The organism is Serratia sp. 2723 (genome assembly GCF_050434425.1).
In the GTDB taxonomy this organism is placed as follows: Bacteria; Pseudomonadota; Gammaproteobacteria; order Enterobacterales; family Enterobacteriaceae; genus Chania.
This window is the reverse complement of sequence record NZ_JBNDIN010000001.1, coordinates 115,343-230,685: the sequence shown is the minus strand read 5'-3', so window position 1 is coordinate 230,685 and position 115,343 is coordinate 115,343. Positions and strand designations below refer to the sequence as shown.

The window sequence follows — 115,343 nt, the reverse complement described above, 5'->3', positions numbered from 1 at the left end:
TTACGTGATCCTGACTAGTCTACTGACGACTACGGATGTCAAAAATCTTAGTGCAGATTGCCTGGTTTCCAATGCAGCCCATCTGCGCGATGAGCTGGTTGCGGCTATCGATCTGTTAGTTTTGGGCATCTGAAAAACTGACCCGCTTGCCATGGGCAAATTGGGCCAGTTCACCAAAAAAGTGGAAGGGAAGGTTATTTTCGCTTCAGCAGCAGCACAAGGCTGATCAACAGGAACAGCAGGCTTGGCAACAGAGCCCCAAGAATTGGCGGCATGCTATACACCAGGCTCAGCGGGCCGAAGATCTGATCCAGCACGTAGAACAGGAAGCCGAAGCTGATACCGATCACCACCCGCATGCCCATAGGCACGCTACGCAGTGGGCCAAAGATAAACGACAACGCCATCAGCATCATCACCGCCACCGACAGCGGCGAGAAGATCTTGCTCCACATATTCAGTTGGTAACGGCTGGCCTCCTGGCCACTCTGCTTGAGGTACTTCACATAGTTGTGCAGGCCGCTGATGGAAAGCGAATCCGGATCCAACGCCACCACGCCCAGCTTGTCCGGCGTCAGGTTGGTTTTCCACACCCCGGTCAGCGTCTGGGTACTGGTGACCTGATTCGGATTGGTCAAATCAGAAGTATCCACCTGCGAAAGCTGCCACGCGCCATCTTCAAAATCTGCGGTACCGGCATAGCGGACTGTCTCTAACCGGCGCTGATCGTTGAAGTGGTAAATGTTGACGCCAGCCAGCTCTTTTTCACCTGCCACCCGTTCGATGTAGATAAAGTCGTTGCCGTCCTTCGCCCACAGGCCGCTCTTGGTGGAGAGCAGCGAACCACCGTACATCTGCTGCGCACGGTAGTTACGCGCCATCTGTTCGCCCTGCGGTGCCACCCATTCGCCGATTGCCATCGTCAGCAAGACCAGCGGAATGGCGGTTTTCATCACCGATCCGGCGATCTGCAGCCGGGTGAAGCCAGAAGCCTGCATCACCACCAGTTCGCTTCGCGTAGCCAGGGTGCCCAAACCGAGCAATGCCCCCAGCAGTGCCGCCATCGGGAAGAAGATCTCAATATCCTTTGGCACGCTGAGCAGGGTATACACCCCCGCGCCCAGCGCCGAGTATTCACCCTGCCCGACTTTACGCAGCTGATCGACAAACTTGATGATGCCGGAAAGCGAAACCAGCATGAACAGCGTCATCATGATGGTGTTGAAAATCGTTTTACCGATATAACGGTCCAGTACACCAAGCATCAGGCCGCTCCTCTCAGGCGTGCACGCAGCTTGCGCATCGGCACGGTATCCCACAGGTTAAGTGCCAGGGCAACCATGAAGTACGCCAGGTTCACCAACCACATCCACACCAGCGGATCCAGCTTGCCCTTACCGGCATTGGAACGCAGCGAGGTCTGCAACAGGAAGAAGATCAGATACAACAACATCGCTGGCAACATGCTCAGCACGCGGCCTTGGCGCGGGTTGACCACGCTGAGTGGCACCACCAGCAGCGCCATCAGCACCACGGAAATGACCAGCGTCAGACGCCAGTGGAATTCGGCGCGCGCATCCGGTTCTTTCGATTCCCACAGCGTGCGCATCGACATCTGCTCAGACTGGGTATTATCAATAGTGACCGACTGATGACCGATAACCGCTTTATAGTCGTTGAAATCGGTAATGCGGAAATCACGCAGCAGCGCGGTACCTTCAAACCGGGTGCCTTTGTCCAGCGTGACGACCTGCGATCCATCACGGCCCTGGTTGATCACCCCATGCTCGGCCACCACCACCGAAGGGCGTTGGTTTCCGTTCGGGCGTAGCTGCGCCAGGAACACGTCGTTGAAGGTGTTGCCCTTTACGCTGCCGACAAACAGTACGGCGTTGCCATCCTGTGAGGGCTGGAACTGCCCTTCCGCCAGCCCGGCAATGCTGGGGTTGGCTTTGGCTTCGGCAATCACTTCATCCTGATGGCTGGCCGCCCATGGCCCGACCCAGAAGACGTTTACCGCAGCCACCGCCGAGGTAAAGATCGCCAACACCATAGCGGCAATGATCAGGGTTCGTTTCCCCAGACCGCAGGCGTGCATAACGGTGATTTCGCTTTCGGTGTACAACCGCCCAAGCGTCATCAACAGGCCAAGAAACAGGCTTAAGGGCAAGATTAGCTGCGCCATCTTCGGCACACCCAATGCAAGCAGGGATAAGACTAAATTTGTCGGGATATTGCCGTCGACCGCATCACCTAACACCCTGACCAGATTCTGACAAAAGAAGATCAGAAGCAGGATAAACAGGATGGCAATTTGGCTCTTCAGCGTTTCCCGTACCAGATATCTAATGATGATCACGCTTATTACGCCTGTGAAAACTTGTCTTTTTGCAGGAAAATCGATAGTTTCATCGCTAATCCGCCATTTTTTCTCATCATGTGGCAACCTTCACAGCTAAAATAGTATTAGAACATCAAGCTGTTTGGCCATCCTATAGGAACAGGCCTATAGTAGCCAAAACAGAACGTTTACGTCGTTCAGGTTAACCTAGTTAGTTAACTCAATGACGGAAGATCTTGGCGGAGTAGGTCATTCTAGCCGTAGCTTTCGTCGTTGTCTTTAAGATTCAGGAGAGTGCATGGAGTTCAGTGTAAAAAGCGGTAGTCCGGAAAAACAGCGCAGCGCCTGTATTGTAGTAGGTGTTTTCGAACCACGCCGCCTGTCACCTATCGCAGAACAGCTCGACAAAATCAGTGATGGTTATATCAGCGCACTACTGCGCCGGGGCGAACTGGAAGGCAAAGTCGGGCAGACGTTACTGCTGCACCATGTGCCGAACATTCTCTCCGAACGCATCTTGCTGATTGGCTGTGGCAAAGAGCGCGAGCTCGATGAACGTCAGTACAAGCAGGTGATCCAGAAAACCATCAATACCCTTAACGACACCGGTTCCATGGAGGCCGTCTGCTTCCTGACCGAGCTGCACGTCAAAGGCCGCAATACTTACTGGAAGGTGCGCCAGGCGGTAGAAACCGCCAAAGAAACGCTCTACACCTTCGATCAGTTGAAGAGCAACAAGGTGGAGCCACGCCGCCCGCTGCGTAAAATGGTGTTCAACGTGCCAACCCGCCGTGAACTGACCAGCGGTGAACGCGCCATCCAGCACGGCCTGGCCGTGGCTTCCGGCATCAAGGCGGCCAAAGATCTCGGCAATATGCCACCAAACATCTGTAACGCCGGTTATCTGGCCTCACAGGCGCGTCAGTTGGCCGACGCCTTCAGCACCCACATCACCACCCGCGTCATCGGTGAACAGCAGATGAAAGAGCTGGGGATGAACGCCTATCTGGCGGTCGGTGCCGGTTCGCAAAATGAATCGCTGATGTCGGTGATGGAATATAAGGGAAATCCTAACCCGGACGCTAAGCCGATCGTGCTGGTAGGTAAAGGGCTGACCTTCGACTCCGGCGGCATCTCGATCAAGCCGGCCGACGGCATGGACGAGATGAAATACGACATGTGTGGCGCCGCGACCGTGTACGGCGTCATGCGTGTGGTGGCAGAACTGAACCTGCCGCTGAACGTGATTGGCGTGCTGGCTGGCTGTGAAAACATGCCGGGCGGACGGGCCTATCGCCCAGGCGACGTGCTGACCACCATGTCGGGCCAGACGGTAGAAGTGTTGAACACCGACGCCGAAGGCCGCCTGGTGCTGTGCGATACCCTTACCTACGTCGAGCGTTTCGAGCCAGAGCTGGTGATTGATATCGCCACCCTGACCGGTGCCTGCGTGATCGCATTGGGCCACCACATCACCGGCCTGATGTCGAACCACAACCCGCTGGCTCACGAGCTGATTGGCGCTTCCGAGCAATCGGGTGACCGTGCGTGGCGCTTGCCGATGAGCGATGAGTATTACGAGCAGCTGGATTCCAACTTTGCGGATATGGCCAACATCGGCGGTCGCCCTGGTGGTGCTATCACCGCCGCGTGCTTCCTGTCACGTTTTACCCGCAAGTACAGCTGGGCACACCTGGATATCGCCGGTACCGCCTGGCGCTCCGGCAAGGCCAAAGGGGCCACTGGCCGCCCGGTAGCCCTGCTGGCGCAGTTCCTGCTCAATCGTGCCGGCTTGAACGGCGACGATTAAATCCGCGCGGTAATTCAGGTATAATCACCGAGGGCACAGCACGCTGTGCCCTTACATTTTTTGGCCACGGTGAATTGAATCATGAAACAGGCAACGTTCTACCTTCTTGAACACGCAGAACCCGCTGGTGCACTCAGTGCACACGAGGCTGTGGCCTGCGCCGTTGCCGCCGAAAGATGGCGCGCTGGCAAGCGGGTGCTGATCGCCTGTGAAAGCCAGGAGCAGGCCCAGCGGCTGGATGAAGCCCTGTGGCAACGTGAGCCACACCAATTTGTGCCGCATAACCTGGCAGGTGAAGGGCCAAACTTTGGCGCGCCGGTCGAGCTGTGCTGGCCAGGCAAACGCGGCAATGCCCCGCGCGATCTGCTGATCGCCCTGCTGCCGCAGTTTGCAGATTTTGCTACTGCTTTCCATGAAGTGGTAGACTTCGTCCCTTACGAAGACACCTTGAAACAGTTGGCGCGCGAACGTTACAAAGCCTATCGCAGCGTCGGCTTCCATTTGACCACGGCCACGCCGCCAACTAACTGAACCTGAAATAAAAATGGAAAAGACCAACACCGATCTCGATACCGCCTATGACCCAACCCAGATCGAACAGAAGCTGTACGATCACTGGGAAAGCCAGGGCTATTTCAAACCGAATGGCGATACCAGCCAGGAAAGTTTCTGCATCATGATCCCGCCGCCGAACGTCACCGGCAGCCTGCATATGGGCCACGCGTTCCAGCAGACCATCATGGACACCATGACCCGCTACCAGCGCATGCAGGGTAAAAATACCCTATGGCAAGCCGGTACCGACCATGCCGGTATCGCGACCCAGATGGTGGTTGAGCGCAAAATCGCCGCAGAAGAAAACAAAACCCGCCATGATTATGGCCGCGATGCGTTCATCGATAAAATCTGGCAGTGGAAGGACGAGTCCGGCGGCACCATCACCCGCCAGATGCGCCGTCTGGGCAACTCCGTGGATTGGGAGCGCGAGCGCTTCACCATGGATGAAGGCCTGTCCAACGCGGTTAAAGAAGTGTTTGTCCGCCTGTACAAAGAAGATCTGATCTACCGTGGCAAACGCCTGGTGAACTGGGATCCGAAACTGCGCACCGCCATCTCCGATCTGGAAGTGGAAAACCGCGAGTCCAAAGGCTCCATGTGGCACCTGCGTTATCCGCTGGCCGACGGTGCGAAGACGGCAGAAGGCAAAGACTACCTGGTGGTTGCCACCACCCGTCCGGAAACCGTGCTGGGTGATACCGGCGTAGCGGTAAACCCGGAAGATCCGCGCTACAAGGATCTGATTGGCAAAGAGATCATTCTGCCATTGGTAGGTCGCCGCATCCGCATCGTGGGTGACGAGCACGCCGATATGGAGAAAGGCACCGGCTGCGTGAAAATCACCCCGGCGCACGACTTCAACGACTATGAGGTGGGTAAGCGTCACGGCCTGCCGATGATCAACATCCTGAGCTTCGACGGTGACATCCTCGAAGTAGCCGAGGTGTTCGACACCCTGGGCGAAGCCAGCACCGCCTACAGCGGCGAGCTGCCAGCGCAGTTCCGTGGCCTGGAGCGCTTTGCTGCGCGTAAAGCCGTGGTTGCCGCCTTTGACGAACTCGGCCTGTTGGAAGAGATCAAACCTCACGATCTGACCGTGCCTTACGGTGACCGTGGCGGCGTAGTTATCGAGCCAATGCTGACCGACCAATGGTACGTGCGTACCGCACCGCTGGCGAAAGTCGCGGTTGAAGCGGTTGAGCAAGGTGAGATCCAGTTCGTGCCTAAGCAGTACGAAAACATGTACTTCAGTTGGATGCGCGATATCCAGGACTGGTGTATCTCCCGTCAGCTGTGGTGGGGCCACCGCATCCCGGCCTGGTACGACGCCGAAGGCAAAGTCTACGTTGGCCGCACTGAAGAAGAAGTACGTCGCGAAAACAACCTGGGTGCCGACGTTCAGCTTCACCAGGACGAAGACGTGCTGGATACCTGGTTCTCCTCCGGCCTGTGGACCTTCTCGACCCTGGGTTGGCCAGAGCAGACCCCGGATCTGAAGACCTTCCACCCGACCAGCGTGCTGGTCAGCGGCTTCGACATCATCTTCTTCTGGATTGCCCGCATGATCATGCTGACCATGCACTTCGTTAAAGATGAAAACGGCAAGCCACAGGTTCCGTTCAAGACCGTGTACATGACCGGCCTGATCCGCGACGACGAAGGACAGAAGATGTCCAAGTCGAAGGGTAACGTCATCGATCCGCTGGATATGGTCGACGGTATCTCGCTGGAAGATCTGCTGGAGAAACGTACCGGCAACATGATGCAGCCGCAGCTGGCAGAGAAAATCCGCAAGCGCACTGAAAAGCAGTTCCCGAACGGCATCGAACCGCACGGCACCGACGCCCTGCGCTTTACCCTGGCAGCACTGGCCTCTACTGGCCGTGACATCAACTGGGATATGAAGCGCCTGGAAGGCTACCGCAACTTCTGTAACAAGCTGTGGAACGCCAGCCGCTTTGTGCTGATGAACACCGAAGCGCACGACTGCGGCTTCAACGGTGGCGAAATGCAGCTGTCGCTGGCCGACCGCTGGATCCTGGCCGAATTCAACCGCACGGTGAAAGCCTACCGTGAGGCGCTGGACACCTATCGCTTCGATATCGCGGCGGGCATCCTGTACGAATTCACCTGGAACCAGTTCTGCGACTGGTATCTGGAATTGACCAAGCCAATCGTCATCAACGGCAGCGAAGCGGAACAGCGTGGTACGCGCAATACGCTGATCACCGTGCTGGAAGCGTTGCTGCGCCTGGCGCACCCAATCATTCCATTTATCACCGAAACCATCTGGCAACGCGTCAAGCCTCTGACCGGCGAAACCGCAGACACCATCATGCTGCAGCCGTTCCCGGCCTTCGACGCCGCGCTGGAAGATCAGCAGGCATTGAACGATCTGGAGTGGATCAAGCAGGCAATCATCGCGGTGCGTAACATCCGCGCCGAAATGAACATCGCGCCAAGCAAACAGCTGGAAGTGCTGCTGCGTAACGCCAATGGTGATGCCCAACGCCGCGTACAGGAAAACCAGAGCTTTATCGAACGCCTGGCGCGCCTGAGCTCCATCACCCTGCTGCCTGCGGGCGAGAAAGGCCCGGTTTCGGTCACCAAGCTGGTGGACGGTGCCGAACTGCTGATCCCGATGGCGGGCTTTATCGACAAGGACGCGGAAATCGCGCGCCTGTCGAAAGAGATGGGCAAGCTGGATGGTGAGATTGCCTCTATCGAGGGCAAGCTGTCCAACGAAGGCTTTGTGGCTCGTGCACCGGAAGCGGTCGTGGCCAAAGAGCGTGAACGCCTGGCAGCCTGCAAAGAAGGCAAGCTGAAGCTACAGGAACAGCAGGCGACTATCGCCGCGCTGTAATCTGCAAGCTACCGATCAAAAACAGCGGGTGATTTTTCCCCGCTGTTTTTTTATCAGCCTTGCCAAGGGCCAGGCTTAAGTGTTATTACAAAGTATTATTGATACGGTGCATTCCGTAATAACAACGACATTCCGGGTCCCCTCAGGTTCCCTTTGATGGTGAGTGTAAACATGACAACAGCCACCCCAGTGCGTCTTCTGGTGCGCCCAATCACGGCCGACGATAATGCCGCTATTGCTCACGTCATTCGCGTAGTCTCCGCCGAGCATGGCCTGACGGCGGATAAAGGCTATACCGTTTCCGATCCCAATCTGGACGCCTTGTTCCAACTCTATAGCCGACCGCGCAGTGCCTACTGGGTGGTGGAGATAGACGGTCAGATTGCCGGTGGCGGTGGCGTTGCGCCGCTGCAGGGCGGTGAGATCGACGTCTGCGAATTACAGAAAATGTATTTCCTGCCGGTGCTACGTGGCAAAGGTTTGGCAAAACGCCTGGCGCTACAGGCGCTGGAGTTTGCCCGTCAGCAGGGGTTCAAGCGTTGTTATCTGGAAACGACCGCCACGTTACAGCAGGCGATCGGTCTGTATGAGCATCTTGGTTTTGAGCATATCGATTGTGCCATGGGCAATACCGGCCACGGCGACTGCGAAGTCACCATGCTGAAGGTACTTTAACCGCCGCAATGCCCCCTCACCCTAACCCTCTCCCACAGGGAGAGGGAACCGAATGTGCCACGATTTTTCTCCTACGTCTGACATCAACTCCCTAGTGTTTCAAAGGCATACCAAACTAAAACAGCAAGTCTAGTGTTCTTCCTGCGTTACAGAAAATCCCCTTACCTGAGCGCAACGCCGACCTGGCTCCCTCTCCTTGGGGAGAGGGTTGGGGTGAGGGAGAGAACACATCACCCTCAAAAAATTATTAATATCAACATCATTCAAAAAAACGCACGGTAATTCTATATTTCAACCAGTTAAAATGATCAACCCAAGCAAAATGTAGATTTATTGTGATATTCGTTAATAAATTAACGATCGCAAATTGACCTACCACTCCTCTGAGTTACTCTGCCATGACAGTCTCTAACCATCACGCACAGGGAACGGTCATGTCAGAAAATAACTTCGATTACATCATTGTTGGCGCAGGCTCGGCGGGTTGCGTGTTGGCAGCCCAGCTCATCCGCCGTACCCAGGCCCGCATCCTGCTGCTGGAAGCTGGCGGCGACGACAATAATCTGTTTATCAAAATGCCCGCCGGGGTTGCCAAGATCATCGCCAAGAAAAGCTGGCCGTATGAAACCGAACCAGAGCCGCACGCCAATAACCGCCGCATGCAGATCGCCCAAGGCAAGGTGCTGGGCGGCAGCAGCTCGGTAAACGGTATGATCTATCTGCGCGGCCAGCCACAGGATTACGACGACTGGGCGCAACAGTATGGCTGCACCGGCTGGAGCTATCAGGACGTGCTGCCCTACTTCAAACGCGCCGAAGCCAATGAAAGCCTGGCGGATGAGTATCACGGCAACGAGGGGCTGCTACCGGTCAGCGAGAACCGCTACCGCCATCCGCTCAGCATGGCGTTTATCCGCGCGGGCCAGGAGTTGGATCTGCCCTACCGCAACGACTTTAACGGCGCAAGCCAGCACGGCGTGGGGTTCTACCAAACCACCACCCACAACGGCGAACGTGCCAGTACCGCCCGCACCTATCTGCAAGCCGTACGCGATAACTCGCGGCTAGTGGTGAAACTCAACGCGCTGGTACACCGCGTTACCTTCGAAAACAACGTGGCAACTGGAGTAGTCTACAGCCTGAACGGTGGCAATGAGATCGTCGCCCACGCCAGCCAGGAAGTGATCCTCAGCGCCGGAGCCGTTGGCTCACCTAAGCTCCTGATGCTGTCCGGCATCGGCCCACGCGAACATCTGGAGCCGTTGGGTATTACACCGCTGGCCGATCTGCCGGTGGGCAAAAACTTCCACGACCATCTGCACATGTCGATTAACGTCAGCACCCGTGAACCTGTCAGCCTGTTCGGTGCCGATCGGGGCTTGCAGGCGCTGCGTCACGGTGCCGAGTGGCTGGCTTTTCGCAGCGGCGTCTTGACCTCTAACGTACTGGAGGGGGCCGCCTTCGCCGATTCCCAAGGCAATGGCAGGCCAGACGTGCAGGTACATTTCCTGCCGATACTCGACAGTTGGGACGACGTGCCCGGCGAACCGCTACCGGCGATCCACGGCATGTCGCTCAAGGTCGGTTATCTACAACCCAAAGCTCGTGGCCAGGTGCAGTTACGCAGCCGTAACCCCGCCGATCCCGTCAAGCTACAGGCCAACTATCTTGGTCATCCAGACGATCTGGCGGGCAGCATTCGCGCGGTGAAATTTGGCCTGCGCTTCCTGGAAACCGCCTCTCTCAAGCCGCTGATTAAAGATCTGCTGATGCCACAACCGGCGTGGGTGAACGATGAGGCGCAGATGGAGGAGTTTGTGCGCAACTTCTGCAAGACGGTCTATCACCCGGTGGGCAGTTGCCGTATGGGGCAAAATACGGAGGACTCGGTGACCGACTTGCAGTTGCGGGTGCATGGCTTTGAGCGGCTGCGGGTGGTCGACTGTTCGGTGATGCCGCAGGTCACCAGCGGTAACACCAATGCCCCCACCATTATGCTGGCCGAGAAGGCGGTAGATTTGCTATTGGGAACCACAGTGTAAGCCCCTCACTCCAACCCTCTCCCACAAGGAGGGGGAGCTGGAACGGAGTTTGTCATTCCCCCTAAAAGCACATGCAATCAGGGAAAAATCTGGCTATATTCCCCTGATATTTTCAGTGCAAAGGGACTTCCATGCGTATTGTTACGCTCGCTGTTTTAGGGTTACTCGCTACGCCATTGTTACAGGCCTCGCCGTTACAGGGCGTTTTCTTTGCTCATAAAGACTGGGAGCTAGCCTGTGATAATACCGGCACCTGCCGGGCGGCAGGCTATAGCGCAGGACAAGTCAGCCTATTATTAACGCGCCCCGCCGGGCCTGGTGAAAACATAACGCTGGAAGTTGCCTTTGCCCAGCAAACTCAGGGACAACCGCCAAGAGAAGACGCACTGTTATTGATTAATAACGCACCTGCCGGGAAATTAACAAAAACGACCAACGGCAGTTTTCTATTGGATTATGCACAGCGCCAATCCGTGCTGCGCGCACTACGCCAAGATGAGCAGATTGAATTCTCCCTCAACGGCGAGCGAATACCGCTTTCTACCTCTGGCTCCAACGCTGTGCTATTGAAAATGGATGAGTTTCAACGGCGCATTGGTACCAACAGCGCATTACTTTCCCCAGGAAAGAATAATAACAACGCGGTGTTAGCCGCTAGCCCCAGGCCCGAAATCATTACCCAGCCGGTTATCGCCGCCCCAAACATCCAGCCATTAACTGCGCTACAAAAGCAAAAGATAGCTGGATGGATACAGCCCACCTCAGCAATGAACTGTAGCGAGCTTGAGGAAGGCAGGGAAAGAACCTTGGATGTTATCCCGCTAGACAATAGCCATTCCCTGATCAGAACCGAGTGTTTCGACATTTCCCGCTTTGCTCTATGGGTAACGGATAACAGTTTCAGCAAACGTCCGCAATTGATCACCAACGATGCGGCAGACTATCAGCAGGGTAAGATTTGGCAATACAGCGGGCCAGTACGCGCCTGGGTCTGGGATGGCCAACAGTTTGCGCTGGCTGATGAGTATTATGACAACACCGGGCAAGGCAGTACGTTGTCCGTTGGCGGCGTTTGGCATCTGCCGACCTATGTCAGCACGGTCCGTACTTCACAGGAAGTCGATCTCGACAACGCAGCGCTGAATACATTTTACCGCGCGGTGATGAAGCAGAAAGCAGCTAACCCGGAAGGCGCATGGGAAAAAATCGCTGCGCAGTTCCCCATCAAAAAACCGCTAACGGCTTTCGACATCTCCTATAACGAGGACGGCCCGCAACCCAATGGCAAACCGTCTGGCGATATCAGCGATGATGAATGGCAGGCGTTTCTGAACTCCAACCTCTCCGCCGACACGGAATCAGGCAGCGTCAGCTTTCAACTGGTCGATCTCGACGGTGACGGCAAGCGCGATTTGATTATTGGCAGCTACGTCGGCGGTACCGGTTTATTCAGCTATACCGGCGTACTCAAGCGTGGTGATAGCGCGTTTTACTCCACCAATGAGGACGTTGGTAATGGTGATTTCGGGGTGCCAGGAGCCCTGTTTTCAGAGAACGGGCGCGGCGCTAACCAGTGGAGCCAATGGATTGAAATCAACGGCCAGGTTTACGCGCTGTGGTTTAACGGTAATTTCGGCGAAGATAATCTCTATCTTATCCGTCCGTTTAGTCAGGCAGCCAACACGCCAGCGGTGACCATTCGTTACTACTACGATCTCGACACCCTTGATCCTTCAGTAGACGAGCAAGTACCCGCGCCACCACTCAGCGATAAGGACAAGGCAACACTGCTGAAATCACTGGCAAGCATGCAGAAGCACTTGCTGAAAGATCGACCCGCTGGGCAGGTTAATGCCGCGATTTGCCCTGTCCCTCCAGGGACGTCACCTGAAGACGCAGAGCGTTACAGCATGGGCACGGCCCTGCATTATGCCTTTGAACCCGTTGCCTACATCCCCGTCTGGCTGGAAGGAAGATGTTATATCGGCACCGTCGCCAGCCACTTTGGCGCTTATAGCCACGGTGTCGATGCCGAAATCTCGCTGTCATCCACGGAGCAAGACTCGGAGTTTGTCGCGGGCTATGCCATCAGCGGGCCAAGAAGCATCACTTCGGTGAGCAGTGGCTATAAACAACGCACGGGGGATAACGGTGGGCTCTGAGCTCAGGCCACCGGTACGCCGCTATGGAAGCGGAACTCGGTGTCCGGTGAGCGGATCAGCTCCGCCTCCAACTGGCCAAAAAACGCCACGCGTTCGCTGATATCGCCGCCGGCAATCTGCTCTGCCAGCGTCAGGTAATCCTGGTAATGGCGGGCTTCGGAGCGCAGCAGCGAAACATAGAACCGGTTCAGCTCATCGTCCAGGAACGGGGCCAGCTTGGCGAAGCGTTCGCAGGAACGGGCCTCGATATACGCACCGCAAATCAGTTTATCGATCAGAGTGGCCGGATCGTGAGTGCGTACCTCGCGGATCATGCTTTTGGCATAGCGGCTGGCGGTGATCTTTCTATACGGGATCTGCCGGGCCTGCATGATCTCCAGCACCTGCGAGAAGTGATGCAGCTCCTCTTTGATCAGCAACACCATCTTGTCGACCAGATCCTGGCCGTAGGCCGAGCCGTTCTTCGGCAGGATCTTCCTGGTAAACGCGCTCTGGCGGAACAGCTCTTCCGGCACTTCCTGCGCCTCATGCACAAACGCCTCATAGGGCCTGAGCAAGGCCAGCAGGGCATCGCCACTCTCTTTGTCGGCCACGTAGCGGCGGATCAGCCACATGCCGGTCTGCGCCGCTTTCAGCTCGCAGACCAGGTGGTCGGTCAGCAACAGTGGCAGGTTTTCCGGGCGACGGGCCGCTTCGATCCATCCATCCGGGGTTTCACAGTGCAGGAAGTTTAAAATCGGGGATAACAGGGATTGGTATTTCATCGGGTTCTATCAGGGGCCAGCTTGCGCCAGCCCGCAGGATTTAATTAATGACGTTTGCCGTCGTCGTCTTCGTCGATAAAGTCGCCGTCTTCTTCTTCTTCGTCGTCGCCTTCTTCACCGTTCGGATCTTCATAGTAGGTACCCCAACCGTCGTAATTGACACCGCATTTTTCTGCCAGTGCCACCAGTTGTTCTACCTGGCTGTCGATCAGCTCGGCGTTCAGCGCCACTTCGCTGATCACGTCACAGCACATCACCATGGAGCCATCTTCCACTTCCAGCTCTTCGGCATCGGTCACTTCGTAGCCCAACTTGAAGGCTTCCACAGCGGCCTGCTCCAAAACTTCAAACTTTTCGGCAGAGAAATGGTGCTCGATGGTGTAGAGCGCATCCGGATCGCTGCCGTCTTCCAGCAGTTCTTCGATGATCAGGCGGGTCTCTTCACGTTGTTCTTCCAGCAATTCGCGGTTTGCCATGCCTCTATCCTCAATAAAATGGGCTTCGTTACTGCTATTTTCACACACCGCTGTCACCGCTGCCACGATAAACGTGAAAGATTTCTGCCCTGGGGTTGAAATTGAATATTCATACATATAAAGTGAATTTAAATTCAATCAAAACGATAGGGATTTACGGAGATGAGCCAGATGAACCCGTTCTACAGTCGTCACTTTTTGAGATTAATGGATTTTACCCCCAGTGAGATCCAGTCCTTGCTGCAGTTGGCCGCCGATTTGAAGCAGGCCAAGAAGCAGGGCCAGGAAACCCGCCATCTGCAAGGCAAGAACATTGCGCTCATCTTCGAAAAAGACTCCACCCGTACCCGATGCTCTTTCGAAGTTGCCGCATTCGATCAGGGTGCTCAGGTGACCTACCTTGGCCCAAGCGGCAGCCAGATCGGCCATAAAGAGTCGATGAAAGACACCGCCCGCGTGCTGGGCCGGATGTACGACGGTATTCAATATCGCGGTTTTGGTCAGTGCCTGGTGGAAACCTTGGCAGAACACGCCGGTGTACCGGTATGGAATGGCCTGACCAATGAGTTCCATCCCACCCAGCTGCTGGCAGATTTGCTCACCGTGCGTGAACACCTGCCTGGGAAAGCGTTGAGCGAGGTGAAGTTCGCCTACGTTGGCGATGCACGCAACAATATGGGCAATACCTTGCTGGAAGCCGCCGCGCTGGTAGGCATGGATCTACGGTTGGTCGCCCCGAAAGCCTGTTGGCCACAGGCCGAACTGGTCGCAGAATGCCAGGCGCTGGCGCAGCAGACCGGTGGCAAAATTACCCTGACGGAAGATATTGCCGAAGGCGTACAGGGGGCCGATTTCCTGTATACCGACGTTTGGGTCTCGATGGGGGAAGCCAAAGAAGTCTGGCAAGAGCGGATTGCCCTACTCAGGCCGTATCAGGTGAATATGGCGATGGTGAAACTGACCGGCAACCCGCAGGTGAAGTTCCTGCACTGCCTGCCAGCATTCCATGACGATCAGACCACGCTGGGTAAACAGATGGCCGAGCAGTACGGTATGCACGGCGGTATGGAAGTGACCAACGAGGTGTTCGAATCCGCGCACAGCATCGTGTTCGATCAGGCAGAGAACCGCCTGCACACCATCAAGGCAGTGATGGTCGCCACGCTGAGCAAAACCCTGTAAATCGCCCTCTCCAAAAACCCTTCTTAGTGAAGGGTTTTTCTAGTCAACACCCCCGTCTGGTTCTATAGTCTTTTTCGTTATTGTTAATAACTTATTGGCCTTTGCCTGTTTTTTACCAACGTTCTACCGTGACATTCTGGCGGCGGAAATGCCGTAAAAAACAATGAGAACAACCTCTTCTCCGTTCTGGTTTACCGGCACATTCAAGGGAAAACGTCTATGAAAGCCAAAGTCTTGCCGCTGTTTATTCTTGCCGCCCTCTCCACGAGCGCACTGGCCGCCACGCCGCCGAATACGCTGGTGGTGGTGCAGTCACTGGATGATATCGTCAGCCTGGATCCGGCGGAGGCCAATGAGCTTTCCAGCATCCAGACCGTCCCCAGCCTCTATCAACGCCTGGTGCAGGCCGATCGTGATAATCCGGCCAAGGTGATCCCGGTGCTGGCGGAAAGCTGGCAGGATGATGCCGCCGCCAAGACCCTGACGGTCAAGCTGCGCCCACAGGCAGCGTTTTCCTCCGGTAACCCGCTGACCGCCGACGACGTGATTTTCTCTTATACCCGCGCGGTGAAGATGAACAAGTCTCCGGCGTTTATCCTCAACGTGCTCGGCTGGCAGCCGGGCAATATCGAACAACAGCTGAAAAAGATCGACGAGCATACCGTGCAACTGAGCTGGACGGCAGACGTCAGCCCGGCGGTTGCCCTGAATATCCTCTCGACGCCGATCGCCTCAATCGTCGACAGCAAAGCCGTGCAGCCTAATGTGAAGGGTGATGACTTCGGCAACGCCTGGTTGAAGATGCACTCTGCGGGCAGCGGCCCGTTCAAGATGCGGGTTTACCAGCCACATCAGGCGATCGTGCTGGACGCCAACCCAACCTCACCAGGCGATAAGCCGCTGCTGAGCAATATCATTATCAAAAACGTGCCAGACCCAAGCGCGCGCCGCCTGCTGATCCAGCAAGGGGATGCCGACGTGGCGCGTGAACTCGGCCCGGATCAGACCGCCGCGCTGAAAAGCCAGGCGGGTGTGAAGGTGCTGGAAATCCCTTCCGCCGAGCAGAACTACCTGGTGTTCAACACCGGTAATACCGCCAACCCGCTGCTGAAGAACCCGGCCTTCTGGGAAGCGGCTCGCTATCTGGTGGACTATCAAGGCATCACCAAGGATCTGCTGAAAGGGCAATACTTCGTCCATCAGAGCTTCCTGCCCGTCGGCCTGCCAGGGGCGCTGGAAGATAACCCGTTCAGCTTCGATCCGGCCAAGGCCAAGGCAATCCTGGAAAAAGCCGGGATCACCAACGCCAGCCTGACGCTGGACGTGGAAAACAAACCGCCGTTTATCACCATTGCTCAGTCGTTGCAGGCCAGCTTTGCCCAGGGTGGCGTGAAGCTCGATCTGTTGCCTGCCGCCGGTAGCCAGGTGTATGCCCGCGTACGCGCCAAGCAGCATCAGGCCGCGATCCGCCTGTGGATCCCGGATTACTTCGATGCGCATTCCAACGCCAGCGCCTTCGCCTATAACGATGGCAAAAGCAGCACGGTAGCCGGGCTGAACAGTTGGCAGATCCCTGAGTTGAGCAAACAAACGCTGGCAGCGGTCGCCGAAGCCGATCCGGCCAAACGCACCGCGCTCTACACCGCCATGCAACAGGAATTGCAGCGCAGCTCGCCGTATGTGTTTATCGATCAGGCCAAAACGCAGGTGGTGCTGCGCGATAACGTCAAAGGCTATCAACAGGGCCTGAATGCGGATATGGTCTATTACGATCGCGTTAGCAAATAATCAGGATTGTCATGTCGGTAGCAATAAAATCCACGCCGGGAAACCGTTCCCGGCGTCGTCTTTGGGGGCTGGCGCAGGGGCTGCTTACGCTGGCGCTGACCCTGTTCGGTCTGTTGTTGATCACCTTCCTGCTGTCTGCCCTGTCGCCGGTGGATCGCGTGTTGCAGATCGTCGGCGATCACGCCAGCGCCGCCACCTATGAGCAGGTAAAACAGCAGCTCGGCCTGGATCGCTCTTTGCCGGTGCAGTTCTGGCACTATCTGGAGCGGCTGGCCCATGGCGATCTCGGCACCGCCAGCGCCACCGGCCAACCGGTATTGCAGGATCTGCTGCATGCCTTCCCGGCCACGTTGGAACTGGCTACGCTATCGTTGGTGATTGGTGCCCCGCTCGGCGTGCTGGCTGGCGTGTTGTGCGCGCGCTTTGCCGGCAGCAAGCTGGATATCGGCGTGCGCTTTATTACCCTGCTCGGCAACTCGGTACCCATCTTCTGGCTGGGGCTGCTGATGCTGTTGCTGTTCTACGCCAAACTACAGTGGAGCGCCGGACCGGGGCGGTTGGATGATATCTACCAATACACCGTCGAGGCCAAAACCGGCTTCGCGCTGATTGATACCTGGCTTTCCGGCGATGCGGGGGCCGTGCGTAATGCGCTGGCACATCTGGTGCTGCCGGTCTGCCTGCTGGCCTATTATTCGTTAGCCAGCATTACCCGCCTGACCCGTTCCGCCTGCCTGAGCGAATTGAATAAGGAGTACATCACCCTGGCACGCGCCAAGGGGGCCAGCGAGATGCGCATCATGTTCCGCCACGTGCTGCCCAATATCAGCGGCACCTTGCTGACGGTGATCGCCCTGGCCTATACCAGCATGCTGGAGGGAGCGGTTCTGACCGAAACCGTATTCTCCTGGCCGGGCATTGGCCGCTATCTGACCACCGCGCTGTTTGCCGGGGACACCACCGCCATCATGGGCGGTACGCTGCTGATCGGCCTGTGCTTTGTGATTATCAACAACTTCACCGACCTGCTGGTACGTATGCTCGATCCGAGGGCACGCCAATGACCATGACGCTGCTTAAACGCTCACCTTCCGCCACCTGCGGAGCCACCATTTTGCTATTACTGGTGCTGATAGCGCTGTTTGCGCCTTGGTTGGCATCGGTCGATCCCAACTGGCAAAACGCCGCCAACCGCTTATTACCGCCGGGAGCTGACCATTGGCTCGGCACCGACAGCTATGGCCGCGACGTGCTTTCCCGCCTGATCTACGGCACCCGGCCAACCCTTGGGCTGGTGCTGCTGGTCACGGCAATCACCCTGCCGCTCGGCCTGCTGATTGGCGTGCTATCCGGCTACTACGGCGGCTGGCTGGAGCGCGTGCTGATGCGCTTTACCGACGTGGTAATGTCGATGCCACGGCTGATCCTGGCCTTCGCCTTTGTGGCGATGCTCGGTCCTGGGCTGGTCAATGGCGCACTGGCGTTGGCACTCACCACCTGGCCCGCCTATGCCCGCCAGGCCAGAGCCGAGATCCAGCTGCTGCGTAAAAGCGACTACCTGGCCGCCGCCGAGATGATGGGCATTCAGGGGCCGCGCCTGCTGTGGGGCCATATTCTGCCCATGTGCCTGCCCTCTGCCGTCGTCCGGCTGGCGCTGGATCTGGCGGGAATTATTCTGGCTGCCGCCGGTCTGGGGTTCCTGGGGCTAGGTGCCCGACCACCGATGGCGGAATGGGGATCGATGGTAGCCGACGGAATGCAGGTGATCTTCGATCAATGGTGGATCGCCGCGATCCCCGGCGGTGCGATCCTGATCAGCAGCCTGGCATTTAACCTGCTGGGCGACGGCCTGCGCGACTTACTGGATCCGCATCATGACTGAACCACTGCTGGCAGCACAGAACCTGAGTATCGAATTTAACGGCCACAAGGTGGTGGATAGCCTTTCTCTCAGCATTGGCCGGGAGAAAGTGGCGCTGGTGGGGGAATCCGGCTCCGGCAAATCCATGACCGCCCGCGCCCTGATGGGGCTGGTGCGCAAGCCGGGCATCGTCACCGCCGATAGGCTGCACTACCGTGAGACCGATTTACTGAAGCTTCAGCCACGCCAATGGAACGAGGTACGCGGGGCCAAAATTGCCATGGTGCTGCAAGATCCGCGCTATGCGCTGAACCCGGTGCGCAGCATCGGTAAGCAGATCGAAGAATCCCTGGTGCTGCATAACGCACTGACCCGGGCCGATCGCCATGAGCGGGTGCTGAACTCACTGGCCGCCGTCGGCTTGCCGGAGAGCCTTTATCACAGCTACCCCGGCCAGCTTTCCGGCGGCATGGGCCAGCGAGCCATGTTGGCGATTGCGCTGGTCAACGATCCGCAACTGCTGATTGCCGATGAGCCAACCTCGGCGCTGGATGCCAGATTGCGTAATCAGATCCTCGATCTGATCGTCGAACAGACCACCCGGCGAAACATGGGGCTGTTGCTGATCAGCCACGATCTGCCGCTGGTGGCCGAGCACTGCGATCGAGTGCTGGTGATGTATCAGGGCAAACTGGTGGATCAGGGGATCGCGGCTAACCTGCCGCTGGCGACCCATCCTTATACCCGCACGCTGTGGGCCTGCCGCCCCAATGCCAGCACCTACGGCCAGGATTTGCCGGTGCTGGATCGCAGCCTCGATTTTACCCGGAGCGAACATGGCGCTGATTGAAATTGAAAATTTGCAGGTCAGTTTCCCGCAGGGTAATGGCCATAAAATCGCCGTGGAGTCGGTGAGCTTTAGCGTTGAGGCGGGGGAAACCTTCAGCCTGATTGGCGCTTCCGGCTGTGGCAAGTCCACCGTGCTGCGCGTACTGGCCGGTTTGCAACGTGAATGGCGCGGCGAAATATGCTTGCTCGGCCAGCCTCTGCAACCACAGCAACGCTTCACCGGCCAATTACGCCGCGACGTGCAGATGGTATTTCAAGATCCCTATGCTTCGTTACATCCGCAGCATCAGATTGCCCGTACGCTGGGTGAACCGTTGAAGATCCACGGTGAGAAACACATTGCGGCGCGGATCGACGAAGCCTTGCGGCAGGTAGGGTTGAGCGCGGCCACCGCACAGCGCTATCCCCACCAGCTTTCAGGCGGCCAACGCCAGCGCGTCGCTATCGCCCGTGCCTTGTTGTTGCGGCCTAAGCTACTGCTATTGGATGAACCCACCTCGGCGCTGGATATGTCGGTACAGGCGGAGATCCTCAACCTGCTCAACCATCTCAAACGCGAGCATGGCATGACCTACCTGCTGGTCAGCCACGACGGTGATGTGATTGCCCATATGTCCGAACGGGCCGCCCTGATGGCGAACGGCCACATCGTGCAGCATTACCACCGGGCTGCCTTACAGGCCGGCGAACATATGCAGGATTAAACGCTAGCGGCAACGTGGCCACACCACCAGACACCGAGTACGACTCGCGGCGGTAATCGCCAAGCCAATCGTTTGCGAAATCGCAAAAAGTGGTGTTTTTACCCTTGCAGAGAAAAAAAGCGCGAGTATAATGCGCGACAATTTGCCAGGAGAAAGCATGAAAAACGACCTTTGTTTTGTTCGCCACACTCGACAAAACCGCCAGCCAATCGGCGGGCAGCTGCCGTTATTTCCCCTGTTGCATGAACCATCATTTAAAGCCCCTCGTTGAGGGGCTTTTTTTTGTCCAAAGCATTGCTATTACATTGAAAAGCCCCGCGCCAAGGGCACGAGTCGAGGAGAGTGAACATGGCCAATCCGCTGTATCGCAAGAACATCATCTCTATTAACGATCTCAGCCGTGAAGATCTGGAGCTGGTGCTCAGCACCGCCGCCAGCCTGAAAGCTAACCCGCAGCCGGAGCTGCTCAAACACCTGGTGATCGCCAGCTGCTTCTTTGAAGCGTCTACGCGTACCCGCCTGTCGTTTGAGACCGCCATCCAGCGCCTGGGGGCTTCGGTGGTCGGCTTCTCCGACAGCAGCAACACCTCCCTCGGCAAGAAGGGCGAAACGCTGGCCGATACCATCTCGGTGATCAGCACCTACGTTGATGCCATCGTGATGCGTCATCCGCAGGAAGGGGCTTCCCGTCTGGCCGCTGAATTCTCTGGCGGTATCCCGGTGTTGAACGCCGGTGACGGCTCGAACCAGCACCCGACCCAAACGCTGCTGGATCTGTTCACCATCCAGGAAACCCAGGGCCGCCTGAGCAATATCAATATCGCCATGGTCGGCGACCTGAAATATGGCCGCACCGTACACTCACTCACCCAGGCGCTGGCAAAATATGAAGGGAATCACTTCTTCTTCATCGCGCCAGACGCTTTGGCAATGCCGAGCTATATCCTGAAGATGCTGGACGAAAAAGGCATCTCCTACAGCCGCCACAACAGCATTGAGGAAGTGGTGCCGGAACTGGATATTCTGTATATGACCCGCGTACAGAAAGAGCGCCTGGACCCGTCCGAATACGCCAACGTGAAGGCGCAGTTCATCCTGCGGGCTTCTGACCTGGCCGGTGCCCGGGACAACATGAAGGTGCTGCATCCGCTGCCGCGCATCGATGAGATTGCCATTGAGGTGGACAAGACACCGTATGCCCACTATTTCCAACAGGCAGGCAACGGTATTTACGCCCGTCAGGCGCTGTTGGCACTGGTTTTAAACGCAGAATTGGCTCTTTAAGGGGGAACCGTCATGACTCACGATAACAAACTCCAGGTTGAAGCGATCAAGTGCGGCACGGTGATCGACCATATTCCGGCGCAAATCGGCTTTAAGCTGCTCTCACTGTTTAAACTGACCGCCACCGATCAACGCATCACCATCGGCCTGAACCTGCCCTCCAAAGAGCTGGGCCGCAAGGATCTGATCAAGATCGAGAATACCTTCCTGACCGAGCAGCAGGCCAACCAGCTGGCGATGTACGCGCCCAAGGCTACGGTCAACCGTATCGATAACTATGAAGTGGTGCGCAAGCTGACGCTCAGCCTGCCGGATCGTATCGACGGCGTGCTGACCTGCCCGAACAGCAACTGCATCAGCCGCAGCGAGCCGGTAGCCTCCAGTTTCAGCGTCAAATCTCACGCCGGGGAAGTACACCTCAAGTGCCGTTACTGCGAGAAAGAGTTCGATCATCAAGTGGTATTACAGACGGACTAAAATCGGGGGCTTGCGCTGTTAATCTGGCGGGTACCCTTTATAATGGGGACGTCGTAGGGCGCTGCATGCTGCGTCCATGTGAGTTTACGGCGAGTCGACTCGCCGTGTGAACAATAACAGGATATCAGGAGAAAAAATGTCACGTAATATCAGCACTGAACTCGCGCCAGCCGCCATTGGTCCTTACGTGCAGGGCGTTGACCTGGGCAGCATGATCATCACCTCCGGCCAGATACCGGTCGATCCAAAAACCGGTGCCGTACCCGACGACGTTGCTGCTCAGGCGCGCCAGTCACTGGACAACGTGAAGGCGATCGTGGAAGCCGCTGGCCTGAAAGTGGGCGACATCGTCAAAACCACCGTTTTCGTCAAAGATCTCAACGACTTCGCTACCGTTAACGCGGCCTACGAAGCGTTCTTCACCGAGCACAACGCCTCGTTCCCAGCGCGTTCTTGCGTTGAAGTGGCACGTTTGCCAAAAGACGTGAAAATCGAGATCGAAGCCATCGCCGTTCGCCGTTAATCGGCAACCCGGTGCGATCGAATGCGGCCAGCCTTTGCTGGCCGTTTTATTTCGCGGTTACTGACCAGCCATAATATCCCGGCTAGCGCATTCAGGATCGGCCTGCGTGGAAACGGACTCCATCATAAAACCACCGACAATCGCTTGAATCATAAAATAGGTCTGCTGTTCCGCAGCCGCAGGTTTTGAGCGGGATGCATCACGCGCACTAAACAGCATCTCGACCTGATAACGTTCTGGTTTACCCTTGCACTGGCGCACTGCCCCGTAATTTCCAGAGCGGTTTCTCAACAACTGGTGCTGTTCTGCCAGTGCGCTGGCAGCCTGTGGCATACTCCAGCGGTTTGCCGTCTCGTCGTCAACCTGTAACCATTCATCCACAAAATCGCGCCCGTTCATGGCCGCCGGTTGAATGCGCTCTACCCGCTCGCCTTTGATGCGATAGTGGAAGATCCCTTGGCGCGTCATCACGTCCGAATCCAACATGCCTACCTCTGCCCGCACTTCAAACCCCTGCGGGGTGGTTTTAAGACGTAGTGCTGGCGTGTCGTCGTCCGTAAAGCGGATATAACCTTCCTGGGTATGAAATAGCGTATGCTGCTCCGCATTCTGCGTTGCCAATTCAATCAAATTGAGTTGAAACACGCTTCACCGAGACGTGCACCAGGGTGTACCCTGTGCCACTACCATTCTGGGTGTTGCGGTTGACTGTGGGGAAGGGATCAGGTGGTAGGTAAAGTTGTCGCCAAAAGCACCCGAAATCTTCTGATAGTCATCGCTTTGCCAGCGCAGAATGCGGCTCCACTTCCCCTCATGCCGCTGATAGGCAAGCAGCACGTTGTCGTCGCCACAGGGAATAGCAAACCCACTGCGGATCAAGATGATATCGGGGAATTCAGGCTGGCGGGTGACTTCAAAACCTGGCTCTGAGCCATAGAAGTTCAACTCCGGCGCTTGTACTGGCAAAGCGACCATGGGTAACAGCGCTTGCTGAAGTGAGGCGTTATCGCTGAGGGAGCCAGTTCAGTGCTGTTATCAGGTGCGGGAGTTAGTCTGTGACATGTAAACCGATCATAGTCAATCTGTGGCATGTACAGTCCCCTCTGCATTTCCCCAAGGAGAGGGAGCTGATAGCCTCTGCTCTTTTGGAAGTAAAGAGGTAATAGCGCCCAGAGCCAAGGTAAGTCACTACAATTTCAAACACACTCGGTCGGTTCCCTCTCCCTGTGGGAGAGGGTTAGGGTGAGGGGTCACTTCAAACGCGTAAAACCCGCTTCCAGATCGGCGATCAGGTCGTCAATATTCTCAAAACCAATATGAACACGCACTAACGTGCCGGTAAAGTCTACCTTGGCCGCCGGACGAATTTCGTTCAGTTCTTCCGGCTGGTTGGCCAGGATCAGCGATTCAAACCCGCCCCACGAATAGGCCATGCTGAAGTGTTCAAAATGGTCCAGATAGTGGGCGATCTGCTCATTGGTCAGCCGCGCTTTCAGCACAAAGGAGAATAGCCCGCAGCTGCCGCTGAAATCCCGCTGGAAGAACTCATGCCCTTTGCAAGAAGGCAGTGCCGGGTGGTTGACCCGCTCCACCTCTGGCCGAGCCGCCAGCCATTGGGCAATGGCGATGCTGCTGATCTCATGCTGCTTGAGGCGCACACCCAGCGTTCTCAGCCCACGGCTGCCATTATAGGCGGTATCCGCATCGGCCATTTGCCCCATCAGGTAGGAGTTCTCACGCAGCTGGTCCCAGCAACGGGCGTTCGACACGGCGGTGCCTAACATAGCGTCGGAATGACCAATGATGTACTTGGTTCCGGCCTGAATCGAGATATCCACATCATAATCCAGCGCCTTGAACAGAATGCCCGCCGCCCAGGTGTTATCAATCATGATGACGATATCAGGGTTCACCGCCCGGGCCGCCTTCACCATCGCCGGTACGTCCTGGACTTCCATGGTGATAGAGCTTGGGGATTCAAGGAACAGCACTTTGGTATTGGGCTGGATCAGCTCGGCGATCCCGGCACCGATCAGCGGGTCGTAATAGGTGGTTGCCACGCCCAGCTTGCTCAGGATCTTGTTGCAGAAATCCTGCGTCGGCTCATAGGCGGCTCCGGTCATCAGGATATGGTCGCCACTGGCAACAAACGCCAGGATAGCATTGGTGACAGCTGCCGCCCCACAAGGGTAAAGCGAGCAGCCTACCCCGCCTTCCAGCTCGGCCATCGCGTCCTGGAATGAGAAATGCGTCAGGGTGCCGCGACGCCCATAGAATAACTCCCCTTTGGCACGGTTGGCGGTGGCAAACTTTTTGGCCTTCACCGTATCGAAGGTTAAGGAAGAGGCGCGTTGGATCACCGGGTTGACCGATCCTTGAGTGAATCGAGGCTTACGGCCAGCGGTGACCAGGGCGGTTTCTATTTTTTTAGCTGTCATAATCTGCCTGCTATTTATCGTCAATCAATAAAGTAGAGTGATATCCTCCACCTTTCAAGCTGAAGCTTGCTAACGATAAAGCTATCACTAAAGAAAATAGGGGGGCGCAGCAATGGCGGCCCTCCCCCTGTCAGAATTACTGCACCGCCACTGCGCGCAGCAGCCTTTCCAGTGGGTACACCGCCGCAATCACCACTTCATCCCGGATCTGTGCTGCCGTGTCCAGCTGTTGCTGGGCCTGTTCTGCCTCGGCTTTATTCAAGGGCTTCCCTTGCTGATAGCGCTCCAGCAGCATCAAGCCCAGATCGGCCAACGCGCTGACATCCTGTGCCACCGGTGCCAAGTCTTTCATCACCACATTACCGGCTATCGCCTGCTTCACCGGTGCACCGTTACGTTGCCAGCGTTGCAGGCGTTCACGGATCGCCTCCGCCGCCGCCCGATGGTTCTTGTCTTTAAGCAGCAACGCCACTTGCTTATCGAGATTGCGTACCGCCGTACTTTCCGGTGGGATAGCATCAGCAAAGCGGTTTAGCGGCTCAAACTGGTGGTAATTACCTGCCTTGAACTTCAGATGCTGGCGGGTGTAATACTGCCCCGGCTCCACCGCTTCGGCCAAGACCTGCAATGGGGTAATATCTACGCTGTTAGCCAAACGGGTAAACTCACGCGCCGTTTCAGCGTGCTGTTGCAGGCCAACAGACACCACCGACCAGGCATCTATCGCAGCCAGGCGTTGGTACATATTATCCTCGTTGGTTACATCCTTGGCCGACCACATACGCTCCGCCACGGCAAAGGTTCTTGGCCACAGCTTGAGATCCAGCACCGGTGCACGGATGTTTTCCGCCCAGAAAGCGGCTTCGCCCCCCAGAATATTGGCCTGATGCTGCTCATCCGGCACCACTGGCATCACGCCCGCCGGGATCGCCCTCAATTTACTGCCGCTGGTTGGATAGCGCACGTTGCCTACCAGCGTGTAACCGCTCAGTTGATCCTGCTGTAAGGTGAATACCGGACGCGTGTCGCCCATCCAGGTATCAATGCGGAAGGTCACCTGCTCTGGCGTACGCCATTCAATGTCCCGCACCGCTCGGCGCGATTTGTCTTTGAAATCGATAAAGCCACGCCACCCCTGCTTGCCTTCGATCAGCGTGAAGGTGCCTTCCACTGGGCTACCCTTGATACGCGGCATGCTGAATTGCCAGCTCTGCGCCTGCTCTCCCGCCTGTACGTTGGTATCGACCCCCAGCGGCTGCGGCAAAATTTCATTGCGATAGTGGTAGGCGGTGCTGTGCGGCTGATCGAGATAGAAACCGGTGGAGAGGATGCCTTGATAGCCATCCTGAGCGCTGGCCCCCAAAGAGTCTGGCCCACGCCAGGATTGGATCACGATGGTACGCGGCAAGGTCGGATGGTATATCTCATCCCAACCCACCATGCGGCGCTGATGCTTTTCGAGGATCTTTTCCAGCTTCTGGTTGAAGACAGCCTGCAACGCATGCGTATCCGCCAACTGGTTCTGCTGCATAAACGCCTGGATGGTTTCTGACGCTTTCCACTGGCTGGCATCCACCTCATCCCCACCAATATGCAGGTAAGGATCGGGGAAGATCGCCACCAGTTCGCCGATGATGCTATCGACAAACTGATAAACCTGGTCGTTCGAAGGATCGAGTGTAGGCTTGTGGACACCCCAGTGGCGTTCCATCTGATACGGCCCCGGCGCACTCAGCAACTCTGGATAGGCGACGGCAATGGTCGAAGCATGGCCCGGCAGATCGATTTCGGGCACCACGCGGATGCCCCGCGCCGTGGCGTAAGCGACCACCTGCTGCATCTGCTCACGGGTGTAGAAATGACCGTCGCTGGCCAGTTGCTGTAGCTTTGGATAGTGCTCGGAGGCAAAGCGCCAGCCCTGATCGTCGGTCAGATGCCAGTGGAATACGTTGAGTTTGGCCGCCGCCATGCCATCAAGCTGCCGCAGAATATCCTCCACCGGCAGGAAGTGGCGCGCCGAATCCAGCAACACGCCACGCCATGGGAAGCGCGGGACGTCGGTAATATTCACCAATGGCATAAAGGTGTTTTCGCCATCGGTCTGCACCAGTTGCAGCAGTGTTTCCATACCGCGTAATGCACCGAAGCGTGTGTTGGCCGTCAACGTGGCACCCTGCGGCGTGACCTTGAGCTGGTAGCTTTCATCGCTGTCCGGTAGCGGCTGGGCTGCAACCTGATGTTTGATGATGATGTTGATCGTTGCCGCTTGGTTTTTCTCGCCCTGTGGGGCCAACGTCCAACCGGTTTGGCGTTCCAGGCGATCGCGCCAGCGAGTCTGCGCTTCGCTCAAGTCGTCCCCCTGAACGTTGAAAGATAAGCGGTAATCCAGCACCAGCTTGCCTTGCGGCTGAGCTAACTCAACCTGCTGCGGCCAGGGCATCAGCGGCAGACCGCCAGCCGGTTGAGCCAGCGCATTCAGGGAAAATAACAGCGAAGAAGCCAGTAGCGTATAACTGAAGGGTTTGTGCATCGGAAATTCCTCAGAGGAAAAAATCAATCTAGCCAAGGAAGTAGATAAAGACTGAGCTGGGGAGAGATGTCCAACCGCAGGGGCAAAACGGTGCGATGGATCACAGATTGATGCCCCCTCACCCCAACCCTCTCCCACAGGGAGAGGGAGCTAGCTTGGCGTTGTCATCACGTCCGCGATCAATCTATTTCAACACTAAAGGAGGCTGGTTCGGCATTGCCGTCAAATGCTACGATGACGCTATTTCAACGCAAAAGGGAGCTGATTAGCGCCGTGATCGGGTAAGTTTCTGCAACTGATGGCGAACTCGATCGGTCCCCTCTCCCTGTGGGAGAGGGTTAGGGTGAGGGTGAGGGGCCCATCTGCAAGTTTACTGCCAGCCATACCGGCGAACAAACCAGCCTTTCACACACTGGGTCAGTACCATGTAGCCCGCCAGGATCAGCACCAGCCAAGGGAAGTAGCTCAGCGGCAACGCCTGCAACTGCAGGAAGCCAGCCAGCGGCGAGCAGGTCAGGCCGATACCGATGGCGATCACCGCCAACGTCATCACACACAGCGGCCAGGATGGGCGGCTCTGAATAAACGGAATTTTGCGCGTACGGATCATATGGACGATCAGCGTCTGCGACAGCAGCCCTTCCACAAACCAGCCAGACTGGAACAGCGTCTGCATTTCCGGCGTATTAGCCTGGAACACGTACCACATCAGGGCAAAGGTCAGCACGTCGAAGATCGAGCTGATCGGCCCGAAGAACACCATAAAGCGCCCCAGATCGCCGGAGTTCCAACGCTGTGGCTTGGTGATCTGATCGTCATCAACGTTGTCGAACGGAATGGCAATCTGTGAAATATCGTACAGCAGGTTCTGGATCAACAGATGCAGCGGTAACATCGGCAGGAAAGGTAAAAAGGCGCTGGCGATCAGCACGCTGAAGACGTTACCGAAGTTGGAGCTGGCGGTCATCTTGATGTATTTCAGCATGTTGGCAAACGTGCGGCGGCCTTCGATGACCCCCTGTTCCAGCACCAGCAGGCTTTTTTCCAACAGGATGATATCCGCCGCTTCCTTGGCGATATCCACCGCCGAGTCCACCGATATGCCGATATCCGCCGCGCGCAGCGCCGGGGCATCGTTAATACCGTCGCCCATAAAGCCCACCACGTGGCCCTGCTTACGCAGCAGTTGGACGATGCGTTCTTTGTGCAGCGGCGTCAGCTTGGCAAACACCGTGGTACGCGCCGCCGCTGCTACCAGCGTGGCGTCGTCCATCAGTTCGATCTCGCTGCCACGCAGGATATGCTCCGCGTCCAGCCCTACGTCCTTACACACCTTGGCGGCGACCAGTTCGTTGTCACCAGTGAGGATCTTGACGATCACGCCATTCTTTTTCAGCGCGGCCAATGCCGGAGCGGTGCTCTCCTTCGGTGGATCGAGGAAGGCGATATAACCTTCGAGGATCAGATCCGATTCATCCGCTACGCCATACTGATGATCCGTCGTCGGCAGGATCTTGTTGGCCACCGCCACCACGCGTAGCCCTTGCTGATTGAGATCGTCGGTGACGCGGCGGATACGCGCCAACAGCGCTTCGCTGAGCGGGATCACGTCATCGTTCTGCCGCACGTGGCTACAAATCGACAGCATCTCTTCCAGTGCGCCCTTGCAGATCAGTTCGTGGTACTGCGCCTCTTTCGCTACCACCACTGACATGCGGCGGCGCTCGAAATCGAACGGGATCTCGTCCACTTTACGGTAATGCTGCAACACGTCCGGCTGTTGGCTTTCCTCGGCACAGGCCAGCACCGCCACATCCAGCAGGTTTTTCAGCCCGGTCTGGTAGAAGCTGTTCAACCAGGCATAGCGCAGCGCCCGCTCGCTGTTGGCACCAAAAACATCGGTATGGCGCTCCAGCACAATTTTATCCTGGGTCAGCGTGCCGGTTTTATCGGTGCACAGAATATCCATCGCGCCAAAGTTCTGGATCGCGTCCAGACGTTTAACGATCACCTTTTGCCGCGACAGCTTGACCGCCCCTTTCGCCAAGGTAGAGGTGACGATCATCGGCAACATTTCCGGCGTCAGCCCCACTGCCACCGAGAGTGCAAACAGCGCCGCTTCCCACCAGTCGCCTTTGGTGAAACCATTAATCAGCAGCACGATCGGCGTCATCACCAGCATGAAGCGGATCAACAGCCAGCTCACTTTGCTGATCCCAGCCTGGAAGGCATTGGGTTGCTCATCCTGGCTGGTCACCCGCTGCGCCAACTGGCCGAAGTAGGTTTCGCTACCGGTGCCGATCACCATGGCCAGCGCAGTGCCGCTGACGACGTTAGTGCCCATGAAACACAGGTTTTGGCACTCCAACGGATCGCTCACCTGGCCACGAGGATCCGCCACTTTTTCTACCGGCAGCGATTCACCGGTCAGTGCCGCCTGGCTGATAAACAGATCTTTGGCAGACAGCAACCGCAGATCCGCCGGGATCATATCCCCAGCCGATAGCTTGATAATATCGCCCGGCACCAGTTGTGAGATCGGCAGTTCGCTATGCTCGCTTTTACCGGTGTGTGCATCGCTGCGGTATACCGTTGCAGTGTTGCTGACCATCGCCTTCAGCGCATCCGCCGCCTTGTTGGAGCGGGCTTCCTGAATAAAGTGCAGCAGCGTGGAGATCAGCACCATCAGCCCAATCACCAGCGCTGCGATCAGATCCTCGGTGGCGTAGGAAATCAGCCCCAGTACGGTCAACAGGAGGTTGAAGGGGTTGCTGTAGCAGTGCCACAAATGCTTCCACCAACTTTCGGCCAGCTGGTTTTCGATGGTGTTGCTGCCAAACTGGCCGCGGGCGGTTGCTGCTTCCTGCTCGGTGATACCTTCCGGGTGGCTGTTGAAACGCTCATACAGCTGCATCGCGCTGGCGGCGGCACATTCCAGGCGTTGTTGCGCCAAACCGGCAGGCAGCTCTTGCGCCGATCCACTGACGCTTTCCAACAGCGCATCACGCCGTACCAGGCGGCGTGGCAAATTACGGCTGAGCAGACCCAGCAGCCGACGGGGGATTTGTTTAAATTTCATCGTTCGCACCTCATTGCCCAGCGCCTCACGGCAGTGGGTGAACGGCGGATCGGCTCGCTGGCACGATTTTCGGACGCGCCAAAAATCCTCCGCCGGAGCAGATCACTGATTTTCAATCACAACAGAGGCGAACTATCGAGCAAGTGCCGCTGCTTACCAAAACCGGTAAAACAGCAACGCAGAGCGGAGAGGTTTTACCGGGGAACCGAATGAGTAGTGTCGGGGCTCGGATCAGGATCCATTCAGGGATTAACCTCAGGTCAAAGAAAAAGTGGGAACGACAGTGGCGGCCATTCCGTTTTGCAACACTATGGGCTGCGCACCAAGATCCGCGCGTTAAAATGCGCTATGGTAGCGAGCATAAGTGGGATGTTGTAAGTTTAAGCCTCATAATCTAAACGATAAGTAAACCATGCAAAACCGGCTGACAATCAAGGATATCGCCCGCCTGAGCGGGGTAGGCAAGTCTACCGTCTCACGCGTGATGAATAACGAGGGCAGCGTAAGCCCGCAAACCCGTGAACGGGTGGAGGCGGTGATCCGCAGCCAGGGTTTTACCCCGTCAAAATCGGCGCGCGCCATGCGTGGCCAGAGCGACAAAGTAGTCGCCATTATCGTTTCCCGTCTGGACTCCCCTTCAGAAAATCAGGCCGTGCGCACCATGCTGCCGCTGCTGTATCAGCAGGGCTTCGATCCTATCGTGATGGAAAGCCAGTTTGAAACCCGGCTGGTGGAGGAGCACCTCAACGTACTGCGCCAGCGCAACGTCGACGGCGTGATCCTGTTCGGCTTTACCGGCCTGACAGCCGCCATGCTCAAACCGTGGCAGGAAAAGATGGTGGTGGTCGCCCGCGAATATCCGGGGATCTCCTCCGTTTGTTATGACGATGAAGGAGCAGTGAAACTGCTGATGCAGCACTTACGCAAACAGGGCCATAGCCATATCAGCTACCTTGGCGTGCAGGAGTCCGATGCCACCACCGGGATGCGTCGCCATCAAGCCTATCTGGATACCTGTCGCGAGCAGAAAATCTCGCCGCTGGTAGCGCTGGGTGAACTGAACTATCAGAGCGGTTTCCAGCTGGCCGCCAAGGTGATGGAACCACAAATCACTGCGCTGGTGTGCGCCTCCGATACTATCGCGCTAGGTGCGATGAAGTACCTGCAACAACAACACATTACGCCAATCCAGGTGTGCGCCATCGGTAACACACCGATGCTCAACTTCTTGTTCCCAGAGACGTTTTCCGTTGAGTTGGGCTATGGCACCGCTGGGCAGCAGGCGGCCCTTCAGCTGCTGGGCCAGTTGAGTGGTGAACTGAGCATCCGCCAAATCATTATCCCCTGCAAGCTTGCCTGACTAGCAAACGGGCGCAGCATGCGGCGCCCCTACATGATGAGTTTTGTGATCCTCACCGCAAGTTGGGAACGTTCCCATTTAATAAAAACGGCCTAGTGGCTAAGCTAAAAACATCAATACCTCTGAGCCTCACTGATAACAAGGGTGCCATAATGAGCAAAGTTCAGCAGCAGGACATCGATCGCCTGATCGTGCTGGTGGGTGGCCGCGAGAATATCGCTACCGTCAGCCACTGCATTACCCGTCTGCGTTTCGTTCTTAACGATCCCGCCCAGGCCAAGCCGAAAGAGATTGAGCAGCTGCGCATGGTCAAAGGCTGCTTCACCAACGCCGGGCAATTCCAGGTGGTGATCGGCCCCGAAGTCGGTGATTACTATCAGGCGTTAATTGCCACCACCGGCATCAACGAAGCCGATAAAGAGCAGGCCAAGCTGGCCGCTCGCCAGAACATGACCTGGTTCGAACGCGGTATCTCCCACTTCGCCGAAATCTTCTTCCCACTGCTGCCAGCCCTGATCAGCGGCGGTTTGATCCTGGGTTTCCGCAACGTGATCGGCGATATCCCGATGTCCGGCGGCCAAACGCTGGCACAGATGCATCCAGCCTGGAAAACCATTTACGACTTCCTGTGGCTATTGGGCGAAGCCATCTTTATGTTCCTGCCGGTGGCCATCTGTTGGTCAACGGTGAAGAAGATGGGCGGTACCCCGGTGCTCGGCATCGTGATGGGGATCACCCTGGTCTCCCCGCAGCTGATGAACTCGTACCTGCTCGGCCAGCAAGTGCCGGAAGTGTGGAACTTTGGCTGGTTCACCATTGAGAAAGTAGGTTATCAGGCACAGGTGATCCCGTCGATCCTTGCCGGGATGGCGCTGGGCTGGATCGAAACCCGTCTGAAAAAGATTGTACCGGATTATCTGTATCTGGTGGTGGTGCCGGTGGTTTCTCTGCTGCTGGCCGTGTTCCTGGCGCACACGCTGATCGGTCCGTTTGGCCGCATGATCGGTGATGGCGTCGCCTGGGCGGTGAAGTGGGTGATGACCGGTAGTTTCGCCCCGATCGGCGCGGCACTGTTTGGCTTCCTGTATGCACCGTTGGTGATCACCGGGGTGCATCAGACCACGCTGGCAATCGATATGCAGATGATCCAAAGCATGGGCGGCACGCCAGTCTGGCCGTTGATTGCCCTGTCCAATATCGCGCAGGCCTCGGCGGTGCTGGGCATCATCATCGTCAGCCGCAAGGTCAACGAACGTGAGATTTCCGTACCGGCCGCCATTTCCGCCTATCTCGGCGTTACCGAACCGGCCATGTACGGCATCAACCTGAAATACCGTTTCCCCATGCTGTGCGCGATGATCGGCTCCGCCTTCGCAGGCTTGATTTGTGGCCTGACCGGCGTGATGGCTAACGGCATCGGCGTGGGTGGCCTGCCGGGCATCCTGTCTATCCAACCGCAGTTCTGGCTGATCTACTCGGTAGCCATCCTGGTGGCCGTGGTGATCCCGCTGCTGTTGACCATGATGGTTTACAAACGCAAAGCCAGCCGCGGCGAGTTGCCGGTTTAAACTGAAAGGTATTTTTTTATGAGCAATGTAATTCCCTGGTGGCAGAACGGCGTTATTTATCAAATCTATCCGAAGAGCTTCCAGGACAGCACCGGTAACGGCTATGGCGATCTGGCCGGGGTAATTCAACGGCTGGACTATTTGCAGGAACTGGGCGTCGATGCCATCTGGCTGACGCCGGTCTATGTCTCGCCCCAGGTCGATAATGGCTACGACGTGGCCGATTACTGCGCCATCGATCCGGCTTACGGCACCATGGCCGACTTCGAACACCTGGTGGCACAGGCCCACCAGCGCAGTATCCGTATCGTGATGGATATGGTGTTTAACCACACCTCCACCGAGCATCCGTGGTTTAAGGCCGCGCAGGATCCTGCCAACCCGCTGCGCCAGTTCTACATCTGGCGCGATGGCGAAGGTGACGCCCTGCCCAACAACTGGCGCTCCAAATTTGGCGGCAACGCCTGGCAATGGCACGCCGACAGCGGCCAATATTACCTGCACCTGTTTGCTACCGAGCAGGCCGACCTGAACTGGGAACACCCGCCGGTGCGCGAAGAGCTGAAGAAAGTATGCCAGTTCTGGGCGGATAAAGGCGTGGATGGGCTGCGTCTTGACGTGATCAATCTGGTTTCCAAGCAGCAGGACTTCCCGAGCGATAGCCAGGGCGATGGCCGCCGTTTCTACACCGACGGCCCGCGCATTCACGAGTTTTTGCAGGAGATGAGCCGCGACGTGTTCCAGCCACGCGGCCTGATGACCGTGGGCGAGATGTCTTCAACCTCTCTGGAGCACTGCCAGCAGTATGCGGCACAGAGCGGTGCCGAGCTGTCGATGACCTTCAACTTCCACCACCTGAAAGTAGACTATGCCAACGGGCAGAAGTGGACGCTGGCCGCACCGGATTACGTCGAACTGAAGCAGATTTTCCACCACTGGCAGCAAGGCATGCATAACCGCGCCTGGAACGCGCTGTTCTGGTGTAACCACGACCAGCCGCGCATTGTTTCGCGCTTTGGCGACGAGGGCGAGCTGCGAGTAACTGCGGCCAAAATGCTGGCGATGGTGCTGCACGGTATGCAGGGCACGCCGTATATCTATCAGGGTGAAGAGATCGGCATGACCAATCCAGGCTTCCAGCAGATCGAAAGCTATCGCGATGTGGAAAGCCTGAATATGTACGCCGAGCTGCGGGAACAGGGGAAAAGTGATCGCGATCTGTTGGCCATTCTGGCCAGCAAATCACGGGACAATGGCCGCACGCCGATGCAGTGGGACGCGACAGCCCACGCGGGCTTCACCACCGGTACGCCGTGGATCTCCTGTGCGGAAAACTACCCGCAGATTAACGCCGCGGCGGCATTGGCCGATCGTGATTCGGTATTTTACGCTTATCGCCATCTGATCGCCCTGCGCAAGCAGTATCCGCTGTTGACTCACGGCGACTATCAGGATCTTGCCCCGGCTCACCCGGCATTGTGGTGTTATCAACGTAGCTGGAATGGGCAACGGCTATTAGTCGTGGCGAACCTGAGCCGCGAACCGTTGGCATGGGATGCCGCCGGCGTTGAGTTTTCTGAACTGTGGCGACCGCTGATAAGCAACTATATGGATGCTGCAGAGCAGCCACGGGCCGGAGTGTTGCGACCTTTCGAAGCGAGTTGGTGGCTTCTGGCGTCCTGATTGGTCAACGGGGGTTTATTTACGATAATCCGTACAGAATGCGATGAAAATAAAGGGATTTTGTATGGATTGAGCAATAAAATTGGCGCTGGGAATACTTTCTCTGTTACTCAGCGCCAGGCAGGGGCCAAAAGGCAGCGGACCTAACTGCGATCCACGCTCGTTGAATCATATATTTAACACGGAGTAATTTATCTTTATTATTCCCCGTATAAATAAATCACCCAGCACAATTATCATCCCTTCCCCTTATCTCCCCTAAATTTCATCTCAAATAACTATTACGCTATTTTTCCAGGCGTTAAAACAACTGCACCATAGTTCAAAACGTGAAGGAGGTCCCAAATTGTAAATAGATTTATTTCACGCTATAAAAAAAACATGCAATAATAGGCAAGAATTAGAATAAAAATATAACCAATTAATAAATATAACTATTTTAAATTAAATCACCAGACTGTTTTTTGTATCGGCCTTTTTACCTCTCGTGACATGGAGCACTCTTTATGACCATCAAAAGGAAATCGATATTTATATTCAGTGGCTTATTAGCCGCCGGATTGACCGGCTGTGACAATAATGACACCAGGATTACGCCGAGCACTCAGGCGGAACTGGAGAGCAGAAATATTCCAACGCTTACCGTCGACGGGCTGAAATTTAAAGATCTGAATAAAAACGGCCAGCTTGAACCTTATGAAGACTGGCGTCTTGATAGCGCTATCCGTGCCCGGGATCTGACTGCCCGCATGAACGTGGAAGAGAAAGCTGGCGCCATGATGCATGGCACCATAGGCCTCGATGGTGCTGGCCGTGTCGATATCAGCGCCGCCGAAAAAGATGTTAACCAACACTTCGTCAACACCTTCATTACCCGCATGGCGGGCAATCCACAGCATATTTCCGCCGATAACAATGCGCTGCAGGAAATGGCAGAGAAATCCCGCCTCGGTATTCCGGTCACCATCAGCACCGACCCACGCAACCACTTCGTTAACGATCCAAATGCCACCAGCGTCGCGGCGGGCAGCTTCTCCCAGTGGCCAGAGCCGCTCGGCCTGGCAGCGATCGACGATACGGCGCTGGTTAAAACCTTTGGTGATATCGCCCGTCAGGAGTACCGGGCCGTTGGGATCCATATGGCATTATCACCGCAGGCCGACCTTGCCACCGAACCGCGCTGGGGCCGCATCAACGGTACCTTCGGCGAGGATAACCAGCTCGCCAAACGCCAGGTGCAAGCCTATATCGAAGGCTTCCAGCATGGTGATAAAGGCTTGACCCAAGACAGCGTCATCACCGTGGTAAAACACTTTGCCGGTGGCGGTCCACAGCTTGGCGGGTTGGATCCACATAATATCTTTGGCAAAGAACAGGTTTACCCAGGTGATAATCTGGAATACCACCTGGTACCGTTCGAAGGAGCGTTTGCCGCCAATGTGGCCTCGGTGATGCCCTATTACGGCCAGCCGATCAACCTGTGGTACAAGGATCAACTGATTGAAGAAGTGGGCTTTGGCTTTAATAAACAGGTGTTGACCGAGATGCTGCGTGGGCGCTTTGGTTTCACCGGCGTCGTGCTGAGCGACTGGGGCATTCTGGAAAGCTGCGAAGGTAAATGCGCCACCGGTATCAGCGATGCCGACATCGCCGCTGGCGTTTCGCCCTGGGCTGCCGGGATCGGCATGTCGTGGGGCGTTGAAAACCTCACCCGTCAGGAACGCGTAGTCAAGGCGGTGGAAGCCGGTATCGATCAGTTCGGCGGCACCAGCGACCCTAGCGATCTGATCGAGGCTATCAACCAGCAGCAGTTGCCGATCGCCACCATCGATGCTTCCGTCACACGTATTTTGCAGCAGAAGTTTGAGTTGGGGTTGTTCGAGAAACCTTACGTGGACGAAACCCAGGCGGTGAAAATCGTCGGCAACGCGGAATTCCAGCAGAAAGGGGATGATGCACAGCGCCGTGCGCAGATCCTGTTGCAGAATAACAATACTCTGTTGCCACTGGCACTGAGCGGCAAGAAGGTGTTCCTGCATAACGTCAACGCTACCGTGGCGGCACGCTATGGGTTGGAAGCCGTCGCGACGCCGGAAGAGGCGGAGATCGCCATCCTGCGAGTGGATACGCCACATCAGAACGATCCGCACTATCCGTTTGGCGTTTCGGTCAACTTTGGCCAACTGGGCTTTGACGATGCCGATACCGTGGTGCTGGATCAGAAAGCAGGCACTTACAGCGGCAGTGACGACTATCAGCTGATCAAACAGGTGAAGGCGCTCAACATTCCAACGGTGATTTCCGTTTACCTCGATCGCCCGGCGATCCTGACCAACATTGTGGATAAAACCGACGTACTGCTGGCCAACTTCGGCGCTTCCGATGAGGCGGTGCTGGATGTGATCACCGGCAAGAGCAAGGCACAGGGTAAGTTACCGTTTGAGCTACCCTCCAGCTGGCAGGCGGTGCTGGACCAGAAAGAGGACGTGCCGCACGATTCGGTCGATCCGCTGTTCCCAATCGGCGCGGGTATTCTGTAATACGGCCCCTCACCCCAACCCTCTCCCAAAGGGAGAGGGAGTAGCCCGAGCTAGTCATCAAGCGGGTGCCACACTTACCACCGAGCAGCAAACCTCGGTGTTAAGTGTTCACGATGTCCCCGAACTTAAAAACTCTGTACCAGTTTCACTACCTTCGTCACTTCCTGAGCCAACACTTCATCGCTCATATCAAATACGCCCTGTACCAGATGCGGCGGCAAATAATCCATGCCGGTCAGGTTGGCGACGGCGTTAAACGGCCGCAGCAGATCGGCCACCGGATAGCGGTTATACCCTGCCGGTGAATAGGCCTGCGCGTTGCCCCCGGTGCTGACCACCAGTTGCAAAGGCTTACCCTGCAGTTGGGTGCCTTCGCTGCCATAGGCGAAACCGTGGGTTAATACCGCATCCTGCCATTCGCTGAGGATCGCCGGTGAGCTGTACCAATAGAACGGAAACAGCATCACCACCACATCGTGCGCTTGCAGCAGTTCCTGCTCCCGGGCCACATCAATCTGGTAGTCGGGGTAAACGCGCATCAGTTCATGCACGGTGACGTTAGGTAAAGGACGCAGCGCCTCGATCAGCGCCTTATTGATGCGGGAGTCGTCGGGGAAACGGTGGGCGGCCAACACTAAAATACGCGACATGGGGAAATCCTTGTTTATCGAAAGTAAGCCATTTTTTCATTTCCTCCGTTTACAGTGTAGTCTGTAAACAGTCACATTAACTTCAACCTAAAGTATCAACCACTATGTCGCTGCCCATTGACGTACACCGCCTGTTACCGGCGTTTCTCAGCGCCGCTCAGACACAAAACTTCTCCGCTGCTGCACGCCAGCTGGGCGTGACCCCGGCGGCGATCAGCAAGAATATCCGCGTGCTGGAAGAGAAGCTGGCGCTGCGGTTGTTCCAACGCAACACCCACAGCGTGGTGCTGACCGACGAAGGTAAAGCCCTGCTGGAACAGGTGGCACCGCTATGGCAAGCGCTGACCGCCACGCTAGAGCTGGCCGGGGGCGCACAACTCCCTCCCGCCGGTAGCGTGCGCGTCAGCATGATCCCAGGCTTTGGCCGCCAGGTGCTGATGCCGCTGATCCCTGAGTTTTTACAACGTTACCCGATGATCGATCTGGATCTGTCGCTGGATGCACGGGTGGTGAACCTGGTCGGTGAAGGTTTTGATGTAGGCATCGGTACTCAGGTCGATCCCGATAGCCGGCTGGTAGCACGCCCGCTCTACCCGATGCAGATGCTCTTGGTCGCCGCCCCCGGTTACCTTGCCCGGCATGGCACACCGCAGGTGCCGGAAGATCTGCTACAACACAGCTGCCTGCTGCACCGCAATCCGGCCACCGGGCGTAATGTAAAGTGGCCACTGGCACACAAGACGCTGGATCTGCATGGCCGCCTGACTGCCAGCAGCCCGGAGATGTTGCTGGATTCCGCGCTGGCCGGGCTGGGTATTGCCTGCCTGTCGCGCTGGTATGTAGAACAGCATTTTACCCAGGGAACATTGCTGCCGGTGCTGCAAGATCACTGGCCAAAACCTACACAAATCTGGCTCTACTATGCCTCGGCAGATCTGCCGCCACGAGTGCGCGTCTGGGTCGATTTTTTACTGGCGCATTTTCGTCGCCCTGCGGCGTGATGCGATCGCAATCACGCTTTAACGATCTTTCGGATAATCGGTAAATTTCATTCAGGCCGCTGATAGCAAGGGTTACAAATATTCCTGAAACAGGTAACTGTACAGCGTTCAAACTGCCCCCGCCATTCTTTGTCCCAGGTCAAAAAAACCGACACCATACCCATATATAGTGCCAATAGATATTCAACAACCTATATATAGTAGTTATCCACAATGTCATCCACACCCTCCGCAGCCCTTGCGCCCTGCGGTTTTTCCCTGTGGATAAGCCGACGCTCCCCCATGGGGACAGGAGTAACAACGTGAAACCAGTAGTGATTAAACGGGACGGTTGCCAGGTATCTTTTGACGAGATACTGATCAAGCAGGCCATCGAGCGGGCCGCTTTGGCCGCTGAAGTTATCGATGCCGACTACTGTGCTACCGTCGCCCGAGTGGTCGCTCAACAGATGGAAAATCGACCGCGTGTCGACATCCACGAAATTCAGCAGGCGGTAGAAAACCAGCTGATGTCTGGCCCGTATAAGCAACTGGCACGTACCTACATCGAATATCGCCACGATCGTGACGTCTCGCGAGAGCTGCGCGGGCGGCTGAACCAGGAAATTCGTGGCCTGGTGGAACAAAGCAACGTCGCGCTGCTCAATGAGAACGCCAATAAAGACAGCAAGGTGATCCCTACCCAGCGCGATCTGCTGGCCGGTATCGTCGCCAAGCACTACGCCAAACAGCATATCCTGCCGCGCGATGTGGTGCTGGCGCATGAGCGCGGCGAAATCCACTATCACGATCTCGACTACTCACCGTTCTTCCCGATGTTCAACTGTATGCTGATCGATCTGAAAGGCATGCTGACCAACGGCTTCAAGATGGGTAACGCCGAGATCGAGCCGCCGAAGTCGATCTCCACCGCCACCGCCGTGACCGCGCAGATCATCGCTCAGGTCGCCAGCCATATTTATGGCGGTACCACCATTAACCGCATTGATGAGATCCTGGCCCCGTTCGTCACCGAAAGCTTCTACAAGCACCAGCAAGTGGCCCGGCAGTGGCAGATCCAAGACGTGGCGGGCTATGCGATGACCCGCACCGAGAAAGAGTGTTACGACGCCTTCCAATCGCTGGAGTATGAAGTCAACACCCTGCATACCGCCAACGGCCAAACGCCATTTGTCACCTTCGGTTTCGGCCTGGGCACCAGTTGGGAATCGCGCCTGATCCAGCAATCGATCCTGAAAAATCGTATCGCCGGGCTGGGCAAAAACCGTAAAACCGCCGTGTTCCCGAAACTGGTCTTCGCCATCCGCGACGGCCTGAACCACAAGTTTGGTGACGCCAACTACGACATCAAACAGCTGGCGCTGGAATGTGCCAGCAAACGCATGTACCCGGATATTCTCAATTACGATCAGGTGGTCAAGGTCACCGGTTCGTTTAAAACGCCGATGGGCTGCCGCAGTTTCCTCGGCACCTATGAAGAGAACGGCGAGCAGATCCACGATGGCCGCAACAATATCGGCGTGATCAGCCTGAACCTGCCGCGTATCGCTCTGGAAGCCCAGGGCGACGAAGGCCGCTTCTGGCAGTTGCTGGATGAGCGTCTGCTGTTGGCCAAGAAAGCCCTGATGACCCGCATTGCCCGCCTCGAAGGCATCAAGGCCCGCGTGGCACCGATCCTGTATATGGAAGGGGCCTGCGGCGTAAGGTTGAAGGCCGACGATAATATCGCGGAGATCTTCAAGAATGGCCGCGCCTCGATTTCACTGGGCTACATCGGCGTACATGAAACCATCAACGCGCTGTTTGGCACAGAAAAACACGTGTACGACGACGAGCAGTTGCGCGCCAAAGCCATCGCCATCGTTGAGCGCCTGAAAAACGCCACCGAAAGCTGGAAGGAAGAAACCGGCTACGGCTTCAGCCTGTACAGTACGCCAAGTGAGAACCTGTGCGATCGCTTCTGCCGCCTGGATACCAGCGAATTTGGCGTGGTCGCCGGGGTGACCGACAAGGGTTATTACACCAACAGTTTCCACCTCGACGTAGAGAAAAAGGTTAACCCGTACGACAAGCTGGACTTCGAGGTGCCGTATCCACCTTTGGCCAACGGCGGTTTTATCTGTTACGGCGAATACCCGAACCTGCAGCACAACCTGAAGGCGCTGGAAGATGTGTGGGATTACAGCTACACCCGCGTGCCTTACTACGGCACCAACACGCCGATCGATGAGTGCTACGTGTGTGGCTACACCGGTGAGTTCTCCTGTACCAGTAAGGGCTTCACCTGTCCGAAATGTGGCAACCATGATTCGGCCAAAGTGTCGGTGACACGCCGCGTCTGTGGCTATCTGGGCAGCCCGGATGCCCGGCCGTTCAATGCCGGTAAGCAGGAAGAGGTGAAACGCCGGGTGAAACATCTGGACAATGGGCAGATCGGTTAACTTTAACCAGAGACCCCTCACCCTAACCCTCTCCCACAGGGAGAGGGAACCGAATGTGCCACATCTTAACGACGGCATTCGTCCTCAACATAGTCTAGCTACAGATTAACTTCTGCATCTAAGCACAACATCGGGCCAGTTCCCTCTTACTAAAGGAGAGGCTTGAGATGAGTGGATGCGTCACAGGTGACTTCCATACCTGACTGCCGCACCGTACCAGCTCCCTCTCCCTGTGGGAGAGGGTTGGGGTGAGGGGCAATATAAAAGAACTCAATACTATGAATTTTCACCAGTATTATCCTATCGACGTAGTCAATGGCCCCGGCACCCGCTGCACGCTGTTTGTCGCAGGCTGCGTGCACCAATGTCCCGGTTGCTATAACAAAAGTACCTGGCGGTTGAACTCCGGCCTGCCGTTTACCCAGCAGATGGAAGACCAAATCATTGCCGATCTCAATGACACGCGTATTCCGCGCCAAGGGCTATCGCTGTCCGGTGGCGATCCGCTGCACCCGGCCAACGTCGCTACCGTTTTGCAGTTGGTCAAGCGCGTACACGCCGAATGCCACGGCAAAGATATCTGGCTGTGGACCGGCTATAAGCTGGATGAACTGGATAGTGAGCAGATGCAGATCGTCGATCGGATTAACGTATTGATAGACGGCAAGTTTGTGCAGGATTTAAAAGACCCGGCGCTGATCTGGCGCGGTAGCGCTAATCAGGTGGTGCATAAGCTGCGCTAGTTTGTCCGGTTTGGTGCAGCGCACGCTGCGCCCCTTCTTCCCTGCCATCATCTCCCTGTCCCAAATTGTTCATCAGTTCGCCACCTGTGCGTCACCTGATTGTCATCTGTCCCCGGCAACATTAGCCCAACTTTGTTACCGAGTGCCGATCATGAATGCTATCGCCGCTTTTTCACTTTCTTCCCCAACTGAAATGCCGAGGTATTTGCCATGACGCACTTATCTAGACATCCGACCAGTTACCCCACCCGATATCAGCAGATCGCCGCCCAGTTGGAACAGGAGCTGTGCAGCCAATACCGCTGCGGGGATTATCTGCCATCAGAACAACAGCTTGCCGAACGTTTTGAGGTCAATCGCCACACGCTGCGCCGTGCCGTGGATGAGCTGGTAGAGCGCGGCTGGCTACAACGTCGCCACGGTATCGGCATTCTGGTGCTGCTACGCCCGTATAGCTATCCGCTGCACGCCAACACCCGTTTCAGCCAGAATCTGTTCGAACAGGGCAGCCACCCCACCAGTGAGCGCTTACTCGCTGTTTTACGCCCGTGCAATGGGCATATCGCCAGCGCACTCAGCCGTGAAGAGGGGGAAACCATTATTCACCTACGCACCCTGCGCCGAGTGAACGGCGTTCCTATCAGCGTGATCGACCACTATCTGCCCGATCTGGACTGGTGGCCCGCCTTACAACAGTTCCACAGCGGTTCGCTGCATGAGTTTATCCAACAGCAGATCCACCAGCCGCTGACCCGCCGCCAGACCCGCATCAGCGCACGGCGTGCCCAGGCCAAAGAGAGCCGACTGCTGGAGATCGCCACCCATGCCCCCTTGCTATGCGTGCGCACCCTAAATACCTGTATCGGCAGCGATTTGGTGGCGGAATACTCCGTCAGCCTGGCACGTGCCGACATGATCGAACTGACGATGGAGCACTGAATGCAATCCTTACAGCAGAGACAACGCTGGATGTCGGTCCTGGCACACAGCCAACCCGCCCAGTTGCGCAGCCACTGGCAGGCGCTGAACCTCAACCCAAGCTACCAGCGCCTGCGCGCCCCTGAGATTGGCCTGACACAGCTGCTAGGACGGATGGGAGCGACCGGCCGCCGCTTTGTGCTGGGCGATATGACCGTGACCCGTGCCGTGGTGCAGTTGGAAAACGGTGGCCAGGGCTACAGCTACGTTACCGGACGTGACAAAGAGCATGCCGAACTCTGTGCGCTGATCGATGCCTTGCTACAGCAACCCGCCAACCATGAATTGCTACAGCTTCAGCTGATCGAGCCCCTGGCCGCACTGCAACAGGAACAGCGCCAACTGCGCGCCCGCGCCGTAGCAGCCAGCCGAGTGGACTTCTTTACGCTGGTGCGAGGGGATTAAGCCATGACGTTATTAGCCGGTTTTGACCAGCCGATTGAGCAATCTCAGTCTGCTTTCCGCTTGATTTTAAAGGCGTTGAGTGAGCCAGGCGTGATTGTTGAACTAGCAAACTGCCCGGCATGGGGTGCGCTGAACGCTGCCAGCACTGCCGTGATACTGACGCTGGCGGATCAGGAAACCCCGCTTCAGCTCTGTGCCGACCTTGAAAGTAAGCAAGTGCTAACTAACATCCGTTTTCATACCGGTGCTCCGCTGGCTACCCGGCAGGAAGATATTCATCTGGCGATATGGGATGACCAGTTACAGCCTGCCGAGCTGAGCGCTTTACCCCACGGCAGTGAAGTCTCACCGGAGCTCGGTGCCACGCTGGTGGTGCAAGTTGCCGCATTGGCAGGCAGCCACAAACTGCGCCTTTCAGGCCCCGGTATTGAAAAACAACGGGAAATCGCCCCGCCGTTACCAGCTGCGCTACGGGCTTATCTACTCGAACGGCCTCAGCGCTTCCCGCTGGGTCTGGACATTGTATTGACCTGCGGTGAATGCCTGATGGCGCTGCCAAGAACCACCCGCGTGGAGGAGTGCTGATGTACGTTGCGGTAAAAGGGGGCGAAAAGGCCATCGAGGCTGCCCATCAACTACAGGAAAATCTGCGCCGGGGTGACGAAGCTGTCCCAACACTCAGCGTAGAGCAAATCGGTGAACAGCTTGGCTTGGCGGTTGATCGGGTGATGACGGAGGGCGGTATTTACGATCGCCAACTGGCTGCGCTGGCCATCAAACAGGCCAGCGGTGACCTGGTAGAGGCTATTTTCCTGCTGCGCGCCTATCGCACCACCCTGCCACGCCTGGCCGTCAGCGAGCCACTGGCTAGCGAGAACATGCGGCTGGAGCGACGCATCTCGGCGGTTTACAAAGACTTGCCCGGTGGCCAGGTGCTTGGCCCGACCTACGACTATACCCACCGCCTGCTGGATTTTACGCTGTTGGCCAACGGTGAAACGCCGCCTACGCCCCAGGCCGATGAGCCGTTGCCAGAGAGCTGTGCCCACGTATTCGACCTGCTTAATCAGCAACGGCTGGCGCTGGCAGAAGAAGATGACGGCAGCACTCCAGACGATATTACCCGCAACCCGCCTGTTTATCCCTGCTCCCGCTCGGCGCGCTTGCAGCAATTGGTACGTGGCGATGAGGGCTTCCTGCTGGCATTGAGCTACTCCACCCAGCGCGGCTATGGCCGTAACCATCCGTTCGCTGGAGAGATCCGCAGCGGTTACGTTACCGTGGAGATCGTGCCGGAAGAGTTGGGTTTCGCCGTCGATATCGGCGAGATCCTGCTGACCGAGTGCGAGATGGTGAACGGCTTTGTCGACCCGCAGGACCGGCCACCGCACTTCACCCGTGGCTATGGGCTGGTGTTTGGCCGCGCGGAACGTAAAGCCATGGCAATGGCGTTGGTGGATCGCGCCTTGCAAACCGCCGAATACGGCGAGGACGTGGCAGGCCCGGCGCAGGACGAAGAGTTTGTGCTGGCGCACGCCGACAACGTGGAAGCCGCCGGTTTTGTCTCCCACCTCAAACTGCCGCACTACGTCGATTTCCAGGCCGAACTGGAGCTGCTCAAACGCCTGCAGCAGGAATTTGCCGCCCTTCAGGAGGCCCGCCATGAGTGAAGTATTGACCGGCTATAACCTCGGTTATCTGGATGAACAAACCAAGCGCATGATCCGCCGCGCTATCCTCAAGGCGGTGGCGATCCCCGGTTATCAGGTGCCGTTTGGTGGCCGTGAGATGCCAATGCCTTATGGTTGGGGCACCGGCGGCATCCAGATCACCGCCAGCATCATTGGCCGCGCCGACGTGCTGAAGGTAATCGACCAGGGCGCTGACGACACCACCAACGCGGTCTCCATCCGCCGCTTCTTCCAGCGCGTAGCCGGTGTTGCGACCACCGAGCGCACGCCAGAAGCCACGCTGATCCAGACCCGCCACCGCATTCCAGAAACGCCAATGCAGGCGGATCAAATTCTGATTTATCAGGTTCCCATCCCCGAGCCGCTGCGCTTTATCGAACCGCGCGAGACCGAAACGCGCAAGATGCACGCGCTGGAAGAGTACGGCGTGATGCAGGTCAAACTGTATGAGGATATCGCCCGCTACGGCCATATCGCCACCACCTACGCTTATCCGGTGAAAGTGAACGATCGCTATGTGATGGACCCTTCACCGATCCCTAAATTCGATAACCCGAAGATGCACATGATGCCCGCGTTGCAGTTGTTCGGTGCCGGGCGTGAAAAACGCATCTACGCTCTGCCGCCGTTTACCAAGGTGGAAAGCCTGGACTTTGACGACCATCCGTTCAGCGTGCAGCAGTGGGAAGAGCCTTGCGCCCTGTGCGGCTCACACCACAGCTATCTGGATGAAGTGGTGCTCGACGACCAGGGCAGCCGGATGTTCGTCTGCTCGGACACCGATTTCTGCCAGCAACAACTCAACCAAGAGGTATCGCGCTGATGACTTCCGCTCCATTGAGTGCCACGCCGTTGCTGACGGTCGATAACCTCACCCACCTTTACGCGCCGGGCAAGGGTTTCAGCAACGTGTCATTCGATATCTATCCCGGTGAAGTGCTGGGCATCGTCGGCGAATCCGGCTCGGGTAAAACCACGCTGCTCAAATCGATCTCCGCCCGTCTGGCACCGCAACAGGGGCAGATCCTTTACCGCCCACAACCGGGGCAACAGCAGGATCTGTACGCCATGGCGGAAAGCGATCGCCGCCGCCTGCTGCGTACCGACTGGGGCGTGGTCCATCAGCATCCGCTCGACGGTCTGCGGCCACAGGTGTCTGCCGGTGGCAACATCGGTGAGCGACTGATGGCCATCGGCCAGCGTCATTACGGTGAGATCCGCCAGCAGGCCAAACAATGGCTGGAAGACGTGGAGATCCCGGTTTCCCGTCTGGATGACCTGCCCACCACTTTCTCCGGCGGTATGCAACAGCGCTTGCAGATCGCCCGCAATCTGGTGACCCATCCCAAGCTGGTGTTTATGGATGAGCCGACCGGCGGGCTGGACGTTTCCGTGCAGGCGCGCCTGCTGGACCTGCTGCGCAATCTGGTGGTGGAAATGCAGCTGGCGGCGGTGATCGTCACCCACGATCTGGGGGTAGCACGCCTGCTGGCCCACCGTTTGCTGGTGATGAAGGAAGGTGAAGTAGTAGAAAGCGGTCTGACCGATCGGGTGCTGGACGACCCACACCATCCGTACACCCAACTGCTGGTCTCTTCGGTTCTGTCGTAACACAGGTGAAATATGACAATTAAAATCCGGGTTGAACACCTGAGTAAAACCTTTGTCCTGCACCAACAGCACGGCACCCGCCTGCCGGTTTTGCAGGATGCCAACCTGACCGTCAGCAGCGGCGAATGCGTGGTGCTGCATGGCCACTCCGGCAGCGGTAAATCGACCCTGCTGCGTTCACTGTATGCCAACTATCTGCCAGACAACGGCCAGATCTGGATCCATCACCAAAACGACTGGCTGGAACTGGTACAGGCCGAGGCTCGCCAAATCCTGGCGGTGCGCCGCCACACCATCGGCTGGGTCAGCCAGTTTCTGCGCGTGATACCGCGCATCAGCGCGCTGGAAGTGGTGATGCAGCCGTTGCTGGAGTCCGGCGTTGAACGTAGCGAATGCCGTGAACGTGCCGAAGCCCTGCTCAGCCAGCTCAACGTGCCGCAGCGCCTGTGGCCGTTGGCCCCTTCGACCTTCTCAGGTGGTGAGCAACAGCGGGTGAATATCGCCCGTGGCTTTATCAAGGATTATCCCATCCTGCTGCTGGACGAGCCGACCGCCTCCCTCGACAGCCGCAACAGCGCGGCGGTGGTGAACCTGATCGAACAGGCCAAACAGCGTGGCGCAGCCATCGTCGGTATTTTCCACGACGCAGGCACCCGTCAGCAGGTGGCCGACCGTTTACATACCATGCAGGCCCCACAGGTTCTGGAGACGCCATGATTATCAATAACGTCAAGCTGGTGCTGGAACACCAGATCGTTGCAGGTTCACTGGAAATGACCGACGGCGTGATCCGCAGCTTTGCCGATACCCCTAGCCAGTTACCGCAGGCGCTGGATGGCGAAGACGGCTGGTTATTGCCGGGGCTGATTGAGCTGCATACCGACAATCTGGACAAGTTTTTCACCCCGCGCCCCAATGTGGACTGGCCAGCACATTCGGCCATGAGCAGCCACGATGCACTGATGGTCGCCAACGGCATCACCACGGTGCTGGATGCGGTGGCAATCGGTGACGTGCGCGACGGCGGGCACCGGCTGGAAAACCTGCAAAAAATGATCGATGCGGTGATCTACAGCCAACGAGCCGGGGTGAACCGAGCCGAACACCGGCTGCACCTGCGCTGTGAGCTGCCCCATGAAAGCACCCTGCCGCTGTTCGAACAGCTGATGGATAAACCGGGCGTGTCCCTGGTGTCGCTGATGGACCATTCACCAGGCCAGCGCCAGTTCGCCTCACGGGAGAAATACCGTGAATACTACCAGGGTAAATATCACCTCAATGACCAGCAGATGAGCGAGTTTGAGGTGGAACAGATGGCTCTGTCCGAACGCTGGGCCACGCCGAATCGCGAGGCGATCGCCGCCCACTGCCGGGCGCGTAATATCGCCCTGGCCAGCCACGACGATGCCACCGCCGATCACGTCAGCGAATCCAGTGCACTGGGCAGCGTGATTGCCGAATTTCCGACCACCGAAGCGGCAGCCCGGGCCTCGCATCAGCAAGGTTTGCAGGTGCTGATGGGCGCGCCGAATATCGTACGCGGGGGGTCACATTCCGGCAACGTCGCAGCACATCATCTGGCGGCCCTTGGCGTGCTGGATATCCTCTCTTCCGATTATTACCCTGCCAGCCTGTTGGATGCGGCGTTTCGTCTGGCAAACGACGTTCGCAACGCGTTCAGCCTGCCGCAGGCGGTACAGCTGATCACCCGCAACCCGGCACGGGCGTTAGGCTTGCTGGATCGTGGCCTGATCGCCGAAGGGTTGCGCGCAGATCTGGTATTGGCCAGGCCGCACGGCGAGCATATCTATGTGCAAAACGTCTGGCGTCAGGGCAAGCAGGTGTTCTGATGGCCTATCTCATCTATCTGATGGGCCCGTCTGGGGCAGGCAAGGACAGCCTGCTCGAACGGCTGCGGGCCACTACCGGTGCCGGGCCGCTGGTGGCGCACCGTTACATCACCCGCCCGGCCAATGCGGGCTGCGAGAACCATATCGCCCTGAGCGAACAAGAGTTTCTGCGCCGCCGGGCCAAAGGGTTGTTTGCCCTGGACTGGCAGGCGCATGAGCACCGTTACGCCTTTGGTATCGAGGTCGATCTGTGGTTATTGCAAGGGATCGACGTGGTGGTCAACGGATCCCGCGCTCATCTGCCACAGGCGCTACAACGCTACGGTACCCAACTGCTGCCGGTCTGCTTACAGGTATCCCCACCGGTGTTGCGTAAAAGGCTGGAACAACGCGGCCGGGAAACCGCAATACAGATCGAGCAACGGCTGGCACGGGCGGCCGACTATCAGCAGACCCTGCCAGTCGGCTGTCGCCTGTTGGATAACAACGGCGATCTTGGCCATACCCTCGACGCACTGCTGGCCTTAACCGAAAAACAACCCCAGGACACGCTGTTATGAGATTTGCAGTAGAGTTTGAGTACAGTGTCGCCCCTCACCCTAGCCCTCTCCCAAAGGGAGAGGGGACCGAATGTGCCACAAACTAACTTCCGAACCTATCTTCAGCTCCATATCGGTTGGGAATGATGGAGAGCTCAATGCACCAGAACGGCACCGTACCAGCTCCCTCTCCCTTTGGGAGAGGGTTGGGGTGAGGGGCAATCCAGTCAACAAGAGGAAACCAACATGCAACTGACCTTTCTTGGTACCGGCGGGGCACAACAGGTGCCAGCCTTTGGTTGTGACTGCCTGGTGTGTCAACGGGCGCGGCGTGAACCGGCGTTCCGGAGGCGGGCGTGCAGTGCAATGATCACATTTCAGGGGGAAACGACGCTGCTGGATGCAGGATTGAGCTCGTTGGAAAGGCGTTTTGCGGCGGGGGAAATTCAACGTTTTTTGCTGACACATTACCACATGGATCACGTTCAGGGGCTATTTCCTTTGCGCTGGGGGTGCGGAAATGCGATCCCGGTCTACGGCCCGGCAGATGAACAGGGCTGCGACGACCTGTTCAAGCACCCCGGCATTCTGGCGTTCCAACCCCCGTTACACCCCTTTGAAACGGTGGCGTTGGGCGGGCTGCACGTCACGCCGTTGCCGTTGATCCATTCCAAACTCACCCACGGCTATCTGATCCAGGCGGCAGGTAAAGCCCTGGCCTATCTGACCGACACCGTCGGCCTGCCGCCAGAAACTACACGCTATCTGCAACAGGTCACCCTCGATTTACTGGTGTTGGATTGCAGCCTGCCGCCGCAGCCACAGACGCCACGTAATCACAACGATCTGCCCCGTGCGCAGGAGATCCAGCAGCGTTTGCAGCCACGGCGTACGCTGCTGACGCACATCAGCCATCACCTCGATTTATGGTTGATGGCCAACGAACTGCCGCCCGGCATGGAGCTGGCGTTCGATAATCTCAGTATTGAGTTATAAGCGATGCGAACAGTGCAACTGGTCGGATTCTAAAATCCTGACCCCGCTGCCAGGGCTAAAAGCCTGCGTCAGCAAGGTTTGCGCCACGTCTTTGGCGGCAACGCCCTTCCATTTACCAGGCAGTAGACCAAACAACGGTTGACTGAGTCGCTCCAGCAAACGCGGCTCGGCACGGGAACCGAACAACATTGAAGGACGTACCAACGTCAGGCGTGGCCAGTTCTGCTCACGCAGCGCCTGCTCCATCTGCCCTTTGGTGCGGTTATACAAGAATACAGAGCCTGGATTAGCCCCAATAGCGCTCACCACCAGACAATGCTGCGCGCCAAGGCGCTGCCCGGTCAGAGCCGTTTCAACCACCAACTGATAGTCGACATGACGGAATGCCTCTGCGCTCCCGGCTTGACTGCGTGTGGTACCCAGACAACAGAACACCACGTCCACCGGCTGAGCCAACTGCGCTAACAGCTCGTGCAAATCGCCTCCGACCGGATTAGCCAATTTGGCATGTACCGCTAGCGCCTTACGCGTTGGGGCAACAATCTCCGTCACCTGCATATCTGCCAACAGCAGGCGCAGCAATTCACTCCCGACCAGCCCGCTAGCGCCTGTGATCAATACCCGTGCCATCTATTTCCCTTTCCGCTGCACCATTTGCCCAAAGTATAACCATACTCAAAAGCTATACCCCGATATTTTTTAAGTCATTTCCTCCACGCGGCTTGCGCCAGACAATGGTAAAAATTTCATCTTTAACTCTAGGAGATCGCCATGCCTTATCCCGATTTACGCAGCTATCTGGCTGCGCTGGAGAAACAACAGCAACTGCTGCACATTAAGGAACAGGTCAAGCCCGAGCCGGATATCTCGGCGGCGGCCTGCGCTGCCAGCAAGCTTGGCGAAAACTCTCCGGCACTGCTGTTTGAGAACATTCATGGCTACCATGATGCCCGCATCGCGATGAACGTCCACGGCTCCTGGCCCAATCTGGCGATCGCCATGGATATGCCTAAACATACGCCGTTGAAAAGCCAGTTTTTTGAGTTTGTTCGCCGCTATCAAAACTATCCCGGTGAAGTAGAACACCGTGAGAGTGCCCCCTGGCAGGAAGTGGTGATTGATAATGACATCAACCTGTTCAACATTTTACCGCTGTTTCGCCTCAACCACGGTGACGGCGGTTTCTATATCGATAAAGCCAGCGTGGTATCCCGCGATCCCTCCGTTGAAGACAATGAGAAAAGCCAGAACGTGGGCATTTACCGTATCGAGGTAAAAGGCCGCAACCGCCTTGGCCTACAGCCAGTACCTGCACACGACATTGCCATTCATCTGCAACGCGCAGAAGAACTGGGGATCGACCTGCCTATTGCCATCGCCATCGGTAACGATCCGATGATCAGCACGGTGGGCGCGATGCCGATCCTCTACGATCAGTCGGAATATGCCATGGCCGCCGCGCTCAACGGCCAGCCTTATCCGGTGGTATACAGTGAGTACAGCGATTTGGATCTGCCGTGGGGATCCGAGTTCGTGCTGGAAGGCAAGATCCTCTCCAGAGTGCGTGAAGCCGAAGGGCCGTTCGGTGAGTTTACCGGCCACTATTCTGGCGGACGCCGCATGCCGGTGGTGGAAATCAGCAAAGTCTCTCACCGCCGCCAGCCGATCTTTGAACATCTCTATCTGGGGATGCCGTGGACCGAGATCGATTACATGATGGGCATTAACACCTGCGCACCGCTGTATGTTCAGCTCAAACAGGCATTCCCAGAGGTGGTGGCTGTCAATGCGCTCTATACCCACGGGCTGATCGTGATTGTCTCTACCAAGACCCGTTTTGGCGGCTTTGCCAAAGGGGTGGGAATGCGCGTATTAACCACGCCGCACGGGCTGGGTTACGCCAAGATGGTGATCGTGGTGGATGAAACGGTCGATCCCTTTAACCTGCCGCAGGTGATGTGGGCGATCTCTACCAAGTTCAACCCGGATTACGATCTGCTCAAGGTGCCAGGGCTATCGATCCTACCATTGGATCCGGCTTCTCAGCCTGCGGGCATGACCAGCAAAGTGATCATCGATGCCACCACGCCCAAGGCACCGGAAGAGCACGGCCATTTCTCACAGGAACTGCGCGATCCCATCACTACCAACGACTGGGTTGAGAAATTACAGACGCTGATTGAAGCGGCGAAAACGGGCCATTAACAGGAGAGATTTATGCATCAGCACCCAGAACAATGCCCACGCTGTGAGTCTGACGGGCCAGAAGTCCTTAGCCATTCCCCGGTAGCAGGTGCCTGGACGGTATTTCACTGCCCGACCTGCTTTTTCACCTGGCGCAGCACCGAACCGGATTTCATCACCGATCCGGCCAAGTACAATCCCAACTTTAAATTCGCCCCGCAGGATATGGCGCATTTTGGCGTGATGCCGGCAATTCCGGAACTGAAACGCCGCTAGCAGTCTGCTTTAAGTAATCAACCACCGCACGCAGCGCGGAACGGATTTCCTGCTGTGTGCGGTATAGCATCACCAAATCGTCCGCCACCCCATCCAATTCCGGCACCGGAATGGCAATCAGCCCTTCCCAGATCTGATCCTGCGGCAACATCGGCAAGAGTGCGATCGCCATGTTCTGCTGCGCCAGATAGCGCATCATCGGGACATCGCTGGCATCGGCAAACACCTGCGGTTGCAGCCCTTGCTTAGCAAAGCTCTGTAGCACCTGTTCATACACCCCAAACCCCGATTTGCGCCGCAACAGCGTCAACGGGTAAGCCTCCAGCTGTTTCAGGCTCAACTGGGCATGCTGTGCCAAAGGGGACCCGGGGTGGCACAGCGCCCGGAAGCTGGAATGTGCCAGCGGCGTCATGGCGATATGGGCTTCACCGCTGGTGAGAGGCAAATGCACCAGCGCCAGATCGATACGCTGCTTATCCAACAGCTCTTCCAGATACTGGGTATCGCCCTGATACAGGGAAAAACTCAGCTCTGGCCGCTGCTGGCGCAGGGCCTGCATCATCTGTGCGACGCGCGGAATGCCCATCGATACGGTGCCTATCCGTACCACGCCGCGTTGCCCTCTCCCGAACGCATGCATCTCCTCTTCCACTTCTGCCGCCATTTGCAACAGATCGCAGGCGCGCTGATACAGATAGCGCCCGGCTTCTGTGGGGGCCATTCCCCGGCTGGAGCGCTCAAACAGCTGCACGCCCCACTCCTCCTCCAGCTGCGATAAGGCTTTGCTAAGCGGAGGCTGGGCGATATACAGCACCGCCGCCGCAGCGGAAACCGACCCTTGTTCGACCACCGCTTTAAAATAGCTTAGGGGCTTTAACTTGAGCATGTGGCTTTACCTTGCGGGTTTGACATCGGCTACGAAGGTCGGCAAATCCCAGGTGCCGCCGGCATGGATTAAACGGCACAGGCCGGTGGTGGCCTCGTTGCTTTGACGGAACGCCGTGCCGTCCCATACCCAACTGGCCGTGGCCCAGCAATCGCCCAATCCACGCCCCTTTTGCCCCATTGAGATTATCCCTTCATCATAGCCAGAACCGGAATTGGTCACCAATACCGGGGTCTGCTTCAGGGCACTGTCGATCACCCAATAACCGTAACCTTCGTTATAGGCCGCCCGCCAACACACGGCGGTTATCAGAGCATGGCCATTACCGAGCGGGGTCAGCGTGATGCCATCCTCGCTTGCGCCGTCGTTATCCTGTGGGGACTGCATGCGATCGCAATCATCCGGTTGCAGCGTCGCCAGCAGTTTGGGAGTCAGCGCGGCGATCTCGGGTGCCGTAAGCAGGCGTTCTTGCGCCTTGGCCACCTTCACCGCCTGGATCACCGGGGCAGGAATGGCTGCTGGCACGCTGCTTTCCGATTTATCACCTTTTTTAGTCAAGGCACCTGGCGTGCCGATACGCCCCTGGACATCATCCATCTTCAATAAAGTAGCCGAAGCTCCGTCTCCTGACAGCACGAAAGGGGCGGGGCCGCCCTTAAATTCGACTTTGCCGCTGCCTTTGACAGCGCCGATCAGCGCCAGAGTCTGGCTTTCCGACAGGTGCCAGAACCCTTCCTCTGCCGGTTTGAGCGCACCAGCCGCCTTGCCGTTGATCCACAACGTCAGCTTTGCCACCGCGGCTGAGTCACCCCCTTCGTAATCCGCCAATGTCACTTCCCCCGTAGGGACAGTGCCAGGGCCAGCAATGCGCGTGAGCAGCACCGAACCGTTCGAATCGCCTGGCTCATCTTCATTAGCGTAGCCCGCCGCGCGACAGGTATTGGTGTTGTCACAGGCCAGTTCCCAGTTCTTATGGCCAAAGGATACGCCGCTGTCTTGCGCCATCGCAGGGGAGAGCAATGCCGCCAGTAGCGATAATGCGGCTATCTCGGTGTTTTTCATGTCATCTATCCTTAGTATTCAGCTGGTTTATCAACGTGCCCAGTGCAGCTTTTTGCCAAAGCCCAGGGTGTTATCTGTCATCTTCACTTCCTGCAACGCTATCTGCCAGATCGGGGCTTTCATTACCCTGGCCACCGGGAAGCGTTTGCAGTAGCGCGCACGGGCCAGTTCCGCCTCGTCCCCCGCCAACAGCGTGATTTCCCCCGCGTATTGTATCCCCTTGATCAGCGCAATGGTCTTGGGCTGGGGGGCAATAGTGCCAACCACCCGGTTGTGCCGTTGCATCAGTTCACCGTGGCGGGTGTGCGGCTCGGTCATCAGCCATAGCGCCATGCGCTCGGCATCGAATACGTAAAAGCAGTTGGCGCACCACATCGCCGTGCCATCACCGGCACAAAGCGTGAGCACATGCTGCTTACTGAGAAAACGAATAATGTGCAGCCGATCTTCGCTCTGATCCAACGTAAGTTCTCCTTTTCACCTCCACTATCTTACCCACAGATTTGAAGGCAGTCACAATTAGCGACAAATTATGCTCAACATAAAACTGGCATATTCATTAGCAATTCATGCATCTTTATGCAAGGAAAGCCCGACAACAATAATAACAAATAAAAAACATCTTAGCTCTATTTCTGCTATTACCCGCTTATATTTAGGGTGGTTTGCAAGGGCTTGGTTAGCCTAAGCCAAATTTATCCAGTCCGCTGGTTCCATTTGTAGCAATTACTTCACATAGTCAATCGCTGTATAGTTCATAGCTATTCACTTCAGTGCATAGGAAATGAATAGTTAAGTATAAATCACTTAATTAACGTGATCTATATCACTTTATTTCCGCATTTAGGGGATAAAATAGCGCCAAGTCCGAAACCCATAGGTAGATGGAAAATGGAAAACAACAACAGAAAGATGGCTCACATCCGACGAACTACACATATTATGATGATGGCTCACCGCAGCTGCTTTAGCTTTGCCTTTTTTAACTTCAGATAAACTCCCTCCTCTGCGTTCTTATTGCGTCTTGCAGCCAGACCCATGCCAACGATCATTCCCTGCGCCTGACGGCGACGGTAGCGCTTTGTTTTGCTTCAAAACAGAGTAGATCCGGCATTATTGCAACCTCGTTTAAGAACCAAAAACATTTCGTCAAAATAAACTCGTAACCTAATTATGTTCGATGAACATGATTACGTTCACGCATACCTTTATTTTAACGGAAATATTTTCTGGCAAGGACCTTATTTGCCGGCGGGATATTTTCGCCTGAAGAATGATAAAAATGAACAAACTAAAAATTGCAGCGAACCAAAAAACTCTCTCTTGCTTTGAAACCACACGTGAAATTAGCGACGTACACCACAGCGACTTTAATGACGTAGCCGCTATCGTGCTTTCCGTGGAAGACGTACAGCTTGGCCTGGTGACACAGTTGGAAGAAACCGGTTTACACATTCCGATCTTTGTCGCCGTCTGCTGTGAAGAAGAACTGGATAACGCCGTATTACCGGCGCTGAACGGCGTATTTGAACTCTGTGGCAAGAACACTCAGTTCTACGGCAAGCAGTTGGAAGCCGCAGCGGTAAAATATGAAAGCGAGCTGCTGCCGCCGTTCTTTAATACCCTGACCCAATATGTAGAGATGGGTAACGCCACCTTCGCCTGCCCAGGCCATCAGGGCGGCGAGTTCTTCCGCAAGCATCCCGTAGGCCGTCAGTTCTTTGATTTTTATGGTGAAACACTGTTCCGCTCCGATATGTGCAACGCCGACGTTAAGCTGGGCGATCTGCTGATCCACGAAGGCGCGCCTTGTGACGCCCAAAAACACGCCGCCAAGGTGTTCAACGCCGATAAAACCTATTTCGTGCTGAACGGCACCTCGGCTTCCAATAAAGTGGTGACCAACGCCCTGCTGAGCCGTGGCGATCTGGTGCTGTTCGACCGTAACAACCATAAGTCCAACCACCATGGCGCGCTGATCCAGGCCGGGGCAACGCCGGTATATCTGGAAACGGCACGTAACCCGTTCGGCTTTATCGGCGGCATCGATGCTCACTGCTTCGCAGAAGACTATCTGCGCCAGCAAATCCGTGAAACTGCACCGGAACGCGCTAACGACGCTCGCCCATTCCGCCTCGCGATTATCCAACTGGGCACCTACGACGGCACAATCTATAACGCCCGCCAGGTCGTCGACAAGATTGGCCACCTGTGTGATTACATCCTGTTTGACTCTGCATGGGTCGGCTATGAGCAGTTCATCCCAATGATGAAAGACTGCTCGCCGCTGCTGTTGGAACTGAACGAAAACGATCCGGGGATCATCGTTACCCAGTCGGTACATAAACAGCAGGCTGGTTTCTCACAGACCTCACAGATCCATAAAAAAGACAGGCATATCAAAGGACAAGATCGTTACTGCAACCATAAGCGTTTCAACAACGCCTTTATGCTGCACGCGTCCACCAGCCCGTTCTACCCGCTGTTTGCTGCGCTGGATGTGAACGCCAAAATGCACGAAGGCAAGAGCGGCCAGCGCCTGTGGAAAGAGTGTGTACGCATCGGCATTGAGTCACGCAAAATGCTGTTGGACACCTGCACCATGATCAAACCTTTCGTACCGGAGCAAATCGACGGTAAACCCTGGCAGTCTTACAGCACCGAAGCCATGGCCAACGATCTGCGCTTCTTCAACTTTATCCCTGGCGAAAAATGGCATGCCTTCGAAGGCTATGAGGAATCACAATACTTTGTGGATCCCTGCAAACTGCTGCTGACCACGCCGGGCATCGATACCGCCAGCGGCGAGTACAGCAGCTTTGGTATCCCGGCGACCATTCTGGCTAACTACCTGCGCGAAAACGGTATTGTGCCGGAGAAATGTGACCTGAATTCCATCCTGTTCCTGCTGACCCCGGCGGAAGATATCGCCAAAATGCAGCATCTGGTGGCGCTGATCGCCCGCTTCGAAAAACACGTTGAACAAGACTCCTTGCTGAGTGAAGTCCTGCCAACCGTGTATAAGAACAACGAAAAACGTTACCAGAACTACACCCTGCGTCAGCTGTGCCAAGAGATGCACGATCTGTACGTCAGCTACAATGTGAAAGAATTGCAGAAGGAAATGTTCCGTAAGAGCCATTTCCCACGCGTCGCCATGGATCCACAAACCGCCAATACCGAATTCGTACGTGGCAAGGTGGAACTGGTTTCTCTCGCTAAAGCCGAAGGCCGCATTGCCGCTGAAGGAGCATTACCTTACCCACCGGGCGTGCTGTGCGTAGTCCCGGGCGAAATCTGGGGAGGCTCTGCTCAACGCTATTTCCTGGCGTTGGAAGAAGGGATTAATTTATTACCTGGCTTTGCCCCTGAATTACAAGGCGTTTATATCCAGCAGGATGAAGATGGCTGGAACCGGGCTTACGGTTATGTCATGAAAGCGTAATTAACTTTACCGGAGGCGGCCTATTTCCTGGCCGCCAGACATATTTAGATATTCCTCGAATTTCAAAAAGAATCCATACCCTATGGATTTCAAGTTGCAGCTAGGCGACAAGCTATTTCATCCCCAGGAGCTTACGTTTTTGTAAGTGACTGGGGTGAGATAGCGCAGGTAACAACGCTGCAGCTTGAAAGACGACGGGTATAATTTGAGGAATATAAGAGCGAGAATAATCATGAGCAAATCCAATAATAAGATGGGGGTTGTGCAATTAACGATCCTGACAGCGGTCAATATGATGGGATCCGGCATAATTATGCTGCCAACCAAGCTGGCCGAAGTGGGGACAATCTCCATCGTTTCCTGGCTGGTGACCGCCGTAGGCTCGATGGCCTTGGCCTATGCGTTTGCCAAATGTGGCATGTTCAGCCGTAAATCCGGCGGGATGGGCGGCTATGCCGAGTATGCTTTCGGGAAATCCGGCAACTTTATGGCCAACTACACCTACGGCGTTTCGCTGCTGATCGCCAATATCGCCATCGCCATTTCCGCCGTGGGTTATGGTACCGAACTGTTCGGCGTTGCCCTGACACCATTGGGCATCTGTATTGCCACTATCGCAGTGCTGTGGCTGGCTACGGTTGCCAACTTCGGTGGCGCACGCATCACCGGGCAGATCAGCGGGATCACCGTCTGGGGGGTAATTATTCCGGTGGTCGGCATCTCGATTATCGGTTGGTATTGGTTCAGCGGCACCGCTTATCTCGCAGCCTGGAACCCACATGCGGTGCCAACCTTTGAAGCCATCGGGTCTTCTATCTCGATGACCCTGTGGGCCTTCCTCGGTCTTGAATCTGCCTGTGCCAATACCGATGTGGTCGAAAACCCGGAACGTAACGTCCCTATCGCCGTACTCGGTGGCACACTGGGTGCAGCAGTGATCTACATTGTTTCCACCAACGTGATCGCCGGTATCGTGCCAAATATGGAGCTGGCTAACTCCACCGCGCCATTTGGCCTGGCGTTCTCACATATGTTCAACCCAACGGTCGGTAAAATCATCATGGCGTTGATGATCATGTCCTGCGTGGGTTCGCTGCTGGGCTGGCAGTTCACTATCGCCCAGGTATTCAAATCCTCTGCCGACAGCGGCTTCTTCCCGAAAATCTTCTCCAAGGTCAGTAAATCAGATGCACCAGTGAAAGGCATGCTGACCATCGTGATTATTCAGAGCGTGATGTCGCTGATGACCATCAGCCCGTCGCTGAATAAGCAGTTTAACGTGCTGGTTAATCTGGCCGTGGTGACCAATATTATTCCGTACATTCTGTCGATGGCCGCGCTGATTATTATCCAGAAAGTGGCCAAAGTACCGGAGAACAAGGCGCGTATTGCCAACGTGATTGCCGTGATTGGTGCGCTGTATAGCTTCTATGCGCTTTACAGCTCCGGTGAAGAGGCAATGATGTGGGGCGCTATTGCTACATTCTTCGGTTGGACTTTGTACGGGCTGGTTTCACCTCGCTTTGAGATGACTGAGAAGAAGGTGTGAGAGTTGATAACAGAGGGCGCTGCATGCAGCGCCCATAAAGCTGAGGTTTATCAGTTGGCTAAATGGGCACTTCAGTGCCCATTTTGCTAACTCAAATCCGCCCCATTGCTGGCAATCACCTTCTGATACCAGTAAAACGATTTCTTTCTGGTTCTGGCCAAGGTGCCATTGCCCTGGTCATCGCGGTCCACATGGACAAAGCCATAGCGCTTACTCATTTCCCCGGTAGAGGCAGAAACCAGATCGATGCAGCCCCAGGAGGTGTAGCCCATTACCGGAATACCATCCTCGATAGCGTCCGCCATGGCTTTGATATGCTCACGCAAGTAGCTGATGCGGTATTCGTCGTCGATCTCGCCCTGCGGGTTGATTTCGTCCTTCGCTCCCAGGCCGTTCTCCACCAGGAACAGCGGCTTCTGGTAACGGTCATACATCATATTCATAGTGATGCGCAGGCCCAGCGGATCGATACCCCAGCCCCACTCACTGGCCTGGATATGCGGGTTTTTCAGCGATTTGACGATATTGGCCGCGCTGCTGTTGTGCTCGTTCATATCAGCCGAGGCGCAGCGGGAGGCGTAATAGCTGAAGGAGACAAAATCAACGCTGTTTTTGAGGATCTCACTGTCGCCTGGCTCCATTGCTATAGTGATACCCTTTTCCTTAAACAGGCGCTTGGTGTACGACGGGTAAGCGCCGCGAGCCTGAACGTCGATGAAGAACAGGTTTTCACGGTCTTTCTCCAGCGCAGCCCAGACGTCTTCAGGTTTACAGGACCACGGGTAGAAATTGCCCCCAGCCAGCATGCAACCAACCTGATTGTGCGGGTTAACCTCATGGGCAATTTTGGTCGCTAACGCGCTGGCCAACAGTTCGTGATGCGCCGCCTGATATTTCACCTGTTCCTGATTATCGCCTGGCTCGAACACCAGCCCCGCGCCGGAGAACGGGCTGTGCAGCAGGATATTGATTTCATTAAACGTCAGCCAGTATTTAACCAGCCCGTCAAAGGCTTCAAAACAGGTACGGGCGTAGTGGGTGAAGAACTCCACCATTTTCCTGTTGCGCCACGAGCCGTATTCCCGCACCAGATGCATCGGCACATCAAAGTGGCACAGCGTGACCAGCGGCTCAATGCCGTGCTTTTTGCACTCATTGAAAACGTCGCGGTAGAAAGCAATCCCTTCCGCATTCGGCACCGTTTCATCCCCGTTAGGGAAAATGCGGCTCCAGGCGATCGAAGTACGGAATACGCTGAAGCCCATCTCTGCCATCAGGGCAATGTCATCTTTATAGCGGTGATAAAAATCGATGCCAACATGGCTGGGATAGAACTCATCCTCCCGCAGCTCAAAGCGCTTTTGCTGGCCCAGTTTTACCGCCAGCCGATCTTTGCCATGAGGGATCATATCAACCGTGGTCAGCCCTTTACCGCCCTCAAGATAAGCGCCTTCGGCCTGGTTAGCCGCTAGTGCACCACCCCATAAAAAGTCTGCGGGGAAAACAGATGCTGGCATAAGATACCTCTTTTCAAATATGTTTTTTACAACAGGTTATACGGATAACGCGGGCGCCGATTTGGCTTTTTCACTTTCCGCCTCTTCCGTGACCGGGATATCTTCAAATCCCAGTAACAGCGTCAGGATAAAGGAAAGCACCACCGCCAGGATCATTACGCCAAACACCCAGACGATGGTCATCGGGTTGGCCGGATCAAAGAACTGCACGCTGGTAAACAGACCCGGTGAAGCCATCGAGTGGCTCGCCAACCCGGCTATTCCGGCAACGCCGCCGCAGACAAAACCACTAATTAGCGCGGCGATAAGCGGACGCTTCAAGCGTATTGCTACACCATACAGCGCGGGTTCTGAAATCCCGGCAACAATCGCCGATGCCGCCGCAGCCAGCGCCGTCTGACGCAGTTCCGGGTTTTTGGTACGCCAAGCTACCGCCAGCGATGAACCGCCCAGCGAGAGGTTGGCACCAATTTCAGAGGGCATCACCATGCCTTCTTTGCCGGTTTCCGCAATGGTTTGAATGATGGTTGGCGTAAATACGCGGTGCATCCCGGTCATGACCAGCAGCGGCCAAAGCCCGCCCATAATCGCCACGGATAACCAGCCCAGATAGCTGTGAATGGTGTACACCAGCGCGGAAATACCGCTACCGATCCAGATGCCCAACGGACCAATCAGCAAGATAGCAATCGGGGCAGAGAGCAGCACGATCAGCATCGGTTTGAGGAAGTTTTTCGTCACGGCTGGCGTGATGCGATCGACCCATCTTTCAATGTAGGAGAGCAACCAGGTCATGAACAACGCCGGGATCACCGTGTAGGTGTATTTCACTGCCGTGACCGGTATGCCCATAAATTCAACCTGTTGGCCCTGCGCGGCTTTCGCCATCAGATCGATAAATGCGGGATGAACCAATACCCCGGCAATCGCAATCGCCAGCGACATATTGGTTTTGAATTTTACCGCTGCGGAAGCGGCAACCATCACCGGCAGGAAGAAGAACGCCCCGTCGCCAATGACGTTAAGGATAATCAGCGTCGAGGAGCCTTTGCCGAACACGCCGGTCATATCCAGGATCATCGCCAGCAGCTTCACCATCGAGCCGCCGATAATGGCCGGGATCAGTGGTGACATGGTGCCAATCAGCGCGTCCAGGATCCCCGCCCCGATACGTTTCAGGGTGATCTTGTTTTTTTCAGGTGCCGGTTGCTGGGCTACCGCCCCTTCGGGCAACAGTTTCAACACCTCGGCATACGCCTGTGAAACGGTGTTGCCAATGATCACCTGACATTGATTTTCGCTTCTTACCACGCCCAGCACACCGCCGATCGCCTTCAGTCTGGCGGCATCGACAAGGGTGTCGTCGTTGAGCACAAAGCGTAAACGCGTCATGCAATGAGTCACCGCCGCGACGTTACTCGCTCCCCCAACTGCATCCACTATCGAACTTGATACCGCCGCATAATTCTTAGACATGAGGACCACTCTCATAGATAGGTAACCGGTTTCACATAAGAGTGTTGATATTGAGATTGTAGATCAATCGATATATTTATTTATTGTCTATTCTGTGACCGAGATCGACATGGGTGGGTTTGCGGTGCTGCGAATGGCCTGCTCTAACGCAGTGGAATGTGTAGAATGGGGATAATTGTTAAAAGCCGGGAAAAACCTATGTCTACCATGCAGGAAGTGGCAAAAAAGGCAGGCGTCTCAAAAGCCACTGTTTCACGCGTTCTCTCCGGCAAAGGGTATGTCAGCGAAGCAACCAAAGATCAGGTATTTAAAGCCATCGAAGAGGCAGGCTATCGCCCTAATTTGCTGGCGAGAAATCTGGCTACCAATAAATCCCAGTGTATTGGCCTGGTGGTGACCAATACCCTCTATAACGGCAATTATTTCAGCGAGATACTTTCCCAAGCGGCGCAAAAGCTGGAGGACAACGGTCGTCAACTGATCCTGGTGGATGGTAAACACAGCGCCGCAGAAGAGCAGGAGGCGATCCAATTCCTGCTCGATTTACGCTGTGACGCCATCATCATCTACCCGCGTTTCTTAACCATCGAAGCGATGGACGACATCATCGAGCAGCACAAGCAACCCATCATGGTGGTGAACCGCAGGCTGAGAAAACACCAAAGCCACTGCATCTGCTGCGACCACAAAGGGGCCAGCTTTAACGCGACAAAATATCTGATTGAGCAAGGTCACCGGAATATCGTCTTTATTACCGGCTCCCTGGATTCGCCAACGGCTATTGAGCGGCTATCCGGCTATAAAGAAGCGTTAAATCAATATGATATTTCGCTGAATGATAGGCTGATTATCAAAGGGAAGTGGACACCGGCCAGCGGTGCGGCAGCGATGGGATCCTTGCTTAGCGAAAGCATTACTTTTAGTGCGGTGCTTGCCAGCAACGACGATATGGCCGTTGGTGCCATCAAGAAATTGAACGAAGCGGGCATTGCCGTACCTGGTAAAGTCTCCGTTATCGGCTTCGATAATATCCCTACCGCTGCGTATTTATCCCCGGCATTATCGAGCGTAAAAGACCCGGTGAGCGATATGATGAGCGAAGTGATCGACCGGTTGATCGCCATGCTCGACGGCGGCTATCTGTCGCAGGACAACGTTTTTACTTCGGAGTTGTTGGTTAGGGATTCTGTTGCTGTTGGGCCTTTTGGGCGTTGATGCTAAGCAGCCTGTACGGCAGTGAACGGCATAGTCGCTTTGTCCTTCAGTGCTAGGTATTTCTAAGCTGCCTGTACGGCAGTGAACTTGCTTTTCATGTTCATGCTTCAACAATCGAGTTTCTAAGCTGCCTGTACGGCAGTGAACGTGGCCAACGAAGTGGCCAGGCTCACCAATATTTTCTAAGCTGCCTGTACGGCAGTGAACAACAACTTCTCCGCCGCGTGATTGATTTCGCTCTTTCTAAGCTGCCTGTACGGCAGTGAACAAAGAGCGCGCGGAAATCGTCGCCAGTTTTATTTTCTAAGCTGCCTGTACGGCAGTGAACTGGATTCCTTGGCACTAAGTATTTTGGAGATCTTTCTAAGCTGCCTGTACGGCAGTGAACGGCTAATTCTTTAGCTGTGTCTAGCGTCAGATTTTCTAAGCTGCCTGTACGGCAGTGAACTATCTTTTGCGCTGCTGACCGGCGCGCGGAAATTTCTAAGCTGCCTGTACGGCAGTGAACCTGAAATCCAGTTGAGCGTATCAGTTGACTCTTTTCTAAGCTGCCTGTACGGCAGTGAACTAGTTGACATTCGTTTGCGCTTTTTTAATAATTTTCTAAGCTGCCTGTACGGCAGTGAACGAGACATGCATTTCTACCTGACACAGGTTGATTTCTAAGCTGCCTGTACGGCAGTGAACTTGTGGATCAGGTGCCTGCACATCTGTATCCGTTTCTAAGCTGCCTGTACGGCAGTGAACATCTACTGTGGCGTTGTCTGTGAGTCCTCTCTTTTCTAAGCTGCCTGTACGGCAGTGAACCAACACCATCTTTACCGTCTTTTCCATCTTGATTTCTAAGCTGCCTGTACGGCAGTGAACAAGCAGGCGATTACAGCTCTTACTGAGCAGCATTTCTAAGCTGCCTGTACGGCAGTGAACACAACCGCAAGGTAAGGAAGTGCTTTCCGCGTTTTCTAAGCTGCCTGTACGGCAGTGAACGATACTGGTGGCGCATTGCTTCCATGATTACCTTTCTAAGCTGCCTGTACGGCAGTGAACACACCAGCAGCCGCGGCAACCCTCACCTGACTTTTCTAAGCTGCCTGTACGGCAGTGAACGAAACTATGCGGGGGCCAAAAGTCGTCAACAATTTCTAAGCTGCCTGTACGGCAGTGAACGTTGACGATGACCTTGCAAGGCTGGCTAAGCATTTCTAAGCTGCCTGTACGGCAGTGAACTTAACTCAGTCAGAGCCCACACGGCAGCATCCATTTCTAAGCTGCCTGTACGGCAGTGAACGTATGGGAGGCGCTCATCATCTGGGTGCTATCTTTCTAAGCTGCCTGTACGGCAGTGAACCTCCCGCTTCAGCTTGGCAAGTTCTTCCGTCATTTCTAAGCTGCCTGTACGGCAGTGAACAATTATCAGACGATGAGACTATTAAGGCTTTATTTCTAAGCTGCCTGTACGGCAGTGAACATATTTATTTTTGTAGTATTACCTCTAATTTATTTCTAAGCTGCCTGTACGGCAGTGAACATGCAGCCCTCATCTTTTCTTCAACCATATGATTTCTAAGCTGCCTGTACGGCAGTGAACAACGAGGCCGGGATGACCGCAGGGGACTACCTTTTCTAAGCTGCCTGTACGGCAGTGAACGATCTACGCTGGTGCCGACAACGTTGTTTACGTTTCTAAGCTGCCTGTACGGCAGTGAACTGTTAAAGACTAACGCTAATCACCTGATCTGCAAAGTGTAAACTGATAAAAAGAAGAAAAACCCTTTTTCTTGCCCGCTCTTATCATTGATTTAAAATCAACAAGTTAGATAAAGCCCCAAAAATAGGGTCAGCGGCGGGCAAGGTGATTTATCAGTTGAACTCTAGCGCGTAACGCTGAAAAATAGCACTTCCCCTCGCCAGAATGATCATATGAAAATTTACGCAGGCCGTTATGCATGAAACAACCTGGCATCTCTATATGCTGCGAATGCCAAGCGGGATGCTATACACCGGTATCACGACAGACGTCGCCCGGCGAGCGGCGCAGCATCAGGCCGGTAAAGGGGCCAAAGCCCTACGTGGCAAAGGGGAGCTGGAACTGGTTTTTCACTGTCAGGTGGGGGATCGCTCGATGGCGTTGCGGCTGGAGTATCGGGTGAAGCAGTTGAGCAAAAAACAAAAAGAGGAGCTGATAGTTAATCCGCCCCTCTCATTGGAATGCCTACTGCCGGTAGTTAAAAGCGACTAAAGGGCGCCGAATACTCCACCAGCCCATTCACACCGCTCAGTGCATCTTCCGCCAACGGATAAACCTGGAATGCGGCTTCGGTTCCTGGCCAGCGGCAATGCAGATCGAACTTGGCAGCCGTTTTAAAGCCGAAACGCCCGTAGTAAGCCGGTTCGCCCAGCACCACCACGGCGGCATAGCCGAACTCATTCAGCGCATCCAGCCCTTCGTAAACCAGCTTTTCGGCCAACCCTTGGCGGCGCAGGCTTTCCTCTACTGCCAACGGCGCGAGGCCCACCCACTGACGATCCTCGCCCGCAACGTCAACCGGGCTGAAAGCGGCATAACCGACCACGCCACCCTCTTCATCTGTGGCAACGATGCCCAGCGTCAGCAACCCGTCTTCACGCAGTTGTTGCACCAGTTCGGCTTCGTCATCACGGCCAAAGGCGTTACGCAGCAGCGCATCAATACCTGCGGCATCCACCGGAATTTCAACGCGGATCAGCATGGCTGCGGCACACGGGAAGTTTGCGCCGTGTCCTCCTGCAAACCTGCTTCCACAAAGTCCGCTAACCGCAGCAGCCCAACGCGTAACGGCGTAGGCATCGCATCCAGATCGATAGCGTCCATCAGATTTTTTACATACAGGCCCAATTCGGTATCTCCTTCAATCTGCAGCCGACGCTGGAAAAACAGCGTGTCGGGATCTTGCTTACGTGCCGCAATCAAGATCAGATCGTTGGCTTCGCCGCTGAAGCTGACGTCCGCCTCAGCCTGTTGGCTCACCACCAGCCTATCGTTTTCTACCGTCATAAACCATTGCAGTGCCAGATCGCGCACTTCAATCTTCAGCCAGCGCGATTCGAGAAATTCTAAATCTCCCTCAGCCAGCGCCTGACGGAACTGCCAGCTCAGCACCTGTTGCAAAACCTGACGCTGCAGAACAAACGGCGTGAATTTTAACGGTACGCGCAACAGCGACGGCCCTTGACGCACAATGCGTGCTCGTAGTTTTTCCAACACTGTTATTCACTCCTTTCTACTCAGTCTGAGGTTATTTTGCCACATTGCGGCTACGCGTAACCGGTCTATATCAACAAATGGTGCAATTAACGCTCATCTTGCCCTACAGATTTCAAGTTACCGCTTGAATATCAATACGCCAGAAGCTGCCTCAAATCAAAGCTTGTTAACCTCGGGTTCACTAAAATTGTCTCCCCATTTACATCATTGTCAGGCGAATCAATGGCCCGGCAACCTTTATCACAGCGTATACCGGCCAGGTATACGGCTGAATCAGGATAGATCTATGGAGCTGCTTTGCCCTGCTGGCAACCTGCCAGCCTTGAAAGCCGCGGTAGATAATGGCGCAGACGCCGTTTACATCGGTCTGAAAGACGATACCAATGCGCGCCACTTTGCCGGGCTGAACTTTACCGAGAAGAAGCTGCAGGAAGCGGCCGACTATGTACATCGGCATGGCCGCAAGTTGCATATCGCCATCAACACCTTTGCCCACCCTGATGGTTATACCCGCTGGCAGCGCGCCGTGGATATGGCCGCCCAGTTGGGTGCCGACGCGCTGATCCTGGCAGATTTGGCGATGCTGGAGTACGCGGCGGAACGTTATCCGCAGGTGGAGCGCCATGTATCGGTGCAAGCCTCCGCGACCAATGAAGAAGCCATCCGTTTTTATCAGCGCCACTTTGATGTTGCCCGCGTGGTATTACCGCGCGTACTGTCGATGCACCAGGTGAAGCAATTATCACGCACCAGCCCAGTACCGTTGGAAGTGTTCGCCTTTGGCAGCCTGTGCATCATGGCCGAAGGGCGGTGTTACCTCTCCTCTTATCTGACCGGGGAATCGCCCAACACCGTAGGCGCCTGCTCACCTGCCCGCTTTGTTCGCTGGCAACAAACGCCGCAGGGGATGGAATCGCGCCTTAATGACGTGCTGATCGATCGCTATCAGGATGGCGAAAATGCCGGTTACCCCACGCTGTGCAAAGGCCGCTATCTGGTGGAGAACGTGCTTTATCACCCGCTGGAAGAACCCACCAGCCTGAATACACTGGAGCTGCTGCCGGAGCTGTTGGCCGCCAATATTGCCTCGGTGAAGATTGAAGGCCGCCAACGCAGCCCTGCCTATGTCAGCCAGGTTGCACGCGTCTGGCGCCAGGCCATAGATCGCTGTATGGCCAACCCGGCGGGCTATCAAGCCGATGCAGCCTGGATGGAAACGCTCGGCGCAATGTCCGAAGGCACCCAGACCACGCTTGGCGCGTACCACCGCAAATGGCAGTAGCAGGAGAACCCATGAAATATGCATTAGGCCCGGTGCTCTACTACTGGCCAAACAGCGAAATAGACGCCTTTTATCAGCAGGCGATGAGCAGTAGCGCCGATATCATCTATCTTGGCGAGAGTGTGTGTACCAAACGGCGTGAAATGAAAGTGGCAGACTGGCTGGCGCTGGCGCAGGAGATCGCCAAGTCTGGCAAGCAGGTGGTGATCTCTACCCTGGCTTTGCTACAGGCACCTTCAGAGCTCAATGAGCTGAAGCGTTATGTGGAAAACGGCGAATTCCTGATCGAAGCCAACGACCTTGGTACGGTAAATATGGCTGCCGATCGCGGTTTGCCGTTTGTCGCCGGCCATGCTCTCAATTGCTACAACGCCTACACTTTGCGCCTGTTGCACAAGCAGGGCATGATGCGCTGGTGCATGCCGGTGGAGCTTTCACGCGACTGGCTGGTCAATTTACTGCAACAATGTGATGAGCTGGGATTCCGTCAGGGGTTTGAAGTGGAAGTGTTGAGCTACGGCCATTTGCCACTGGCCTATTCTGCGCGCTGCTTTACTGCACGCTCAGAAAACCGGGGCAAGGACGAATGCGAAACCTGCTGCATTAAATATCCGCAGGGGCGCATCGTCAACTCTCAAGAGAACCAACAGGTGTTTGTGCTCAACGGTATCCAGACTATGAGCGGCTACTGCTACAACCTGGGCAACGAACTGACCAGCATGCAGGGATTGGTGGATATTGTACGTCTGTCGCCACAGGGTATCGAAACACTGGCGGTGCTCGACAGCTTCCGGGCTAATGAGCAAGGAAAGCAGCCACTGACGTTAACCGACCATGCCGAATGCAACGGCTACTGGCGGCGCGTAGCCGGGTTGGAACTGGTGCAGTAATCACTATGGGGCCAGCATTCTGGCCCCATGGTTATCAGGAAGTCCGACGTTTACGAAATAGGTTACGCAACCCCACGCGATTGCGCACGGCTCCGACGCCAATACCAATCAGCGTATAAATCACCCCCAATAGCAGCAGCATGGCAACATCCCCGCCAACATCTCGCAGCGATAGCCCCATCTGATTCACGCCGGCAATGGCTTTGGTTGCCCAGGTTGAGGGGATCATCGAGGAAATCGCCCTGACCCACTGTGGCATCGCTTGCAGCGGCCAGATGGTGCCAGAAAGGTAAAACACCGGGGTGGTGATAAATGACAGCGTCAGGTAGATCATCTCCACGCTACGCAAGCATTCGGTCACCAGCTTGCCTAGCCCAAGCACCGCAAGCAGGAATGGGAAGGTCAGCAGCAAGATCTCGGGGATCGTCGCAGTCTGGCGATAGCCCAAGACCCAGGGCCACAGGACAAATAACACAATCGACAAGAACAGCCAGATCGGCAGCAAGGCCGATAGCCCCCCCAGATAAACAGGAAGCGACGGCTTGCCGCCCGGCGCTCCTTTCAGCACAATGCTGACGCGCACGCAGGCAATCAGCAGAGAGTGCTGCAATAACATCACTAACAAACCCGGGAAAATAATTGCCGCAAAGCTGATGCCGGGGTTGAATACGTCCAGCGTTTGGCTCTGGATCGGCATCATGATCACCTGAGCCTGCCGTTCACTGAAACCACTGTGCATTAGCAGCATGGTGTTGTACTGACCCAGCAACTGCTGGTAGGCCGCCACCACGTCCTGCTGGATCTGGCCGTTCGCCAGCCGATTGGTTGCATCTCCGAACACCGGGATCTCGATGTTTTTGCCGTTGAGGATCTTCTTCTCCAGATCCACCGGCATGATGATCACCGCAAACAGTTTGCGCCAACCCAGATCCCGTTTTGCCTCATCCAGGCTGTCATAGATTTGAATGGCGATCTTCGGGGTGGCATCCAACTGGCGGATAAGCTGGCGGCTGGCAGTGCTGTGATCCTGATCGATCACCCCCACCGGCAGATCCCACACCGTGCGGTTGGCATAAACCATACTCATGACGCACAGCGACAGGATCAACATCAGCCACATCGGCCGTTCCAGCATACTCGTCAACACTTTGCGGAAAGTGAGCCAATAGCTTTTCATCCCACCGTCTCCTCTTTTGCCAGCCGCTTCAGCAGCCGGTTACGCACCAACAGTGCGGTTACCAACGGGTAGATGAGCAACAGCGCACACACGCCGAGGATGGCGCTGGCTGGCACCTGCCGCAGGAAGACGTCGAACATGGCGTAAAGCGCGTGAGTAAGAGGTTCGATATTGGAAATAATGCGCGCCGGTAACGGCATGGAAAGCTCGGGCACCGCCATACCAGAGAAAGTCAGTGCAATGCTCACCAACATGCCAATCAGGGTATAGGCGGTAATGGCGCTGCCGGTAAAGGTGTACAACAGCAGGCCAATGCTTTGTGCCGCCATCACGTAGAAGAAGCCAATCATCAGCATAAACAGCGGATTGCCGCTGACGCGAGCGTCAAAAATACCCACCAGCGCGGCAATCTCGACCATCAACAAGGTAGTAAAGCACAGGGTGTAAGGGGCCAGTTTTCCCAGTAGTGCCAAGCTAAAGGGCTTAGCCTTCAGCAAAGATTTACTGCGGGCCATCACGTAAATCATGCAGGTAACCACAAACAGCTGCAACATGTGAATGGTGGCGGCAAACTGCTGATAATAGATATAGCTGCCGCTGGCATTGAACAGGCTGCCGTAGTTGAGGGTGACATCCGCCAGCGGCGGCAGTGACTTGCCTATGGCACCGGCAATGATCGAGCGGTAATTGGCGTTAGCCTCGGCCATCAGGCCGCTGAAATCCTGAGTAGAATACAGCCCGGCACCGTAAAACAGCGCGTTGTAATACAGCACCACACTCGGCTGATTGCCCGCCAGCGCGTCCGCCTCAAAATCGACCGGGATAGACAGCAAAGCGTAATCCTGTGCGCTACGCAGACGGCGCAACGACTCATCAAGACCGCCGTCATAGGCTTGTACATGGGCATGAGAACCCGCATCCAGCTTACGGATCAGGTTTTTTGACAGCGGGCTATGATCGTTATCCACCACCGATACCGGCAGATCAAGCAAGGTTCCTTCTGAAAAGTTGCTACTGATCAGACCAAACAGGATCAACGGGAAAATCCAACTCAGCCAGTGAACCACTGGCTTGCGGAAAGCGATGCGACATTCGCTGCTGAACGCGTGGCTGAAACAGCGCCAGCCTGCCCTTACTCTTTCCATTGCCATAAGGTACTCATCCCTGGGCGCAGGCCATCTATCGGCTGCGACGGATACAAACGAACTTCAAAGGTTTTCAGATCAAAGTCACCAGTGGCTCGCGTGGCACGCTTGGTGGCGTAATCCCCCAACGGGGCGATATAGCGCACTTCGGCCTCGATCGTTTGGTCTTTCAGTGCCGGGACACGCAGCTGGATCTTATCCCCTTTGCGAACATGCGCCAGAATATCTTCCCGCAGGTTAAACACGAAATAGGCGTCCGGTACACGTATCAGCGTCATCAACGGGCTGGAGGCGTTGAGCAGCTCACCCACTTCTGCCGGGATTGGCCCCACCTCGCCATCAACCGGGGCTTTCACAAGTAGATCGTCGGTTTGGGCCTGAATTTCTAACAGGTCTTGCTCGCTGGCTCGCAGGGCAGCTGCATATTTCTGCCGCAGTTCGATGCGATCGCCATTGATGCCTTCGTCCAAATTGGCCTTGGCGGCCTGCACTTGTTGATAGGCGGTATCACGCGCACGGCGTGAGCTGTCCAATTCGGATTTGGATACGTAGCCCTTGCTGGCGACGCTCAGGTTACGATCGTAATCGTGTTGGGCATTCTGGTATTGCGCCTCGGCCTGTGCCAGGTTGGCGCGCAGGTTACGGATGCTTTCTTCACGGGTGCCATGCAACGATTGGTCCAACTGCGCTTGAGCCTCATCCCGCGAAGCCTGCGCAGAACGTAGCTGGGCCAACAGTTCCGGGCTTTCCAGCCGCAGCAGCAGTTGCCCGGTTTTTACGTCGTCTCCACGCTCTACCAGGCGCTCTATCACCCGGCCCTTGGCTTTGGAAGCGACGATCACTTCGGGGGCATCCACTTCGCCCTGCAGCAACAAATCCTGATTATACGCGCGGAATAGCACCGCCATGGCGATGGCTATCCCCATCAGCAGCAGGGTAAACAGTGTCTTCTTCTTCATTACTTCAGCCCCTTGAACATCAGTGTGCAAACAAAAACCATCATAGCCTTAAAAAAACCATTATTCTCTTAAGTATATTGCGAGCACATATATCCCCTTTTATAACCGTCTTTTCGATTATGCTTTTAACACAAAAAGCATAATTGCTTTTTAAGTTGCAGATCCCTGCAATCGCCCTTTAAGCGATCAATCCGATATCCTGTTAAAAAACAGGAGTATCAGCACAATGGACGATGAAATGACTGAACACACACGGGTGCCGCTTTCGGTACTGGATTTATCCCCGATCCCGCAGGGAGCCAAGGCGCGGGACGCATTTCACTGCTCGCTGGATTTGGCGCAACATGCCGAAAAGTGGGGCTATCAGCGCTACTGGCTAGCGGAACACCACAATATGACCGGCATCGGCAGTGCCGCGACGTCGGTATTACTGGGTTATTTAGCCTCCGGCACCCAAAGCATTCGCCTTGGCTCAGGCGGCGTGATGCTGCCAAACCATGCGCCGTTGGTGATCGCCGAACAGTTCGGCACCTTGGAATCGCTCTATCCAGGGCGTATCGATCTGGGGCTTGGCCGCGCACCGGGTACTGACCAACGTACCATGATGGCACTACGTCGCCACCTCTCCGGCGAAGTGGATAACTTCCCGCGTGACGTGCAGGAACTGCAACATTACTTTGGCGAAGTACAGCCGGGGCAAGCAGTGCAGGCCGTACCGGGCCAAGGGTTGCAAGTGCCAATCTGGCTGTTGGGTTCCAGCCTGTACAGTGCGCAGTTGGCGGCACAGCTCGGCCTGCCGTTTGCCTTCGCCTCGCACTTTGCGCCAGATATGCTGTTCCAGGCACTGAATGTGTACCGTGAGAACTTTAAGCCGTCTGAGCAGCGCCAGCAGCCGCACGCGATGGTGTGTGTCAACGTGGTCGCCGCAGACAGCGACCAAAATGCCCGCTTCCTGTTCACCTCCATGCAGCAGCAGTTTATCAACCTGCGCCGTGGCTCACCAGGCCCACTGCCGCCGCCAGTGGATAATATCCACGCGTTGTGGACCGCAGGCGAGCAGTATGGGGTCGATCAGGCTCTGCGCATGTCGATCGTCGGTAGTGAAAGCACCATCCGCCACGGGTTGCAAAGCCTGCTGCGCGAAACGGCTGCGGATGAGATCATGGTTAACGGCCAGATTTTCGATCATCGGGCGCGCTTGCGATCGTTTGAGATTGTTGCCGGGGTGAAAGGCGACTTAATGAAGGGATAGGGGTTACATATTGGTGACGCCCCTCACCCTAACCCTCTCCCACAGGGAGAGGGAACCGATCGAGTATGTTTGAAATTATAGTGATTCACCTTGGATGAGAAAGCAGATCGGGTTTGCTGAGATTGTATTGACTCACCTTGAATGAGGAGACGCTCGAGTTTGCTGGGATTATCGCTTTACTGCCAAACAAGCAGAAGCTATCAGCTCCCTCTCCCTTCGGGAGAGGGTTGGGATGAGGGCTCAACGTTGGATCAGGTAGCGAATGGTTGGCCCATCCTGCTGAATATCCAGCACCTTGTAACCGTGGTTACGGGCATCGAGCGGAATATTGTTGATCGACTGCGGGCAGTCGCTGATCACTTCCAGTATTTCGCCCGGCTTCAGCTGCGGCATCGCTTCTAACGTGGCCACTGCCGGATAAGGACAAGGCTCTCCCACCATATCCAGCCGGTAATCCGGCACGATCTCTGTCTGTTTCATGCTTCACTCCCCAAGTTCACCACCTGCGCATCTGGCTTGGCGCGGAAAAAACGTTTCTCCCACCACAACATCGCGGCAAAGGCGATGGCCAGCAGCAGATAGGTCACCAGCAGACCGCCGATCGGCCCGAAGGTGTCCAGCAGGTTAATCTTGTCGTAGTTGGTCGCCAAGGCTGGTGCCAGATCGTCCCAATAGTAGGCTAACAGCGTGGCACCAATGATATTGCCCAACCCTACCCACCAATAATGAACCTGTCCTTCCACCGCACGGTACATCCAGCCGGTTTCGCAGCCGCCAGCCAGCACAATACCGAAGCCGAACAGCAAGCCGCCCAGTACCGCGTTAGGCCCGGCCCACATGATTTTCGGCGAGACGCCCAGTTGCACATAGCTGAAGATACCGATGGCACTGACCGCCATGCCGATAATAATGGCTTTGGCCATATGCGTACGACCCGTGATCCACAGATCGCGGAACGCCGAGGTAAAGCAGATCTGCGCCCGTTCAATCAACAGACCAAAACCGATACCAAACAGCATGGCAATACCGAGCTTCGGCGCATCAAACAGCGTCCATAATGACCAGGCCACCATGAGGCAGAAAATCACCATTCCCAAGCGGAAACGCCGACGTGCCTGCTCGGGTTTTTGCGTCAACGGTGAGGCCGCTTTCACTCTTTGCAGCTTCACCGGAATACGGAACATCGGCAGCAGAGTGAACTTGGCACCGAAGTAAGAACCTGCCGCCGTCGCCAACGCAAAAAACCAGGCGTGCAGCGAGAACTGTGGAATACCGGTAAAGAAGGCCGCCAGGTTACACCCCATCGCCAGACGCGCGCCAAAACCGGCAATAATGCCGCCCAGCAACGCCTGCACAATGCGGATACGGTGCTGTGGCAGACGTAATTTGATGCTGTTGGCCCACAGCGCGGCGGCAATACAGCCAGCAAACATGCCGATAATCATGCGCCCGTCGATACGCTCCAGTGGCGTGCCTTGCAGGCCGATCACCTTGAAGTAGCCCCACTGCTCCGGGTGGAAACCAAACCACTGCAATACATGGCCGCCCCAGCGGGTGAACTCGCCGGTTACCGCCCAGAAGGTGCCGGTCATGCCGAAATAGTAGGTCGAGAGGATCCCGGCGGCGATCACCGCCGGTAAGGGCGCCCAAAAGCGCACCAGGTATTGAGATTTGAATTGCTGCCAGCTCATGGCAACTCCTATCCGAAAGATAAACCTTGCGAATGATACGCCATTACACGCGATTAGCTGAAGCTTCAGGCAAAAAAAAACCAGTCCGAAGACTGGTTTGAGACTGCTGACTACGTATCAATATCAGGGCGCTGTATGCGGCGCCCCTACGCTATTAACCCGTAAGGGATTTGTCAGCAGTTATGCATCACCGAAACGGCGACGTGGTGCGGCAGGAGCTGCTGCATCGTCACGGCGTGGTGCTGGCTTGTCACGGTTGAAGTTACCGCCACGACGTTCGCCACCGGCAGCATTACCGCCTTCACGACGCTCACCGAAAGAACGACGCGGTGCTGGTGCACCTTCACGACGCTCGCCGTTGAATGGACGGGCACCGCCACGGCGCTCACCACCGTTACCACCAGCAGGACGCTCACGACGCTCATGCGGCTGTGCATCGCCCAGTAGTTGCATGTTCATCGGCTTGTTCAGAATGCGGGTGCGAGTGAAGTGATTCAGGATCTCGCCCGGCATACCTTTTGGCAGCTCGATAGTGGAGTGGGAAGCAAACAGCTTGATGTTACCGATGTAACGGCTGCTGATGTCACCTTCGTTAGCGATAGCGCCAACGATATGACGAACTTCCACGCCGTCATCACGGCCTACTTCAATGCGGTACAGCTGCATTTCACCAACGTCACGACGCTCGCGACGTGGACGCTCAGCACCACCGTCACGGCTGTCTGGACGTGCGTCACGACGACGGTCGCTACCACGTTCGTCACGATCGTTGAACTCACGACGTTGACGCGGCTTGAACACTGGATCTGGTGGCAGGATCAGAGGACGTTCGCCCTGTGCCATTTTCAGCAGTGCAGCGGCCAGCGTTTCCATATCCAGATCTTCACCCGGCTGCAGTTTAGCCAGCAGCGCGCGGTACATATCCAGATCGCTGCTTTCCAGCTGCTGCTGAACTTTAGCGGCAAACTTGGCCAGGCGACGCTCACCCAGCAGATCTGCGTTTGGCAGCTCGACTTCAGGGATGGTCAGCTTCATGGTGCGTTCGATGTTGCGCAGCAGGCGGCGTTCGCGGTTTTCTACGAACAGCAGCGCGCGACCAGCACGGCCAGCACGACCGGTACGGCCGATACGGTGAACGTAAGACTCTGAATCCATAGGGATATCATAGTTTACCACCAGGCTGATACGCTCAACGTCCAGACCACGAGCGGCAACGTCGGTGGCGATCAGAATATCCAGACGGCCACTTTTCAGACGCTCCAGGGTCTGCTCACGCAGCGCCTGGTTCATGTCACCGTTCAGTGCGGCGCTGTTGTAACCGCTGCGCTCCAGCGCTTCGGCCACTTCCAGGGTCGCATTTTTGGTACGAACGAAGATGATCGCCGCGTCAAAATCTTCCGCTTCCAGGAAACGCACCAGCGCTTCGTTTTTACGCATGCCCTGCACGGTCCAGTAGCTCTGGCTGATGTCCGGACGAGTGGTGATGCTGGACTGAATGCGCACTTCCTGCGGATCTTTCATGAAGCGACGGGTAATACGACGGATCGCTTCCGGCATGGTCGCAGAGAACAGCGCGGTCTGATGTTCAGCCGGGATCTCCGCCATGATGGTTTCTACGTCTTCGATAAAGCCCATGCGCAGCATTTCGTCGGCTTCGTCCAGAACCAGGCCTTTCAAGCCAGAAAGGTTCAGGGTGCCACGTTTCAGGTGATCCAGCAGACGGCCTGGAGTCCCTACTACGATTTGCGGGCCCTGACGCAGAGCGCGCAGCTGCACGTCATAACGTTGGCCACCGTACAGGGCCACCACGTTAACGCCATGCATGTGCTTGGAGAAATCGGTCATGGCTTCAGCGACCTGAACCGCCAGTTCGCGGGTTGGAGCCAGTACCAGGATTTGTGGTGCTTTCAGGGCTGCATCAAGGTTGTGCAGCAGGGGCAGCGAGAACGCCGCAGTTTTACCACTACCGGTCTGCGCCATGCCCAGCACGTCGCGACCGTTCAACAGGTGAGGAATACACTCAGCCTGGATCGGTGATGGTTTTTCGTAGCCCAGATCGGTCAGGGCAGCAATGATCGGAGCAGACAGCCCCAGGTCAGCAAAAGAGGTTTCAAGCTCAGTAGTCATGTACACGTGCCTCATTAATAATGGCAGCCAGTCTACATAACTCGTCGAGAAAATTTTCAGTCATTTTCATTGAAAAGTGTGAACCGGCTCAAATTAGATTATAAAACAGACAAAAAAGCCCTCGCCCGTTAAGACGATTACTTTGGTCAAAAAAACCAATGTAAATCAGGCTGATAAGTGTCCGTCAGCTATTGCTGGTCCGATTCCGATAGGTCGTCTTGTTCTTGGCCCAACAGCGCCAATTCCAACAATGCATAGCGGTGCTCAACAAAGTTATGAACGTTGTTAGCCACCGTCAGTTTGAACAGCGCCGAAGCGGTGTCCTTGTCCCCCAGACTTAGGTAGTGCTTACCTAAATAGAAGTCAGTTTCACTGAGATGCTCAGCGAGCGAAGTGTTATCCGTTGCATCTGCCTTGAGGCGTTCCATCAGCGTTTTTTCGCTGATTTTGCCCAGGTAGAATTCGACAATATTCCATCCCCATTGCCCTCTGTCCGATTTGTCATAACGCTGCTGGAGCGATACGGTAGCCATCTTGGGATCGATTTCTCTCTCCACCAGATAAAGCCACAGCGAACGGAAGGGATCGTTTGGGTCGTCTTGATAAAACGCCTGCAGATCATCCTGCGCCAACGGGAAGCGGCCACCATAATACAGTGCGATGCCCCGGTTTAAACGCGCGTAATTGTAAGTTGGATCAAGCTCTAGTACAGAATCAAACGCTTCATAGGCAGCATCAAAATTGCCTGCCTGCGTTAAGTAAATGCCCAGGTAGTTGAAAACTTCTGGCATATCAGGACGTATCGCTAGCGCTTGTGAAAAATCATTGCGCGCTAGAGCACGTAAACCCAAGCTATCATACAGCACACCGCGCTCATATAAAAGCTGTGCTCGCTCATCGTCCGTTAATGCCCGGCTGGCAAGTATTTGTTCCATGCGCGCCAGGATCACTTCCTGCTGCAGCGTAGGCTGCAACGGAATAGCCAGAACTTCGTCTTTACGCCAATCATGGTTGCTGCATCCTGCCAGCAATAGTGCTGTCGCAACGTAACACCAGCGCAAGAAAGGCTTCATTTCCCACTCCCGAAGACAAACATTGGATGAACGTCCTGTCCTCCGCTTGCTAATACGCGAGTATCCTACCCACGTGATAAGGACAGCCCCCAACCCTAGCGGCAGGGAGCTGTAAAACTGCTGATACAGTTATTCTGCTTCTGGTGCAGGAGCCGCAGCGGATTCTGGCGCTGTAGCTTCTTTGATGCTCAGGCGCACACGGCCCTGGCGATCAACTTCCAGTACCTTAACCGGTACTTCCTGACCCATCTGCAGATAGTCGGTCACTTTCTCAACGCGCTTGTCGGCGATTTGAGAGATGTGCACCAGGCCTTCTTTACCGCCGCCGATGGCCACGAAGGCACCAAAATCAACGATACGGGTGACTTTACCCTGATACACACGGCCCACTTCGATCTCAGCGGTGATCTCTTCGATGCGGCGGATAGCAAACTTCGCTTTGTCGCCGTCGGTCGCAGCAATCTTCACTGTACCGTCATCTTCAATTTCGATTGTGGTGCCAGTCTCTTCGGTCAACGCACGGATGACTGAGCCACCTTTACCGATCACATCTTTGATCTTGTCTGGATTGATCTTGATGGTGTGAATACGCGGTGCGAACTCGGAGATATCGCCACGTGGCGTGCTGATAGCCTGTTCCATCACGCCCAGAATGTGCAGACGCGCACCCTTGGCCTGGTTCAGAGCCACCTGCATGATTTCGCGGGTGATACCTTCAATTTTAATGTCCATCTGCAGCGCGGTGATACCGTCGCGGCTACCGGCCACTTTGAAGTCCATGTCGCCCAGGTGATCTTCGTCACCCAGAATATCAGACAGTACCACAAAGTTTTCATCTTCTTTCACCAGGCCCATGGCGATACCCGCAACGGCGGCCTTGATTGGCACACCTGCGTCCATCAGTGCCAGGGAGGCACCACAGACGGAAGCCATTGAAGAAGAACCGTTGGATTCGGTGATTTCAGACACCACACGCACGGTGTACGGGAAATCTTCTGGTTTAGGCATCATAGCTAAAACGCCACGTTTTGCCAGACGACCATGGCCGATTTCACGACGCTTCGGTGAGCCCACCATACCGGTTTCACCAACAGAGTACGGAGGGAAGTTGTAGTGGAACAGGAAGCTGTCGGTTTTCTCACCCATCAGCTCATCGATGTTCTGTGCGTCACGCGCGGTACCCAAGGTGGCAGTAACCAGCGCCTGAGTTTCACCACGGGTGAACAGTGCGGAACCGTGGGTACGTGGCAGAACGCCAGTGCGCACGTCCAGACCACGGATCATGTCTTTCTCACGACCATCGATACGCGGTTCGCCACGCAGCACTCGGCTACGTACGACGTTTTTCTCAACGGTGCCCAGGATGTCCTGAATTTCAGACGCGTCCAGAGTTTCGTCTTGCGCCAGCAGTGTTTCCACTACGCTGTCTTTGATCGCATCAACCTGAGCGTAACGCTCTTGTTTTTCGGTGATGTGGTAAGCATCGCCCAGACGGCTTTCGGCCAGCTCGGCTACGCGCGCATGCAGCGCTTCGTTAACCGCTGGTGCCTGCCAGTCCCACTTCGGTTTGCCTGCTTCGGCAACCAGAGCGTTAATGTTTTCGATCACGATTTGCTGTTGGTCGTGGCCAAACACCACCGCGCCCAGCATCTGATCTTCGCTCAGCACGTCCGCTTCGGATTCAACCATCAATACCGCGCCTGCGGTACCGGCAACCACCAGGTCCAGACGGCTTTCTTTCAGCTCGTCTGTGGTTGGGTTCAGTACGTACTGATTGTTGATGTAACCCACGCGTGCAGCACCGATTGGGCCATTGAACGGAATACCGGACAGGCTCAGGGCAGCAGAGGCACCGATCATCGCTACGATGTCCGGGTTTACCTGTGGGTTCACGGAAACCACGGTGGCGATCACCTGCACTTCGTTCAGGAAGCTATCTGGGAACAGTGGGCGGATCGGACGGTCGATCAGACGGGAAGTCAGGGTTTCGCCTTCGCTCGGACGGCCTTCACGGCGGAAGAAGCTACCCGGGATACGGCCAGCAGCGTAGGTACGCTCCTGGTAGTTCACGGTCAGAGGGAAGAAGCTCTGGCCTGGTTTGGCTTTCTTCTGGCCTACTACGGTGACGAATACTGCGGTGTCATCCATGCTCACCATCACGGCGGCAGTGGCTTGACGTGCCATCATACCGGTCTCAAGCGTCACGGTGTGTTGGCCATACTGGAATTTGCGAATAATCGGAGTCAGCAAAATTTAATCCTTAATTGGTGGCGCGCAATCGTTCTTCGACTCGACACGCCTGTGGTTCACTGACCTTCTCACTACATCCTCGCGACTAATGACAATCCTTATCTCTCATGAGATAAAGCCTCTCATTAGCCGCGCGAACCTCTGTAACGGAAGATCCTCAGTAATACATTAACCTGATTTGCTTATGCTTCCTAGAAGAAAGGGGCCACATTTGGCCCCTTTCTACTGAAACTTGCTAGATTAGCGACGCAGACCCAGACGCTCGATCAGGCTGGTGTAACGTGCTACATCTTTACGCTTCAGGTAGTCCAGCAGCTTACGACGCTGAGAAACCATACGCAGCAGACCACGACGGCTGTGGTGATCTTTTTTGTGCTCTGAGAAGTGGCCTTGCAGATGGTTGATCTGCGCAGTCAACAGGGCAACCTGAACTTCGGTAGAACCGCTGTCGTTAGTACCACGACCGAAATCAGCTACGATTTGAGCTTTAGCTTCAACACTTAGAGACATTGTCATACTCCAAAATTATAGATAATAAATACAGGCGCCGATCTCTAATTCAGCAACCCAATGCATAAGCTGCGCCATTCTACTCTTAGAGCAGGGCGATCGCAAGGTGGGCAGGTCAGTCGAAATACTCGACAACCAGGCGACGCGGCGCGACTCGGCCATCATCGGCAATCTCGCCAATGCCGATAAATTTACGTTCATCGCCTTCGGTAATGCGCACCAGACCCGAGGCCGGAGCCCCTGCGGCCTGCACCGGCTGCCCTTGTTTGACGTAACCCGCTACCGCTGGCAACAGGTTCACTTCAGGGAAATCTTCGGCCGGACTGTCCATCGGCATCAGCAACGGATCGAGCAGCTCGCTTGGCGCAATGCCCTGCTCCTGTGCCTGTTCCAATAACGCATTCAGCTGTTCCAACGTGACCATGCGGGCGATCGGGTACTTTGCCACCTGCAGGCGGCGTAGATAAATCACGTGTGCGCCACAGCCCAGTAACTCACCGAGGTCATCCGTAATGGTACGGATGTAGGTGCCTTTCGAGCAGTGAATTTCCAGCTCAAGCTCATCCCCTTCCCAGCGGATAAACTGCAACTCATACACGGTGATGCTGCGTGCTTCACGCGGGACTTCGATACCCTGACGAGCATATTCGTACAGCTTTTTGCCCTGGTATTTCAGTGCGGAATACATCGAAGGCACCTGCTGGATGTTACCCCTGAAGGTGTCCAGCGCGGTATCAAGCTGCGCCTGGGTGAAGTTTACCGGCCGCTCCTGCACGATCTGGCCATCGGCATCCGAGGTGTCCGTACGCTGGCCCAAACGGGCAATCACGCGGTAACGCTTGTCGGAATCGAGCAGGTACTGGGAGAACTTGGTAGCCTCACCCAGACAGATTGGCAGCATACCGGTCGCCAGTGGATCGAGCGCGCCAGTGTGACCCGCGCGGTTGGCATTGTAGATACGCTTTACTTTTTGCAGGGCGTCGTTGGACGACAGGCCCTGCGGTTTGTCCAGCAGCAGTACGCCGTGAATGTCACGGCCGCGACGGCGAGGGCGACTCATTAAGCCTCCTCTTCATCGCCTGATGCACTGCGACGTTCGGCATCGTTCTTCACTACGTTGGTCACCAGGTTGGACATGCGCATGCCTTCAACCAGTGAGTTATCGTAGGAGAAGGTCAGTTCCGGCACTACGCGCAGGCGCATCGCTTTGCCCAGCAGCGTACGGATATAGCCAGAGGCATCCTGCAACGCTTTAATGCCGTTGGTCACCAGATCCGGATCGTGGTTTTCGGTCAGCACGTTCAGGAAGGTGACGTAAACTTTGGCGTAAGCCAGATCGCGAGACACTTCAACACCTGAAACGGTAGCCATGCCGACACGCGGATCTTTGACTTCACGCTGCAAGATCATCGCAATCTCTTTTTGCATTTCTTGTGCCACGCGTTGACCGCGGCTGAATTCTTTTGCCATTTGGAAATCCTCCAGACAAATAGGGGGGCACAAGGCCCCCCTAAAACAGATTTATGCGTTTTTCGAGGCTTAAGCGATGGTACGCTGGATCTCGATGATTTCGAACACTTCGATCATGTCGCCAACGCGCACGTCGTTGTAGTTCTTAACGCCGATACCACATTCCATACCGTTACGGACTTCGTTAACGTCATCTTTGAAGCGGCGCAGGGATTCCAGCTCGCCTTCATAGATAACCACGTTGTCACGCAGCACGCGGATTGGGTTGTGACGCTTGATGTTGCCTTCGGTCACCATACAGCCGGCAACAGCGCCGAACTTAGGTGATTTGAACACATCACGTACTTCAGCCAGACCGATGATCTGCTGTTTGTACTCAGGCGCCAACATACCGCTCATCGCCTGCTTCACTTCGTCGATCAGGTTATAGATCACGGAGTAGTAACGCAGATCCAGGCTTTCTGACTCGATCACGCGGCGGGCAGAAGCATCCGCACGCACGTTGAAGCCCAGGATGATGGCGTTGGATGCCGCAGCCAGGGTCGCGTCGGTTTCGGTGATACCACCGACGCCAGAACCCACAATCTTCACCTTCACTTCGTCGGTGGAGAGTTTCTGCAGTGAATCGGAGATCGCTTCACAGGTACCCTGTACGTCGGTTTTCAGCACGATGTTCAGTTCAGAAACTTCACCTTCGGTCATGTTGGCGAACATGTTCTCCAGTTTGGATTTCTGCTGGCGAGCCAGTTTAACTTCGCGGAACTTGCCTTGACGGTACAGCGCAACTTCACGCGCTTTCTTCTCGTCACGCACGACGGTCGCTTCGTCACCCGCAGCCGGAACGCTGGACAGGCCCAGGATCTCAACCGGGATAGAAGGACCCGCAGAGGTCACTTCACGGCCCAATTCGTCACGCATCGCACGAACACGGCCATACTCGAAGCCGCACAGGACGATATCGCCCTTGTTCAGCGTCCCTTCCTGTACCAGTACGGTAGCCACTGGGCCACGGCCTTTATCCAGGAAGGATTCGATTACCACACCGCTCGCCATGCCGCTACGAACCGCTTTCAGTTCAAGAACTTCGGCCTGCAGCAGGATAGCATTCAACAGTTCGTCGATACCGGTACCGGCTTTCGCAGATACGTGGACGAACTGAGCTTCACCGCCCCACTCTTCTGGCATAACGCCATACTGAGACAGCTCTTGCTTAACGCGGTCCGGATCGGCTTCTGGTTTGTCAATTTTGTTAACCGCAACCACCAATGGCACTTTAGCCGCCTGAGCATGCTGAATGGCTTCGATGGTTTGTGGCATCACGCCGTCGTCTGCTGCTACGACCAGAACCACGATATCGGTCGCCTGAGCACCACGAGCACGCATTGAGGTAAACGCTGCGTGGCCTGGGGTATCCAGGAAGGTGATCATGCCGTTTTCGGTTTCTACGTGGTAAGCACCGATGTGCTGGGTAATACCACCTGCTTCGCCAACCGCCACCTTGGTGGAGCGGATGTAGTCGAGCAGAGAGGTTTTACCATGGTCAACGTGGCCCATGATGGTCACGACTGGCGCACGAGATTCGGCACCGGCGCCGGTGTCACGGTCGCTCATCAGCGCTTCTTCCAGCTCGTTCTCACGACGCAGGATAACTTTGTGGCCCATCTCTTCGGCAACCAGTTGTGCGGTTTCCTGGTCGATGACCTGGTTGATGGTGGCCATCGCGCCCAGCTTCATCATCGCTTTGATGACCTGAGAACCTTTTACCGCCATCTTGTTGGCCAGTTCGGCAACGGTGATGGTCTCGCCGATCACCACGTCGCGGTTCACCACCTGAGCTGGCTTGTTAAAGCCCTGCTGCAGGGTGCTTGGCTTACGTTTGCCTTTACCGCCACGGGTCATGGTGCGAGCTTCTTCGCGGTCTGCTTTAGACTCGGAGAGCTTGTTGCCTTTCTTCTGTTTGGTCGCTTTGCCACCGCGAGTACGGCTACGGCGCTCACCTTCAACTTTGGCGTCGTTTTCGTCTTCGGCTGCACGAGCGTGCTCGGAGGTGGTTACGTGGTAGTCGGCTGTTTCAACCGCAGCGCTTGCGGCTTCCGCTTCGGCCCACTTCTCACCGTTCTCTTCGGCCATACGGCGCGCTTCTTCCGCTACGCGTTTGGCGTCTTCTTCAACCTTACGGCGTACTTCTTCTTCCGCTTTACGTTTCAGTTCGGCGGCTTCGGCTTCACGGCGTGCTTTTTCTGCCTGAGCTGGCTTGGTCATTTCGTCGGTATGTTGATTGGTCACTTTTTCTTTTTCCGCTGAATTACGCTTAGCAATCTCCGCGGCCTCACGTTTGGCTTGCTCTTCGGCAACGCGCTTGGCTTCTGCTTCGCGTTTCGCTAGCTCTTCCGCTTCGCGCCTTGCCTGCTCTTCCGCTTCACGCTGTGCCTGCTCAGCCGCTTCAGCCTGTTGGGCTTCCTGCGGATCGCGATTTACATAAGTGCGTTTCTTGCGGACCTCAATTTGCACCGATTTACTCTTACCGCCGGTGCTCGGAATATTCAAGGTGCTGCGCGTTTTGCGCTGCAACGTGAGTTTGCCTGGCGCACTACCGTGTTCACGGTTCAGGTGCGCCAGTAAGGTTTCTTTCTCGTGCTGTGTCACAGAGTCGGTCTCAGACTTGTTGATCCCTGCATCAGCAAACTGCTGTACCAGGCGATCAACCGGTGTCTGTATCTCTGCTGCCAGCGATTTTACGGTTACATCTGTCGTCATGCTGTTCCTTCCTGCTACAGTTATTACGCGTTGTCGCCAAACCAACAGATATTACGTGCGGCCATAATCAGCTCGCCGGCCTGCTCATCGCTAAGCCCTTCAATATCAGCCAGATCGTCAACACCCTGCTCGGCAAGATCTTCCAGCGTACAAACCCCACGCGCGGCCAGTTTAAAGGCCATGCTACGCTCAAGACCCGGGAGGTTGAGCAAATCATCAGCAGGTTTTTGGTCGCCCAGGCTTTCTTCCTGTGCCAGGGCCAGCGTGGTCAATGCAGCTTTGGCGCGATCGCGCAACGCTTCAACCATATCTTCATCCAGACCGTCGATTTCCAGCAGCTCTTTGATTGGCACGTAGGCCAGTTCTTCCAGCGTAGAGAAGCCTTCTTCGACCAGAACGGTGGCGAAATCTTCGTCGATATCAAGATACTTGGTGAAGGTATCAATGGCGGCATGAGCCTCGGCCTGATGCTTGGCCTGCAGATCGTCCGCCGTCATCACGTTCAGTTCCCAGCGATCATCATCACGATGCTGTTTCAACAGTTGGGAAGCTAAACGCACGTTTTGGCCATTACGGCCGATCGCCTGTGCCAGGTTGCTGGCTTCAACGGCGATGTCCATCGTGCACCGATCTTCATCCACCACGATCGAGGCAACATCTGCCGGGGCCATGGCGTTAATGACGAACTGTGCAGGGTTATCATCCCACAGGATGATATCAATACGTTCCCCGCCAAGCTCGCTCGAAACGGCCTGGACGCGGGCACCGCGCATACCGACACAGGCACCGACCGGGTCGATGCGCTTGTCGTTGGTTTTCACGGCAATTTTTGCACGGGAGCCAGGATCGCGGGCTGCCGCTTTAATCTCAATCACTTCTTCGCCAATTTCCGGCACTTCGATGCGGAACAGCTCTTTGAGCATATCCGGGCTGGAACGGCTGACGAACAGTTGCGCACCGCGCGCTTCCGGACGTACTGCGTACAGTACACCGCGGATACGGTCACCCGGGCGGAAGTTTTCGCGTGGCAGCATGTCTTCACGGCCAATGACCGCTTCGGCGTTGCTACCCAGATCCAGCGCAATGCTGTCACGGTTAACTTTTTTCACCACGCCGGTGACGATCTCACCTTCGTGTTGGCGGAAGGCATCAACCACCATCGCGCGCTCGGCTTCACGCACTTTCTGGACGATAACCTGCTTCGCCGTCTGAGTGGTGATACGGTCGAAGGTCACGGATTCGATCTGATCTTCGATATAGCCGCCCAGTTCCATGGACGGATCTTCATACTGTGCAGCTTCCAGCGTGATCTCACGCGTTGGCTGGGTCACTTCATCAACGGCAACCCAACGGCGGAAGGTGTCGAAATCGCCAGTCTTGCGGTCAATGCTGACACGGACCTCGATTTCCTGCTCATATTTTTTCTTGGTGGCGGTGGCTAAAGCGGTTTCCAGGGCTTCGAAAATCTTCTCACGTGGTAGGGATTTTTCATTGGAAACTGCTTCAACAACAGCCAGAATCTCTTTGTTCATCCTAGTTGCCTCATCCAAACTTTAAAAGTGGGGTACCAGGTTCGCCTTCTGAATATTGCTCAGCGCGAACACTTCATCTTTCCCATCCACAGTAACCGTGATCATCTCACCCTCTACGGACTTGATGATGCCCTGCCATTTGCGGCGGTTTTGTATCGCCATACGCAGAACAACGCTGACTTCTTCACCGAGAAAACGTTGATAGTGTTCCGCGGTGAACATAGGGCGCTCAAGGCCAGGAGAGGAAACTTCCAGGTTGTAAGCGACCGTAATCGGATCTTCGACGTCCAGCACAGCGCTGACCTGGTGGCTGACATCAGCGCAATCATCAACATTGATTCCGTTGTCACTATCAATATAGATGCGTAGTGTCGATTGGCGCGCCCGAATAAATTCGATGCCTACGAGCTCAAAGCCCAACGCCTCTACCGGTGCGGAAAGCATCTCTGTTAATTTTTGCTCTAATGTGGACAAGCCCACCCCCAAGACATAAAAAAAGGGCCTAATAGCCCAGTGATTCTGTTGCCAAATAACAAAAAACCCCGAAAATTCGGGGCTTTATGCAACTGGACCCTGTTTGCCGCAAAGCGGCTTCGGTGCAACTTTCTAGCAAGTGTCATTTTCAAATGTTGATCGAGAAAAGTGGAATTCAATCGAAAAGTGTATTTGAAAATAAACACTTAAAGGAAAGTGGTTGCGGGGGCCGGATTTGAACCGACGACCTTCGGGTTATGAGCCCGACGAGCTACCAGGCTGCTCCACCCCGCGTCCGAAAACGTGGCAAATATTACGCCGATAATTGCAAAAACGCAAGTTATCTCTGGGATTTGGTACCGAGGATGGGACTCGAACCCACAAGCCCGTTAGGGCACTACCACCTCAAGGTAGCGTGTCTACCAATTCCACCACCTCGGTACTGATTTTTACTGCTGACGGCTGTTTCTATTGAGGTCCAAAACAACCGTTTTCAAACTTTTCAGCGGCTTACTGCGGGATATCACTGACCGGTTTAGCTGGTGCTGCCGGAGTGCTAGTCTGCTCAGTTTGCGCTGGCTGACCCAGGTTTTCCCACTCGCTGCCTTTCTTGCCCTGATTGGTGCTCAGGTTGCCCAGGATCAGACTGATGACGAAGAACAGCGTCGCCAGAACAGCCGTCATGCGGGTCATAAAGTTGCCTGAACCGGTCGATCCGAAGAATGTGCCAGAAGCACCTGCTCCGAATGAGGCTCCCATATCAGCGCCTTTACCTTGCTGTAGCATGATCAGAGCAACCAGCCCGATCGATATCAGCAAGAAAATTACCAGAAGAGCTTCGTACATAGTGGTACCTGTATCCTTGCGGGTTCACCGCGTGCCAAATGCTTCTCACCCCAGATGCTTCCAAACTAAAGAAGGCGTGGCGTGTCATTAAAACAGCCCACTGAAGCGGGTGTGAATACTAACCAAAGCCATCAAAGCGCGCAAGGGCAATTTGCAACCACCGATGCGTTTGCGGAAAAAAACAGCAAAAGCATGGCCAATCGGGAAATTTCGCAGGCACCGACAGCGTACCTGCGTAAAAACAGCGTGTTACCCTGCCAGCTTGACCGCATCGGCGATACGATGCGCCAGCGCGATAACCTGCTGTTCATCTTCGCCTTCCACCATCACGCGGATCAGTGGCTCAGTGCCCGATTTACGCAGCAGCACGCGGCCACGGCCAGCCAATTCGGCTTCGACCTGTTCAGCGACCTTCAACACCGCCTCTGACTCCAGCGGATTATGCTCACCGACAAAGCGCACGTTGACCAGAACCTGTGGCAGTAATTTCATACCGCTGCACAGGTCGTGCAGGCTCATGTTATTACGCACGATTGCCGTCAACACTTGCAGGCCAGCGACGATACCGTCCCCGGTGGTAGTTTTGTCCAGCAGGATCACGTGGCCAGAGTTTTCCGCCCCGATGCGCCAGCCCAGCTCTTGCAGTTTTTCCAGAACATAGCGGTCACCCACCTTGGCACGAGCAAACGGGATGCCGAGCTGCTTGAGTGCCAGCTCCAGGCCCATGTTGCTCATCAGGGTACCCACGGCACCGCCGCGCAATTGCCCCTGGCGCAAACCTTCACGGGCGATGATGTAGAGGATCTGATCGCCGTCTACCTTGTTACCCAGGTGATCCACCATCATCACGCGGTCGCCATCGCCATCAAAGGCCAGACCCACATGTGCCTTCTCTTCCAGCACGCGCGCCTGCAGTTGACGTACATCGGTAGCGCCACACTCTTCGTTGATGTTCATACCATTCGGCTCACAGCCGATGGCGATCACTGTGGCACCCAACTCACGCAAAACGCTTGGGGCAATGTGATAGGTAGCACCGTTGGCGCAGTCCACCACGATCTTCAGCCCGTTCAGGCTCAGTTCGCTCGGGAAAGTACCTTTACAGAATTCGATATAGCGCCCTGCGGCATCGACAATACGGCTGGCTTTACCCAGCTCGGCAGATTCGACACAGGTCAGTGGTTTTTCCATTTCCGCTTCTATGGCCTCTTCCACATCGTCTGGCAGTTTGGCGCCGTCGATGGAGAAGAACTTGATGCCGTTATCATAGAACGGGTTATGCGAGGCAGAAATCACGATCCCGGCTTCCGCACGGAAAGTTCGGGTCAGATACGCCACCGCTGGGGTTGGCATCGGGCCGGTAAACGAAGCGGACAGCCCCGCGGCCGCTAAACCGGCCTCCAGCGCTGACTCCAGCATGTAGCCGGAAATACGGGTGTCTTTACCGATGATGATTTTGCGGGAACCGTGACGCGCCAATACCTTACCGGCCGCCCAACCCAGTTTGAGGACGAACTCTGGAGTTATCGGGTTGTCACCCACCTTGCCACGAATGCCGTCGGTACCAAAGTATTTGCGTTCGCTCATGTCTCTACTATCCCTTAGCTGAAAGTGTTGCCTCGACGACACGCATCGCCTCGACGGTTTCTTTGACATCATGCACTCTGACTATCTGCGCCCCCTGCATTGCGGCAATCACCGCACAGGCCACGCTGCCGATAACCCGCTGTTCGGGGGGGACATTCAATAGCTGCCCAATCATCGACTTACGCGACATCCCCACCAACAGTGGCAAGCCAAAGTGATGAAATTCCGCCAATCGGGCCAGAAGCTGATAATTATGCGCTAAATTCTTACCGAAACCGAAGCCTGGGTCGAGTAACAATTTCTGTTTTGTTATACCGGCTGCAATACAGCGGTCGATATGCTGCTGGAAAAACGCGTTAACGTCCGCCATCAGGTCATCGTAATGCGGTGCCTGTTGCATGGTACGCGGCTCACCTTGCATATGCATCAGGCAGACTGGCAGACCGCTTTCGGCGGCTGCCTGCAATGCCCCAGGCTCCTGCAGAGAGCGAACATCGTTGATCAGGTGCGCACCAGCTATAGCGGATTCGCGGATCACGCCAGCTTTTGAGGTATCCACCGAGATAAAAATCTCAAACCGCTGCGCCAAAGCCTCCACTACCGGCACGACACGCTCAATCTCTTCCTCTTCACTGACCTCGGCAGCGCCCGGACGCGTGGACTCGCCCCCCACATCGATCATCGTTGCACCCGCCGAAATCAGCGCGTGTGCATGCAGCAGAGCATCATTCAGCGAATTATGCCGCCCGCCGTCAGAGAAGGAGTCTGGGGTAACGTTGAGGATCCCCATCACCCGAGGATGGTTAAGATCGAGGATTTGGTCGCGCACGGTTAACTGCATGATTAATCTACCTTGGAGTCAATACTACTCTGTTGCCTGGAGTGGAGCCCGCCCCTCTCATCCAAGGAGAGGCAGCAATTTTCTGCCAGCAATAAAAAACCCCGGCTGGCCGGGGTTTTATTTTACGCTACAGCCGATGTTACTTGTCGAGCTGTTCAGACATGGTGTTGCCTGGGTTTGGCGTACGTGGCTCATCTACCGGCGTTGGTGCTTTTGGTGTGCCACCGTTGTCGGAGTTGTTACTTTTCGCCGCGTCGTCCCAACCTGCTGGCGGACGCACATCTTTACGGTTCATCAGGTCGTCGATCTGTGGTGCATCGATGGTTTCATATTTCATCAGTGCATCTTTCATCGAATGCAGGATGTCCATGTTTTCCATCAGCAACGCACGTGCGCGAATGTAGTTGCGCTCAATCAGGGATTTGACTTCCTGGTCGATGATACGTGCGGTTTCGTCCGACATATGTTTCGCCTTGGCCACGGAACGGCCCAGGAACACCTCGCCCTCTTCTTCCGCATACAGCAATGGCCCCAGCTTCTCGGAGAAGCCCCATTGGGTCACCATGTTGCGGGCAATCGAGGTAGCGACTTTAATGTCGTTCGATGCACCGGTAGAGACTTTTTCCGGCCCGTAAATAATTTCTTCTGCCAGACGGCCACCGTACAGGGTGGAGATTTGGCTTTCCAGCTTCTGACGGCTGGCGCTGATCGCATCCCCTTCCGGCAGGAAGAAGGTCACGCCGAGCGCACGGCCACGAGGAATAATCGTGACTTTATGCACCGGGTCATGCTCAGGAACCAGGCGGCCAATGATGGCGTGGCCCGCTTCGTGATAGGCGGTCGATTCTTTCTGCGCTTCCGTCATCACCATGGAGCGACGTTCCGCACCCATCATGATCTTGTCTTTGGCTTTTTCGAACTCCACCATCGACACCACGCGCTTGTTGCCACGTGCTGCGAACAGGGCCGCTTCGTTGACCAGGTTGGCCAAGTCCGCACCGGAGAAGCCCGGAGTACCACGTGCAAGCACAGAAGCATCAACATCTGGCGCCAACGGCACGCGACGGGAGTGCACCTTCAGGATTTGCTCACGGCCACGCACGTCTGGCAGCCCAACCACCACCTGGCGGTCGAAACGGCCTGGACGCAGTAACGCCGGGTCCAGTACGTCAGGACGGTTGGTTGCCGCGATGACGATAATGCCTTCGTTGCCTTCAAAGCCGTCCATCTCAACCAGCATCTGGTTCAGCGTTTGCTCACGCTCATCGTGACCGCCGCCCAGACCTGCGCCACGTTGGCGGCCTACGGCGTCGATTTCATCGATAAAGATGATGCACGGAGCCGCTTTCTTGGCCTGTTCGAACATGTCACGAACGCGGGATGCACCCACACCGACGAACATTTCGACGAAGTCAGAACCGGAAATAGTGAAGAACGGGACTTTCGCCTCACCGGCAATCGCTTTCGCCAGCAGGGTTTTACCGGTACCCGGAGGGCCGACCATCAGCACGCCTTTCGGGATCTTGCCGCCCAGCTTCTGGAAACGGCTCGGTTCGCGCAGGTAGTCTACCAGTTCACTCACTTCTTCTTTTGCTTCGTCACAGCCTGCGACATCGGCAAAAGTGGTTTTAATCTGGTCTTCCGTCAGCATACGGGCCTTGCTCTTGCCGAAGGACATCGCGCCCTTGCCGCCGCCGCCCTGCATTTGCCGCATAAAGAAGATCCAGACCCCAATCAGCAACAGCATCGGGAACCAGGAAATAAAGATGGAAGCCAGCAAACTTGGCTCTTCCGGCGGCTCACCAACAACTTTCACGTTTTTGGTTAACAACGTATCCAGTAACTTCGGATCGTTGACCGGGATGTAAGTGGTGTACTTGTTGCTGTCTTTACGGACAACGTTGATTTCACGCCCATTAATGCGCGCTTCACGGATCTGATCTTGGGTCAGTTCGGTCATGAAGGTAGAGTAATCTACCCTTCGGCCATTAGACTCGCTGGGCCCAAAGCTCTGGAATACCGACATCAACACGACCGCGATGACTAGCCAGAGAATTAGGTTTTTCGCCATGTCACTCAAGGGATTAACCTCATATTACAACTGTGTTAACAAACAGCGTTAGGGTACTACAGTTTCCGCCCTGTCGCTACAATGTACACTTCACGCGAACGTGCGCGAGAAGCGTCTGGCTTACGAATCTTAACCTTCGTAAACAGGGAGCGAATTTCCCGTAGGTACTCGTCAAAACCATCTCCCTGGAACACCTTCACCAGGAAACTACCGCCTGGTGCGAGAACATCACGACACATTTCCAGTGCTAATTCCACCAGATACATCGATTTTGGGATATCGACCGCCGGGGTGCCGCTCATATTCGGGGCCATGTCAGACATGACCACCTGAACCTTACTATCACCTACACGTTCCAACAGTGCTTTGAGGACCAGTTCATCACGAAAATCGCCCTGAAGGAAATCGACGCCAACGATGGGATCCATTGGCAAAATATCACAGGCAATGATACGCCCGTTACCACCAATCTGAGTTACCACATATTGCGACCAACCGCCCGGCGCAGCCCCCAAATCAACGACCGTCATACCCGGCTTGAACAGTTTGTCACTTTGCTGTATTTCATCAAGTTTAAACCAGGCGCGCGAGCGCAGCCCTTTTTTCTGCGCCTGCAGCACATATTTATCGCTAAAGTGTTCTTGGAGCCAGCGACTGGAACTGGCCGAACGCTTTTTATTTGCCATCGAGTATTCCAACTATCCTAAAAAGAGTCTCATGCCAGGTTCGCTTCTCACGTAGACTCAATTCGGTGCAGACCGATTTGGTGATACACATGAGATGGCGGTAGAATGTACCGTTTTCAATCCCAACTTAAGCAAAAAAGACAATGAATCTGAATAATAAACAAAAACAACACCTGAAAGGCCTGGCACATCCGTTAAAACCGGTGGTCATGCTGGGTAATAACGGTCTCACCGAAGGGGTGTTGGCTGAAATTGAGCTAGCTCTGGAGCATCACGAGCTGATCAAAGTAAAAATTGCAGCCGAAGATCGCGAAACCAAAACCCTGATCGCCGACGCTATTGTGCGTGAAACGGGTGCCTGCAATGTGCAAGTGATCGGCAGTACGCTTATTCTTTACCGCCCGTCGAAAGAGCGCAAGATCACTTTGCCGCGCTAATCCGCAATCTGTTTGCTGAGACGGTGCCATGTGCCGGGCTCAGATAAAAGGCCGCTTGCGGCCTTTTTCCTTTCTTTACAAAACCCTGCTGAACTTTTAACCAACCCGGGCGAAATTAAAGATATTCCACTTTCAGAATTTCGTATTCTACATCACCACCCGGGGTTTTGATGACAACAACATCATCTTGTTCTTTGCCGATCAGGCCACGAGCCATCGGCGAGTTGACGGAAATAAGATTTTTCTTAAAATCTGCTTCATCATCACCCACGATGCGATAAGTCACCTGATCTTCGCTATCCAGGTTCATCACCGAGACGGTGGCGCCAAAAATCACGCGGCCAGTCTGAGGCATTTTGGTGATGTCAATCACCTGCGCATTGGACAGTTTGGCCTCGATTTCCTGGATACGTCCTTCACAGAAACCCTGCTGTTCACGGGCAGCATGGTACTCGGCGTTTTCTTTCAGGTCACCGTGTTCGCGTGCGGTGGCGATGTCGGCAATGATTTTCGGGCGACGCACACCTTTCAAATATTCCAGTTCTTCACGCAGCTGTTCTGCGCCAAACAAGGTCATCGGGATCTGTTTCATCGTTAAATACCTCTAAATCTATCCTGTTCAAATATACCCGTGGTCCTGCAAGCTAACCGCAGCTCAACATCCCCAGGGCATTTGCGTCATCCTGACGTGTTCGTATGAAATTACGGCAGGCGTTGCGCCTTCCGTCTCCAGGCGATAAACAAAAGAAACCGAGCTCGGAGGTTTGCTCCAAGTCAGCGTCGATTTTGCATTTTGATACGCATTTTAGCCTAGAGTTCCTTAAGGGTCATCGTTTACTTTATCCCTTGATGCACCGTAGTATGACAGCACGTTATCCAGCTGTTACCCCGAGATTATGCGTTTTTCACGAATTGTCAGTGTATTGGCCTGCGCATTTGCTGTTAATGCCCATGCGGCCCCGGTTGAAGATTACACACAATATTTGCCTGATGGGGCAAACCTGGCCCTGATAGTTCAGAAGATTGGCGCGACCACGCCAACCATCGACTATCACTCACAGCAAATGGCACTCCCGGCCAGCACCCAGAAGGTGCTTACCGCGCTGGCGGCTTTGTTACAGCTCGGGCCGGATTATCGCTTCACCACGACACTGGAAAGTCAGGGCAACATCACGGATGGCGTGTTGCGTGGCAACCTTATCGCCCGTTTCAGCGGAGATCCCACCTTCAAGCGGCAGAATCTGCGCAATATGGTGGCGGAACTGAAAAAACAGGGAGTGCGCGAAATCAGCGGCGATGTGCTGGTCGATACCTCGGTATTTGCCAGCCATGACAAAGCGCCCGGCTGGCCCTGGAACGATATGACCCAATGTTTCAGCGCCCCGCCAGCGGCGGCGATTGTCGATCGCAACTGTTTCTCGGTTTCCCTTTACAGCGCCCCTAACCCCGGTGAGATGGCGTTTATTCGCGTGGCCTCATTCTACCCGGTCAATATGTTCAGCCAGGTGAGAACGCTGGCGAAAGGCTCTGCGGATGCACAATATTGTGAACTGGATGTGGTGCCGGGCGAATTGAACCGCTTTACACTGACCGGATGCCTGACCCAGCGCAGTGAACCACTGCCGTTGGCATTCGCCATTCAAGACGGAGCCAGCTATGCCGGTGCCATCCTGAAAGATGAACTGGTCAAGTCAGGGATCCAGATTGGCGGCCATTTGAAACGCCAAACCCAGCCAGGCATGACGGGAACGGTGATCGCCCAGACGCAGTCTGCACCGTTGCATGACCTGCTGAAAATCATGCTCAAGAAGTCGGACAACATGATTGCCGATACCGTGTTTCGCACCATCGGCCATGAACGCTTTGGCGTACCGGGCACCTGGCGCGCGGGAGCAGATGCAGTACGCCAGGTCCTGCGCCAGAAGGCCGGGGTAGATCTGGGTAACAGCATCGTGGTGGACGGCTCTGGCCTGTCGCGCCACAATCTGCTGGCACCCGCTACCATGATGCAGGCATTGCAATATATTGCTCAGCACGACAGCGAGCTTAACTTTATCTCAATGCTGCCGCTGTCCGGTCATGATGGCACGCTGCGCTATCGCGGTGGCCTGCACGAAGCCGGAGTTGACGGTAAGGTTTCTGCCAAAACCGGAGCACTGCAAGGGGTCTATAACCTGGCTGGCTTTATCACTACGGCCAGCGGCCAGCGCTTTGCCTTTGTCCAATATCTGTCGGGTTACGCCGTGCCACCAGAAGATCAGAAACAGCGCCGAGCGCCGTTGGTACGCTTCGAAAGCCGGTTGTATCGGGATATCTATCAGAACAATTGAGGCCCAAGGTCATGAAGCTACTGATTGTTGAGGATGATGAGTTATTGCAGCAAGGCGTGGCGTTGGCAATGTCCAACGTAGGCTATGCCTGTGATTGTGCGGCCAGTGCTGCGCAGGCCAATAGCCTGATCGTCACCAGCCAGTACAGCATGGTGATCCTCGACCTCGGCTTGCCAGATACTGACGGTGCCACCCTGCTGCGGCAGTGGCGCCGTCAGCAAATCGGCATCCCGGTATTGATCCTCACCGCACGCGACGCGTTGCAAGACCGTGTCGATGGCCTGGACGCCGGTGCCGACGACTATCTGGTCAAACCCTTTGCGCTGATTGAGCTGCAAGCCCGGGTACGGGCACTGCTCCGCCGCTATCAGGGCCACAGCGATAACCTGCTGCAACAGGACGATCTGACGCTCAATCTGTCCAGCCAGCAGGTGTATCTGCAACAGCAGGCGATAGACGTCACGCCGAAAGAGTTTGCCATTCTGTCGCGTCTGATGATGCGGGCCGGGCAAACCGTCAACCGTGAGTTGTTGCAACAGGATCTCTATACCTGGAACGACGATCTGGGCTCGAATACCCTTGAAGTGCATATGCACAACCTGCGCCGTAAATTGGGTAAAGATCGTATCCGCACCGTACGTGGCATCGGTTACCGTTTGGAGCCCGCATCTTGATCAGCATGCGCCGTCGTTTGCTGCTGATGTTGGCACTGATCCTGCTGGTCACCCAGCTTATCAGCGCGTTTTGGCTATGGCATGAAAGCCAGGAGCAGATCAGTTTCCTGGTGGATGAAACCCTATCGGCCAAAGTCCGCAACGAGCGGGTCGATACCGAGATTACCGAAGCGATCGCTTCCCTGCTCGCCCCTTCGCTGATCATGATGGTGGTGACCCTGCTGGCCTCCTTCTGGGCCATCAGCTGGATTATCCGGCCACTGAATCAACTGCAGGAAAAGCTGGAGAAACGTTCGGCAGATAATCTGACGCCGTTGCCGATAACCAGCGACAGTCTGGAGATGGTGGCGGTCACCAAGGCATTGAATCAGCTCTTGTCACGTCTTGACCATACCATCCAGCAGGAACGCCTGTTTACTGCCGATGCGGCCCACGAGTTACGCACGCCGCTGGCGGGGATCCGTCTGCATCTGGAACTGATGGAGCAACAAGGGGTCACGGGCAGTAAGCCACTGATCGGTCGCATTGACCAACTGATGCACGTGGTTGAGCAATTGCTGATGCTGTCACGCGCCGGGCAGGATTTTGCCAGTGGCCATTACCAGCAGTTTGACTGGGTGGCCAACGTTATCGAGCCATTGCAGGAAGAGTTGAATGAGTTAGCCGCTTTGCGCGGGCAAAAGATTGTCTGGCAACTGCCGGCCAGTGCCCCGATCCATGGTGATCCGGTGCTGCTGCGCCTGATGCTGCGTAATCTGGTTGAAAATGCGCACCGCTATGGCCCCAAGAAGAGTGTCATTCGAGTTCAGCTCACCTCAGAGAATAATGGGCAACGCTTACAGGTGCTCGACGAGGGACCGGGTATCAAACAAGAGATGGCTGGAGAGTTGACTCAGGCCTTCCGCCGGATGGACCAGCGTTATGGCGGTAGCGGGCTGGGATTGAATATCGTGATCCGTATCGTACAGCTGCATCGTGGCTGTCTACGCCTGGAAAACCGCACCGATGCCAGCGGCCTGGATGCACAGTGCTGGTTACCAGATAATATTTTGAATCACTAACGTCGCATCATCGATTGAGGTCTCAGCAACCTCAACAAACAACAAGGGCTCGGTTCACTGAACCGAGCCCTTACTTTATTACTATTACGCAGAATTACTTCTGGTAGATGATTTCGACGCCTTCGTCGTCATCTTCATCCCAGTCATCATCCCAATCGTCGTCCGCTTCGGCTTCCAGTTCAGCGATTTGCTCACGGTGGTAATCATCCCACATGAACTCAACTTTTTCTGGCGCGCTTTCTTCGATCGCCATGGCTTTAGGTTGCGTATTGATGAAGTTCATCACGTCCCAGCACAGCGCGTTAACGCCTTCGCGGTTCGCAGCGGAGATCATGTAGTACTTACCTTCCCAACCCATGCCTTCTACGATCGCCTTGGCGCGCTCGGCGGCCTCTTCCTCGTCCAGCAGGTCAACTTTGTTGAACACCAGCCAGCGTGGCTTGTGCGACAGATTCTCGCTGTACTGGTTGAGCTCGTTGATGATGACCTTGGCATTCTCTACCGGATCGGACTCGTCGATCGGAGCAATGTCCACCAGATGCAGCAACACGCGGCAGCGCTCCAGGTGTTTCAGGAAACGGATCCCCAGGCCAGCACCTTCATGTGCGCCTTCGATCAGGCCAGGAATGTCCGCCACCACGAAGCTTTGTTCATGGTCCATACGCACCACGCCCAGGCTCGGTACCAGCGTGGTGAACGGGTAGTCCGCCACTTTTGGCTTGGCGGCAGAAACCGCGCGAATGAAGGTCGACTTACCGGCGTTCGGCAGGCCCAACATGCCCACATCCGCCAGCAGCAGCAGCTCCAGCAGGATATCGCGCATCTCGCCCTTGGTACCCAGCGTTTTTTGGCGCGGAGCACGGTTTACCGAGGATTTGAAGCGGGTATTGCCCAGGCCGTGCCAACCGCCCTTCGCCACCATCAGACGCTGCTGATGACGGGTCATATCGCCGAGGATCTCACCGGTGCCCTGATCCTGCACACGGGTACCGACCGGCACTTTGATTTCGACGTCTTTACCGCGTTTACCGGTACAGTCACGGCTCTGACCATTCTGGCCACGTTCGGCACGGAAAGATTTTTCAAAGCGGTAATCGATCAGGGTATTCAGGTTTTCGTCTGCCACCAGGTAGACGTCACCGCCGTCACCGCCGTCACCGCCATCTGGCCCACCGTTCGGGATGTATTTTTCGCGGCGGAAGCTGACGCAACCATTACCGCCATCACCTGCCACGACCAGGATCGCTGCTTCATCTACAAACTTCATTTACCGTCTCCGTAACTCATTCACCGGGCCGCTTCAAAGAAGCAACCAGGTTGGTTTCTGCCCGTCGCGGCCACCAACGGTGACCAATTGCGGAAAACATGGCGCCTGCAACCACCACAAAAGCACCTATATAGCCAACGACATTCAATGCCGGGGCCATAAATACCTGTGGCCAGGCCAGCGCCAATAAATCTGAAAACAGCAGGGTAAACAGGGGAGTCAGCGTGATTAACGCACTCACCTGGGCCGCCTGCCAGCGCGCCATCGCTTCCGCCAGCGCACCATAACCAATCAGCGTGTTAGCACCACAGAACAGCAGGCAGGCTAATTGCCAGCCGCTGAGCTGGAAAATCACCGCTGGCTTCGCAAGCGGAAATAACGCGATCGCACATAAAGTGTACAACAATACCAGGATCTGCGGTGAGGCCAATCGACGCAGTAATACTTTCTGCGCCACGCCATAGGTCACCCAAACCATGGCCGCACACACGCCCAACAACACACCGAGCGTGTAGTCTGTGAACTGAGTGAAGATCTCGATCAGGCTGACGTTGAAAAACAGCATCAGCCCGCAGATCAGCATCAGAGCGCCAATCACCTGAGTGATACGCATCCTTTCTTTCAGGATCACTACGCTGGCGAACATCATGCCCACCGGCGAGAGTTGGCCGATAACCTGCGAGGCCGTCGGACTCAAATATTGCAGCGAAGAGCTGAAGAAGACAAAGTTGCCCAACAACCCGGCAGTAGCGATCGCCAGCAACAGCAACCAGCGGGGTTGACGGAACATTTTTACCGGGGGTAAACGCCCGCGCACTGCCAGGATCATCCCCAGGCCGATGGCGGCAATCGTAAAGCGATACCAGACGATGGTAAACGGCTCCATCACTTCCAGCACTTCTTTCATTGCGATAGGCAGCGCGCCCCAGCAAACCGCTGTGGTAACCGCCAGAAAAATACCAACACCAGCCTGCTGTTTTTTGTCCATCTTCTCACTGTCTGCGCGTTGTGCCACCAAGCACAAGCAAGCTATAAATGTAAAAAGCCCCGCAACGAATTGCGGGGCTTAACATCTATTTCGTAAGGCTCGAAAAATTATTCAGCTTCGATGCTGATAAATTTACGATTGCTCGGGCCTTTAACTTCGAATTTGACTTTACCGTCTTTCAAAGCAAACAGAGTGTGGTCTTTGCCGCAACCCACGTTGGTACCAGCGTGGAATTTGGTGCCGCGCTGACGAACGATGATGCTGCCTGCCAGTACTGCTTCGCCGCCAAAGCGTTTTACGCCCAGACGTTTAGCTTCTGAATCGCGACCGTTACGAGTCGAGCCGCCAGCCTTTTTGTGTGCCATTAATCCGCTCTCCTAACTTAAGCGCTGATGCCGGTGATTTTAACATCAGTGAACCACTGACGGTGACCTTGCTGCTTACGATAGTGCTTACGACGACGAAACTTAACAATCTTGATCTTTTCGCCACGACCGTGAGCAACCACTTCAGCTTTGATCTTACCGCCATCGACGAAAGGAACGCCGATTTTGATATCTTCGCCATTAGCGATCATCAGAATCTGGTCAAACTCAACCGCTTCACCAGTTGCGATGTCCAGCTTTTCCAAGCGAACGGTCTGACCTTCGCTTACTCGGTGTTGTTTACCACCACTTTGGAAAACCGCGTACATATAAAACTCCGCTTTCCGCGTGCCCAACTGTTCAGTACAGAGCGCGCTATAAATATTCACAATAGGGCGCGAATTCTACGCAATAATCCCGCATATGACAAGAGCAGATTAGGGCCAGAAGGTGAAAAAAGAAGAAAAAAAACACAGTTTCTCTCACAACGTTTATCTGGGCCGATTTTCAAGTACAATCAACAGGACAGTTACCGCCATGTACCGATGTGAGCAGCGTTCTCATCGCGGTCAACAGAAACACAGCTGAAAAAAATACAATGAACCTAGAACAAATTACTGAGTTAACCGCGCAAGATATGGCGGCCGTGAACGCAACAATTCTCGAACAGTTGAATTCCGATGTCACGCTCATCAATCAACTTGGCTATTACATTATCAGCGGTGGCGGTAAGCGCATTCGCCCAATGATCGCCGTTCTGGCGGCACGGGCCTTGCACTATCAAGGCGATAAACACATTGCCGTCGCTGCCCTGATAGAGTTCATTCATACCGCGACCCTGCTGCATGATGACGTGGTGGATGAGTCCGACATGCGTCGTGGCAAGGCGACCGCCAACGCGGCGTTTGGCAATGCCGCCAGCGTGTTGGTGGGCGATTTCATTTATACACGTGCTTTCCAGATGATGACCAGCCTGGAATCGCTGCGCGTGTTAGCAGTGATGTCCGAAGCGGTCAACGTGATCGCCGAAGGTGAAGTGCTGCAGTTGATGAACGTCAACGATCCGAACATCAGTGAAGAAAACTATATGCGGGTCATCTACAGCAAAACCGCTCGTCTGTTTGAGGCGGCGGCCCAGTCATCAGCCATCCTCTCCGAAGCCAAACCGGCCGAAGAGCAGGCGCTGCAAGACTATGGCCGCTATCTTGGCACGGCATTCCAACTGATCGACGATCTGCTGGACTACAGTGCAGACGGCGTGACCCTGGGTAAAAATACCGGCGATGACTTGAACGAGGGCAAGCCGACGCTGCCGTTGTTGCATGCGATGCATAATGGCAATGCCGAACAGTCTGCGATGATCCGTGGCGCGATTGAACAGGGGAATGGCCGCCATCTGCTGGAGCCGGTTCTGGCTACCATGCAGGAGTGTGGTTCACTCACCTATACACGTCAGCGCGCAGAAGAAGAAGCGGACAAGGCGATCGCCGCATTGCAGATTTTGCCCGACTCTCCTTATCGAACCGCACTGGAAGGATTAGCGCATCTGGCGGTTCAACGAGACTTTTAAGAAACTTAAGTTTCCAAATATTCAAATAGGCCTGCGTTGCGGGCCTATTTATTTGCCTTGCTAATGAGATCCAGTAGCCCCGCAGCCCCCTTCGCCGCCAGAAAAGTCAATAAAACCGCGTATTCGTCTGGTTTCATACCTGCCAGATAGCTCTGCAAACGTAGCCAGGGATCGCCATCACGGGCGACGGTATAAGCCGCCGGTTCCTCTGCGGCAAGGGGGTAGCTCTGGGGATACAACTCGTTTTGGGTCGAGAGGGGCAGGCTGCTGATATGATACTCCTTAGTCACCCCCTGCTTGCCAAAACGCCGCTGCCATCGCCAGTTTTTCTCACGTGCCCGCTTATTGATCCCTTGCGGGGAGTTGCCCAATTCCCCCTTCCCTTTCAGTTCGTTGGCGGTAAACCATTCCTTGTCCATTCCCCCTCCTTGATCTCGGCGTTGTCCCTAACTGACTTATCAGACCTTCCAGTTGCATGAACAACTAATGCCAATAAGCTAGTTATAACATTAACCAGGCCGTTGCCAATAACCAAAAAACTGGCGCAATACTCAAGAAATATTTACCAAACAAAGGAAGGGAAACACTGAAGCAACGCAGAAAGCAGCTTGGTGGGAGCCGCATATGGCTAATCGGGCGCGGTTCAATGCGGCCCCTTATGTAGCGCAGGTCAGTTAGGGAATGGCTCACTGCTTATTTTTTTCAGCAATCCAGGTCAGCAGGCTATCCATACCTTCACGCATCAAAAACGCCATCACTTTGCCACGCTCACTGTCTGAAAGGTGGTAATAGTATTCGATCCACACCGCCAGCGAGTCCTGACGCCCGGCCTCATAGACCGCAGGCTCTTCACGCAATACCAGCAGGTTTTTGACGCCGGTAGGCAAGCTGTCAAAATGGTATTCCAGCGCCTTGCCTTGAACGCCTTTGCGGCGACGGCTGAGCCAATTTTCGCGCCGGGCCATCAGATTGATTCCCTGTGTAGAGGACGGTAATCCTGCGATGCCTATCAACTCCTTGGCAGCAAACCACTCGTTTTTCATAGCCATGATCTCGGGACAATAGTGTGGCAAGACAAATTTTTCAGAAACCATAAGGTATTTTCTGGAAACTTGGTGGTATCCTAGTTTCTGAATAAACGCTTCACGTTGTTCAAACGATTAATACTTACCTGTTAGTTATACCACTAACAGAACTTTCTCTAATCAAAAAAGGAATGAAAATATGAATTCACGGGACCCAGATTGGCATCCAGCAGACGTCATCGCGGCTTTGAAGAAGAGAGGTACCACTCTGGCAGCGGTGTCACGAGAGGCAGGGCTAAGTTCTTCGACGTTGGCCAACGCGCTGTCACGTCCTTGGCCAAAGGGAGAATGGTTGATTGCTGACGCACTGAACGTGCATCCGGCAGAGATCTGGCCGAGCAGGTATTTTGATCCGCTTACCCATCATCTGCGAGATCGGAAAAGTCGAATCAAATCATGATAAACATAAGAAAGCCGCCGGATTCGGCCCGGCGGCTTATCAAAACATCACATACTGAGAGATCAGCTGTTGATAAACTTCTCGCCCAGTTCGATATCTTTGTGCAGTACGTCCAGCATTTCGCTCAGCGCTTTTTGCTCGAAGGCGCTCAGGGTACCGATGTCTTTACGCTCTTCGATACCGTTTTTACCCAATAGCAGTGGCTGTGCAAAGAAGCGGGCATATTTGCCATCCCCTTCAACATAGGCACATTCAACGACGCCTTTCTCACCGCTCAGCGCACGCACCAGAGACAGGCCAAAACGTGCAGCAGCCTGGCCCATAGACAGGGTTGCAGAACCGCCACCGGCTTTGGCTTCAACCACTTCGGTACCCGCATTCTGGATACGTTTGGTCAGATCAGCCACTTCCTGATCGCTAAAGCTTACGCCTGGGATCTGCGACAGCAAAGGCAAGATGGTCACGCCTGAGTGGCCGCCAATCACCGGTACGTTCAGTTCTTCCGGTTGTTTGCCTTTCAGTTCCGCAACGAAGGTGTTGGAACGGATGATATCCAGCGATGTGATACCAAACAGTTTGTTTTTGTCGTACACACCCGCTTTCTTCAACACTTCTGCCGCAATGGCCACCGTGGTATTCACCGGGTTGGTGATGATACCGATGCAGGCTTTCGGGCAGGTTTTGGCCACTTGCTCGATCAGGTTGCGTACGATGCCAGCGTTAACGTTGAACAGATCGGAACGATCCATCCCTGGTTTACGCGCAACGCCAGCAGAAATCAGCACCACGTCCGCACCATGCAGCGCAGGGGTCGCATCTTCGCCACTGAAGCCTTTGATTTTAACTGCGGTTGGGATGTGGCTTAAGTCAACGGCAACGCCTGGGGTAACAGGGGCAATGTCGTAGAGGGAGAGTTCAGAACCTGAAGGAAGCTGGGTCTTGAGTAGAAGGGCGAGGGCCTGGCCAATACCGCCAGCAGCACCGAGAACTGCAACTTTCATCCTATACTCCTTTATTGTCTTAAATATAAAAGCGCCGTGAATTCTTTGGTCACGGACCTTAATTTATCACGCCTTTAAAAACAACCTCTTAACAGTCGGTTTTAGATCTGACGCAATAAAATGGCCGATGTTGCGAGCATTTTAAAGTAAATAGCTTATGCATTAAGGGCATAGCGCACACTAATCGAAAATAGTGCCAAGCTTTTCACGATCACGTTAACCGGCGGTTACATTACACCCTTACGTAACATCAGAACAACATCATTTTAATAACATTTTCGTTACCGGAGAGCTGGCTCGCTTCCCGCACCAAAAGGGCATATTCATGAGCAACGGATTTTGTTAAAATTGCGCTCTTGCCTTTCTGTCTGGGCATTTTTAATTTTCCAGACAGCCCCACATTGCATAAAAATGCATTTATATGCATAATAATCAGCTCTATTACCAACATTCCACGGTGCAAAATGCGTAATCCCGCAAAGCAGGAAGATCTGATCAAGGCGTTTAAAGCGTTATTGAAAGAAGAAAAATTCAGTTCTCAAGGCGAGATCGTTTTGGCGCTGCAAGAAGAAGGCTTCGAGAACATTAACCAGTCCAAGGTATCACGCATGCTGACCAAGTTCGGGGCGGTGCGCACGCGTAATGCAAAGATGGAGATGGTGTACTGCCTCCCGGCCGAACTCGGTGTCCCAACCACCACCAGCCCGCTCAAGAATCTGGTGCTGGACGTGGACCATAACGACGCGGTGGTGGTGATCCATACCAGCCCTGGTGCGGCGCAGCTGATTGCCCGCCTGTTGGACTCGCTGGGCAAATCCGAAGGGATCCTGGGCACCATTGCCGGTGACGACACTATTTTTGTCACTCCGGCCAGCTCCTTTACCGCACGCCAACTGTTTGAAGCCATTCTCTCCTTGTTCGAACAGGAACTTTGATGCATTCAGTACCGCCTGCGGCTTTCTGTCACGGGCGGTGCATCCTTTATTAATTAACCCTTCATTTACTTCTTCTGCGCTGCCTACCACGTTTAAAACTGCTAATAAGCCGACCGACAGCACATTTCAAAGACATTTCTGGGTGACTGGTGATAGTGACTGGAAGTTTCCGCACTTTTAGTCAAAAACACTTAGCTCATTGAAATTACAAAAATTTAACATCAAAAGCGCATTTTATCGCCGTTTTTTATTCCATAAGGTTATTAAAAGTAACGCCCACCCCAATAAAGTTTCACTAGAAACTGTTAGTCAGCTATTAATATTTGCCGTTACTAGATGTATACTCATTTCCGTGACGTAAATCACAGTTCATTGGAACTGATAAAAGAATACGAAGAGGATAAATCATGAAAATTAAAGCTACCGTAGCAACAATCAGCCTGCTGTCCATGCTGTCTTTCGGCGCATTTGCAGCACAATCCATCGATGCTTCCCAGGCTGAAAAACTGCAGTCTGCCGGTACCATCACCGTAAGCGGCGTCGGTGCAGCTCCTTCTGATATCCGTCAGGCACTGTCTGCTAAAGCCGATGCCCAAGGCGCGACCGCTTACCGCGTGATCGAAGCTCGTAACGAAGGCAACTACCACGCTACCGCCGAGATTTACAAATAAGTACAAGATATTATTTGAGCATTGCACGACAACTCTCTGGTAAAAACCCAAGTAGATAACCGCCTTCAAGTATAAAAAACGCTGTAAAGCCCTTCCAGGCCGTTATCTCTGAACGATTAAGGATCCAAGTATCATGAACATGAAAACGACTCTCGTTGCACTTAGCCTGCTGTCTGCCGTTTCTTTCGGTGCTTCTGCGGCTAACCTGGTCACTGATGCCCAAGCCAGCAATCTGCAGTCTGTCGGCACCATTACCGCTAGCGGCGTGGGTGGCGCACCTTCTGATATCCGTCAGGCGCTGTCTGATAAAGCGGACCAGCAAGGGGCCAAAGCCTACCGAGTGATCGAAGCCTATGAAAATGGCAACTGGCACGCAACGGCTGAAATCTACAAGTAAAAAACCGAGGTCGCGCTTACTGAACTGACTACCCTCGTCACTGCCACTGCCGAGTTCTCAGGTAAACGTTATATCCTCGGAAATTGTCGTCGTCCTATCCGACGAACCCCATTGCCCTCGCTCGCGAGGGCTTTTTTATGGGTGTAAAAAAGGCCGCTCAGCGGCCTTAATATTACAACGGGAGCCGCATGCAGCTCCCGTTTAGCTAATGTCAGTAGGTTTCTTTCGGTTCGGCCTTGTTAGCCAGCCCCGCCAGCAGCTTGTCATGAATGCCGCCAAATCCGCCGTTGCTCATCACCAGAATATGGTCACCCGGCTGTGCGGTTTTCACGATCATCTCCACCAGCGTATCCAGATCGGCACTCCAGTGCGCAGGCTGGACGCAAGCTTCAGCAACTTCCGCTACCTGCCACGGAATGTGGTGAGGCTGGAACAAGAACACTTCGTCAGCACGGCCCAGTGACGGGGCCAGATCGTTTTTACTGATCCCCATTTTCATGGTATTGGAACGAGGCTCCAGCACGGCCAGAATGCGCGCGGTGCCGCCCACTTTGCCACGCAGCGCCGCCAAGGTGGCCAGAATGGCGGTCGGATGATGGGCAAAGTCGTCATACACCGTGACGCCATTGGCTTCACCGCGCAATTCCAGACGGCGGCGGGCATTGATAAAGTCACCCAGCGCTCGGCAGGCATCGGCTGGCTGTACGCCAACATGGCGGGTGGCGGCGATCGCCATCAGGCCGTTATGCATGTTGTGTTCGCCCACCAGCGCCCAGTTAACCTCGCCCACCTTTTCGCCGTTGAGGAACACTTCGTAATGGCTGGCATCCGTCGCCAGTTTGTGCGCGCGCCACGCGCCCCCTTCCCCAACCCATTCCTGTTCGCTCCAGCATCCCATCGCCATCACCTGTTTCAGATGGGTGTCGTTTTCCGGCAGGATAATCTTGCCTTGGCCCGGCACCAGGCGCACCAGATGATGGAACTGCTTCTGGATGGCTTTCAGATCGTCAAAGATATCGGCATGATCGAACTCGAGGTTGTTCATGATCAGCGTGCGCGGGCAGTAGTGAACAAACTTGGAGCGTTTGTCGAAGAAGGCACAGTCATACTCATCGGCTTCGATGACAAAGAACGGGCTGCCGCCAAGACGGGCCGAGACATCGAAATTGCCCGGTACGCCGCCAATCACAAAGCCCGGCTGATAGCCACAGGCTTCCAGGATCCAGGTCGCCATTCCGGCGGTGGTGGTCTTACCGTGTGTTCCCGCTACTGCCAGCACCCAGCGATCGCGCAGGACATAATCATGCAGCCACTGAGGGCCAGACATGTAAGGAATGCTCTGTTCCAGCACCGCTTCTACGCAAGGATTACCACGGCTCATGGCATTGCCGATAATCACCAGATCCGGAGCCGGATCCAATTGGGCAGGATCGTAGCCCTGGATCAGTTCGATCCCTTGCTTTTCCAGTAAGGTGCTCATCGGAGGATAGACGTTGGCATCTGAACCGGTCACCTCGTGCCCCAGTGAACGAGCCAACATGGCTAGCCCCCCCATAAAGGTGCCGCAGATCCCAAGAATATGTATGCGCATTAGGTTTCTCATTTTAGTGCATCGATTTGCTGCCTATTCTAGCGCTCAGAATCGCTCAGAAGAAATGGATTTGCCTATGAATCGCAAGTTGCTTTGGGCTACACTGCTGACGAAAACGTTGGCGGTATGTTAACAAGCCGCTATCCATCCGTAGATTCAGGGATTGTGTCATGAAAACGTTAGGCGAATTTATCGTCGAGAAACAACACGACTTCTCTCACGCCACCGGTGAGCTGACTTCATTACTTTCAGCCATTAAACTGGGTGCCAAAATCATTCACCGTGATATCAACAAGGCGGGTTTAGTTGATATCTTGGGGGCTAACGGCATTTCCAACGTTCAGGGCGAAGTTCAGATGAAACTGGACCTGTTCGCGAACGAAAAGCTGAAAGCCGCGTTGAAGGCTCGTGGTGAAGTAGCGGGCATCGCTTCGGAAGAAGAAGACGAGATCGTGATTTTCGACGGCGAGCGAGCTGAGAATGGCAAGTATGTGGTGCTAATGGATCCGTTGGACGGCTCGTCCAACATTGATGTGAACGTCTCGGTCGGGACGATCTTCTCTATCTATCGCCGCATCACTCCGATTGGCACGCCAGTCACCGAAGAAGATTTCCTGCAGCCTGGCCATGCCCAGGTAGCGGCCGGTTATGTGGTTTATGGCTCTTCCACCATGCTGGTATACACCACCGGTTATGGCGTACATGCCTTTACCTACGATCCGTCTCTGGGGGTGTTCTGCCTCTCCCACGAGAAAGTGCGCTTCCCGGAAAAAGCCAATATGTATTCCATCAACGAAGGTAACTACATCAAGTTCCCGCTCGGGGTGAAGAAATACATCAAATACTGCCAAGAGCAGGATGAAGCCACCCAGCGCCCTTATACCTCACGCTATATCGGTTCACTGGTTGCCGACTTCCACCGTAACCTGCTCAAAGGCGGCATCTATATCTATCCAAGCACCGCCAGCCACCCAAAGGGTAAGCTGCGTCTGCTGTATGAATGCAACCCGATGGCGTTCCTGGCGGAACAGGCCGGGGGTAAAGCCAGCGATGGCAAAAACCGCATTCTGGATATCGTGCCGGAGCAACTGCACCAGCGTGCGCCATTCTTCGTCGGAACCAAATCGATGGTAGAAGACGCCGAACGCTTTATTGCTGATTTCCCGGACCAGTAACGAGATAAAAGGGGCGGCGTGCCGCCCCTTCACATCACAGTTTGAACACAGCCATACTCTGTGCCAATAGCTGCGCCTGCTCTTCCAAAGAGCGCGTTGCCGCCGCAGACTCTTCCACCAGCGCCGCATTCTGCTGTGCCACCTGATCCATTTGCACTACCGCCAGGTTGACCTGCTCGATACCACTGCTTTGTTCGCGAGTGGCCGCCGAGATTTCACGCATCAGCGCCGTGACGCGCCCGACTTCACCGGTTATTCCGTTCATGGTCTTCGCCGCCGTTGCCGCCATCTGTTCACCTTCCCGCACGCGGTGTTGTGAAACTTCGATCAGCCCTTTGATCTCTTTGGCCGATTGCGCACTACGTTGAGCCAGGCTGCGTACCTCACCGGCCACCACGGCAAAACCACGGCCTTGTTCACCGGCACGTGCCGCCTCTACCGCCGCGTTGAGCGCCAGGATATTGGTCTGGAAGGAGATCCCGTCCATCACGCTGATGATGTCGGCGATGCGTCGGGAGCTGTCGGTAATGGCCTGCATCTTGCTCATCACCTGGCTGACCACGTCACTGCCCTGCTCGGCAATATCGGAGACGCTCAGTGCCAACTGGTTAGCCTGTTCGCAGTTTTCAGCATTCATTTTCACCGTAGAGGTCAACTGCTCCATGCTGGCGGCGGTTTGCTCCAGCGAAGCGGCCGATTCCTCCGTACGCTGCGCCAGATGAACGTTGCCCGCAGCCAACTCGCGGGAACCGGTATCGATCTGGCTGCTGGCATCGCGGACTTTACTGACCGACATCACCAGCGATTGCTGCATACGTTGCATCGCGCGTACCAAGCGCCCCATTTCGGTCTCGCCCTCACCGCTGATATCGTGGGTCAGATCCCCGGCGGCGATATGCTCCAATTGGACGATCGACTCATCTAACGGGCGCAGCAAGATCACGCGCATAGCAAACCAGGCCAGCACCGCCAGTAACACGCTGAGCAGCCCAGCCACGACAATCAGGATAATCTTGGTGCTGGCATTACTTTCTGCCTCATGCGCACGCTGCTGGCCAATATCCATGGCAAACGCGCGGAATTCACTAAGATCGGCTTCAAAAGCAATGCTCAGCCTGGAGATATGATTTTCTTGAATGGCATAATAGTCATCCAACTTCCCCGCCTTGATCGCCGCCGCCATGGGCGCAATGCCCTGTTCCAGATAGGCACGATAGCTCGCCTGCATCCGCAAAGAGAATTGGCGACCCCGTTCGGTCACTGTTCCCACATCGACAAAGCGCGCCATTTCCTTTTTCGACTGTTCCAGATAGCCATAAATGCGCCCCACCGAGGCGTCAGCAACCTCAATCTGACCAATCTCGCGCTGGCGTACTGCAAGCGAAGCAGCCGTTCTGGCCCGTAGCGCCAAATTGGAGCTGTTGGCCAACGAACCCAGTTCTTCCCCCAGGATCTGGTTCAGAGTCTGTAGCGAACGCGTTCCTTCGTTAATGGCTTTAACCCCGATGATGCTGACAACAATCAACAGCAACGTCATCAGGCTCAACAGGGCAATCAGCCCGGCCTTAACGGTGATCTTCTTTAACATGAGTGTTTCCCGGCTTTAGAAAATAAGTGGCATCAGATGTAGAGGAGGCAAAAAGACAGGGTCAGCTAGCTACTGGACCATTATTATTTGGGGAAGTTATCGGCAGCCGAGGAGTAAACTTCAATCATTAAGGGATTAATCTGGAAAAGTTGCTGTTATCGACCAGGCAGTAGCTCAATGATGAAAAGGGCGGGAAATCACAAAAGACTCCGCTATAATAGCCGCCACTCCATTTCTGGTTTGATTAAAGGAAACCGACATGAGCTTGAACCTGGTCCCTGCTGGCAAAGACCTGCCAGAAGACATCTACGTAGTTATCGAAATCCCGGCTAACGCCGATCCAATCAAATACGAAATCGACAAAGAAACCGGCTCGCTGTTCGTTGACCGTTTCATGTCCACGGCGATGTTCTACCCGTGCAACTACGGTTACATCAACCATACCCTGTCACTGGATGGTGATCCGGTAGACGTGTTGGTGCCAACCCCATACCCACTGCAACCGGGCTCAGTGATCCGCTGCCGCCCAGTTGGCGTGCTGAAAATGACCGATGAAGCCGGTGAAGATGCAAAACTGATTGCCGTACCGCACAGCAAACTGACCAAAGAGTACGATCACATTAAAGATGTGAACGACCTGCCAGAACTGCTGAAAGCGCAGATCAGCCACTTCTTTGAACACTACAAAGATCTGGAAAAAGGTAAATGGGTGAAAGTGGAAGGTTGGGCAGACGCTGCCGCAGCCAAAGCTGAGATCGTTGCCTCTTTCGAGCGCGCCAAGAAGTAATGCGCTGCCCGAATTTCTGATGAAAAAACACCGCCCAGATGAGCGGTGTTTTTTTTACTGCTTTTCGTCAAGACGCTTGAGCCAGTCACCGCTTTCAATCCGCGGGAAACCATCCACACTGTGTCTATACAGGTAGATCCACGCACTGCCATAAGGCGTGCGGATCAGCTCGCGCTTGTAGTCTTTGGTATTGCTTTTCAACTCGTCCAGCTCGGCCAGAATCGATGAGTTAATACGATACACTTCGCAGTGTACCGTGCCCTCTCCAGGGATCGCAGCCGGGTAGTGGCCCAGATTATAAAGCTGGTAGCCTTCTAACTCATGTTCACCCAACCATTGGGCGTTGGTCATCCAATGGCTGTTTCCCTGTTTGCGTCGTAAACTGCCGTAGACAATTATTCGCATAGCTAAAACTCAAACTGATAGAGCACATCCAGTGCCTGGTCTAGACCAGACACCGCTTCCAGATACAACCTAGGCATCAGGCGGTATCGCAACGTCAGCGTGGCCAATGAGTCGAAGATCCCCACCCCATATTTTACTTGTAAGCCAGGGAGGACATAGCCGCTCACCACTACCTGAGAGCTGTCACCAACTCCCTCGGTATCCAGGGCCAGATTACTTACGCCAAACGCCTCGCCGATTTTACCCACAAGTTGACCACTTTGTGCAACCCCCATACCAATTAACATTGAGGTCATGGCATTGCCATCGGCACCGCCAGCCCCTAATCCCTGGCCGCGCAGCAGGTAAGACAGCGCTTCTTGCTGAGACATGGCCGGATCAGAGAACACTTCCAGCCTTGGCGCATCGGCCATGCCGGTCACGCGGACACCGGCGGTCACGTCATTTTCCGTAGCATCCGGATTACGGATCGCCTCGATATTCAGCAGCGGTTGATCCGGTGGCCCAGAGAATATCAGTTGGCCTTTGCGCACCAGCAGATCCTGCCCATAAGCATGGAAACGCCCCGATGGAATATTAATTTGGCCATGCACCCCCAGACCATTGCGATCCTGTGCCACACGCAGGTCGCCACGCAGTCTGGCTTTCAGGCCAAATGCATCCAGACGCACGTCGTTACCCACACGGATCGTCAGATTGCTGTTGATTGGGATCCCTGCTGTCGCCGGTTGGATCGGCTTGAGCTGGTTATCCAGCATCACTTCATCAGGAGAAACCCCGACTGCGCTTTCTGGCAGTTCCTGCACCGTGATGCGAGCCCAAGGAATAGCCACGCTACCGTCGAGTGAGAACAGCTGCGGCGTGGCTTCAAACACCACATCCGGTGAAACATCAATACGTACCATTGGTGGCAGGGTCACCCGCAACCGATCGCCCTTGGCGGCAATACGTGCACGCCAGGCATTGATATCCCGCCAGTCGGCATCCCCGGCCAGATTGAGCTGCCCATGCGTGGTCGCCAGCAACCCTTCCAGGGTCGAGGTCATCCCATTGAAGTTCAGCGCCAGGCGGCCTTCGGTCATATCGAACGGCATCCAGTGGCCAGCGATCGCCACCTTATCCAGCGCCAGACGGCCAAACACTAGCGGGTTCTGCGCATTGCCGCCTAATTGCAGGTTGGCATTCAGCATCCCCGCGGCTTTTTCGCCCTGCGTCAAAATCGGGTTAAGCAGCGCCAGCGACACATTGGTGATATTTACGTTGCCGCTGATGGCACGACGCACCTGCGGATCGGCGATCTGAACGTTGCCGTTAAACTGGCCGTTATTGGTCAGCTTGATCAGCCAGTCTGCCTGCGCCCGGCCATTGTTCAGACCCGCATTGAGGTTCAGCGTGTCAAAAGCGATCGGCAATGCGCTGCCCTGCACCTGCTGCACCACTTTTACCCCTTTGCCCACCAGTGAAACCTTCGCCTGTGGCAATGCGCCACCCGGTTGCCAACTCACGTCAGCTCGGCCGCTAAAGACCCCGTTCATGGCGGTATCCGGCCCCAGGAACGGTTTGATCATTGCCAGGTCGAAGCGGTTGAGTACCACACTAGCCTGGCCGCTGGCCCCCGCCTCGATGGTTTTAGGTACGCACAGCTCGGCATTCGGGTTCACCCAGCAATGCGGTCCTACGCTGACCTTCTGTTGCGTGTTCAGGTAATCCAACGCAATGGCACGGCTAAGACGCCATTCACCCACCGGTGTATCAAAGCGAGTGTTGTTCAGGTTGCCTCGCCAGCGCTGTTGCTGACGATCAAAGCTGCCCTCCAGGGCCAATTGCCCGGAAACCGGCTTGCCGTCGATATTCACTTGCAGCCGGTGCTGGCGCTCGTTGCCTCTGGCATCCAACGTCAACAGATTGATCTGCAATGCATCCTGTTTCAACTGTTCAACCCGTACCGCCAGTTGCCCCTGGATCTGATCGCTGGAACGGACATCGCCGTCAATCTTCACCCGATTGATATGCAACGCCTGCCATTGCAAGCCTGTCGCGGTCAGGTCTGCCAACAGCTGCGGTGCCTGCAGATTACCGCGCAGCTTCAACTGCCCACGGACATTGCCGGCAAGCCCCGGTAAAGCACCGTCGAGATGCGCTGCATCAACATTGGCATCCAGCACCCAGCTCTTCTCATCCAACTGGCCTTTAACGCTGAGCGTATTGCGCCCTAAGGCCAGATCGATACCGGGGATCGCCCACTGCCCGGCCGCATTGCCACGCAGAGAGCCTCGCGCCGATACCTTGTTTTGTTTTACATTGCCGTCGAGCTGCAGCACCGGCACCTGTAATTGCCAACTGCCGCCATGCAGGCTGCCACGGGTGGTGATTTTCCCTTCCAACCGCGCCGGCCATTCCGGCCATTGCTTGGCGGTATTAATACCCGACAGCGTCAGCTGTGACGTCCAGCTGATCGCTTTGCTCCAGTCCACCAACGCCGTCAGATCGGTGTTCCCCTCCAGCGCAACCAACCGCAGGCGCTCGAGTCTGAACTGTTCAAGATTACCTTTACCATCAAGCTGTAGCACTGCCGGTGGCAGATCCTGGCCTTTGAAATTGGCACGGGTAGAGAGCGCATAATCTGCGGCCTTGCCGTTAAAGCGCAGGCGGAAGTCATTAACCTGATACTGCGCCTCGC

104 protein-coding genes, 2 tRNA genes, 1 pseudogene and 1 CRISPR repeat array (2 of these 108 running past the window's edge) are annotated in these 115,343 nt (G+C 55.3%); of the genes and pseudogenes, 54 read left to right on the top strand and 53 right to left on the bottom strand.

Annotated features, from left to right (window positions below; translation table 11 throughout):
* On the top strand, window positions 1-133 hold the final stretch of the coding sequence (locus ABIE29_RS01065) for a CcdB family protein (protein ID WP_429616352.1). It extends 185 nt beyond the left edge of the window; only the last 133 of its 318 coding nucleotides appear in the window; its start codon lies beyond the left edge, outside the window; the stop codon is at window positions 131-133.
* A 61-nt stretch (window positions 134-194) separates the two neighbouring features.
* Here the strand turns inward: ABIE29_RS01065 and lptG are convergent, their stop codons facing one another.
* Together lptG and lptF are read right to left on the bottom strand one after the other, a co-directional pair.
* The gene (gene lptG, locus ABIE29_RS01060; protein ID WP_429616350.1) at window positions 195-1,265 is read right to left on the bottom strand and encodes an LPS export ABC transporter permease LptG; all 1,071 of its coding nucleotides are present in this window, start codon (window positions 1,263-1,265) and stop codon (window positions 195-197) included.
* Window positions 1,265-2,359: an LPS export ABC transporter permease LptF gene (gene lptF, locus ABIE29_RS01055; RefSeq protein WP_429616348.1), complete on the bottom strand. Its 1,095-nt coding sequence runs from the start codon at window positions 2,357-2,359 to the stop codon at window positions 1,265-1,267. The genes lptG and lptF overlap by 1 nt, the downstream gene beginning before the upstream one ends.
* A gap of 280 nt (window positions 2,360-2,639) precedes the next feature.
* On the opposite strand from lptF, the gene pepA reads away from it, so the two are divergent.
* The 6 genes from pepA to ABIE29_RS01025 all read left to right on the top strand — a co-directional run bounded on the left by pepA (window position 2,640) and on the right by ABIE29_RS01025 (window position 12,451).
* Window positions 2,640-4,151: a leucyl aminopeptidase gene (pepA, locus tag ABIE29_RS01050; RefSeq protein ID WP_024486368.1), complete on the top strand. Its 1,512-nt coding sequence runs from the start codon at window positions 2,640-2,642 to the stop codon at window positions 4,149-4,151.
* An 81-nt stretch (window positions 4,152-4,232) separates the two neighbouring features.
* Complete coding sequence (locus ABIE29_RS01045; protein ID WP_021179113.1) at window positions 4,233-4,682, top strand: DNA polymerase III subunit chi; 450 nt, start codon at window positions 4,233-4,235, stop codon at window positions 4,680-4,682.
* 13 nt (window positions 4,683-4,695) lie between these two features.
* Window positions 4,696-7,572, top strand: coding sequence for a valine--tRNA ligase (locus ABIE29_RS01040; protein ID WP_429616345.1), 2,877 nt, complete (start codon window positions 4,696-4,698; stop codon window positions 7,570-7,572).
* Window positions 7,573-7,743: 171 nt separating this feature from the next.
* Complete coding sequence (locus ABIE29_RS01035) at window positions 7,744-8,247, top strand: GNAT family N-acetyltransferase (RefSeq protein ID WP_429616343.1); 504 nt, start codon at window positions 7,744-7,746, stop codon at window positions 8,245-8,247.
* Between the two features lie 434 nt (window positions 8,248-8,681).
* Window positions 8,682-10,289: a GMC family oxidoreductase gene (locus ABIE29_RS01030; RefSeq protein WP_429616341.1), complete on the top strand. Its 1,608-nt coding sequence runs from the start codon at window positions 8,682-8,684 to the stop codon at window positions 10,287-10,289.
* Between the two features lie 131 nt (window positions 10,290-10,420).
* On the top strand, window positions 10,421-12,451 hold the full coding sequence (locus ABIE29_RS01025; protein WP_429616339.1) for a DUF1176 domain-containing protein: 2,031 nt from the start codon (window positions 10,421-10,423) through the stop codon (window positions 12,449-12,451).
* A 2-nt stretch (window positions 12,452-12,453) separates the two neighbouring features.
* Here ABIE29_RS01025 and miaE read toward each other — a convergent pair whose 3' ends face one another.
* Window positions 12,454-13,215, bottom strand: coding sequence for a tRNA isopentenyl-2-thiomethyl-A-37 hydroxylase MiaE (gene miaE / locus ABIE29_RS01020; protein ID WP_021807809.1), 762 nt, complete (start codon window positions 13,213-13,215; stop codon window positions 12,454-12,456).
* 44 nt (window positions 13,216-13,259) lie between these two features.
* Window positions 13,260-13,691 (bottom strand): ribonuclease E inhibitor RraB, encoded by a 432-nt coding sequence (gene rraB / locus ABIE29_RS01015; RefSeq protein WP_429616336.1) that lies wholly within the window; start codon window positions 13,689-13,691, stop codon window positions 13,260-13,262.
* Window positions 13,692-13,853: 162 nt separating this feature from the next.
* Between rraB and argF the strand changes: the two genes are divergently transcribed.
* From argF to ridA, 9 genes are all read left to right on the top strand, one after another.
* The gene (argF, locus tag ABIE29_RS01010) at window positions 13,854-14,873 is read left to right on the top strand and encodes an ornithine carbamoyltransferase (RefSeq protein ID WP_429616334.1); all 1,020 of its coding nucleotides are present in this window, start codon (window positions 13,854-13,856) and stop codon (window positions 14,871-14,873) included.
* Between the two features lie 219 nt (window positions 14,874-15,092).
* On the top strand, window positions 15,093-16,661 hold the full coding sequence (locus ABIE29_RS01005) for an ABC transporter substrate-binding protein (RefSeq protein WP_429616332.1): 1,569 nt from the start codon (window positions 15,093-15,095) through the stop codon (window positions 16,659-16,661).
* Between the two features lie 11 nt (window positions 16,662-16,672).
* On the top strand, window positions 16,673-17,725 hold the full coding sequence (locus ABIE29_RS01000) for an ABC transporter permease (RefSeq protein WP_429616330.1): 1,053 nt from the start codon (window positions 16,673-16,675) through the stop codon (window positions 17,723-17,725).
* On the top strand, window positions 17,722-18,543 hold the full coding sequence (locus tag ABIE29_RS00995; protein WP_429616328.1) for an ABC transporter permease: 822 nt from the start codon (window positions 17,722-17,724) through the stop codon (window positions 18,541-18,543). The genes ABIE29_RS01000 and ABIE29_RS00995 overlap by 4 nt, the downstream gene beginning before the upstream one ends.
* The gene (locus ABIE29_RS00990) at window positions 18,536-19,372 is read left to right on the top strand and encodes an ABC transporter ATP-binding protein (RefSeq protein WP_429616327.1); all 837 of its coding nucleotides are present in this window, start codon (window positions 18,536-18,538) and stop codon (window positions 19,370-19,372) included. Before ABIE29_RS00995 ends, ABIE29_RS00990 begins: the two co-directional genes overlap by 8 nt.
* Window positions 19,359-20,075, top strand: coding sequence for an ABC transporter ATP-binding protein (locus ABIE29_RS00985; RefSeq protein ID WP_429616325.1), 717 nt, complete (start codon window positions 19,359-19,361; stop codon window positions 20,073-20,075). Before ABIE29_RS00990 ends, ABIE29_RS00985 begins: the two co-directional genes overlap by 14 nt.
* A gap of 348 nt (window positions 20,076-20,423) precedes the next feature.
* Entirely contained in the window at window positions 20,424-21,359 is a 936-nt protein-coding gene (gene pyrB / locus ABIE29_RS00980) for an aspartate carbamoyltransferase (RefSeq protein WP_021179101.1), read from the top strand.
* 12 nt (window positions 21,360-21,371) lie between these two features.
* Window positions 21,372-21,836, top strand: a complete 465-nt coding sequence (gene pyrI / locus ABIE29_RS00975) for an aspartate carbamoyltransferase regulatory subunit (protein WP_429616322.1) — start codon at window positions 21,372-21,374, stop codon at window positions 21,834-21,836.
* A gap of 136 nt (window positions 21,837-21,972) precedes the next feature.
* Window positions 21,973-22,359 carry a 2-iminobutanoate/2-iminopropanoate deaminase gene (ridA, locus tag ABIE29_RS00970; RefSeq protein WP_429616321.1) on the top strand — a complete coding sequence of 129 codons (387 nt, stop codon included), beginning with the start codon at window positions 21,973-21,975 and terminating at the stop codon, window positions 22,357-22,359.
* Between the two features lie 57 nt (window positions 22,360-22,416).
* On the opposite strand, the gene ABIE29_RS00965 is transcribed toward ridA, so the two are convergent.
* From ABIE29_RS00965 to mgtA, 5 genes are all read right to left on the bottom strand, one after another.
* Complete coding sequence (locus tag ABIE29_RS00965; RefSeq protein WP_429616319.1) at window positions 22,417-23,004, bottom strand: hypothetical protein; 588 nt, start codon at window positions 23,002-23,004, stop codon at window positions 22,417-22,419.
* Window positions 23,005-23,007: 3 nt separating this feature from the next.
* Complete coding sequence (locus ABIE29_RS00960) at window positions 23,008-23,334, bottom strand: hypothetical protein (protein WP_429616318.1); 327 nt, start codon at window positions 23,332-23,334, stop codon at window positions 23,008-23,010.
* 275 nt (window positions 23,335-23,609) lie between these two features.
* The gene (gene metC, locus ABIE29_RS00955) at window positions 23,610-24,797 is read right to left on the bottom strand and encodes a cystathionine beta-lyase (RefSeq protein ID WP_429616317.1); all 1,188 of its coding nucleotides are present in this window, start codon (window positions 24,795-24,797) and stop codon (window positions 23,610-23,612) included.
* A gap of 136 nt (window positions 24,798-24,933) precedes the next feature.
* Window positions 24,934-27,327, bottom strand: a complete 2,394-nt coding sequence (locus ABIE29_RS00950; protein ID WP_429616316.1) for a beta-N-acetylhexosaminidase — start codon at window positions 27,325-27,327, stop codon at window positions 24,934-24,936.
* Window positions 27,328-27,697: 370 nt separating this feature from the next.
* Window positions 27,698-30,406 carry a magnesium-translocating P-type ATPase gene (gene mgtA, locus ABIE29_RS00945; RefSeq protein WP_429616315.1) on the bottom strand — a complete coding sequence of 903 codons (2,709 nt, stop codon included), beginning with the start codon at window positions 30,404-30,406 and terminating at the stop codon, window positions 27,698-27,700.
* A 412-nt stretch (window positions 30,407-30,818) separates the two neighbouring features.
* Here mgtA and treR point away from each other — a divergent pair, with 412 nt between their 5' ends.
* From treR to ABIE29_RS00925, 4 genes are all read left to right on the top strand, one after another.
* Window positions 30,819-31,766: a trehalose operon repressor TreR gene (gene treR, locus ABIE29_RS00940; protein ID WP_429616314.1), complete on the top strand. Its 948-nt coding sequence runs from the start codon at window positions 30,819-30,821 to the stop codon at window positions 31,764-31,766.
* A 152-nt stretch (window positions 31,767-31,918) separates the two neighbouring features.
* On the top strand, window positions 31,919-33,334 hold the full coding sequence (treB, locus tag ABIE29_RS00935; RefSeq protein ID WP_429616312.1) for a PTS trehalose transporter subunit IIBC: 1,416 nt from the start codon (window positions 31,919-31,921) through the stop codon (window positions 33,332-33,334).
* Window positions 33,335-33,352: 18 nt separating this feature from the next.
* Window positions 33,353-35,017 (top strand): alpha,alpha-phosphotrehalase, encoded by a 1,665-nt coding sequence (treC, locus tag ABIE29_RS00930; RefSeq protein ID WP_429616311.1) that lies wholly within the window; start codon window positions 33,353-33,355, stop codon window positions 35,015-35,017.
* Between the two features lie 506 nt (window positions 35,018-35,523).
* Window positions 35,524-37,557: a glycoside hydrolase family 3 N-terminal domain-containing protein gene (locus tag ABIE29_RS00925; protein WP_429616310.1), complete on the top strand. Its 2,034-nt coding sequence runs from the start codon at window positions 35,524-35,526 to the stop codon at window positions 37,555-37,557.
* Between the two features lie 125 nt (window positions 37,558-37,682).
* Here ABIE29_RS00925 and ABIE29_RS00920 read toward each other — a convergent pair whose 3' ends face one another.
* On the bottom strand, window positions 37,683-38,207 hold the full coding sequence (locus ABIE29_RS00920; protein ID WP_065684294.1) for an NAD(P)H-dependent oxidoreductase: 525 nt from the start codon (window positions 38,205-38,207) through the stop codon (window positions 37,683-37,685).
* Between the two features lie 104 nt (window positions 38,208-38,311).
* Here ABIE29_RS00920 and ABIE29_RS00915 point away from each other — a divergent pair, with 104 nt between their 5' ends.
* The 13 genes from ABIE29_RS00915 (at window position 38,312) to phnP (ending at window position 50,462) form a co-directional block, all read left to right on the top strand.
* Window positions 38,312-39,208, top strand: coding sequence for a LysR family transcriptional regulator (locus tag ABIE29_RS00915; protein WP_429616309.1), 897 nt, complete (start codon window positions 38,312-38,314; stop codon window positions 39,206-39,208).
* 302 nt (window positions 39,209-39,510) lie between these two features.
* Window positions 39,511-41,649, top strand: a complete 2,139-nt coding sequence (gene nrdD, locus ABIE29_RS00910; RefSeq protein WP_429616308.1) for an anaerobic ribonucleoside-triphosphate reductase — start codon at window positions 39,511-39,513, stop codon at window positions 41,647-41,649.
* A gap of 278 nt (window positions 41,650-41,927) precedes the next feature.
* Entirely contained in the window at window positions 41,928-42,392 is a 465-nt protein-coding gene (gene nrdG, locus ABIE29_RS00905; RefSeq protein ID WP_429616307.1) for an anaerobic ribonucleoside-triphosphate reductase-activating protein, read from the top strand.
* A 210-nt stretch (window positions 42,393-42,602) separates the two neighbouring features.
* A complete protein-coding gene (gene phnF, locus ABIE29_RS00900) occupies window positions 42,603-43,331 on the top strand; it encodes a phosphonate metabolism transcriptional regulator PhnF (protein WP_429616305.1) in 729 nt (242 codons plus the stop codon).
* Window positions 43,332-43,775: a phosphonate C-P lyase system protein PhnG gene (gene phnG, locus ABIE29_RS00895; protein ID WP_261146542.1), complete on the top strand. Its 444-nt coding sequence runs from the start codon at window positions 43,332-43,334 to the stop codon at window positions 43,773-43,775.
* Window positions 43,776-43,778: 3 nt separating this feature from the next.
* Window positions 43,779-44,360 (top strand): phosphonate C-P lyase system protein PhnH, encoded by a 582-nt coding sequence (phnH, locus tag ABIE29_RS00890; protein WP_429616304.1) that lies wholly within the window; start codon window positions 43,779-43,781, stop codon window positions 44,358-44,360.
* Window positions 44,360-45,445 (top strand): carbon-phosphorus lyase complex subunit PhnI, encoded by a 1,086-nt coding sequence (locus ABIE29_RS00885; RefSeq protein ID WP_429616303.1) that lies wholly within the window; start codon window positions 44,360-44,362, stop codon window positions 45,443-45,445. The genes phnH and ABIE29_RS00885 overlap by 1 nt, the downstream gene beginning before the upstream one ends.
* Window positions 45,438-46,289 carry an alpha-D-ribose 1-methylphosphonate 5-phosphate C-P-lyase PhnJ gene (locus ABIE29_RS00880; protein ID WP_429616302.1) on the top strand — a complete coding sequence of 284 codons (852 nt, stop codon included), beginning with the start codon at window positions 45,438-45,440 and terminating at the stop codon, window positions 46,287-46,289. The genes ABIE29_RS00885 and ABIE29_RS00880 overlap by 8 nt, the downstream gene beginning before the upstream one ends.
* On the top strand, window positions 46,289-47,077 hold the full coding sequence (phnK, locus tag ABIE29_RS00875) for a phosphonate C-P lyase system protein PhnK (protein ID WP_429616301.1): 789 nt from the start codon (window positions 46,289-46,291) through the stop codon (window positions 47,075-47,077). The genes ABIE29_RS00880 and phnK overlap by 1 nt, the downstream gene beginning before the upstream one ends.
* A gap of 12 nt (window positions 47,078-47,089) precedes the next feature.
* Window positions 47,090-47,794: a phosphonate C-P lyase system protein PhnL gene (gene phnL / locus ABIE29_RS00870; RefSeq protein ID WP_429616300.1), complete on the top strand. Its 705-nt coding sequence runs from the start codon at window positions 47,090-47,092 to the stop codon at window positions 47,792-47,794.
* Window positions 47,791-48,927, top strand: a complete 1,137-nt coding sequence (phnM, locus tag ABIE29_RS00865; protein ID WP_429616299.1) for an alpha-D-ribose 1-methylphosphonate 5-triphosphate diphosphatase — start codon at window positions 47,791-47,793, stop codon at window positions 48,925-48,927. The genes phnL and phnM overlap by 4 nt, the downstream gene beginning before the upstream one ends.
* Window positions 48,927-49,487, top strand: coding sequence for a ribose 1,5-bisphosphokinase (gene phnN, locus ABIE29_RS00860; RefSeq protein ID WP_429616298.1), 561 nt, complete (start codon window positions 48,927-48,929; stop codon window positions 49,485-49,487). Before phnM ends, phnN begins: the two co-directional genes overlap by 1 nt.
* A 225-nt stretch (window positions 49,488-49,712) precedes the next feature.
* Window positions 49,713-50,462, top strand: a complete 750-nt coding sequence (phnP, locus tag ABIE29_RS00855; RefSeq protein WP_429616297.1) for a phosphonate metabolism protein PhnP — start codon at window positions 49,713-49,715, stop codon at window positions 50,460-50,462.
* Here phnP and ABIE29_RS00850 read toward each other — a convergent pair.
* Complete coding sequence (locus ABIE29_RS00850; RefSeq protein WP_429616296.1) at window positions 50,457-51,092, bottom strand: NAD(P)H-binding protein; 636 nt, start codon at window positions 51,090-51,092, stop codon at window positions 50,457-50,459. The genes phnP and ABIE29_RS00850 overlap by 6 nt on opposite strands.
* Window positions 51,093-51,233: 141 nt before the next feature.
* Here ABIE29_RS00850 and ABIE29_RS00845 point away from each other — a divergent pair, with 141 nt between their 5' ends.
* A complete protein-coding gene (locus ABIE29_RS00845; protein WP_429616295.1) occupies window positions 51,234-52,667 on the top strand; it encodes a non-oxidative hydroxyarylic acid decarboxylases subunit C in 1,434 nt (477 codons plus the stop codon).
* 12 nt (window positions 52,668-52,679) lie between these two features.
* Window positions 52,680-52,922: a non-oxidative hydroxyarylic acid decarboxylases subunit D gene (locus ABIE29_RS00840; RefSeq protein ID WP_429616294.1), complete on the top strand. Its 243-nt coding sequence runs from the start codon at window positions 52,680-52,682 to the stop codon at window positions 52,920-52,922.
* On the opposite strand, the gene ABIE29_RS00835 is transcribed toward ABIE29_RS00840, so the two are convergent.
* From ABIE29_RS00835 to ABIE29_RS00825, 3 genes are read right to left on the bottom strand one after another with little or no spacing between them, the layout of a single operon-like run.
* Window positions 52,852-53,808, bottom strand: a complete 957-nt coding sequence (locus ABIE29_RS00835; protein WP_429616293.1) for a LysR family transcriptional regulator — start codon at window positions 53,806-53,808, stop codon at window positions 52,852-52,854. The two genes, ABIE29_RS00840 and ABIE29_RS00835, sit on opposite strands and share 71 nt — an antisense overlap.
* Before the next feature lie 6 nt (window positions 53,809-53,814).
* Window positions 53,815-54,870: a DUF1176 domain-containing protein gene (locus ABIE29_RS00830; protein WP_429616292.1), complete on the bottom strand. Its 1,056-nt coding sequence runs from the start codon at window positions 54,868-54,870 to the stop codon at window positions 53,815-53,817.
* Window positions 54,871-54,900: 30 nt separating this feature from the next.
* Entirely contained in the window at window positions 54,901-55,332 is a 432-nt protein-coding gene (locus ABIE29_RS00825) for a YhbP family protein (protein ID WP_429616291.1), read from the bottom strand.
* Between the two features lie 429 nt (window positions 55,333-55,761).
* On the opposite strand from ABIE29_RS00825, the gene speFL reads away from it, so the two are divergent.
* The 3 genes from speFL (at window position 55,762) to potE (ending at window position 59,864) form a co-directional block, all read left to right on the top strand.
* Window positions 55,762-55,866, top strand: a complete 105-nt coding sequence (gene speFL / locus ABIE29_RS00820) for a leader peptide SpeFL (RefSeq protein WP_112363015.1) — start codon at window positions 55,762-55,764, stop codon at window positions 55,864-55,866.
* A 286-nt stretch (window positions 55,867-56,152) separates the two neighbouring features.
* The gene (speF, locus tag ABIE29_RS00815; RefSeq protein WP_429616290.1) at window positions 56,153-58,315 is read left to right on the top strand and encodes an ornithine decarboxylase SpeF; all 2,163 of its coding nucleotides are present in this window, start codon (window positions 56,153-56,155) and stop codon (window positions 58,313-58,315) included.
* Between the two features lie 232 nt (window positions 58,316-58,547).
* Window positions 58,548-59,864 carry a putrescine-ornithine antiporter gene (gene potE, locus ABIE29_RS00810; protein ID WP_021807501.1) on the top strand — a complete coding sequence of 439 codons (1,317 nt, stop codon included), beginning with the start codon at window positions 58,548-58,550 and terminating at the stop codon, window positions 59,862-59,864.
* 86 nt (window positions 59,865-59,950) lie between these two features.
* Here potE and ABIE29_RS00805 read toward each other — a convergent pair whose 3' ends face one another.
* Window positions 59,951-61,381: a 6-phospho-beta-glucosidase gene (locus ABIE29_RS00805; RefSeq protein ID WP_429616288.1), complete on the bottom strand. Its 1,431-nt coding sequence runs from the start codon at window positions 61,379-61,381 to the stop codon at window positions 59,951-59,953.
* Between the two features lie 36 nt (window positions 61,382-61,417).
* A complete protein-coding gene (gene ascF / locus ABIE29_RS00800) occupies window positions 61,418-62,857 on the bottom strand; it encodes a PTS cellobiose/arbutin/salicin transporter subunit IIBC (RefSeq protein WP_429616287.1) in 1,440 nt (479 codons plus the stop codon).
* A gap of 198 nt (window positions 62,858-63,055) precedes the next feature.
* Here ascF and ABIE29_RS00795 point away from each other — a divergent pair.
* Together ABIE29_RS00795 and ABIE29_RS00790 are read left to right on the top strand one after the other, a co-directional pair.
* Window positions 63,056-64,063 (top strand): annotated as a pseudogene (locus ABIE29_RS00795) (LacI family DNA-binding transcriptional regulator); the annotation flags it as partial.
* Between the two features lie 8 nt (window positions 64,064-64,071).
* Window positions 64,072-65,780: a CRISPR direct-repeat array (repeat unit 28 nt; unit sequence TTTCTAAGCTGCCTGTACGGCAGTGAAC).
* A 234-nt stretch (window positions 65,781-66,014) separates the two neighbouring features.
* Entirely contained in the window at window positions 66,015-66,311 is a 297-nt protein-coding gene (locus ABIE29_RS00790; RefSeq protein ID WP_429616285.1) for a GIY-YIG nuclease family protein, read from the top strand.
* Here ABIE29_RS00790 and ABIE29_RS00785 read toward each other — a convergent pair.
* Window positions 66,298-66,801 carry a GNAT family N-acetyltransferase gene (locus tag ABIE29_RS00785; protein WP_429616284.1) on the bottom strand — a complete coding sequence of 168 codons (504 nt, stop codon included), beginning with the start codon at window positions 66,799-66,801 and terminating at the stop codon, window positions 66,298-66,300. The genes ABIE29_RS00790 and ABIE29_RS00785 overlap by 14 nt on opposite strands.
* Complete coding sequence (gene ubiT, locus ABIE29_RS00780) at window positions 66,795-67,316, bottom strand: ubiquinone anaerobic biosynthesis accessory factor UbiT (RefSeq protein ID WP_065684275.1); 522 nt, start codon at window positions 67,314-67,316, stop codon at window positions 66,795-66,797. Before ubiT ends, ABIE29_RS00785 begins: the two co-directional genes overlap by 7 nt.
* Window positions 67,317-67,602: 286 nt before the next feature.
* Between ubiT and ubiU the strand changes: the two genes are divergently transcribed.
* Entirely contained in the window at window positions 67,603-68,598 is a 996-nt protein-coding gene (ubiU, locus tag ABIE29_RS00775) for a ubiquinone anaerobic biosynthesis protein UbiU (protein ID WP_429616282.1), read from the top strand.
* Between the two features lie 11 nt (window positions 68,599-68,609).
* The gene (locus ABIE29_RS00770; protein WP_429616281.1) at window positions 68,610-69,488 is read left to right on the top strand and encodes a U32 family peptidase; all 879 of its coding nucleotides are present in this window, start codon (window positions 68,610-68,612) and stop codon (window positions 69,486-69,488) included.
* Between the two features lie 34 nt (window positions 69,489-69,522).
* Here ABIE29_RS00770 and ABIE29_RS00765 read toward each other — a convergent pair whose 3' ends face one another.
* The 3 genes from ABIE29_RS00765 to ABIE29_RS00755 are packed head-to-tail and all read right to left on the bottom strand — an operon-like array spanning window position 69,523 to window position 72,769.
* Entirely contained in the window at window positions 69,523-70,665 is a 1,143-nt protein-coding gene (locus tag ABIE29_RS00765; protein WP_429616280.1) for an ABC transporter permease, read from the bottom strand.
* A complete protein-coding gene (locus tag ABIE29_RS00760) occupies window positions 70,662-71,816 on the bottom strand; it encodes an ABC transporter permease (RefSeq protein WP_429616279.1) in 1,155 nt (384 codons plus the stop codon). Before ABIE29_RS00760 ends, ABIE29_RS00765 begins: the two co-directional genes overlap by 4 nt.
* A complete protein-coding gene (locus ABIE29_RS00755) occupies window positions 71,798-72,769 on the bottom strand; it encodes an HlyD family secretion protein (RefSeq protein WP_429616278.1) in 972 nt (323 codons plus the stop codon). The genes ABIE29_RS00760 and ABIE29_RS00755 overlap by 19 nt, the downstream gene beginning before the upstream one ends.
* Window positions 72,770-73,007: 238 nt before the next feature.
* On the opposite strand from ABIE29_RS00755, the gene ABIE29_RS00750 reads away from it, so the two are divergent.
* Window positions 73,008-74,021, top strand: coding sequence for a luciferase-like monooxygenase (locus tag ABIE29_RS00750; RefSeq protein WP_429616277.1), 1,014 nt, complete (start codon window positions 73,008-73,010; stop codon window positions 74,019-74,021).
* A gap of 240 nt (window positions 74,022-74,261) precedes the next feature.
* On the opposite strand, the gene yedF is transcribed toward ABIE29_RS00750, so the two are convergent.
* The 19 genes from yedF to rlmE form a co-directional block, all read right to left on the bottom strand.
* Entirely contained in the window at window positions 74,262-74,501 is a 240-nt protein-coding gene (gene yedF / locus ABIE29_RS00745; protein ID WP_021179059.1) for a sulfurtransferase-like selenium metabolism protein YedF, read from the bottom strand.
* Window positions 74,498-75,712 carry a selenium metabolism membrane protein YedE/FdhT gene (yedE, locus tag ABIE29_RS00740; protein ID WP_429616276.1) on the bottom strand — a complete coding sequence of 405 codons (1,215 nt, stop codon included), beginning with the start codon at window positions 75,710-75,712 and terminating at the stop codon, window positions 74,498-74,500. Before yedE ends, yedF begins: the two co-directional genes overlap by 4 nt.
* A 180-nt stretch (window positions 75,713-75,892) precedes the next feature.
* Window positions 75,893-77,839 (bottom strand): DEAD/DEAH family ATP-dependent RNA helicase, encoded by a 1,947-nt coding sequence (locus ABIE29_RS00735; RefSeq protein WP_429616275.1) that lies wholly within the window; start codon window positions 77,837-77,839, stop codon window positions 75,893-75,895.
* Window positions 77,829-77,903: a protein YrbN gene (gene yrbN, locus ABIE29_RS00730; RefSeq protein WP_223499600.1), complete on the bottom strand. Its 75-nt coding sequence runs from the start codon at window positions 77,901-77,903 to the stop codon at window positions 77,829-77,831. Before yrbN ends, ABIE29_RS00735 begins: the two co-directional genes overlap by 11 nt.
* Before the next feature lie 124 nt (window positions 77,904-78,027).
* Window positions 78,028-78,912, bottom strand: coding sequence for a lipoprotein NlpI (gene nlpI / locus ABIE29_RS00725; protein WP_021179056.1), 885 nt, complete (start codon window positions 78,910-78,912; stop codon window positions 78,028-78,030).
* A gap of 129 nt (window positions 78,913-79,041) precedes the next feature.
* A complete protein-coding gene (gene pnp / locus ABIE29_RS00720) occupies window positions 79,042-81,162 on the bottom strand; it encodes a polyribonucleotide nucleotidyltransferase (RefSeq protein WP_429616274.1) in 2,121 nt (706 codons plus the stop codon).
* A 240-nt stretch (window positions 81,163-81,402) separates the two neighbouring features.
* A complete protein-coding gene (rpsO, locus tag ABIE29_RS00715; protein WP_004933502.1) occupies window positions 81,403-81,672 on the bottom strand; it encodes a 30S ribosomal protein S15 in 270 nt (89 codons plus the stop codon).
* Between the two features lie 115 nt (window positions 81,673-81,787).
* On the bottom strand, window positions 81,788-82,732 hold the full coding sequence (truB, locus tag ABIE29_RS00710; protein WP_429616273.1) for a tRNA pseudouridine(55) synthase TruB: 945 nt from the start codon (window positions 82,730-82,732) through the stop codon (window positions 81,788-81,790).
* Window positions 82,732-83,142 (bottom strand): 30S ribosome-binding factor RbfA, encoded by a 411-nt coding sequence (rbfA, locus tag ABIE29_RS00705; RefSeq protein ID WP_429616272.1) that lies wholly within the window; start codon window positions 83,140-83,142, stop codon window positions 82,732-82,734. The genes truB and rbfA overlap by 1 nt, the downstream gene beginning before the upstream one ends.
* Window positions 83,143-83,211: 69 nt before the next feature.
* Window positions 83,212-85,899: a translation initiation factor IF-2 gene (gene infB, locus ABIE29_RS00700; protein WP_429616271.1), complete on the bottom strand. Its 2,688-nt coding sequence runs from the start codon at window positions 85,897-85,899 to the stop codon at window positions 83,212-83,214.
* Window positions 85,900-85,922: 23 nt separating this feature from the next.
* Entirely contained in the window at window positions 85,923-87,431 is a 1,509-nt protein-coding gene (gene nusA / locus ABIE29_RS00695) for a transcription termination factor NusA (RefSeq protein WP_024483371.1), read from the bottom strand.
* A gap of 21 nt (window positions 87,432-87,452) precedes the next feature.
* The gene (gene rimP, locus ABIE29_RS00690) at window positions 87,453-87,905 is read right to left on the bottom strand and encodes a ribosome maturation factor RimP (protein WP_024529072.1); all 453 of its coding nucleotides are present in this window, start codon (window positions 87,903-87,905) and stop codon (window positions 87,453-87,455) included.
* A 217-nt stretch (window positions 87,906-88,122) separates the two neighbouring features.
* Window positions 88,123-88,199: transfer RNA gene (locus ABIE29_RS00685), tRNA-Met, on the bottom strand.
* A gap of 60 nt (window positions 88,200-88,259) precedes the next feature.
* Window positions 88,260-88,346: transfer RNA gene (locus tag ABIE29_RS00680), tRNA-Leu, on the bottom strand.
* A gap of 69 nt (window positions 88,347-88,415) precedes the next feature.
* Window positions 88,416-88,751, bottom strand: a complete 336-nt coding sequence (gene secG / locus ABIE29_RS00675; RefSeq protein WP_024483369.1) for a preprotein translocase subunit SecG — start codon at window positions 88,749-88,751, stop codon at window positions 88,416-88,418.
* A 249-nt stretch (window positions 88,752-89,000) separates the two neighbouring features.
* The gene (glmM, locus tag ABIE29_RS00670; protein WP_429616269.1) at window positions 89,001-90,338 is read right to left on the bottom strand and encodes a phosphoglucosamine mutase; all 1,338 of its coding nucleotides are present in this window, start codon (window positions 90,336-90,338) and stop codon (window positions 89,001-89,003) included.
* Window positions 90,339-90,345: 7 nt separating this feature from the next.
* The gene (gene folP / locus ABIE29_RS00665; RefSeq protein ID WP_429616268.1) at window positions 90,346-91,179 is read right to left on the bottom strand and encodes a dihydropteroate synthase; all 834 of its coding nucleotides are present in this window, start codon (window positions 91,177-91,179) and stop codon (window positions 90,346-90,348) included.
* 139 nt (window positions 91,180-91,318) lie between these two features.
* Entirely contained in the window at window positions 91,319-93,250 is a 1,932-nt protein-coding gene (gene ftsH, locus ABIE29_RS00660; protein ID WP_429616267.1) for an ATP-dependent zinc metalloprotease FtsH, read from the bottom strand.
* Window positions 93,251-93,306: 56 nt separating this feature from the next.
* The gene (rlmE, locus tag ABIE29_RS00655; protein WP_021179046.1) at window positions 93,307-93,936 is read right to left on the bottom strand and encodes a 23S rRNA (uridine(2552)-2'-O)-methyltransferase RlmE; all 630 of its coding nucleotides are present in this window, start codon (window positions 93,934-93,936) and stop codon (window positions 93,307-93,309) included.
* 143 nt (window positions 93,937-94,079) lie between these two features.
* Here rlmE and yhbY point away from each other — a divergent pair, with 143 nt between their 5' ends.
* The gene (gene yhbY / locus ABIE29_RS00650) at window positions 94,080-94,373 is read left to right on the top strand and encodes a ribosome assembly RNA-binding protein YhbY (RefSeq protein WP_021807520.1); all 294 of its coding nucleotides are present in this window, start codon (window positions 94,080-94,082) and stop codon (window positions 94,371-94,373) included.
* 115 nt (window positions 94,374-94,488) lie between these two features.
* Here the strand turns inward: yhbY and greA are convergent, their stop codons facing one another.
* The gene (greA, locus tag ABIE29_RS00645) at window positions 94,489-94,965 is read right to left on the bottom strand and encodes a transcription elongation factor GreA (protein WP_021179044.1); all 477 of its coding nucleotides are present in this window, start codon (window positions 94,963-94,965) and stop codon (window positions 94,489-94,491) included.
* A 304-nt stretch (window positions 94,966-95,269) separates the two neighbouring features.
* Between greA and dacB the strand changes: the two genes are divergently transcribed.
* The 3 genes from dacB to pmrB are packed head-to-tail and all read left to right on the top strand — an operon-like array spanning window position 95,270 to window position 98,438.
* On the top strand, window positions 95,270-96,703 hold the full coding sequence (gene dacB, locus ABIE29_RS00640; RefSeq protein ID WP_429616266.1) for a serine-type D-Ala-D-Ala carboxypeptidase: 1,434 nt from the start codon (window positions 95,270-95,272) through the stop codon (window positions 96,701-96,703).
* An 11-nt stretch (window positions 96,704-96,714) separates the two neighbouring features.
* Window positions 96,715-97,377: a two-component system response regulator PmrA gene (gene pmrA / locus ABIE29_RS00635; protein ID WP_429616265.1), complete on the top strand. Its 663-nt coding sequence runs from the start codon at window positions 96,715-96,717 to the stop codon at window positions 97,375-97,377.
* Window positions 97,374-98,438 (top strand): two-component system sensor histidine kinase PmrB, encoded by a 1,065-nt coding sequence (gene pmrB, locus ABIE29_RS00630; RefSeq protein ID WP_429616263.1) that lies wholly within the window; start codon window positions 97,374-97,376, stop codon window positions 98,436-98,438. The genes pmrA and pmrB overlap by 4 nt, the downstream gene beginning before the upstream one ends.
* 94 nt (window positions 98,439-98,532) lie before the next feature.
* Here the strand turns inward: pmrB and cgtA are convergent, their stop codons facing one another.
* The 4 genes from cgtA to rplU all read right to left on the bottom strand — a co-directional run bounded on the left by cgtA (window position 98,533) and on the right by rplU (window position 101,387).
* Window positions 98,533-99,705, bottom strand: a complete 1,173-nt coding sequence (gene cgtA, locus ABIE29_RS00625; RefSeq protein WP_429616261.1) for an Obg family GTPase CgtA — start codon at window positions 99,703-99,705, stop codon at window positions 98,533-98,535.
* A 16-nt stretch (window positions 99,706-99,721) separates the two neighbouring features.
* Window positions 99,722-100,693 (bottom strand): DMT family transporter, encoded by a 972-nt coding sequence (locus ABIE29_RS00620; protein ID WP_429616721.1) that lies wholly within the window; start codon window positions 100,691-100,693, stop codon window positions 99,722-99,724.
* A gap of 107 nt (window positions 100,694-100,800) precedes the next feature.
* On the bottom strand, window positions 100,801-101,058 hold the full coding sequence (gene rpmA / locus ABIE29_RS00615; RefSeq protein ID WP_004933559.1) for a 50S ribosomal protein L27: 258 nt from the start codon (window positions 101,056-101,058) through the stop codon (window positions 100,801-100,803).
* A 17-nt stretch (window positions 101,059-101,075) separates the two neighbouring features.
* Window positions 101,076-101,387, bottom strand: a complete 312-nt coding sequence (gene rplU / locus ABIE29_RS00610; RefSeq protein WP_004955927.1) for a 50S ribosomal protein L21 — start codon at window positions 101,385-101,387, stop codon at window positions 101,076-101,078.
* A gap of 269 nt (window positions 101,388-101,656) precedes the next feature.
* Here rplU and ispB point away from each other — a divergent pair, with 269 nt between their 5' ends.
* Window positions 101,657-102,628, top strand: a complete 972-nt coding sequence (gene ispB / locus ABIE29_RS00605) for an octaprenyl diphosphate synthase (protein WP_429616259.1) — start codon at window positions 101,657-101,659, stop codon at window positions 102,626-102,628.
* 44 nt (window positions 102,629-102,672) lie between these two features.
* On the opposite strand, the gene ABIE29_RS00600 is transcribed toward ispB, so the two are convergent.
* Both ABIE29_RS00600 and ABIE29_RS00595 read right to left on the bottom strand, forming a co-directional pair.
* The gene (locus ABIE29_RS00600; RefSeq protein WP_429616258.1) at window positions 102,673-103,047 is read right to left on the bottom strand and encodes a DNA-binding protein; all 375 of its coding nucleotides are present in this window, start codon (window positions 103,045-103,047) and stop codon (window positions 102,673-102,675) included.
* Window positions 103,048-103,314: 267 nt separating this feature from the next.
* Entirely contained in the window at window positions 103,315-103,671 is a 357-nt protein-coding gene (locus tag ABIE29_RS00595) for a DNA-binding protein (protein ID WP_429616720.1), read from the bottom strand.
* A gap of 181 nt (window positions 103,672-103,852) precedes the next feature.
* On the opposite strand from ABIE29_RS00595, the gene ABIE29_RS00590 reads away from it, so the two are divergent.
* Window positions 103,853-104,113: a helix-turn-helix domain-containing protein gene (locus ABIE29_RS00590; protein WP_429616257.1), complete on the top strand. Its 261-nt coding sequence runs from the start codon at window positions 103,853-103,855 to the stop codon at window positions 104,111-104,113.
* 62 nt (window positions 104,114-104,175) lie between these two features.
* Here the strand turns inward: ABIE29_RS00590 and mdh are convergent, their stop codons facing one another.
* Together mdh and ABIE29_RS00580 are read right to left on the bottom strand one after the other, a co-directional pair.
* Window positions 104,176-105,114, bottom strand: a complete 939-nt coding sequence (gene mdh / locus ABIE29_RS00585) for a malate dehydrogenase (RefSeq protein WP_429616256.1) — start codon at window positions 105,112-105,114, stop codon at window positions 104,176-104,178.
* Window positions 105,115-105,364: 250 nt separating this feature from the next.
* The gene (locus ABIE29_RS00580) at window positions 105,365-105,541 is read right to left on the bottom strand and encodes a hypothetical protein (protein ID WP_429616255.1); all 177 of its coding nucleotides are present in this window, start codon (window positions 105,539-105,541) and stop codon (window positions 105,365-105,367) included.
* A 37-nt stretch (window positions 105,542-105,578) separates the two neighbouring features.
* Between ABIE29_RS00580 and argR the strand changes: the two genes are divergently transcribed.
* From argR to yhcN (ABIE29_RS00565), 3 genes are all read left to right on the top strand, one after another.
* Window positions 105,579-106,049 carry a transcriptional regulator ArgR gene (gene argR, locus ABIE29_RS00575; protein WP_021179033.1) on the top strand — a complete coding sequence of 157 codons (471 nt, stop codon included), beginning with the start codon at window positions 105,579-105,581 and terminating at the stop codon, window positions 106,047-106,049.
* Window positions 106,050-106,456: 407 nt separating this feature from the next.
* Window positions 106,457-106,720, top strand: coding sequence for a peroxide/acid stress response protein YhcN (gene yhcN / locus ABIE29_RS00570; RefSeq protein WP_429616253.1), 264 nt, complete (start codon window positions 106,457-106,459; stop codon window positions 106,718-106,720).
* Window positions 106,721-106,853: 133 nt separating this feature from the next.
* The gene (yhcN, locus tag ABIE29_RS00565; RefSeq protein WP_021179031.1) at window positions 106,854-107,117 is read left to right on the top strand and encodes a peroxide/acid stress response protein YhcN; all 264 of its coding nucleotides are present in this window, start codon (window positions 106,854-106,856) and stop codon (window positions 107,115-107,117) included.
* Between the two features lie 211 nt (window positions 107,118-107,328).
* On the opposite strand, the gene mpl is transcribed toward yhcN (ABIE29_RS00565), so the two are convergent.
* A complete protein-coding gene (mpl, locus tag ABIE29_RS00560) occupies window positions 107,329-108,708 on the bottom strand; it encodes a UDP-N-acetylmuramate:L-alanyl-gamma-D-glutamyl-meso-diaminopimelate ligase (protein ID WP_429616252.1) in 1,380 nt (459 codons plus the stop codon).
* Between the two features lie 170 nt (window positions 108,709-108,878).
* Here mpl and fbp point away from each other — a divergent pair, with 170 nt between their 5' ends.
* Window positions 108,879-109,883, top strand: a complete 1,005-nt coding sequence (gene fbp, locus ABIE29_RS00555) for a class 1 fructose-bisphosphatase (protein WP_429616251.1) — start codon at window positions 108,879-108,881, stop codon at window positions 109,881-109,883.
* Between the two features lie 34 nt (window positions 109,884-109,917).
* Here fbp and ABIE29_RS00550 read toward each other — a convergent pair whose 3' ends face one another.
* Window positions 109,918-111,471 (bottom strand): methyl-accepting chemotaxis protein, encoded by a 1,554-nt coding sequence (locus ABIE29_RS00550; RefSeq protein ID WP_429616250.1) that lies wholly within the window; start codon window positions 111,469-111,471, stop codon window positions 109,918-109,920.
* 259 nt (window positions 111,472-111,730) lie between these two features.
* Here ABIE29_RS00550 and ppa point away from each other — a divergent pair, with 259 nt between their 5' ends.
* On the top strand, window positions 111,731-112,258 hold the full coding sequence (gene ppa / locus ABIE29_RS00545) for an inorganic diphosphatase (RefSeq protein WP_021179028.1): 528 nt from the start codon (window positions 111,731-111,733) through the stop codon (window positions 112,256-112,258).
* Window positions 112,259-112,312: 54 nt separating this feature from the next.
* On the opposite strand, the gene ABIE29_RS00540 is transcribed toward ppa, so the two are convergent.
* Entirely contained in the window at window positions 112,313-112,663 is a 351-nt protein-coding gene (locus ABIE29_RS00540; protein ID WP_024483355.1) for a gamma-glutamylcyclotransferase family protein, read from the bottom strand.
* Between the two features lie 2 nt (window positions 112,664-112,665).
* Window positions 112,666-115,343, bottom strand: partial view of an autotransporter assembly complex protein TamB gene (gene tamB, locus ABIE29_RS00535; RefSeq protein ID WP_429616249.1) — the 3' portion only. The gene runs 1,147 nt beyond the window's last position; 2,678 of the gene's 3,825 nt are visible here — the last part of the coding sequence; the start codon falls outside the window, past its right edge; its stop codon occupies window positions 112,666-112,668.

Coding starts and splice junctions, on each gene's coding strand:
- lptG (WP_429616350.1), bottom strand. CDS start 1,265: ATGCTTGGTGTACTGGACCGTTATATCGGTAAAACGATTTTCAACACC.
- pepA (WP_024486368.1), top strand. CDS start 2,640: ATGGAGTTCAGTGTAAAAAGCGGTAGTCCGGAAAAACAGCGCAGCGCC.
- ABIE29_RS01045 (WP_021179113.1), top strand. CDS start 4,233: ATGAAACAGGCAACGTTCTACCTTCTTGAACACGCAGAACCCGCTGGT.
- ABIE29_RS01040 (WP_429616345.1), top strand. CDS start 4,696: ATGGAAAAGACCAACACCGATCTCGATACCGCCTATGACCCAACCCAG.
- ABIE29_RS01035 (WP_429616343.1), top strand. CDS start 7,744: ATGACAACAGCCACCCCAGTGCGTCTTCTGGTGCGCCCAATCACGGCC.
- ABIE29_RS01030 (WP_429616341.1), top strand. CDS start 8,682: ATGTCAGAAAATAACTTCGATTACATCATTGTTGGCGCAGGCTCGGCG.
- ABIE29_RS01025 (WP_429616339.1), top strand. CDS start 10,421: ATGCGTATTGTTACGCTCGCTGTTTTAGGGTTACTCGCTACGCCATTG.
- miaE (WP_021807809.1), bottom strand. CDS start 13,215: ATGAAATACCAATCCCTGTTATCCCCGATTTTAAACTTCCTGCACTGT.
- rraB (WP_429616336.1), bottom strand. CDS start 13,691: ATGGCAAACCGCGAATTGCTGGAAGAACAACGTGAAGAGACCCGCCTG.
- argF (WP_429616334.1), top strand. CDS start 13,854: ATGAGCCAGATGAACCCGTTCTACAGTCGTCACTTTTTGAGATTAATG.
- ABIE29_RS01005 (WP_429616332.1), top strand. CDS start 15,093: ATGAAAGCCAAAGTCTTGCCGCTGTTTATTCTTGCCGCCCTCTCCACG.
- ABIE29_RS01000 (WP_429616330.1), top strand. CDS start 16,673: ATGTCGGTAGCAATAAAATCCACGCCGGGAAACCGTTCCCGGCGTCGT.
- ABIE29_RS00995 (WP_429616328.1), top strand. CDS start 17,722: ATGACCATGACGCTGCTTAAACGCTCACCTTCCGCCACCTGCGGAGCC.
- ABIE29_RS00990 (WP_429616327.1), top strand. CDS start 18,536: ATGACTGAACCACTGCTGGCAGCACAGAACCTGAGTATCGAATTTAAC.
- ABIE29_RS00985 (WP_429616325.1), top strand. CDS start 19,359: ATGGCGCTGATTGAAATTGAAAATTTGCAGGTCAGTTTCCCGCAGGGT.
- pyrB (WP_021179101.1), top strand. CDS start 20,424: ATGGCCAATCCGCTGTATCGCAAGAACATCATCTCTATTAACGATCTC.
- pyrI (WP_429616322.1), top strand. CDS start 21,372: ATGACTCACGATAACAAACTCCAGGTTGAAGCGATCAAGTGCGGCACG.
- ridA (WP_429616321.1), top strand. CDS start 21,973: ATGTCACGTAATATCAGCACTGAACTCGCGCCAGCCGCCATTGGTCCT.
- ABIE29_RS00960 (WP_429616318.1), bottom strand. CDS start 23,334: ATGGTCGCTTTGCCAGTACAAGCGCCGGAGTTGAACTTCTATGGCTCA.
- metC (WP_429616317.1), bottom strand. CDS start 24,797: ATGACAGCTAAAAAAATAGAAACCGCCCTGGTCACCGCTGGCCGTAAG.
- ABIE29_RS00950 (WP_429616316.1), bottom strand. CDS start 27,327: ATGCACAAACCCTTCAGTTATACGCTACTGGCTTCTTCGCTGTTATTT.
- mgtA (WP_429616315.1), bottom strand. CDS start 30,406: ATGAAATTTAAACAAATCCCCCGTCGGCTGCTGGGTCTGCTCAGCCGT.
- treR (WP_429616314.1), top strand. CDS start 30,819: ATGCAAAACCGGCTGACAATCAAGGATATCGCCCGCCTGAGCGGGGTA.
- treB (WP_429616312.1), top strand. CDS start 31,919: ATGAGCAAAGTTCAGCAGCAGGACATCGATCGCCTGATCGTGCTGGTG.
- treC (WP_429616311.1), top strand. CDS start 33,353: ATGAGCAATGTAATTCCCTGGTGGCAGAACGGCGTTATTTATCAAATC.
- ABIE29_RS00925 (WP_429616310.1), top strand. CDS start 35,524: ATGACCATCAAAAGGAAATCGATATTTATATTCAGTGGCTTATTAGCC.
- ABIE29_RS00920 (WP_065684294.1), bottom strand. CDS start 38,207: ATGTCGCGTATTTTAGTGTTGGCCGCCCACCGTTTCCCCGACGACTCC.
- ABIE29_RS00915 (WP_429616309.1), top strand. CDS start 38,312: ATGTCGCTGCCCATTGACGTACACCGCCTGTTACCGGCGTTTCTCAGC.
- nrdG (WP_429616307.1), top strand. CDS start 41,928: ATGAATTTTCACCAGTATTATCCTATCGACGTAGTCAATGGCCCCGGC.
- phnF (WP_429616305.1), top strand. CDS start 42,603: ATGACGCACTTATCTAGACATCCGACCAGTTACCCCACCCGATATCAG.
- phnG (WP_261146542.1), top strand. CDS start 43,332: ATGCAATCCTTACAGCAGAGACAACGCTGGATGTCGGTCCTGGCACAC.
- phnH (WP_429616304.1), top strand. CDS start 43,779: ATGACGTTATTAGCCGGTTTTGACCAGCCGATTGAGCAATCTCAGTCT.
- ABIE29_RS00885 (WP_429616303.1), top strand. CDS start 44,360: ATGTACGTTGCGGTAAAAGGGGGCGAAAAGGCCATCGAGGCTGCCCAT.
- ABIE29_RS00880 (WP_429616302.1), top strand. CDS start 45,438: ATGAGTGAAGTATTGACCGGCTATAACCTCGGTTATCTGGATGAACAA.
- phnK (WP_429616301.1), top strand. CDS start 46,289: ATGACTTCCGCTCCATTGAGTGCCACGCCGTTGCTGACGGTCGATAAC.
- phnL (WP_429616300.1), top strand. CDS start 47,090: ATGACAATTAAAATCCGGGTTGAACACCTGAGTAAAACCTTTGTCCTG.
- phnM (WP_429616299.1), top strand. CDS start 47,791: ATGATTATCAATAACGTCAAGCTGGTGCTGGAACACCAGATCGTTGCA.
- phnN (WP_429616298.1), top strand. CDS start 48,927: ATGGCCTATCTCATCTATCTGATGGGCCCGTCTGGGGCAGGCAAGGAC.
- phnP (WP_429616297.1), top strand. CDS start 49,713: ATGCAACTGACCTTTCTTGGTACCGGCGGGGCACAACAGGTGCCAGCC.
- ABIE29_RS00850 (WP_429616296.1), bottom strand. CDS start 51,092: ATGGCACGGGTATTGATCACAGGCGCTAGCGGGCTGGTCGGGAGTGAA.
- ABIE29_RS00845 (WP_429616295.1), top strand. CDS start 51,234: ATGCCTTATCCCGATTTACGCAGCTATCTGGCTGCGCTGGAGAAACAA.
- ABIE29_RS00840 (WP_429616294.1), top strand. CDS start 52,680: ATGCATCAGCACCCAGAACAATGCCCACGCTGTGAGTCTGACGGGCCA.
- ABIE29_RS00835 (WP_429616293.1), bottom strand. CDS start 53,808: ATGCTCAAGTTAAAGCCCCTAAGCTATTTTAAAGCGGTGGTCGAACAA.
- ABIE29_RS00830 (WP_429616292.1), bottom strand. CDS start 54,870: ATGAAAAACACCGAGATAGCCGCATTATCGCTACTGGCGGCATTGCTC.
- speFL (WP_112363015.1), top strand. CDS start 55,762: ATGGAAAACAACAACAGAAAGATGGCTCACATCCGACGAACTACACAT.
- speF (WP_429616290.1), top strand. CDS start 56,153: ATGAACAAACTAAAAATTGCAGCGAACCAAAAAACTCTCTCTTGCTTT.
- potE (WP_021807501.1), top strand. CDS start 58,548: ATGAGCAAATCCAATAATAAGATGGGGGTTGTGCAATTAACGATCCTG.
- ABIE29_RS00805 (WP_429616288.1), bottom strand. CDS start 61,381: ATGCCAGCATCTGTTTTCCCCGCAGACTTTTTATGGGGTGGTGCACTA.
- ascF (WP_429616287.1), bottom strand. CDS start 62,857: ATGTCTAAGAATTATGCGGCGGTATCAAGTTCGATAGTGGATGCAGTT.
- ABIE29_RS00790 (WP_429616285.1), top strand. CDS start 66,015: ATGCATGAAACAACCTGGCATCTCTATATGCTGCGAATGCCAAGCGGG.
- ABIE29_RS00785 (WP_429616284.1), bottom strand. CDS start 66,801: ATGCTGATCCGCGTTGAAATTCCGGTGGATGCCGCAGGTATTGATGCG.
- ubiU (WP_429616282.1), top strand. CDS start 67,603: ATGGAGCTGCTTTGCCCTGCTGGCAACCTGCCAGCCTTGAAAGCCGCG.
- ABIE29_RS00770 (WP_429616281.1), top strand. CDS start 68,610: ATGAAATATGCATTAGGCCCGGTGCTCTACTACTGGCCAAACAGCGAA.
- ABIE29_RS00765 (WP_429616280.1), bottom strand. CDS start 70,665: ATGAAAAGCTATTGGCTCACTTTCCGCAAAGTGTTGACGAGTATGCTG.
- ABIE29_RS00760 (WP_429616279.1), bottom strand. CDS start 71,816: ATGGCAATGGAAAGAGTAAGGGCAGGCTGGCGCTGTTTCAGCCACGCG.
- ABIE29_RS00755 (WP_429616278.1), bottom strand. CDS start 72,769: ATGAAGAAGAAGACACTGTTTACCCTGCTGCTGATGGGGATAGCCATC.
- ABIE29_RS00750 (WP_429616277.1), top strand. CDS start 73,008: ATGACTGAACACACACGGGTGCCGCTTTCGGTACTGGATTTATCCCCG.
- yedF (WP_021179059.1), bottom strand. CDS start 74,501: ATGAAACAGACAGAGATCGTGCCGGATTACCGGCTGGATATGGTGGGA.
- yedE (WP_429616276.1), bottom strand. CDS start 75,712: ATGAGCTGGCAGCAATTCAAATCTCAATACCTGGTGCGCTTTTGGGCG.
- ABIE29_RS00735 (WP_429616275.1), bottom strand. CDS start 77,839: ATGACTACTGAGCTTGAAACCTCTTTTGCTGACCTGGGGCTGTCTGCT.
- nlpI (WP_021179056.1), bottom strand. CDS start 78,912: ATGAAGCCTTTCTTGCGCTGGTGTTACGTTGCGACAGCACTATTGCTG.
- rpsO (WP_004933502.1), bottom strand. CDS start 81,672: ATGTCTCTAAGTGTTGAAGCTAAAGCTCAAATCGTAGCTGATTTCGGT.
- truB (WP_429616273.1), bottom strand. CDS start 82,732: ATGAGTCGCCCTCGCCGTCGCGGCCGTGACATTCACGGCGTACTGCTG.
- rbfA (WP_429616272.1), bottom strand. CDS start 83,142: ATGGCAAAAGAATTCAGCCGCGGTCAACGCGTGGCACAAGAAATGCAA.
- infB (WP_429616271.1), bottom strand. CDS start 85,899: ATGACGACAGATGTAACCGTAAAATCGCTGGCAGCAGAGATACAGACA.
- nusA (WP_024483371.1), bottom strand. CDS start 87,431: ATGAACAAAGAGATTCTGGCTGTTGTTGAAGCAGTTTCCAATGAAAAA.
- secG (WP_024483369.1), bottom strand. CDS start 88,751: ATGTACGAAGCTCTTCTGGTAATTTTCTTGCTGATATCGATCGGGCTG.
- glmM (WP_429616269.1), bottom strand. CDS start 90,338: ATGAGCGAACGCAAATACTTTGGTACCGACGGCATTCGTGGCAAGGTG.
- folP (WP_429616268.1), bottom strand. CDS start 91,179: ATGCAGTTAACCGTGCGCGACCAAATCCTCGATCTTAACCATCCTCGG.
- ftsH (WP_429616267.1), bottom strand. CDS start 93,250: ATGGCGAAAAACCTAATTCTCTGGCTAGTCATCGCGGTCGTGTTGATG.
- rlmE (WP_021179046.1), bottom strand. CDS start 93,936: ATGGCAAATAAAAAGCGTTCGGCCAGTTCCAGTCGCTGGCTCCAAGAA.
- yhbY (WP_021807520.1), top strand. CDS start 94,080: ATGAATCTGAATAATAAACAAAAACAACACCTGAAAGGCCTGGCACAT.
- greA (WP_021179044.1), bottom strand. CDS start 94,965: ATGAAACAGATCCCGATGACCTTGTTTGGCGCAGAACAGCTGCGTGAA.
- dacB (WP_429616266.1), top strand. CDS start 95,270: ATGCGTTTTTCACGAATTGTCAGTGTATTGGCCTGCGCATTTGCTGTT.
- pmrA (WP_429616265.1), top strand. CDS start 96,715: ATGAAGCTACTGATTGTTGAGGATGATGAGTTATTGCAGCAAGGCGTG.
- cgtA (WP_429616261.1), bottom strand. CDS start 99,705: ATGAAGTTTGTAGATGAAGCAGCGATCCTGGTCGTGGCAGGTGATGGC.
- ABIE29_RS00620 (WP_429616721.1), bottom strand. CDS start 100,693: ATGGACAAAAAACAGCAGGCTGGTGTTGGTATTTTTCTGGCGGTTACC.
- rpmA (WP_004933559.1), bottom strand. CDS start 101,058: ATGGCACACAAAAAGGCTGGCGGCTCGACTCGTAACGGTCGCGATTCA.
- rplU (WP_004955927.1), bottom strand. CDS start 101,387: ATGTACGCGGTTTTCCAAAGTGGTGGTAAACAACACCGAGTAAGCGAA.
- ispB (WP_429616259.1), top strand. CDS start 101,657: ATGAACCTAGAACAAATTACTGAGTTAACCGCGCAAGATATGGCGGCC.
- ABIE29_RS00600 (WP_429616258.1), bottom strand. CDS start 103,047: ATGGACAAGGAATGGTTTACCGCCAACGAACTGAAAGGGAAGGGGGAA.
- ABIE29_RS00595 (WP_429616720.1), bottom strand. CDS start 103,671: ATGAAAAACGAGTGGTTTGCTGCCAAGGAGTTGATAGGCATCGCAGGA.
- ABIE29_RS00590 (WP_429616257.1), top strand. CDS start 103,853: ATGAATTCACGGGACCCAGATTGGCATCCAGCAGACGTCATCGCGGCT.
- mdh (WP_429616256.1), bottom strand. CDS start 105,114: ATGAAAGTTGCAGTTCTCGGTGCTGCTGGCGGTATTGGCCAGGCCCTC.
- ABIE29_RS00580 (WP_429616255.1), bottom strand. CDS start 105,541: ATGCATATAAATGCATTTTTATGCAATGTGGGGCTGTCTGGAAAATTA.
- argR (WP_021179033.1), top strand. CDS start 105,579: ATGCGTAATCCCGCAAAGCAGGAAGATCTGATCAAGGCGTTTAAAGCG.
- yhcN (WP_429616253.1), top strand. CDS start 106,457: ATGAAAATTAAAGCTACCGTAGCAACAATCAGCCTGCTGTCCATGCTG.
- yhcN (WP_021179031.1), top strand. CDS start 106,854: ATGAACATGAAAACGACTCTCGTTGCACTTAGCCTGCTGTCTGCCGTT.
- mpl (WP_429616252.1), bottom strand. CDS start 108,708: ATGCGCATACATATTCTTGGGATCTGCGGCACCTTTATGGGGGGGCTA.
- fbp (WP_429616251.1), top strand. CDS start 108,879: ATGAAAACGTTAGGCGAATTTATCGTCGAGAAACAACACGACTTCTCT.
- ABIE29_RS00550 (WP_429616250.1), bottom strand. CDS start 111,471: ATGTTAAAGAAGATCACCGTTAAGGCCGGGCTGATTGCCCTGTTGAGC.
- ppa (WP_021179028.1), top strand. CDS start 111,731: ATGAGCTTGAACCTGGTCCCTGCTGGCAAAGACCTGCCAGAAGACATC.
- ABIE29_RS00540 (WP_024483355.1), bottom strand. CDS start 112,663: ATGCGAATAATTGTCTACGGCAGTTTACGACGCAAACAGGGAAACAGC.